The 115,343-nt window shown below is 36.6% G+C and carries 109 protein-coding genes, 4 tRNA genes and 1 pseudogene (1 of these 114 running past the window's edge); 52 read left to right on the forward strand and 62 right to left on the reverse strand.

Annotation, left to right across the window (positions count from 1 at the left end):
• The first annotated feature begins 98 nt into the window (after positions 1 to 98).
• Together ICG50_RS03975 and ICG50_RS03980 are read left to right on the forward strand one after the other, a co-directional pair.
• Positions 99 to 1,097: a PorP/SprF family type IX secretion system membrane protein gene (locus ICG50_RS03975; protein ID WP_187659626.1), complete on the forward strand. Its 999-nt coding sequence runs from the start codon at positions 99 to 101 to the stop codon at positions 1,095 to 1,097.
• A gap of 40 nt (positions 1,098 to 1,137) precedes the next feature.
• Positions 1,138 to 1,653 carry a gamma carbonic anhydrase family protein gene (locus tag ICG50_RS03980; RefSeq protein WP_187659627.1) on the forward strand — a complete coding sequence of 172 codons (516 nt, stop codon included), beginning with the start codon at positions 1,138 to 1,140 and terminating at the stop codon, positions 1,651 to 1,653.
• Positions 1,654 to 1,750: 97 nt separating this feature from the next.
• On the opposite strand, the gene murI is transcribed toward ICG50_RS03980, so the two are convergent.
• From murI to ICG50_RS04020, 8 genes are all read right to left on the reverse strand, one after another.
• A complete protein-coding gene (murI, locus tag ICG50_RS03985; protein ID WP_187659628.1) occupies positions 1,751 to 2,530 on the reverse strand; it encodes a glutamate racemase in 780 nt (259 codons plus the stop codon).
• Positions 2,531 to 2,604: 74 nt separating this feature from the next.
• On the reverse strand, positions 2,605 to 3,105 hold the full coding sequence (locus ICG50_RS03990; protein ID WP_187659629.1) for an OmpH/Skp family outer membrane protein: 501 nt from the start codon (positions 3,103 to 3,105) through the stop codon (positions 2,605 to 2,607).
• Positions 3,106 to 3,135: 30 nt separating this feature from the next.
• Positions 3,136 to 4,134, reverse strand: coding sequence for an OmpH/Skp family outer membrane protein (locus ICG50_RS03995; RefSeq protein ID WP_187659630.1), 999 nt, complete (start codon positions 4,132 to 4,134; stop codon positions 3,136 to 3,138).
• A 35-nt stretch (positions 4,135 to 4,169) separates the two neighbouring features.
• Positions 4,170 to 6,890 (reverse strand): outer membrane protein assembly factor BamA, encoded by a 2,721-nt coding sequence (gene bamA / locus ICG50_RS04000; protein ID WP_187659631.1) that lies wholly within the window; start codon positions 6,888 to 6,890, stop codon positions 4,170 to 4,172.
• The gene (gene uppS / locus ICG50_RS04005) at positions 6,823 to 7,563 is read right to left on the reverse strand and encodes an undecaprenyl pyrophosphate synthase (protein WP_187659632.1); all 741 of its coding nucleotides are present in this window, start codon (positions 7,561 to 7,563) and stop codon (positions 6,823 to 6,825) included. Before uppS ends, bamA begins: the two co-directional genes overlap by 68 nt.
• Before the next feature lie 3 nt (positions 7,564 to 7,566).
• Positions 7,567 to 8,253: a type IX secretion system protein PorG gene (gene porG, locus ICG50_RS04010; RefSeq protein ID WP_187659633.1), complete on the reverse strand. Its 687-nt coding sequence runs from the start codon at positions 8,251 to 8,253 to the stop codon at positions 7,567 to 7,569.
• A gap of 164 nt (positions 8,254 to 8,417) precedes the next feature.
• Positions 8,418 to 9,299 (reverse strand): NAD kinase, encoded by an 882-nt coding sequence (locus ICG50_RS04015; protein WP_187659634.1) that lies wholly within the window; start codon positions 9,297 to 9,299, stop codon positions 8,418 to 8,420.
• Between the two features lie 138 nt (positions 9,300 to 9,437).
• Positions 9,438 to 10,097 (reverse strand): CBS domain-containing protein, encoded by a 660-nt coding sequence (locus tag ICG50_RS04020; protein ID WP_187659635.1) that lies wholly within the window; start codon positions 10,095 to 10,097, stop codon positions 9,438 to 9,440.
• A gap of 157 nt (positions 10,098 to 10,254) precedes the next feature.
• Here ICG50_RS04020 and ICG50_RS04025 point away from each other — a divergent pair, with 157 nt between their 5' ends.
• Both ICG50_RS04025 and ICG50_RS04030 read left to right on the forward strand, forming a co-directional pair.
• Positions 10,255 to 10,968 carry a pyridoxine 5'-phosphate synthase gene (locus ICG50_RS04025; RefSeq protein ID WP_187659636.1) on the forward strand — a complete coding sequence of 238 codons (714 nt, stop codon included), beginning with the start codon at positions 10,255 to 10,257 and terminating at the stop codon, positions 10,966 to 10,968.
• Complete coding sequence (locus ICG50_RS04030; RefSeq protein ID WP_187659637.1) at positions 10,969 to 11,730, forward strand: alpha/beta fold hydrolase; 762 nt, start codon at positions 10,969 to 10,971, stop codon at positions 11,728 to 11,730.
• A 52-nt stretch (positions 11,731 to 11,782) separates the two neighbouring features.
• Here the strand turns inward: ICG50_RS04030 and ICG50_RS04035 are convergent, their stop codons facing one another.
• On the reverse strand, positions 11,783 to 12,685 hold the full coding sequence (locus ICG50_RS04035; RefSeq protein WP_187659638.1) for a T9SS-dependent choice-of-anchor J family protein: 903 nt from the start codon (positions 12,683 to 12,685) through the stop codon (positions 11,783 to 11,785).
• A 214-nt stretch (positions 12,686 to 12,899) separates the two neighbouring features.
• On the opposite strand from ICG50_RS04035, the gene ICG50_RS04040 reads away from it, so the two are divergent.
• The 4 genes from ICG50_RS04040 to clpX all read left to right on the forward strand — a co-directional run bounded on the left by ICG50_RS04040 (position 12,900) and on the right by clpX (position 16,867).
• Positions 12,900 to 13,244, forward strand: a complete 345-nt coding sequence (locus ICG50_RS04040) for a phage holin family protein (RefSeq protein ID WP_187659639.1) — start codon at positions 12,900 to 12,902, stop codon at positions 13,242 to 13,244.
• 91 nt (positions 13,245 to 13,335) lie between these two features.
• Positions 13,336 to 14,670: a trigger factor gene (tig, locus tag ICG50_RS04045; RefSeq protein WP_187659640.1), complete on the forward strand. Its 1,335-nt coding sequence runs from the start codon at positions 13,336 to 13,338 to the stop codon at positions 14,668 to 14,670.
• 215 nt (positions 14,671 to 14,885) lie between these two features.
• A complete protein-coding gene (gene clpP, locus ICG50_RS04050; protein WP_187659641.1) occupies positions 14,886 to 15,542 on the forward strand; it encodes an ATP-dependent Clp endopeptidase proteolytic subunit ClpP in 657 nt (218 codons plus the stop codon).
• A gap of 92 nt (positions 15,543 to 15,634) precedes the next feature.
• Complete coding sequence (gene clpX, locus ICG50_RS04055; RefSeq protein ID WP_187659642.1) at positions 15,635 to 16,867, forward strand: ATP-dependent Clp protease ATP-binding subunit ClpX; 1,233 nt, start codon at positions 15,635 to 15,637, stop codon at positions 16,865 to 16,867.
• Between the two features lie 44 nt (positions 16,868 to 16,911).
• On the opposite strand, the gene ICG50_RS04060 is transcribed toward clpX, so the two are convergent.
• From ICG50_RS04060 to ICG50_RS04070, 3 genes are all read right to left on the reverse strand, one after another.
• Positions 16,912 to 19,107 (reverse strand): TonB-dependent receptor domain-containing protein, encoded by a 2,196-nt coding sequence (locus tag ICG50_RS04060; protein ID WP_187659643.1) that lies wholly within the window; start codon positions 19,105 to 19,107, stop codon positions 16,912 to 16,914.
• A gap of 209 nt (positions 19,108 to 19,316) precedes the next feature.
• Complete coding sequence (locus tag ICG50_RS04065; protein WP_187659644.1) at positions 19,317 to 20,843, reverse strand: GH3 auxin-responsive promoter family protein; 1,527 nt, start codon at positions 20,841 to 20,843, stop codon at positions 19,317 to 19,319.
• Positions 20,844 to 20,852: 9 nt separating this feature from the next.
• The gene (locus tag ICG50_RS04070) at positions 20,853 to 21,467 is read right to left on the reverse strand and encodes an N-acetylmuramoyl-L-alanine amidase family protein (protein WP_187659645.1); all 615 of its coding nucleotides are present in this window, start codon (positions 21,465 to 21,467) and stop codon (positions 20,853 to 20,855) included.
• A gap of 85 nt (positions 21,468 to 21,552) precedes the next feature.
• Between ICG50_RS04070 and ICG50_RS04075 the strand changes: the two genes are divergently transcribed.
• On the forward strand, positions 21,553 to 22,347 hold the full coding sequence (locus ICG50_RS04075) for a DUF2797 domain-containing protein (protein WP_187659646.1): 795 nt from the start codon (positions 21,553 to 21,555) through the stop codon (positions 22,345 to 22,347).
• Between the two features lie 34 nt (positions 22,348 to 22,381).
• On the opposite strand, the gene ICG50_RS04080 is transcribed toward ICG50_RS04075, so the two are convergent.
• Positions 22,382 to 25,003 (reverse strand): AsmA-like C-terminal region-containing protein, encoded by a 2,622-nt coding sequence (locus tag ICG50_RS04080; RefSeq protein ID WP_187659647.1) that lies wholly within the window; start codon positions 25,001 to 25,003, stop codon positions 22,382 to 22,384.
• Positions 25,004 to 25,181: 178 nt separating this feature from the next.
• Between ICG50_RS04080 and folK the strand changes: the two genes are divergently transcribed.
• On the forward strand, positions 25,182 to 26,315 hold the full coding sequence (folK, locus tag ICG50_RS04085) for a 2-amino-4-hydroxy-6-hydroxymethyldihydropteridine diphosphokinase (protein WP_187659648.1): 1,134 nt from the start codon (positions 25,182 to 25,184) through the stop codon (positions 26,313 to 26,315).
• Between the two features lie 4 nt (positions 26,316 to 26,319).
• On the opposite strand, the gene ICG50_RS04090 is transcribed toward folK, so the two are convergent.
• From ICG50_RS04090 to ICG50_RS04100, 3 genes are all read right to left on the reverse strand, one after another.
• Positions 26,320 to 28,422, reverse strand: coding sequence for a T9SS type B sorting domain-containing protein (locus ICG50_RS04090; RefSeq protein ID WP_187659649.1), 2,103 nt, complete (start codon positions 28,420 to 28,422; stop codon positions 26,320 to 26,322).
• A gap of 67 nt (positions 28,423 to 28,489) precedes the next feature.
• A complete protein-coding gene (locus tag ICG50_RS04095; protein ID WP_187659650.1) occupies positions 28,490 to 29,020 on the reverse strand; it encodes a TrmH family RNA methyltransferase in 531 nt (176 codons plus the stop codon).
• A gap of 111 nt (positions 29,021 to 29,131) precedes the next feature.
• Positions 29,132 to 29,596 carry a DUF1573 domain-containing protein gene (locus ICG50_RS04100; RefSeq protein ID WP_187659651.1) on the reverse strand — a complete coding sequence of 155 codons (465 nt, stop codon included), beginning with the start codon at positions 29,594 to 29,596 and terminating at the stop codon, positions 29,132 to 29,134.
• A gap of 152 nt (positions 29,597 to 29,748) precedes the next feature.
• On the opposite strand from ICG50_RS04100, the gene mutS reads away from it, so the two are divergent.
• From mutS to ICG50_RS13180, 4 genes are all read left to right on the forward strand, one after another.
• Positions 29,749 to 32,355, forward strand: coding sequence for a DNA mismatch repair protein MutS (gene mutS / locus ICG50_RS04105; RefSeq protein ID WP_187659652.1), 2,607 nt, complete (start codon positions 29,749 to 29,751; stop codon positions 32,353 to 32,355).
• Positions 32,356 to 32,497: 142 nt separating this feature from the next.
• Positions 32,498 to 32,570 (forward strand) — tRNA-Gly (locus ICG50_RS04110).
• Between the two features lie 14 nt (positions 32,571 to 32,584).
• Positions 32,585 to 32,670, forward strand: a tRNA-Leu gene (locus tag ICG50_RS04115).
• Positions 32,671 to 32,930: 260 nt separating this feature from the next.
• Positions 32,931 to 33,080, forward strand: a complete 150-nt coding sequence (locus ICG50_RS13180; RefSeq protein ID WP_343069205.1) for a hypothetical protein — start codon at positions 32,931 to 32,933, stop codon at positions 33,078 to 33,080.
• Positions 33,081 to 33,160: 80 nt separating this feature from the next.
• Here the strand turns inward: ICG50_RS13180 and ICG50_RS04125 are convergent, their stop codons facing one another.
• The 3 genes from ICG50_RS04125 to ICG50_RS04135 form a co-directional block, all read right to left on the reverse strand.
• The gene (locus tag ICG50_RS04125) at positions 33,161 to 33,364 is read right to left on the reverse strand and encodes a hypothetical protein (protein ID WP_187659654.1); all 204 of its coding nucleotides are present in this window, start codon (positions 33,362 to 33,364) and stop codon (positions 33,161 to 33,163) included.
• Between the two features lie 156 nt (positions 33,365 to 33,520).
• Positions 33,521 to 35,665 (reverse strand): S46 family peptidase, encoded by a 2,145-nt coding sequence (locus ICG50_RS04130; RefSeq protein WP_187659655.1) that lies wholly within the window; start codon positions 35,663 to 35,665, stop codon positions 33,521 to 33,523.
• A gap of 36 nt (positions 35,666 to 35,701) precedes the next feature.
• A complete protein-coding gene (locus tag ICG50_RS04135) occupies positions 35,702 to 36,943 on the reverse strand; it encodes a 3-deoxy-D-manno-octulosonic acid transferase (RefSeq protein WP_187659656.1) in 1,242 nt (413 codons plus the stop codon).
• Positions 36,944 to 37,039: 96 nt separating this feature from the next.
• Here ICG50_RS04135 and ICG50_RS04140 point away from each other — a divergent pair, with 96 nt between their 5' ends.
• From ICG50_RS04140 to ICG50_RS04150, 3 genes are all read left to right on the forward strand, one after another.
• Positions 37,040 to 38,170, forward strand: coding sequence for a DegT/DnrJ/EryC1/StrS family aminotransferase (locus ICG50_RS04140; protein WP_187659657.1), 1,131 nt, complete (start codon positions 37,040 to 37,042; stop codon positions 38,168 to 38,170).
• Positions 38,171 to 38,256: 86 nt separating this feature from the next.
• The gene (gene galE, locus ICG50_RS04145; protein ID WP_187659658.1) at positions 38,257 to 39,270 is read left to right on the forward strand and encodes a UDP-glucose 4-epimerase GalE; all 1,014 of its coding nucleotides are present in this window, start codon (positions 38,257 to 38,259) and stop codon (positions 39,268 to 39,270) included.
• A gap of 54 nt (positions 39,271 to 39,324) precedes the next feature.
• Positions 39,325 to 40,245, forward strand: a complete 921-nt coding sequence (locus ICG50_RS04150) for a DMT family transporter (protein ID WP_187659659.1) — start codon at positions 39,325 to 39,327, stop codon at positions 40,243 to 40,245.
• A gap of 34 nt (positions 40,246 to 40,279) precedes the next feature.
• Here ICG50_RS04150 and ICG50_RS04155 read toward each other — a convergent pair whose 3' ends face one another.
• The 13 genes from ICG50_RS04155 to ICG50_RS04215 form a co-directional block, all read right to left on the reverse strand.
• On the reverse strand, positions 40,280 to 40,537 hold the full coding sequence (locus tag ICG50_RS04155; protein ID WP_187659660.1) for a hypothetical protein: 258 nt from the start codon (positions 40,535 to 40,537) through the stop codon (positions 40,280 to 40,282).
• A 5-nt stretch (positions 40,538 to 40,542) separates the two neighbouring features.
• Positions 40,543 to 41,223 carry a peptidoglycan DD-metalloendopeptidase family protein gene (locus ICG50_RS04160; RefSeq protein WP_187659661.1) on the reverse strand — a complete coding sequence of 227 codons (681 nt, stop codon included), beginning with the start codon at positions 41,221 to 41,223 and terminating at the stop codon, positions 40,543 to 40,545.
• The gene (gene fabD / locus ICG50_RS04165) at positions 41,223 to 42,095 is read right to left on the reverse strand and encodes an ACP S-malonyltransferase (protein ID WP_187659662.1); all 873 of its coding nucleotides are present in this window, start codon (positions 42,093 to 42,095) and stop codon (positions 41,223 to 41,225) included. Before fabD ends, ICG50_RS04160 begins: the two co-directional genes overlap by 1 nt.
• 184 nt (positions 42,096 to 42,279) lie before the next feature.
• Positions 42,280 to 42,807: an NADPH-dependent FMN reductase gene (locus tag ICG50_RS04170; RefSeq protein WP_187659663.1), complete on the reverse strand. Its 528-nt coding sequence runs from the start codon at positions 42,805 to 42,807 to the stop codon at positions 42,280 to 42,282.
• The gene (locus ICG50_RS04175; protein ID WP_187659664.1) at positions 42,804 to 43,034 is read right to left on the reverse strand and encodes a (4Fe-4S)-binding protein; all 231 of its coding nucleotides are present in this window, start codon (positions 43,032 to 43,034) and stop codon (positions 42,804 to 42,806) included. Before ICG50_RS04175 ends, ICG50_RS04170 begins: the two co-directional genes overlap by 4 nt.
• A gap of 4 nt (positions 43,035 to 43,038) precedes the next feature.
• Complete coding sequence (locus ICG50_RS04180; RefSeq protein ID WP_187659665.1) at positions 43,039 to 43,446, reverse strand: OsmC family protein; 408 nt, start codon at positions 43,444 to 43,446, stop codon at positions 43,039 to 43,041.
• A 10-nt stretch (positions 43,447 to 43,456) separates the two neighbouring features.
• Positions 43,457 to 43,741 (reverse strand): GNAT family N-acetyltransferase, encoded by a 285-nt coding sequence (locus ICG50_RS04185; protein ID WP_187659666.1) that lies wholly within the window; start codon positions 43,739 to 43,741, stop codon positions 43,457 to 43,459.
• A 95-nt stretch (positions 43,742 to 43,836) separates the two neighbouring features.
• Positions 43,837 to 44,553: a pirin family protein gene (locus ICG50_RS04190; RefSeq protein WP_187659667.1), complete on the reverse strand. Its 717-nt coding sequence runs from the start codon at positions 44,551 to 44,553 to the stop codon at positions 43,837 to 43,839.
• Positions 44,554 to 44,684: 131 nt separating this feature from the next.
• Positions 44,685 to 45,260: a Crp/Fnr family transcriptional regulator gene (locus tag ICG50_RS04195; protein WP_187659668.1), complete on the reverse strand. Its 576-nt coding sequence runs from the start codon at positions 45,258 to 45,260 to the stop codon at positions 44,685 to 44,687.
• A gap of 9 nt (positions 45,261 to 45,269) precedes the next feature.
• Complete coding sequence (locus ICG50_RS04200) at positions 45,270 to 45,599, reverse strand: DUF6370 family protein (RefSeq protein WP_187659669.1); 330 nt, start codon at positions 45,597 to 45,599, stop codon at positions 45,270 to 45,272.
• A 3-nt stretch (positions 45,600 to 45,602) separates the two neighbouring features.
• Entirely contained in the window at positions 45,603 to 46,769 is a 1,167-nt protein-coding gene (purT, locus tag ICG50_RS04205) for a formate-dependent phosphoribosylglycinamide formyltransferase (protein WP_187659670.1), read from the reverse strand.
• A 232-nt stretch (positions 46,770 to 47,001) separates the two neighbouring features.
• Positions 47,002 to 48,186 carry a pyridoxal phosphate-dependent aminotransferase gene (locus ICG50_RS04210; protein ID WP_187659671.1) on the reverse strand — a complete coding sequence of 395 codons (1,185 nt, stop codon included), beginning with the start codon at positions 48,184 to 48,186 and terminating at the stop codon, positions 47,002 to 47,004.
• Between the two features lie 57 nt (positions 48,187 to 48,243).
• On the reverse strand, positions 48,244 to 49,338 hold the full coding sequence (locus ICG50_RS04215; RefSeq protein ID WP_187659672.1) for a fatty acid desaturase family protein: 1,095 nt from the start codon (positions 49,336 to 49,338) through the stop codon (positions 48,244 to 48,246).
• 109 nt (positions 49,339 to 49,447) lie between these two features.
• Between ICG50_RS04215 and rsmG the strand changes: the two genes are divergently transcribed.
• A complete protein-coding gene (gene rsmG / locus ICG50_RS04220) occupies positions 49,448 to 50,077 on the forward strand; it encodes a 16S rRNA (guanine(527)-N(7))-methyltransferase RsmG (protein ID WP_187659673.1) in 630 nt (209 codons plus the stop codon).
• On the opposite strand, the gene ICG50_RS04225 is transcribed toward rsmG, so the two are convergent.
• The 8 genes and pseudogenes from ICG50_RS04225 to ICG50_RS13190 form a co-directional block, all read right to left on the reverse strand.
• The gene (locus tag ICG50_RS04225) at positions 50,074 to 50,481 is read right to left on the reverse strand and encodes a hypothetical protein (protein ID WP_187659674.1); all 408 of its coding nucleotides are present in this window, start codon (positions 50,479 to 50,481) and stop codon (positions 50,074 to 50,076) included. The two genes, rsmG and ICG50_RS04225, sit on opposite strands and share 4 nt — an antisense overlap.
• A 4-nt stretch (positions 50,482 to 50,485) precedes the next feature.
• Complete coding sequence (locus ICG50_RS04230) at positions 50,486 to 52,780, reverse strand: T9SS type A sorting domain-containing protein (RefSeq protein ID WP_187659675.1); 2,295 nt, start codon at positions 52,778 to 52,780, stop codon at positions 50,486 to 50,488.
• Between the two features lie 114 nt (positions 52,781 to 52,894).
• Positions 52,895 to 54,523, reverse strand: coding sequence for an L-glutamate gamma-semialdehyde dehydrogenase (gene pruA / locus ICG50_RS04235; RefSeq protein ID WP_187659676.1), 1,629 nt, complete (start codon positions 54,521 to 54,523; stop codon positions 52,895 to 52,897).
• Positions 54,524 to 54,645: 122 nt separating this feature from the next.
• Complete coding sequence (gene apaG, locus ICG50_RS04240; RefSeq protein WP_176305912.1) at positions 54,646 to 55,032, reverse strand: Co2+/Mg2+ efflux protein ApaG; 387 nt, start codon at positions 55,030 to 55,032, stop codon at positions 54,646 to 54,648.
• A gap of 73 nt (positions 55,033 to 55,105) precedes the next feature.
• Positions 55,106 to 56,359 (reverse strand): type IX secretion system plug protein, encoded by a 1,254-nt coding sequence (locus ICG50_RS04245; protein ID WP_187659677.1) that lies wholly within the window; start codon positions 56,357 to 56,359, stop codon positions 55,106 to 55,108.
• Between the two features lie 65 nt (positions 56,360 to 56,424).
• On the reverse strand, positions 56,425 to 57,195 hold the full coding sequence (locus ICG50_RS04250) for a class I SAM-dependent methyltransferase (RefSeq protein ID WP_187659678.1): 771 nt from the start codon (positions 57,193 to 57,195) through the stop codon (positions 56,425 to 56,427).
• Positions 57,195 to 58,013 carry a type I methionyl aminopeptidase gene (gene map / locus ICG50_RS04255; RefSeq protein ID WP_187659679.1) on the reverse strand — a complete coding sequence of 273 codons (819 nt, stop codon included), beginning with the start codon at positions 58,011 to 58,013 and terminating at the stop codon, positions 57,195 to 57,197. The genes ICG50_RS04250 and map overlap by 1 nt, the downstream gene beginning before the upstream one ends.
• Before the next feature lie 216 nt (positions 58,014 to 58,229).
• Positions 58,230 to 58,331: pseudogene (locus ICG50_RS13190) on the reverse strand (hypothetical protein); the annotation flags it as partial.
• A gap of 443 nt (positions 58,332 to 58,774) precedes the next feature.
• On the opposite strand from ICG50_RS13190, the gene ICG50_RS04260 reads away from it, so the two are divergent.
• The gene (locus tag ICG50_RS04260) at positions 58,775 to 59,698 is read left to right on the forward strand and encodes a LysR family transcriptional regulator (protein WP_187659680.1); all 924 of its coding nucleotides are present in this window, start codon (positions 58,775 to 58,777) and stop codon (positions 59,696 to 59,698) included.
• A 12-nt stretch (positions 59,699 to 59,710) separates the two neighbouring features.
• Here ICG50_RS04260 and ICG50_RS04265 read toward each other — a convergent pair whose 3' ends face one another.
• From ICG50_RS04265 to ICG50_RS04305, 9 genes are all read right to left on the reverse strand, one after another.
• The gene (locus ICG50_RS04265; protein ID WP_187659681.1) at positions 59,711 to 61,096 is read right to left on the reverse strand and encodes a TolC family protein; all 1,386 of its coding nucleotides are present in this window, start codon (positions 61,094 to 61,096) and stop codon (positions 59,711 to 59,713) included.
• Positions 61,096 to 62,442: an HlyD family secretion protein gene (locus tag ICG50_RS04270; protein WP_187659682.1), complete on the reverse strand. Its 1,347-nt coding sequence runs from the start codon at positions 62,440 to 62,442 to the stop codon at positions 61,096 to 61,098. The genes ICG50_RS04265 and ICG50_RS04270 overlap by 1 nt, the downstream gene beginning before the upstream one ends.
• A gap of 2 nt (positions 62,443 to 62,444) precedes the next feature.
• Positions 62,445 to 64,112, reverse strand: a complete 1,668-nt coding sequence (locus tag ICG50_RS04275; RefSeq protein WP_187659683.1) for a peptidase domain-containing ABC transporter — start codon at positions 64,110 to 64,112, stop codon at positions 62,445 to 62,447.
• 2 nt (positions 64,113 to 64,114) lie between these two features.
• Positions 64,115 to 64,789 carry a TetR/AcrR family transcriptional regulator gene (locus ICG50_RS04280; RefSeq protein WP_187659684.1) on the reverse strand — a complete coding sequence of 225 codons (675 nt, stop codon included), beginning with the start codon at positions 64,787 to 64,789 and terminating at the stop codon, positions 64,115 to 64,117.
• Between the two features lie 3 nt (positions 64,790 to 64,792).
• Positions 64,793 to 65,506 carry a DUF2490 domain-containing protein gene (locus ICG50_RS04285; protein ID WP_187659685.1) on the reverse strand — a complete coding sequence of 238 codons (714 nt, stop codon included), beginning with the start codon at positions 65,504 to 65,506 and terminating at the stop codon, positions 64,793 to 64,795.
• A complete protein-coding gene (locus ICG50_RS04290) occupies positions 65,506 to 66,216 on the reverse strand; it encodes a TerC family protein (RefSeq protein WP_187659686.1) in 711 nt (236 codons plus the stop codon). The genes ICG50_RS04285 and ICG50_RS04290 overlap by 1 nt, the downstream gene beginning before the upstream one ends.
• Before the next feature lies 1 nt (position 66,217).
• Entirely contained in the window at positions 66,218 to 66,862 is a 645-nt protein-coding gene (locus ICG50_RS04295) for a leucine-rich repeat domain-containing protein (protein WP_187659687.1), read from the reverse strand.
• Positions 66,863 to 67,011: 149 nt separating this feature from the next.
• Positions 67,012 to 67,797, reverse strand: a complete 786-nt coding sequence (locus ICG50_RS04300; RefSeq protein ID WP_187659688.1) for a DUF2490 domain-containing protein — start codon at positions 67,795 to 67,797, stop codon at positions 67,012 to 67,014.
• A gap of 44 nt (positions 67,798 to 67,841) precedes the next feature.
• On the reverse strand, positions 67,842 to 68,507 hold the full coding sequence (locus ICG50_RS04305) for a hypothetical protein (RefSeq protein WP_187659689.1): 666 nt from the start codon (positions 68,505 to 68,507) through the stop codon (positions 67,842 to 67,844).
• A gap of 195 nt (positions 68,508 to 68,702) precedes the next feature.
• On the opposite strand from ICG50_RS04305, the gene ICG50_RS04310 reads away from it, so the two are divergent.
• Positions 68,703 to 69,971: an acetyl-CoA hydrolase/transferase family protein gene (locus ICG50_RS04310; protein ID WP_187659690.1), complete on the forward strand. Its 1,269-nt coding sequence runs from the start codon at positions 68,703 to 68,705 to the stop codon at positions 69,969 to 69,971.
• A gap of 26 nt (positions 69,972 to 69,997) precedes the next feature.
• Here the strand turns inward: ICG50_RS04310 and gpmI are convergent, their stop codons facing one another.
• Together gpmI and ICG50_RS04320 are read right to left on the reverse strand one after the other, a co-directional pair.
• Positions 69,998 to 71,524, reverse strand: coding sequence for a 2,3-bisphosphoglycerate-independent phosphoglycerate mutase (gene gpmI, locus ICG50_RS04315; RefSeq protein ID WP_187659691.1), 1,527 nt, complete (start codon positions 71,522 to 71,524; stop codon positions 69,998 to 70,000).
• 45 nt (positions 71,525 to 71,569) lie between these two features.
• Positions 71,570 to 74,026 carry a DUF5916 domain-containing protein gene (locus tag ICG50_RS04320; RefSeq protein WP_187659692.1) on the reverse strand — a complete coding sequence of 819 codons (2,457 nt, stop codon included), beginning with the start codon at positions 74,024 to 74,026 and terminating at the stop codon, positions 71,570 to 71,572.
• Between the two features lie 192 nt (positions 74,027 to 74,218).
• On the opposite strand from ICG50_RS04320, the gene ICG50_RS04325 reads away from it, so the two are divergent.
• Positions 74,219 to 74,926 carry a murein L,D-transpeptidase catalytic domain family protein gene (locus tag ICG50_RS04325; RefSeq protein ID WP_187659693.1) on the forward strand — a complete coding sequence of 236 codons (708 nt, stop codon included), beginning with the start codon at positions 74,219 to 74,221 and terminating at the stop codon, positions 74,924 to 74,926.
• Here ICG50_RS04325 and ICG50_RS04330 read toward each other — a convergent pair.
• On the reverse strand, positions 74,921 to 75,358 hold the full coding sequence (locus tag ICG50_RS04330) for a GNAT family N-acetyltransferase (RefSeq protein WP_187659694.1): 438 nt from the start codon (positions 75,356 to 75,358) through the stop codon (positions 74,921 to 74,923). The genes ICG50_RS04325 and ICG50_RS04330 overlap by 6 nt on opposite strands.
• A 161-nt stretch (positions 75,359 to 75,519) precedes the next feature.
• On the opposite strand from ICG50_RS04330, the gene ICG50_RS04335 reads away from it, so the two are divergent.
• Positions 75,520 to 75,592, forward strand: a tRNA-Gly gene (locus tag ICG50_RS04335).
• 143 nt (positions 75,593 to 75,735) lie between these two features.
• Here ICG50_RS04335 and pepE read toward each other — a convergent pair.
• Complete coding sequence (gene pepE, locus ICG50_RS04340) at positions 75,736 to 76,446, reverse strand: dipeptidase PepE (RefSeq protein WP_187659695.1); 711 nt, start codon at positions 76,444 to 76,446, stop codon at positions 75,736 to 75,738.
• A gap of 316 nt (positions 76,447 to 76,762) precedes the next feature.
• Between pepE and ICG50_RS04345 the strand changes: the two genes are divergently transcribed.
• The 5 genes from ICG50_RS04345 to ICG50_RS04365 are packed head-to-tail and all read left to right on the forward strand — an operon-like array spanning position 76,763 to position 81,268.
• Entirely contained in the window at positions 76,763 to 77,524 is a 762-nt protein-coding gene (locus tag ICG50_RS04345) for a hypothetical protein (RefSeq protein ID WP_187659696.1), read from the forward strand.
• A gap of 1 nt (position 77,525) precedes the next feature.
• A complete protein-coding gene (locus ICG50_RS04350; protein WP_187659697.1) occupies positions 77,526 to 78,032 on the forward strand; it encodes a DUF6702 family protein in 507 nt (168 codons plus the stop codon).
• Between the two features lie 59 nt (positions 78,033 to 78,091).
• Complete coding sequence (locus tag ICG50_RS04355; protein ID WP_187659698.1) at positions 78,092 to 80,341, forward strand: M1 family metallopeptidase; 2,250 nt, start codon at positions 78,092 to 78,094, stop codon at positions 80,339 to 80,341.
• Between the two features lie 46 nt (positions 80,342 to 80,387).
• A complete protein-coding gene (locus ICG50_RS04360) occupies positions 80,388 to 80,711 on the forward strand; it encodes a Sec-independent protein translocase subunit TatA/TatB (protein ID WP_187659699.1) in 324 nt (107 codons plus the stop codon).
• Positions 80,711 to 81,268, forward strand: coding sequence for a phosphatase PAP2 family protein (locus ICG50_RS04365; RefSeq protein ID WP_187659700.1), 558 nt, complete (start codon positions 80,711 to 80,713; stop codon positions 81,266 to 81,268). Before ICG50_RS04360 ends, ICG50_RS04365 begins: the two co-directional genes overlap by 1 nt.
• Positions 81,269 to 81,278: 10 nt before the next feature.
• Here the strand turns inward: ICG50_RS04365 and ICG50_RS04370 are convergent, their stop codons facing one another.
• A complete protein-coding gene (locus ICG50_RS04370) occupies positions 81,279 to 81,920 on the reverse strand; it encodes an O-methyltransferase (RefSeq protein ID WP_187659701.1) in 642 nt (213 codons plus the stop codon).
• Positions 81,921 to 81,980: 60 nt separating this feature from the next.
• On the opposite strand from ICG50_RS04370, the gene rlmN reads away from it, so the two are divergent.
• Positions 81,981 to 83,021, forward strand: a complete 1,041-nt coding sequence (gene rlmN / locus ICG50_RS04375; protein WP_187659702.1) for a dual-specificity RNA methyltransferase RlmN — start codon at positions 81,981 to 81,983, stop codon at positions 83,019 to 83,021.
• A gap of 54 nt (positions 83,022 to 83,075) precedes the next feature.
• On the opposite strand, the gene ICG50_RS04380 is transcribed toward rlmN, so the two are convergent.
• Positions 83,076 to 83,906, reverse strand: coding sequence for a hypothetical protein (locus ICG50_RS04380; protein ID WP_187659703.1), 831 nt, complete (start codon positions 83,904 to 83,906; stop codon positions 83,076 to 83,078).
• Positions 83,907 to 84,037: 131 nt separating this feature from the next.
• On the opposite strand from ICG50_RS04380, the gene ICG50_RS04385 reads away from it, so the two are divergent.
• The 5 genes from ICG50_RS04385 (at position 84,038) to dnaG (ending at position 89,729) form a co-directional block, all read left to right on the forward strand.
• Positions 84,038 to 85,018 carry a polyprenyl synthetase family protein gene (locus ICG50_RS04385; protein ID WP_187659704.1) on the forward strand — a complete coding sequence of 327 codons (981 nt, stop codon included), beginning with the start codon at positions 84,038 to 84,040 and terminating at the stop codon, positions 85,016 to 85,018.
• 147 nt (positions 85,019 to 85,165) lie between these two features.
• Positions 85,166 to 85,726 (forward strand): RNA polymerase sigma factor, encoded by a 561-nt coding sequence (locus ICG50_RS04390; RefSeq protein WP_187659705.1) that lies wholly within the window; start codon positions 85,166 to 85,168, stop codon positions 85,724 to 85,726.
• Entirely contained in the window at positions 85,713 to 86,456 is a 744-nt protein-coding gene (locus tag ICG50_RS04395) for a hypothetical protein (RefSeq protein ID WP_187659706.1), read from the forward strand. The genes ICG50_RS04390 and ICG50_RS04395 overlap by 14 nt, the downstream gene beginning before the upstream one ends.
• A 109-nt stretch (positions 86,457 to 86,565) precedes the next feature.
• Positions 86,566 to 87,600, forward strand: a complete 1,035-nt coding sequence (locus tag ICG50_RS04400; protein WP_187659707.1) for a hypothetical protein — start codon at positions 86,566 to 86,568, stop codon at positions 87,598 to 87,600.
• A gap of 149 nt (positions 87,601 to 87,749) precedes the next feature.
• On the forward strand, positions 87,750 to 89,729 hold the full coding sequence (gene dnaG / locus ICG50_RS04405; RefSeq protein WP_187659708.1) for a DNA primase: 1,980 nt from the start codon (positions 87,750 to 87,752) through the stop codon (positions 89,727 to 89,729).
• A 29-nt stretch (positions 89,730 to 89,758) separates the two neighbouring features.
• Here dnaG and ICG50_RS04410 read toward each other — a convergent pair whose 3' ends face one another.
• Entirely contained in the window at positions 89,759 to 90,388 is a 630-nt protein-coding gene (locus tag ICG50_RS04410) for a response regulator transcription factor (RefSeq protein WP_187659709.1), read from the reverse strand.
• Positions 90,389 to 90,471: 83 nt separating this feature from the next.
• Positions 90,472 to 91,278 (reverse strand): NAD(+) synthase, encoded by an 807-nt coding sequence (nadE, locus tag ICG50_RS04415; RefSeq protein ID WP_187659710.1) that lies wholly within the window; start codon positions 91,276 to 91,278, stop codon positions 90,472 to 90,474.
• 96 nt (positions 91,279 to 91,374) lie between these two features.
• Here nadE and gldB point away from each other — a divergent pair, with 96 nt between their 5' ends.
• Together gldB and gldC are read left to right on the forward strand one after the other, a co-directional pair.
• Positions 91,375 to 92,337, forward strand: a complete 963-nt coding sequence (gldB, locus tag ICG50_RS04420) for a gliding motility lipoprotein GldB (RefSeq protein WP_187659711.1) — start codon at positions 91,375 to 91,377, stop codon at positions 92,335 to 92,337.
• On the forward strand, positions 92,330 to 92,665 hold the full coding sequence (gene gldC, locus ICG50_RS04425) for a gliding motility protein GldC (RefSeq protein WP_187659712.1): 336 nt from the start codon (positions 92,330 to 92,332) through the stop codon (positions 92,663 to 92,665). The genes gldB and gldC overlap by 8 nt, the downstream gene beginning before the upstream one ends.
• 4 nt (positions 92,666 to 92,669) lie before the next feature.
• On the opposite strand, the gene yihA is transcribed toward gldC, so the two are convergent.
• Positions 92,670 to 93,287: a ribosome biogenesis GTP-binding protein YihA/YsxC gene (yihA, locus tag ICG50_RS04430; protein ID WP_187659713.1), complete on the reverse strand. Its 618-nt coding sequence runs from the start codon at positions 93,285 to 93,287 to the stop codon at positions 92,670 to 92,672.
• A 39-nt stretch (positions 93,288 to 93,326) separates the two neighbouring features.
• On the reverse strand, positions 93,327 to 94,091 hold the full coding sequence (locus tag ICG50_RS04435) for an alpha/beta fold hydrolase (protein ID WP_187659714.1): 765 nt from the start codon (positions 94,089 to 94,091) through the stop codon (positions 93,327 to 93,329).
• A 390-nt stretch (positions 94,092 to 94,481) separates the two neighbouring features.
• Between ICG50_RS04435 and mraZ the strand changes: the two genes are divergently transcribed.
• From mraZ to ICG50_RS04520, 17 genes are all read left to right on the forward strand, one after another.
• Entirely contained in the window at positions 94,482 to 94,955 is a 474-nt protein-coding gene (gene mraZ / locus ICG50_RS04440; RefSeq protein WP_187659715.1) for a division/cell wall cluster transcriptional repressor MraZ, read from the forward strand.
• Positions 94,930 to 95,838, forward strand: coding sequence for a 16S rRNA (cytosine(1402)-N(4))-methyltransferase RsmH (gene rsmH, locus ICG50_RS04445; protein ID WP_187659716.1), 909 nt, complete (start codon positions 94,930 to 94,932; stop codon positions 95,836 to 95,838). Before mraZ ends, rsmH begins: the two co-directional genes overlap by 26 nt.
• Positions 95,835 to 96,182 carry an FtsL-like putative cell division protein gene (locus ICG50_RS04450; RefSeq protein ID WP_187659717.1) on the forward strand — a complete coding sequence of 116 codons (348 nt, stop codon included), beginning with the start codon at positions 95,835 to 95,837 and terminating at the stop codon, positions 96,180 to 96,182. Before rsmH ends, ICG50_RS04450 begins: the two co-directional genes overlap by 4 nt.
• Positions 96,173 to 98,182 carry a penicillin-binding protein gene (locus ICG50_RS04455; RefSeq protein ID WP_187659718.1) on the forward strand — a complete coding sequence of 670 codons (2,010 nt, stop codon included), beginning with the start codon at positions 96,173 to 96,175 and terminating at the stop codon, positions 98,180 to 98,182. The genes ICG50_RS04450 and ICG50_RS04455 overlap by 10 nt, the downstream gene beginning before the upstream one ends.
• The gene (locus ICG50_RS04460; protein ID WP_187659719.1) at positions 98,179 to 99,642 is read left to right on the forward strand and encodes a UDP-N-acetylmuramoyl-L-alanyl-D-glutamate--2,6-diaminopimelate ligase; all 1,464 of its coding nucleotides are present in this window, start codon (positions 98,179 to 98,181) and stop codon (positions 99,640 to 99,642) included. Before ICG50_RS04455 ends, ICG50_RS04460 begins: the two co-directional genes overlap by 4 nt.
• 4 nt (positions 99,643 to 99,646) lie before the next feature.
• Complete coding sequence (mraY, locus tag ICG50_RS04465) at positions 99,647 to 100,867, forward strand: phospho-N-acetylmuramoyl-pentapeptide-transferase (RefSeq protein WP_187659720.1); 1,221 nt, start codon at positions 99,647 to 99,649, stop codon at positions 100,865 to 100,867.
• Entirely contained in the window at positions 100,867 to 102,201 is a 1,335-nt protein-coding gene (gene murD, locus ICG50_RS04470) for a UDP-N-acetylmuramoyl-L-alanine--D-glutamate ligase (protein WP_187659721.1), read from the forward strand. The genes mraY and murD overlap by 1 nt, the downstream gene beginning before the upstream one ends.
• Positions 102,202 to 102,230: 29 nt before the next feature.
• On the forward strand, positions 102,231 to 102,596 hold the full coding sequence (locus tag ICG50_RS04475) for a four helix bundle protein (protein WP_187659722.1): 366 nt from the start codon (positions 102,231 to 102,233) through the stop codon (positions 102,594 to 102,596).
• Between the two features lie 36 nt (positions 102,597 to 102,632).
• Positions 102,633 to 103,943 (forward strand): FtsW/RodA/SpoVE family cell cycle protein, encoded by a 1,311-nt coding sequence (locus tag ICG50_RS04480; protein ID WP_187659723.1) that lies wholly within the window; start codon positions 102,633 to 102,635, stop codon positions 103,941 to 103,943.
• 3 nt (positions 103,944 to 103,946) lie between these two features.
• Complete coding sequence (murG, locus tag ICG50_RS04485) at positions 103,947 to 105,038, forward strand: undecaprenyldiphospho-muramoylpentapeptide beta-N-acetylglucosaminyltransferase (protein WP_187659724.1); 1,092 nt, start codon at positions 103,947 to 103,949, stop codon at positions 105,036 to 105,038.
• Positions 105,039 to 105,106: 68 nt separating this feature from the next.
• A complete protein-coding gene (gene murC, locus ICG50_RS04490; protein ID WP_187659725.1) occupies positions 105,107 to 106,447 on the forward strand; it encodes a UDP-N-acetylmuramate--L-alanine ligase in 1,341 nt (446 codons plus the stop codon).
• A complete protein-coding gene (locus ICG50_RS04495) occupies positions 106,444 to 107,166 on the forward strand; it encodes a cell division protein FtsQ/DivIB (RefSeq protein ID WP_187659726.1) in 723 nt (240 codons plus the stop codon). The genes murC and ICG50_RS04495 overlap by 4 nt, the downstream gene beginning before the upstream one ends.
• A 6-nt stretch (positions 107,167 to 107,172) precedes the next feature.
• A complete protein-coding gene (gene ftsA, locus ICG50_RS04500) occupies positions 107,173 to 108,552 on the forward strand; it encodes a cell division protein FtsA (protein ID WP_187659727.1) in 1,380 nt (459 codons plus the stop codon).
• 101 nt (positions 108,553 to 108,653) lie between these two features.
• Positions 108,654 to 110,624: a cell division protein FtsZ gene (gene ftsZ / locus ICG50_RS04505; RefSeq protein ID WP_187659728.1), complete on the forward strand. Its 1,971-nt coding sequence runs from the start codon at positions 108,654 to 108,656 to the stop codon at positions 110,622 to 110,624.
• A gap of 252 nt (positions 110,625 to 110,876) precedes the next feature.
• Complete coding sequence (locus ICG50_RS04510; RefSeq protein WP_187659729.1) at positions 110,877 to 111,326, forward strand: GatB/YqeY domain-containing protein; 450 nt, start codon at positions 110,877 to 110,879, stop codon at positions 111,324 to 111,326.
• An 87-nt stretch (positions 111,327 to 111,413) separates the two neighbouring features.
• Positions 111,414 to 111,487 (forward strand) — tRNA-Arg (locus ICG50_RS04515).
• Positions 111,488 to 111,532: 45 nt separating this feature from the next.
• On the forward strand, positions 111,533 to 112,348 hold the full coding sequence (locus ICG50_RS04520; protein ID WP_187659730.1) for a zinc-dependent peptidase: 816 nt from the start codon (positions 111,533 to 111,535) through the stop codon (positions 112,346 to 112,348).
• Between the two features lie 3 nt (positions 112,349 to 112,351).
• On the opposite strand, the gene ICG50_RS04525 is transcribed toward ICG50_RS04520, so the two are convergent.
• The 3 genes in view from ICG50_RS04525 to galK are tightly spaced (at most 3 nt apart) and all read right to left on the reverse strand, a layout consistent with a single transcriptional unit that may run on beyond the window.
• Positions 112,352 to 114,022: a sodium/sugar symporter gene (locus tag ICG50_RS04525; RefSeq protein WP_187659731.1), complete on the reverse strand. Its 1,671-nt coding sequence runs from the start codon at positions 114,020 to 114,022 to the stop codon at positions 112,352 to 112,354.
• Position 114,023: 1 nt separating this feature from the next.
• Positions 114,024 to 115,076: a UDP-glucose--hexose-1-phosphate uridylyltransferase gene (locus ICG50_RS04530; RefSeq protein WP_187659732.1), complete on the reverse strand. Its 1,053-nt coding sequence runs from the start codon at positions 115,074 to 115,076 to the stop codon at positions 114,024 to 114,026.
• Between the two features lie 3 nt (positions 115,077 to 115,079).
• Positions 115,080 to 115,343, reverse strand: the end of a protein-coding gene (gene galK / locus ICG50_RS04535; protein ID WP_187659733.1) for a galactokinase. The gene runs 906 nt beyond the window's last position; the window shows 264 of its 1,170 coding nt (coding positions 907-1,170); its start codon lies beyond the right edge, outside the window; the stop codon is at positions 115,080 to 115,082.

Raw genomic sequence — 115,343 nt, forward strand, 5'->3', positions numbered from 1 at the left:
TGCTACCATCAACCGATTACTGGTTTACGGTGGATTATCCGGAGCAAAATACAATGAAACAATTTAAAGCCCATTTCTCATTAAAAAGATAAATTAAAATGAATTTTAGAAAACTTTGTCTACTAGCTATACTTTTTGTATCACAGCTTTCAAATTCTCAAGAAGGATTACCTGTTTATTCTGATTATTTATCAGATAATTATTATTTGTTGCATCCTTCTATGGCTGGTGCTGCAAATTGTGCCAAACTTAGATTGACGGCAAGACAACAATGGTTTGGTCAAGAAGATGCGCCGGCATTACAAACGTTAAGTTTTAACGGTTCACTTGGAGAAAGATCAGGTGGAGGAATTATTGTTTTTAATGACAAAAACGGGTATCACTCTCAAACCGGAATGAAATTAACTTATGCACACCATTTGATGTTTTCTCGTGATAGAGTTGATTTAAACCAATTATCTTTTGGTATGAGTGCGGGTTTTGTTCAAAGTAGTTTAGATCAAAGTACATTTTATACTAATGATCCATCTTTTGATCCGATAATCTTTAATTCAATTCAAAGAGCTTCTTATTTTAATGTTGACATTGGAGCGTCTTATAACTTCCTTGATTTTTATGTACATGCCACCGTAAAAAATGCTTTGGCAAGTGATAGAAAGTTGTATTCTGACAGAGAACCGGTTAATTTAAGAAGATTTATTTTGAATTCAGGGTATACTTTTGGAGATGAGGAGACCATTCTTTGGGAACCATCTTTTATGTTCCAATTGGTTACTCAAACTCAAGAGAAAACAGTTGATTTGAACATCAAAGCCTACAAAGAATTGGATTTCGGAAGATTATGGGGTGGAATCTCTTATAGAAGAAGTCTAGATGGTGCTCAGTTTGTTGAAGGGAATGCTGTATCTGATCAAAAAATGCAATACATTACACCAATTCTAGGAGTTAATTTTAAGAATTATGTTTTCTCTTATACTTACTCACATTTGTTAGGAAATGTGAATTTTGACACAGGAGGTTTTCACCAAATTACTTTAGGGATTAACTTATTCTGTTCTCCGGAGAAATACCACTGTAATTGTCCAGCGATTAACTAATTTAAATATAGGTCCCGATACATTCGGGACTATTTTTTTTATGGTAATAAAGTCAGTAAACGGGAAACATCCTCAAATTCCAAGCGATTGTTATGTAGCTGAAAATGCTACTATCGTTGGTGATGTTATATTAGGTAATTCTTGTAGCGTTTGGTTTAATGCAGTGATTAGAGGTGATGTGCATCATATCAAAATAGGGAACAAGGTGAACATTCAAGATGGTGCAATTATACACTGTACTTATCAAAAACATCCGACTGAAATTGGGAATAACGTTTCTATTGGTCACAATGCGATAGTTCATGGTTGTAAAATTCATGACAATGTGTTAATCGGCATGGGTTCGATAGTTATGGACAATTGTGTGGTAGAAAGCAATTCGATTATAGCGGCCGGTGCTGTGGTTACTCAAAACACAATTGTGGAATCGGGGACGATTTATGCGGGTGTTCCAGCTAAGAAAGTCAAAGATATTGACCAATCTGACTTTGCCGGTGAGATTGAACGTATTTCGAATAACTATGTGATGTACTCTAGTTGGTTTAAGGAAGAATAAAAGAAGCCGACAGTTTGATTTTAGCCCCGATTGACGCGACTACCCTGTAGTGCAGAAAGCGGGAATATGGTTTAAACAATTCCCATGCGATTGGCTCTTAAAAATCTTTACTTTTTACTTCGTATTTGTTATTGAGAATATTGCTCAACACTTTTGGATTGGCGTTGGTATAGAAAATTGCCTTTCCTTTTTTTGTGTCGTTACTCAAGCCGACACTTTCTAACAATACTTTTTTAGTTTGACGCGCTACAGCTTCACCCGAATCGATGATTTTAATGTGATTTGGGAGGATTTTTTTGATTTGCGGAATCAGATAAGGATAATGGCTGCAGCCGAGCACGAGGTAATCAATATTGGCTTCAATCATCGTTTCCAAATAGGCGTGCAATAGCCGATTCATTTCCGGAGAATGAATTTCGCCGTTTTCTATTAAAGGAACTAAACCGTGGCCAATTTGCTCAATGATTTTGGTGTCTTGAAACTTCTCAGCGGTTTGGTGAAACAGTTCACTGTTTAAAGTGCCTTGGGTTGCCAAAATCCCGATGACATGTTTTTCAGAATTAAGCGCTGCCGGTTTGATGGCCGGTTCAATTCCGATAAAAGGAACATCATATTTGGCTCTTAATTCTTTGATGGCATTGGTCGTTGCCGTATTGCAAGCTACTACTATGATTTTACTGTTTTGATTGAGAAGATATTCGGTGTTTTTACAACTTAATTCGATAATTTCTTCTTTAGATCTTTGACCGTACGGTGCGTTTTTACTATCGGCAAGATAGATAGTATCTTCGTTTGGGAGTAAATCATGAATTTCTCGCCAAATAGAAGTGCCACCAACACCGGAATCAAAAAGGCCTATGGGATTGTTATTGGTCATAGAAACAAAAGTAAAAAAAAACTGCTCAATCCCGAAGGTTCAGGTGAGCAGTTTTAAAGTATATTTTTTAGATTTTAGAATCCTAAATCTTTTTTGATGTCAGCCGTTAAATCCGGACCGTCAGCCAACAATAAGTCAGCTACGTTTAAAACGTATTGGTATCCTTTTGCTTTACCTACTTTAATAATGGAAGCTTTAATCTTATCCATTAAAGGTTTAACTAAATCCGTTTCTTTCTTTTGCAATTCTTTTTGCGCATTGTCTCTGTAATCAGTGATGCGCTTTACTAAATCTTGCACTTCAGTTTGACGGGTTGCGTTAACCGCATCTCCAACAGTTGAAGCTTCTTGGTCGTATTTTTTTATCTTGTTTTGATATTCTTCTGCCATTGTTTTGTATTCCGCATCATAAGTGGCGCTCAATTTTTCCAATTGCTTTTGAGCATCTAACATCGCCGGCATTTTAGAAATAATTTCATTTACATCTACGTGTGCAGTTTTAGCTTGAGCATTGATGGTGTAACTTGTTCCTAAAAACAATACAGTAGCTATTAGTAATGATTTCAATCGTTTCATTTTTAAAAGTATTAATTAATTATTTATTTGTTATTCTTCTGTTTTCGGTTCCCCGGTTTTATCTTCTTTTGCTTTTTTAGCGGCTTCTCTGTCGGCTAATATTTTTTTTCTCTTTTCGTCTAAAGCTTTTTTCTTGTCCTCTATGAGTTTTGTTCTTGCGGCTGCTTTAGCTTCTTTTGAATTCGGGTCAACCGCTATTGAATCAGCAACTTTTTTATTGTCAGGAGTTGCTGTTTTATCTTCTGTTGTTTTATCGTTAGCAGGAACCGTGCCATTTTTTTTGGCTTCTCTTGCTTCGAGTAATTCTTTTCTTTTATCGTCTTGTGCTTTTTTCTTGGCTTCGGCGGCTAGTTTTCGGTCTTCCATTACTTTGTCTCGAGCTGCTTTCTTGTCTTCTAAGGCTTTTTTTCTGGCGGCCAAGGCAGGATTTTCATCTTCAACATCTTCCTGGTATTCTTTCTTTTCTTGCTCCTTTAGTTCTTTTTTAGACAATTGCTCTCTTCTTTCTGCACGGGTGATGGCTCTTACTACTTGGTCACTAATGTCGTGTCTTTTGGCAGAAAACAACATGGTCAAATCAGAAGATTTGTCAAAGATGAAGTCGTATTTTTTAAGTTCAGCGATATCTTGAACGGCATTAAAAACTTGGTCTTGTATGGGTTTAACCAAAACTGCTTTTTGAGTCATTAAGTCACCATTTGGACCAAATTTCTTTTGTTGAAAGTCTAAAAGTTCATCTTCTTGAAACTTGATTTCTTCTTCACGCTCTTCAATAAGCTCTTTGGTTAACAGTGCTTTTTCGGTTTTTAAAGCATCTTTTAATTTTGCAATTTCAACTTTTTTTACTTCAATATCTTGCTTCCATTTTTGCGCTTTTTGCTCTAATTGGTTGTTGGCTTCAGTATAATCGGGAACATTTTGCAGAATATATTCCATGTCAATGTAGCCAATTTTGACACCTCTTGATTGAGCATTTGCTTCAAATACAAGGGATAAAAGTAATATTGATAGTGCAAAATATTTTTTCATACGATTATGATTTAGAAATAATGTATCAAATATAATTAAAATTGTTGACCAATTATAAAATGTGTTTCCCAACCGTTCTTTTCTGTAAAACCAGGAACAGCATCAAAACCATGAGCAAAATCGATTCCTAATAAACCGAAAGCCGGCATGAAAATTCTAATTCCAAATCCAGCAGAACGTTGAAGTACGAATGGATTGTATTCTTTGAATGTATTATAAGAAGAACCGGCTTCAAGGAAAGTTAACGCATAAATTGATGCAGCGGCTTTCAATGTTAATGGGTATCTTAATTCTAATGAAAATTTATTGTAAACTGTTGCCCCATCTTGGTCGGATAAAGATTGGTTAGGATAACCTCTTAACTGAATTACTTCACGACCATCCAAAGCAAAGTTAGCTAAGCCATCTCCACCTAAAAAGAATCTTTCGAAAGGAACCAATCCACGGCCACTATTGTAAGCACCCAAATATCCAAATTCCCCCAAAGCCCTCAAAACTAACGCTTTTGATTGACTACCGGCTAATCGGGTAAACCAATCTGCTTTGAATTTAAATTTGTAATATTCCAACCATTTGAATTTTTCCTGGTCTACTTTACCTTGGTCTACCGCAGCATCTTCAACGTTTGTTACCACATTACCGTTTATACCATCAACAAGTGCACCCGGAGCAACCCAATTGTCGTTAGAGTCAAAATAGCCTTCTCCTTTATTTTTTAATTTATAGGCTTCTTGATTTTCTAAATCTGCGTAATCTATTCCGTTAAACAATGAGTACGGTAAGGTAAATTTGGCTGAAAAGCTAAATTCAGAACCGGAAGTCGGATAAATTGGATTTACTCCTTTGTTGTTTCTACTTAAGCCAAGGGTAAAGGCTAAGTTTCGAGAGGCGCCATCACCAAAGGTAAATAAACCGGTGTTGTAATTGTTCAAGTCATAATATTGAAAACTTACCGAATTAGAGAATACAAAGAAATCATCAGGTACAGTTAGTCTTTTGGCATATCCAACGGATAAGGAAGTAATATTAAAACTCTTAGTACGGTCTACATTAGTTGATCTTCCCGAGTATAAAAATTGTTTACTGTGTGATAATGAAGTAGAAAACTGGATTGGTTTTTTACCGCCTAACCAAGGTTCTGAAAATGACAAACTATAGGTTTGGAAGAAAGAACTGGCTTGTAAACGCAAGGCTACTTTTTGTCCGTCACCCATTGGTAAAGGTTTGTAAGCTTCCTTTTTAAACATATTTCTGGCAGAGAAATTATTAAAAGACAATCCTAAAGTCCCAATAAAACCGCCACCGCCATAACCACCTTGTAGTTCAATTTGACTTGATCCTTTTTCAACTAGGTTGTATTCAATATCTACAGTTCCGGCAGCTGGATCTACGTTTTTAAATTTAGGATCAATAGCTTCAGGATCAAAGAAACCTAATTGTCCAATTTCACGAATCGTTCTAACCAAATCTTCTTTGCTGTATTTTTGTCCGGGACGTGTTTTAAGCTCTCTGTAAATTACCCTGTCGTTAGTTTTATCATTTCCAACTACCGTAATATTATTGAAATAAGCAATAGGTCCTTCCATTATTCTGATTTCAAAATCGATAGTGTCATTGGCTGTTTTTACTTCAACAGCATTGATGTTGGAGAATAAATAGCCGTTGTTTTGATAAAGATTGGTAATGTCATCACCGTCAGGTTTTGATTTGTCAGCAATTCTTTTTTCTAATAAAACACCATTGTAGGTTTCCCCTTTTTTAATTCCTAATATTCGTTCTAATAATTGGTCGGAATAAACAGAGTTTCCAAGGAATTTAATATTACCGAAGTAGTATTTTCTTCCTTCTTCGACCTTTACATTGATGGCCAATTTGGATTTTTTAGCATTTAAAAACACCGAATCTTTGATCACTCGTGCATCCCTGTATCCCTTTTCTTTGTATTTTTCAACGATAGAAGTTAAGTCTTCTTGGTATTTTTCCTTAATGAATTTAGAGGATTTAAAAATTCGGATTGGATTGATTTGTTTGGTATTCTTCATGGCTTTTCTCAGTTTTTTGTCTGAGAATTTTTCATTGCCATCGAAATTGATTTTAGAGATTTTTAATTTGTCTCCTTTGTCGATATTAACTAACATTTTCACTTGATTGCCTTCAGTAGTATCAGGTGTGGTTGTGATGAAAACTTTAGTTTTGTAATAGCCGTCTTTTTTGTATTTGTTTTCAATATAATTTTTGGTGGTTGTGATCAGGTTTTCATTAACAATTTTGCCTTTTGTCAAACTATTTTCTTTGATTAAAGCTTCTGTTTTTGATTTTTTCACCCCTTGAATTTTAACATCACTCAATTTTGGAAGTTCGGCAATCTCAAGGTCAAGCCAAATGCTGTCGCCTTCCGTTTTATTTACATAAAAATCAATATCACTGAACAATCCAAGTTTTCCTAATTTTTTGATAGCATTACTGATTTCTTCTCCCGGAACGGTCAATTGTTGCCCTTTTTCCAAACCGGAAAAGGTCACAACAGTTTGTTCATTGTAACTAATTTTGCCATTTACCTTAACATTTGCTAAAATATATTTTTTTCCTTGTTCAAAAGGGAGTCTTTCTTGGGCTTGTAATTGAAAAATACTTCCAAAAAATAAGAGCATTAGAAATATTCTTGAGGGTGTAATCTGCACTGAAATTTTATTTAATTTGTTCACTTGTTTTTCCAAATCGTCGTTCTCTTTTTTGATAGCTAATGATCGCTTCATATAAATCGTCTTCTTTAAAATCGGGCCACAAAACATCTGTAAAATAAAATTCTGCATAAGCGATTTGCCAAAGCAGAAAATTACTAATCCTGTGTTCGCCACTGGTTCTAATTACCAAATCTACATCCGGTAGATTGTGCGTGTAAAGATGCTGATTAATAATTGATTCATCAATAGTGTCTATCGAAATTATATTATTTTTAACTTTATCACTGATTATTTTAACAGCATTTAACAATTCCTCTCTGGAACCATAGCTCAAGGCTAATGTTAAGGTCATTCGGGTGTTGTTTTTTGTCTTTTCAATGACGGTTAAAAGTTCTTTTTTAGCTGAGCTCGGAAGCAAATCTATGTTTCCGATACAGTTCAATCGAATGTTGTTTTTTTGTAGGGTTTCAAACTCTTTTTTAAGCGAAGAAATCAGGAGTTTCATTAAAGTATCTACTTCTAGTTTTGGGCGGTTCCAGTTTTCTGTAGAAAAGGCATAAAGTGTGAGATTCTCTACCCCTAATTTAGCACAAGTTTCTACAGTTATCCTAACAGATTTTGTTCCGTTTTCATGCCCAAATGCACGCAATAAACCTTTTTGTTTTGCCCAACGACCATTCCCGTCCATGATGATGGCAAGGTGTTTGGGTAAGTTGTCTTTGTTTATTTTGTCTAGTAAATTCATTTTTTATTCTGCGCAATAACAGGGTTTTTCCGTAAAGGTGTACGTTAGTGTAAACCCTGTGAAAACATACCAGTCTTTGCTGTTTATGTTGCCAAATTGCAATGGCGCTAAATTTTCATTTTTTGGTAAACTTCCGTCCAAATTATCGGTGAACGTATACCTTGCGCCTACTTCAAAGCCCAATACAATATGGTCAAAAATATTGCTTTTGACTCCAACAATCATTGGAATTGCAAAAGTCCCTTCCGTATAGTCTTTCCTGGTTTGACCATTGATCACATACAACTCGTCGTATGCAAAATAGGTAAGCCCTGTATAGACATAAGGCGTTAACTTCTTTTTTAAAGTTTCGTGCAGATTGAAGTCAAAAAAATTGAATTCCATACCGGCAGAAAACTCTTTGATATTATTTTTAAATTTATAACCCCTCAAATTCCTTCCCGGAATTTCTGAGTCTAAATCATTTCCTGTAATAGTCGACTGCATATAGGAAAACCTATACGAATGTCTTGGGCTTTTGTTCCATTTATACAAAATACCGAAAGCCAATTCATTCGGAGCAATGTAATTGGTCTTACCCACATCTCCGATAAAATTACTTCCGCCTAAGAAAACACCAATCTCATTGATTTGTGCTGTCAAAATATTTTGGAAAACCAAACAAAAAAATAATACTAAAATCTTTTTCATCAAATTGAAAATAGCGTGCAAATATAATAATTCTCAGTACTTATATAGCATGAATTTAGGATTTCTGCCAAATAAAATAAGTCGCTGATAATTACCAATGTTAGCAAGGTTCTATTCTAAAACGATTTTTTTAGAATTGTAGTATAAAACGGGAAGATTTTTTTCTAATTTCTCTTGTCTTCACCCCAAAGTAATTTGGTTCTAAGTGTCTTGAAAAAGGTCTCTTCCGGAATTTCTACCATATTAATATTGAAAGGAGTCTTCTTAATTTTAATAACCGAATTGTTATTGACCGAAGTAATTCTCGAATCCAATGAAACCAAATATTGTGCTTCTCTGCCCGATACTTTCAATGTAATTTCAATATTGTCCGGAATAACCAGCGGTCTTGCATTTAAATTATGGGGTGCAATTGGGGTGACGACCAATCCTTTAACTTCAGGGGTCAAAATTGGTCCGCCACAACTCAAAGAATAGCCGGTTGAACCGGTTGGCGTAGCAATTATTAAACCGTCGGCCCAATAAGAATTCAGATATTCGCCATTCAAGAATGTTTCAATGGTAATCATTGAAGTGGTGTCTTTTCGGCTTACTGCCACTTCATTCATGGCAAAATTAATATCGATTTCGGCATTGTTAGGTGAGCAATCGATAGTTAGTAACGATCGTTCAGATATCGTATATTTTTTTTCCAAAACAATCTGAAGGAATGCCCCGATATTTTCTTTTTGTACTTTAGCTAAAAACCCCAATCTTCCGGCATTAACACCTAAAATAGGAATGCCTGAATCACGAACAAAAGTAGCTGCTCTCAAAATAGTTCCGTCACCACCGATACTTATTAAGATGTCAAAACTACTGTTCAAATCGGCATGACTGGAAAATGTATTGTATTGTTTTTCAACAATCTTTTCCTCATATAATATTTTCAAAAACTTTTCTTCAATGACCATTTCGACATTGTTTCTGTTGAAAAAAACAAAAATATCTTTAATGATAGGCCTTGTGTCGTTTTGATAATATTGTCCGAAGATGGCAACTTTCATGATAATAAGAATTTTTTCCGGTACGTTCCGAACAGTTCGTCTTCGCCTCGGGTCAGAATTCAGACTTCAGACTTCAGAACTGCAATTTCGATTTTTCAACCTTCTGCTTTCCGCCACCTGTTTTCTGTCTTCTATTTTTTACATATTTAAATATTTATCCAAGTATTCAGAACGCTCTTTTAAATTGTTCAAATAGTTGTCTTCATGGTGTTCCGAAATGATATCGTAATTATAGCGACGAAACGTTTGGATGATTTCATTCATGCCACCAAGGGTAATTTTAACGGTAACTTGTACTTTCTCAGCATTTGCTTCTGAAACAAACAACCCTAAAAGTTTTCCGTTATTGCTTTCTACAATCTGTGCTATCTGACTCATTGAATAATCATTGATTGATTTTTCAACCACAATAATACCACCGGTTTCTTTTAAGAAAGGGGTTTCGTTTAAAAACTTGATAACATCAGTGATTTCATAATAACCAACATATTTATTGGCTTCATCTAAAATCGGAACCAAATTAGCATTGTTTCGGGCAAAAACTTCTAAAACATCCAGCCAAACCATGGCGTTTCTAACAAAAAAACCTTCTAGAGCATACCGATAATCAGCGATGCTTTTCTCCGTTTCAAATGTTTCTGCATCGACAGAAGAGATGGAGCCCAAATAAACACCATGATCTAAAACCGGGAAATGGGAAAATGTACTGTCAGCAAAAAAATCTTGAATTTCTGCTACGGTCTCTTGGCTCGAAAAAGGTTTAAAATCGTTGTTGATGTATTCTGAAAGTTCTCTCATGGATTCTTTTCTTTAGCGACTGCAAAATAATCAAATTTTGGGACATGTATGCTTGGTTAACTTTGTATTTTTGTGTAAAAATTAATTTACCTCAAATTAGCAAATGGTTTCTGTTTTAAACAAAAAAATTTGTGAATTAGCGGTTAAAAAATAAAGCATGACAAAATTAAGCGTAAACATTAATAAAATAGCCACTTTACGTAATGCTCGCGGTGGTAATGTACCCGATTTATTGCAAGTAGCTAAAGACATTCAGCAATTCGGAGCACAAGGAATCACCATTCATCCTAGACCGGATGAAAGACACATACGCTACCAAGACGCTCGAGATTTAAAAGCCATTGTGTACACCGAATTTAACATTGAAGGCAATCCGCAACACAATTTTATTGATTTGGTGTTAGAATGCAAACCTGACCAAGTTACATTAGTTCCCGATGCGATTGGTGCGATTACTTCCTCTGCTGGTTGGGACACGATTAAGTTTCAAAATTATTTAACTGAGGTGATTGCCGAATTCAAAAGAAACGGAATCAGAACTTCCATTTTTGTCGACCCAATTTCAGCTGTGATTGAAGGTGCCCAAAAAACCGGAACAGACAGAATCGAATTGTATACCGAAGAATTCGCACACCAATACAGTTTGGGCAATAAAGCGGGTATCGAACCTTATGTTAAAGCAGCAGTTTTGGCTAATGAATTAGGTTTAGGGATTAACGCCGGGCATGATTTAAGTTTGGATAACATCAAATTCTTCAAAGAAAATATTCCGGGATTATTGGAGGTTTCTATAGGTCATGCTTTGATTTCAGAAGCTTTATATCTCGGCTTGGACAATGTGGTGAATATGTATTTGCAAAAATTAAAATAGATGTTACATTCAAGAATCGAAGGCGAAGGTAAGCCGCTTTTAATTGTCCACGGTTTTTTAGGCATGAGTGACAACTGGAAATCATTTGGTTCCCTTTATGCTGCCGAAGGTTTTCAAGTGCACATGCTCGACTTGCGCAATCATGGTAAAAGTTTCCATTCAGATGATTTTAATTATACGGTTATGGCGAATGACATTTTGGAGTATTGCCAACAGTATAATTTAAAAGACATTTCCATAATAGGTCATTCTATGGGTGGAAAAGTTGCTATGCTTTTGGCAACTACCTATCCTGATTTAGTTGAAAAATTAATTGTTGCCGACATTGGTCCTAAATATTATGCGCCACATCATCAAGACATTTTAGCCGGATTGAATGCGGTAGATTTTAGTGTTAAACCAGACAGAGCAACAGTTGAAGAAACTTTGTTTCCTTTCATCCCCGATTTTGGTACACGCCAATTTTTAATGAAAAACCTATATTGGATTGAACCCGGACAATTGGCATTTCGATTTAATTTAGCTGTTTTTAATGCCAAAATTGAAACGATAGGAGAAGCATTGTCGCCCGAAAAGCATTTTGATAAATCAACTATGTTCATTCGTGGCGGAAACTCAAAATACATTTTAGATTCAGATATAAATGAAATTCAAAAGCAGTTTCCTGATTTTAAATTAATAACCATTCCCAATGTTGGGCATTGGCTTCATGCTGAAAATCCAACATCATTTTTTGAAGAAACTTTGAAGTTTTTAAAATAAAAAAACGCCCATTCAATTTGAATGGGCGTTTATAATATTCTATTAAAATAATTTAGCTTTTGATAAATTTCTTAACAACTTTACCAGAATCTGTATTGATGTTCATAAAGTAAACTCCTGAATTTAAATCAGAAACATTTAACTGAACTTCAGATAGGTTATTTACGCTAAGTGTTTTAACGATTCTTCCATTAATATCAGTAACGTTAACATCAGTTAAAAGAACATTGTAGTTGTTGGAAACATTAATTACATTGTCAACAGGGTTTGGATAAGTGCTGAACTTGTTAGCTAAAGATTCGTTAACGCCTAATGCTGTTGTAGTTACAGAAAAATCATCTACCATAAATCCAAATTGGTCAGCAGAAACACAACGGATAGCTATGTATACAGCTTGGCCATTATATGCACTTAAATCATAAGTGTACTCATTGTAAACTCCAAATAAAGTCATTTCAACTGCACTCAAAGGAACGAAACTTGCTACAGCAGTAGTTCCTGTTGAAACAAAAACTTGAAACTCTTCTGCGGCATAGGTTGCATCACAAGATTTAGCCCAAAATGACACAGTGTTTTCAGAAGCAGCTAAAGTAATTTGAGGTGTAATTAACCAGTCGTCATTAGTTGGGAAAGTTGCGTTTGGAACGGCTGCAATACAAGCCATTGCTTTTTGACCTGAACGAGCAGCCCAGTTACTAGTTGCACTAGGTACTAAAGCAGGAGTTACAGCGGTTGAGTTAAAAACGATGTAAGCCATAGCAGTTCCTGAATTGGTAAAAGTTGTTCCACCGCCAAAACCATAAGTTGGTCTCAAGTCTATATCGGTTAGCGTCCAGTTTCCAACACTTGCCTTAGCAAAGTTTGTGTATGAATCAAAGTTATCTTCGAAAAGAACAGTTTGAGCATTTGCTCCTAAACTACCAATAAATAAAAAAGAAAGTAATAATTTTTTCATATATGTTTTTATTAAAAAGTTAATTGCAACAAATATAGTAATATATTTTTTAAATTCAAAAAATTAACTTTTATGTAGCGTTAAATCTTTTTATAAAGAAGCTTTATAAGCATTGTGATAAATGGTAAAACAATTAAAAAGGCACAAAATAAAATGGAAACTCTTGGTAAATTGATTTTTTTTCGCAAATTTGAAAGTCAGAAAATTAATTCCAATGAAACTAATCCTTAGAATACTAGTCACGGCACTTTTGGTAATGGCAATCGCCTATTTAATGAAAGGCGTAATCATCGATGAATTCACCACAGCTCTAACAGTTGCCATTGTTTTGGGATTGTTGAACTTCTTTGTAAAACCCATTTTGGTATTGTTTACTTTACCGGTGACTTTTTTCACATTAGGCTTGTTTTTACTGGTAATCAACGCTGTTATCATTTTGCTTTGCGACGAGTTTGTCGATGGGTTTTCGGTTAGTTCCTTCTGGACAGCCATGCTCTTTAGCATCATCTTATCGCTTTCGCAATCATTGGTTTACCAAATCACAGGCGACACAAAATAAAGAGCTAAAAATCAATAAAATAAAAACTTGGTTGGGTTGCAGAAATGTTTTAATTTTGCAACCCAATTTTAGTATGTAAAAAACACAAGAAATGAACATCACAAGAAATAATGTAGACGCATTAAATGCTGTAGTTACTGTTGAAGTATCAAAATCGGATTACGCAGAAAAAGTAGAGAAAGTTTTAGCAGATTACAGAAAAAATGCTGCTATTCCCGGATTCAGAAAAGGTGCCGTGCCAATGAGTTTAATCCACAAACAATATGGTAAAGCCGTATTGTTGGATGAAGTAAACAAACTGCTACAAGACAATTTAAACAAATATTTAGTAGAAGAAAAATTAGATATCCTTGGCAATCCTTTACCAAAAGTAACCGAAGACTTCAATTGGGAAGTTGAAGATTATAAATTCGAATTCGAATTAGGGTTAGCACCGGAATTTAGCGTTGATTTAAGTGCCAAAAACGATGTGGTGCAATACAAAATCATCGCCGATGACAAAATGTTAAACGACCAAGTAGCTCGTATCCAAAAACAATACGGAAAACTAATCGCCAAAGATACGGTTGAAGAAGGAAACGACGTTTCAGGTATTTTCGCCAACGAAGAAAAAGGCATCAACAACAGAACAACTTTATCGTTAGACGTTTTCGCCGATAAGAAAACGGCAAAAGCTTTCATCGGTAAAAAAGTAGGCGATGTAGTGACGTTAAAAACCAAAGGTTTATTCGATGACGACCACAAACTAATGGATTTCTTAGCTGTAGGACACGATGATGTTCACGGTTTAGATATCGAAGTAACTTTCACTATAGACGAAGTAACCACACACGAACCGGCTGTTTTAGACCAAGAATTATTCGATAAATTATTCGGGCCAAAAGTAGTAACGTCAGTTGCAGAGTTAAAAGCGAAAATCAAAGAAGACGCCGAGAAACAATTCGCCCAACAAGCCGATCAAAAATTCTTAAACGATGTGACCGAGTCATTAATCGCCAACACGAAGTTTGATTTACCGGCAAGTTTCTTAAAAAAATGGATTCAATCCGCAGGCGAAAATCCATTAAGCGCTGAAGAAGCTGAAGCAGAATACGCCAAATCTGAAAACGGTTTGCGTTACCAATTAATCGAAGGCAAAATCATCAACGAAAATGGTCTGCAAATCACTTTCGAAGACTTAAAAACCTACACCACCGAAATCATCAAAAAACAAATGGCGCAATTCGGACAAATGGATCCAAGTGATGAAGATGTTCAAGGAATTGTAGCCCGCGTAATGTCAAACCAAGACGAAGTACGTCGTTTGTCAGAGCAAGTAATGAACGAAAAAATGTTGAACTTATTCAAAGACAAAGTAAAAACCAAGTCAAAAGAAGTAAGCTACGACGAGTTCATCAAAGCAATGTATGGTGAATTAAAACACTAATAAGATATTTTACTATATTTGAGCGTCAAAGTAATTTGGCGCTTTTTTATTTGAAGCTTTTTCCCGCTTTCCGCGCTACATGGTAGCTTGCTGCAATCGGGGCTAGGGTTTTAGTTTAAAGCGACACATTGTCACCTTAAAAATAAGGCACGAACTTTGACTAAGTTTGAGAGTAATTTATAATTCATAATTTAAAATTTATAATTTCATTTAATATGGACTACGGAAAAGAATTTAAAAAATTTGCTACCAAAAAACACGGCGTAAACAGTATGTATTACGATAAAATCGTGAGTAGCATGACACCTTATATTATTGAAGAACGCCAAATGAATATCTCGCAACTCGACGTATTCTCCCGTTTGATGATGGACAGAATCATCTTTATGGGCACCGGAGTTGACGATTATATGGCCAACATCATCCAAGCACAATTGTTGTTTTTGGAAAGTGTTGATGCTTCTAAAGACATCCAAATCTATATCAACTCTCCGGGCGGAAGTGTGTATGCCGGTTTAGGAATTTACGACACCATGCAATACATCCGACCTGATGTAGCCACCATCTGTACCGGAATGGCAGCTTCAATGGGAGCCGTTTTACTATGTGCCGGAGCTGCAGGAAAACGTTCGGCATTACCTCATTCAAGAGTCATGATTCACCAACCGTCAGGCGGCGCGTCAGGTGTGGCCACCGATATGGAAATCAACTTAAAAGAAATGTTGAAACTGAAAGACGAATTGTATCAAATCATTTCACACCATTCAGGACAAACGTTCGATAAAGTACACAAAGACTCAGAACGCGATTACTGGATGATTGCCGATGAAGCGAAGGAATACGGAATGATTGATGAAGTGTTAAGAAGATAATTCAGGCGCTGAGGCACTAAGGTTCTAAGGCACTGAGAAATCAGAAACCTTAGAACCTTAGAACCTTAGAATCTTAGAACCTTAAAAAAATAATGGCAAAACAAGTTTTAGAATGTTCCTTTTGTGGACGAAAAAAACCGGAAACCAATTTATTGATCGCCGGAATAAATGCGCATGTTTGTGATCGATGTATTGAGCAGGCACACGGAATAGTTTTAGAAGAATTAAAAAGCTCAGGAGGCATAAAACCCTCAGCCGATTTGGTGTTGAAAAAGCCAAAGGAAATCCGAGCGTTTTTGGATCAATACGTTATCGGGCAAGACCAAACTAAGAAAGTGATGTCGGTTGCCGTTTACAATCACTACAAAAGATTGATGCAACTCCAACACGAAGAAGACGTTGAGATTGAAAAATCAAATATCATTATGGTCGGGCAAACCGGAACCGGAAAAACATTGGTGGCGAAAACCATCGCGAAAATGTTAGACGTTCCTTTAGCCATCGTTGACGCAACTGTATTGACAGAAGCCGGTTATGTTGGAGAAGATGTAGAAAGCATTTTAACACGTCTTTTACAAGCCGCCGATTACGATGTGCCCAAAGCAGAAAGAGGTATAGTTTTTATTGACGAAATCGATAAGATTGCCCGAAAAAGCGACAATCCATCTATCACTCGAGATGTTTCGGGTGAAGGTGTGCAACAAGCTTTACTGAAATTGTTGGAAGGAACGATGGTAAACGTACCGCCAAAAGGTGGTAGAAAACATCCCGACCAAAAATTCGTTGAAGTCAATACCAAAGACATATTGTTCATCGCCGGTGGCGCTTTTGATGGTGTCGAAAGAATCATTTCTAAACGATTAAACCGTCAAGCAGTTGGTTACAATACTTCAAAAAATGCAGAAGGCATTGACAAAGACAATTTGTTGCAATATATCATTCCGAAAGACATCAAAGATTTTGGCTTAATTCCGGAAATTATTGGTCGTTTGCCTGTGTTAACGCACATGGATCCATTAGATAAAGAAACGTTAAGAGCCATTTTAACCGAGCCGAAAAATGCCTTAATCAAACAATACGAAAAGCTATTCGCGATGGATGACGTGAAATTCACCATCACCAACGAAGCTTTAGATTATATAGTAGAGAAAGCTTTAGAATACAAACTCGGTGCTCGTGGGTTGCGTTCTCTTTGCGAAGCGATACTAACTGATGCGATGTACGACTTACCAAGTTCAGACGAAAAAGAACTCCACATCGACTTAGAATATACACACGATGCGTTGACCAAAAACTTATTGAAACGTTTAGAAATAGCGTCATAAAAAAATCCCTCAATTTGAGGGATTTTTTAGTTTTTATACATTCCTTATTTCATAAAACCACCACCGGATTGGTTTTTCTCGATATTGATTTCGGTGTTCTCTTTTTTCAAACTCAAATCTCCAAAGTTATAAGTCAGGGAAATTCTAAATGTTCTGGAGTCCTGTTTTTGATAAAACTTGGTTTCTAAATTGGTCGAAGAAACCAAAGCATTTACTTCATTTGTGTTGAAAACATCAAAACAATGTACTCCGATTTTTAGGTTTTTATTCATGAACTCTTTGTTGAATGAAATGTCAAACTGCTGAATCGGTTTGGTAATTTGATAAATTTCCCAAGTGCCTTTAGGTAAAATAAAATAAGACATCGAATTCTTGATTTCCCAAGGCAAAATAAATTGGGCTTGCGCCGAATAGTTCATGATAGGTTTGTTTTCAAAAGAAAAAGTATAGCCTTCCGTAGTAGTTTTGATGTAATTCACATTGAAGAAAATATAATTCATCTTATCCATATTGTTCATGCGCTTTTGAAATTCCTCTTTTCCTTTAAAGAAGTAATCTAAAGGAATAGGGAATGAGGCAAACAAACTCATCGTTTTTACTTTGTCAAACTGCTGGAATGTCTGATTGCTTACCAATTCTCCGGGCTCAGCGGTGAAAATAAAATTGTTTCGGTCGCGTGCGATAGTATAATTTCCACCCAAACTCACAAATTGGAATGCCGTAAGTTTTACTTCAAAATTATCAAAAAAGGCAGGGTCTAAAAAAGGATTTCCTTGCGAAGTGTTGTATTGGTCAAAGTTGGCAAAGTTATTTGGGTCCAAAACATTGTAATCCGCTTGTTGGATTTTCTTGGAATAGGAAGCCGATACATTCATGTTTTCATTGATTTCATACAAGGCACTCACATTCGGGAAAAAGTTAGTGTTTTTGAAATTAACTTTGGTTTCATCACCTTCTTGAACCGCTATTCTGTCTACTTTATAATCTTCAAAACGGATTCCTGCTGTAAAATTGAACTTCTTAATTTTCTTTCTGGCTTCGACATAAAAAGCCAAATTAGTTTCGTCATAATCAAAATCTACTATCGAATTGGATGCAGTATTCAAATTATAAATTCCTTTGTCATTTACTTTGATATAATTGAATTTTCCTCCGGTATTGATAGAAAAATCCATTTTTTTGAAAGGAATGTTAAAGTCATATTTCAAATAATAATTGGCCAAATTAAAGTCGATTTTACCATTAAAGAAAGTCGATTCGCCATTGTTCTGTCCGGTTGAAGTAGTGTTTGGGTTTCGATTAAAAAAGTTACTGTAAGCAGTAATATCAAATGTTCTTCCTAAAGTATCCAACTTGGTTCTGTATTGCAAACTCAACTCGTTCACGCTGTTTTTTGTTTTTGATAAGCCATTGTTGTCAAAGTCAATTCCGGTTCCGATAGTGCTGGCTTCACTTACAATTCGGTCATTCCCAAGATTTAAATTATAGTTGAAAAGTAAATTAGATTTGTCATTCAACTTATAATTAGTCCCGGTTCTAAAATAAAGATTACGATTGGTGAACTTAGCTAAATTTTTTTGGTACAAATGCTCATTTGGAGAAAAAGAGGTGAAGTTTTGATCAATTTCATTATTGCTTTCACTGTCAATGTAATTGTAACCTAACATAGTTTGCCAACTCAAGTCTTTTACTTTTCCATTTAATAAAATCTGCGGACTTGGTTTTTGGTATTGGTTAAAGTTGTAATTCATATTGAAGCTGGCATTCAACCCTTTTTTGCGCTTGGTACTAGTTATAATATTAATAATAGAACCGCTGGCATCAGCATCAAAAGATGCTCCCGGATTGTAAATTAATTCTACCTTTTCAATAGCATTCGCCGGTAAAGTAGACAAATAGTTTTGTAAATCGTTACCGCTTAAGGAACTCGGAGCGCCATCAATATAAATGGTCACACCTTTACTGTTTAAGGTGATAGTTCCGGTTGGAGACGTAATAACACCGGGGATTTTCTTCACAGCTTCCAAACTGCTGCCACTATTTAACATGGCATTGTCTCTGATGTTGATGGTTGTTTTGTCGGATTCGACTTTGAGGTACTGTTTTTTGTTGCCGTAAACAGTAACTTCTTTTAATTCGTTTGGGTTTTCAGAAGTTTTTTTCTCTTCCGTTTTAGGCGTTTCTTGTGCGAAAAGCATACTCGTGACGAGTAAGCATAGGGAAATGCTTAGTGATTTCATTTGTGATTGATTTTTGATTGATGATTGTCTGTAAGACTTCAAATCAAAAAAAATGTTACACTAGCAAAATGAATTTTAGCAAATATTTTTTTGAGGCGCGATTGTTTGGGGTGTTTCAATAGAACAACGTCCGGGACCGCAACCCAATCTTTTTGGGCCACAAGAAGTGAGGAAATTTAAAAGAAGTAATAGTAATAGGAGTTTTTTCATTAGTAATTTACTTTGTGTTGCATTTGCATCAATTGTTCCAAATAATCCCTTTGGTTTGACAGTCTCGGTATTTTATGTTGACCGCCCAGTTTGTCATTTTCCTTGAGCCAATCATAGAATAAATTTTCTCGGGCAACATTGATTTTGAGTTCATTCAACGTCATGTTGTTGTAACGTTTGGCTTCATAATCGGAATTGACAGACTGAATATTTTCGTCTAATATTTTTTGGAACAAAGCCAAATCTTCCGGATGTTTTTTGAATTCAATCATCCATTCGTGCGCGCCTTTTTCTTTGTCGTGCATAAAAATCGGAGCCACGGTATAATCAATCACTTCGCAATGAAGCGTCGAACAAGTTTTCGCCAAAGCCAAATCGGTGTTTTCTATCATTAACTCTTCGCCAAAAACATTGATATGGTGCTTCGTTCTTCCGGAAACTCTGATTCTGTATGGATTTAAAGAAGTAAAACGAACTGTATCACCAATCATATAACGCCAAAGTCCGGCATTGGTGGTAATCACTATTGCATAATTTTTGAACAATTCCACATCAGCTAAACGAACAATTTTTTGATTCGGTGTGCCAAAAGTATCCATCGGAATGAATTCGTAGAAAATCCCGTAATCCAACATCAACAACAAATCATTAGAATAATTCAAATCCTGAATGGCGAAAAAGCCTTCGGAAGCGTTGTAGATTTCGTAATATTTAAAATCGGACTTCGGTAAAATCTTTTTGTATTGCTCGCGATAAGGTTCAAAACTCACGCCGCCGTGGAAATACACTTCCAAATTTGGCCACAATTCAAACATATTTTCTTTTCCGGATTCAGTTAAAATTCGGTTTAGTAACACCAACATCCAAGAAGGAACTCCGGCAAAACTGGTTACGTTTTCGGTTTTCGTTTCATTGATAATGGCGGTGAGTTTGCTTTCCCATTCGCTCATCAAAGAAATTTTGTTGCTTGGTGTACTGCTGAATTCCGCCCACATCGGCATGTTTTCAATCAAAATTGCAGATAAATCGCCAAAGAAAGTATTGTTGTTTTCGTAAATCTGAGAACTGCCGCCAAGGCGCAAACTTTTGCCTAAAAACATCTCGGAGTTTTCATTATTGTTCAAATACATGCACAACAAATCTTTGCTGGCTTTATAATGACAATCTTCTAAAGCTTCGTTACTTACCGGGATAAATTTGCTTTTGGCGTTGGTGGTTCCGCTCGATTTGGCGAACCATTTAATGGGTGTGTTCCAAAAAATATTCTGATAACCTTTGCGCGTTTCTTCAATCATCGGCTCCAAATCTTCATAAGAAGAAACCGGAATTCGTTCGGCAAAAGTTTCATACGATTTAATGCTGTCGAAATCGTATTTTTTGCCTAAAACCGTTTCGTCACAATTCCGAATCAAATTCATCAACAACTCATTCTGCACTTCATGCGGATATTTCAGAAACAACTCAATCTGGTGAATGCGCTGTTTCAAAACCCATGATGCTATCGAATTGATGATTGGAAATGGCATAATTTGGATTTAGTGTTTCAAACCTATGATAAAATCTAAGATAGTTTTCGCGATTTTGGTTTGTCCATCTTCGTTGGTTAAATAGTCTTTATCACTTTTGTTTGAGATAAAACCCATTTCAACAATTACAGCCGGTACATCTGATTTTGTTAGAATCCAAAAAGGTGCTTTTTTTACACCGCGATTCTTTAAAGGAATGTTTTTAGTGAATTCTTCGCTTAGTTTAGTAGCCAATTCTTGAGATTGTAAAGCCGTAGTGGATTTCTCAGAATAAAACGTTTCAATTCCTTTTGTGGTGGTGTTTTTGTTCGAATTCGTATGAAGCGAAATAACCAAATCAGGTTTGATTTTATTAATAAAGTCGGTTTTTTCTTGTAATGTCAAATAATTGTCATCGGTTCTGGTGATATGAATTTTTATATCAGCATCGGTATTCATTGACTGAATTTTTTTAGTAACCTCGGCAACAATTGATTTTTCAAGAACATCTTCATGAGTTGCGCCTAAATCATGTCCGCCATGACCGGCATCAATTACTACGTTAATTTCTTTTTTCTCAGCAGAGATAAAAGATAGTGTTACAAATGCAAAAACCAATAAGGCAACTTTCATTAGGTTTTTCATAGAAAATAAGATTGGGTTAGACGTAAAATGATAACGCTAATATACTAACTTTATTATATTTTTATCCAAAAAACAGAACAGTAGTATGACATACGAAGGTGTATTAACCAAAATGCAAACCGAATTCTCTAATCCAATCCAGTATTATCTGGTGTTTGAGAACAGTTTTTTGAGTCTGAATCAATTGTTAGACAAATCGTTGGAAATTTCTTTTCAAGGTTATCAATGTTTGAATTGCGGTAAAAAGAAAAAGATTTTCCGCCAAGGATTTTGCTACGATTGCTTTATGAGTTCAGCTGCAGCCGGCGATTGGATTATGAAACCCGAATTGAGTACGGCGCATTTAGACATTGAAGATCGCGATTTAGAATATGAAAAGAAAGTGCAATTGCAACCGCATATTGTTTATTTGGCGTTATCGAGCGAAATCAAAGTTGGTGTAACTCGAAATACCCAAGTACCAACGCGTTGGATTGACCAAGGCGCCGTTCAAGCCATTCCAATTGTAGAAGTACCGAATCGCTATTTGGCGGGCATTACCGAAGTCGCTTTAAAAAACCATTATGCCGACAAAACCAATTGGCAAAAAATGCTCAAAAACGATGTGCCCGAAGTAGATTTAATGGCGGAAAGATTAAAACTGGAGAATTTAATTCCAACAGAAGTGCAAGAATTTTTTAATCCGAATAAAGAAGATTTATACCAATTACATTATCCGGTGCTGCAATATCCGAGTAAAGTGACTAGTTTGAGTTTAGACAAATCACCCAATTTCACCGGAAAACTAACCGGTATCAAAGGACAATATTTGATGTTTGAAGACGGAACGGTTTTTAATGTCCGAACCTTTGAAGGTTATGTGGTTAAGATAAACGTTTAAATAAAAACCCTTTCAGTTACGAAAGGGTTTCTTTTTATTTTGATGGAGTTGGCGTCGGAGTTGTTGTTTCTGTTTTTGGCGCTGTTTTTTTCTTCTTTTTCAACAAACCGTTCAGTAAGTCATTTGCTTTAGTTTTCACATCTGTTTTCACGTCGGTTTTAGTCGTATCGGTTTTGGGTTTGGTAGCATTTGAAATCACATTATTTAACGCATCTCTTCCACCCGAAACCAATTTGTCTTTTTGTTGTTTCACCAAATTATTGACTAAAGTTGTGGTCGCTTGTTTGACATCGGTAGTTACATTCGGATTTTTGAAATTCCCCGTAAGTAGGGCATTTATCGGAATCGTTTCAAATTTCTTAGCATCTGCAGGCGTCAGTTTTCCGATTAAATTATTAATATCGGTACCCAAATATTTTGCTGGAACGTCCAATTTCACTTTGTAATTCATCAATTGGTCAAAACCATGTGTTCCGCCGATTGTAGCCTTAATATCTTGGTATTTTATATCGAAAGGTTTTACGTTGACTTTTCCGTCTTTGAAGGTTAAAGCGGCTTTTAAATCATTCAGGTTTAATTTGGTCAAATCTACAAAGCCTAACTTGCTATCCAAAGCAGTCAACAACGTCGAATTGCTTGAATTTACTGTAGTCGAAAGCAATTGTCCCAATAAATCTCCAGTGATGCTTTTCAAATCAGGTGTCATTTCTTTGGCATCTAAATTTCCGGACAATTTGATTTTAGAATTCAATTTTCCGTTAATGACTCCCGCTATGGGTGCAATTTTACTCATCATGTCAAGTTGGGTAAACGTTTGTTGAATATCAACGCCGTTTAATCCTAAATCCATGTTGAATTTGGGTGTTTTTTCTTTGGTAGAAACATCACCGTTAAACGCAATTGAACCACCAAAAATATCGGTTTTGCCGTTTTCTAAAGTCGCTTTTTGATCGTTGATAATCACTTTCCCGGAAACATTTTTCAGCACCAAATTGTCATACAAAACCGTGTTGGCTTTCGCTGTTAACGAACAATTCAAAAACGCAGGTATTTTCATTGGCTCACTGGCTTTAGCGTCTTTCGCCGTTTCAGTTCCGGTAGTCATGAAATCACTTACCGCCAATTGATTTGAATTCAGATTGAAGTTGCCTTTCAGTTCTTGGTTTTTGAAGATAAAACCGTAGAAATTTTCTAAAACACCGGTTACGGCTAAATCGGTTTTGCCGGTGGTAGCATTGAATTGTTTTAAATTCACCCGACTTGGATCAAAAGAAACCAAAGCCCGACTAATTTTCATCGTTTTGCCGTTTTCATCGGTATAGTTGAACCCGGTTAAATCCATCGTTCCCGCATTTTTGATTCGGGCATAATCGCTTTTTTCTACGGATTGCATGTCGAATTCCGTTTTCACATCGGCTTTTAAAACTCCGGTCAACGGTTTGTCTAATTTCACCGGATACGCTTTGGTGGCATTGGCCAAATTAATGGTGCCTTTGAGTTCGGCATTGACCAAGGCATTTTCGGCTATGTTTTTAATATTCGCTTTCGCATTAAACACATCTTGGTCGATTTGGAAAGAGAGTTTGTCTAAATTCACATAAGTATCGTTCATCAAACCGGTTTCGTTGATGATTTTGGTATCGATGATGATATTTTGAACCGATTTCGGCAAGTTCGGATATTGGAACGAAGCATTATTGGAAGCAATATCGATATTGAATTTCGGAACAGTCGTGTCGGTTAATTTTCCTTTGGCAAAACCTTTTACGGTAAAATCGCCACTGGTTTTCACGTCTTTCAAATTACTCGAATATTGCGCCGGAATCAAGCCCAAAAAGTTTTTAAAAGATGAAGTCGGCGTTTGAAAAGTCAAATCATACACTTGTCCGTCGTCCGTCATTTGGATAAATCCGTCAAATTTCAGTGGCAATTCGTTGATTTTCGCTTCGTTTTTCTTAAACGTATATTTACTTTGGTCTAAATCAATTCCGAGAACAGCATCCAAAGAAACTGCTACGTTGTTCATGTAGTTGACTTTGTCCATATCGAGTGAAACTTTGGTGGTAGTTTTGGTTGCCAAATCCAATTTAGAAGCCGCAAAATCGCCTGTTCCTTCGTGATTGATACTGTCTAAAACCATTTTGATTTTGGACTTCTCATCGTAATATTTGAACTTAAAATTTTCTACCGAATATTCTTTTATGGTTAAGGAAAGCGGTTTGCTTTTACCATCATCAGCTTTTTTTTCTTCTTTTAAAGCGATGTCGAAATTGCCAACTCCATCTTTGTTGAAAATAATGTTGATCAATCCGTTTTTCGAATCGATGCCGTCAATTTGCATCGGTTCGTTTTCGCCGTTGAACAATTGCCCAATGGACATTTTCAGATTTAATTCTTCAAAAGTCACTAAAGTATCACCTTCAAATGGCGCTTTGTTGATGATAGAGAGTTTTTCAATATTGACACTCGCATTCGGGAAGTTTTTGAACAAGCTTAAATCGGCATCGGCGAAAGCTACTTTGGCATCGACTTTTTCATTGATAGCCGTTAAAATTTTAGCTTTGATTTGGTCTTTAAAGAAATACGGAATGGCAAAAGCGGAAACCACTAATAGCAACAAAACAATTCCGACAATTTTCAGGATTTTCTTTAACATGATGTGATAGATTTAGTTACGCATTGGCTAAACAAAAATAATGCCTTTTCGGCACAAAGCGGTTACTATTTAAAGAAGTTTTATGATTTTGGGTCAAATGAATTGTTGAGAAATTGTTATTAACAGTCGGTTGGTTTTTGCCGTTATTCTGAAATAGTTTTAGTTAATTTGTGCTTCTATGAACAAGCAGCATCAAGTCATTTTATCATTGGGCACCAACCAAGGCAACCGTCTCGAAAATATTGAGCGTTGTATCGCTGATTTGCACAAGGAAGTTGGCACCATAATCCGAGTTTCTAAACTTTATGAAACGCCTTCATGGGGTTTTGAAAGCCACTCGTTTTACAATTGTGCTTTGGTGATGAATACGAACAAATCGGCGCATCAGGTTTTGGAAGAAGTTTTGTTGCTCGAAGAAGCTTTGGGAAGAGTTCGCGAAGAGGTAGCCGGTTACCAAGCCCGAATAATAGACATTGATGTGATTGCTTTTGACGAAGAAATCATCGCCTCCGAAAAGCTGCAAGTACCACATCCTGAAATGCAGAATCGCTTGTTTGTGTTGTTGCCGATGAAGGATTTGAATCTCGATTGGCGTCATCCTATTTTGCAGAAATATTTACACGAATTGTTGGTGTTGTCCGAAGATAAAAGCAATTGTAAAGTGGTTCAAACTTTGGAAACGCCAATTGCTAATATTAAATTAGACCATTTTAATTACATTGCCATCGAAGGTAATATAGGTGCCGGAAAAACGACTTTAACCAACAAATTAGCGGAAGATTTTAATGCCAAAACTGTATTGGAACGCTTTGCGGACAATCCTTTTTTGCCAAAATTTTATGAAGATCAAAACCGGTATGCGTTTCCGTTAGAGATGTCTTTTTTGGCCGATAGGTATCAGCAAATTTCCGATGATTTGGCGCAATTCGATTTGTTCAAGGATTTTATCGTAGCGGATTACCATATTTTCAAATCATTGATTTTTGCCAAAGTAACTTTAGCCGAGGATGAGTTTCGTTTGTATAAAACAATGTTCGATATCATCTATAAAGAAATGCCGAAGCCCGATTTGTATATTTATTTGTATCAAAGTACCGATAGACTTTTAGACAATATCAAAACAAGAGGAAGAAGCTACGAACAAGAAATTCCGGCGGAATATTTAGAGAAAATCAACAATGGTTATTTAGATTACATAAAATCACAAAAGGATTTAAATATTTTAATTATTGATGTGACCAATAGAGATTTTCTGAACCATCAGGAGGACTATATTTTTATTTTAGAAGAAATAAAAAATAAAATACAGTAAGTTTTTATCTCAACATTGAGAAATGCCCTTTGATTTCCGGTAAATCTTCATCAATTTTCGCTACAAACCAATAATCAGTTGAAGGCAATAGGTAACCATTATAAGTGCCATCCCAAGCCCAATTGGTATTGTTTAAGACCGAAATTAACTTGCCAAATCTATCGAAAATCCGTACTTCAGCATTGGCGTAAAAAGTAGCTCCTTTAATCGACCAAGTGTCGTTAATGGTATCTCCGTTAGGCGTAAAAAAATCCGGAATTGAAAGAACTACAAATGGTTTTCGGTCAAAACCGCATTGGTTTCTTTCTCTTACATAAGCGATGTACATTCCGCCTTCATTCACCATAAAAACATTAGAACTTTGATAGTTGATTCCGTCTAGTGAATATTCAAAATCCCCGTTTTGTGTGGTGTTGATGGTTACTTGTAAATCTGCCGTGTCAATACTTGAAATTACAGGTTCGGGATTGTAATTTAGGGTAAAGGTTTTTGTTTTCGTACAACTTTCCGGAGCTTGTGTGGTTACTGTTACCGTATAATTTGAAAGTCCTGTTGTTGTAATAGTTTGGGTAGTTTCGCCTGTCGACCAGAGGTAATTCATACCCGGATTTTCAGCACTTAAAGTGATAACATCACTTTCACACAATTCAATTGTTTCATCTGAAAGCACTGGACCAGTAAATACATTTACCTGTATCGGTACTCTATCTGAAAGACAATTGCTAAAATTAGCTTCGGCATAAAAAGTAGTGTTTTGATTGATATTGGGTACAACAAAGTTTGTCCCCAAGAAAATAGGGTTTGTACTGGTTAGACTTTCATACCAAAACATTATTCCGGAAGAAGTAGCAACCTCAATAATCGTATATTCTTGATCGCACATATAATAGGGTGAATTATAGGTCAGAATTGGTTTTGGGGTTACCGATGCAGTTACCGGAACTCTGGAAGTATCAGGACAACTGACCGAATTCGCCGCAGCATAGTATATAGTGGTTGAAGTAATACTAGGCGTTGTAAAATTATTACCCGAAGCTATTGGCACTCCACCCGTGGGAACATCATACCAATTTACGTTTCCGGTATTAGATACTGCTTGTAGTGAAACAGTTCCGGTTCCGCATCTTACTGCTGTCGTAAAAGAAGTAATCGCCGCGATAGTTATTGTAGTGCTGGAAGAAATTTGTAGAATTGGGTCGCCAGGCATACCTCCGTATTCTACTATATAACCTTTTGGTTGATAATCGCCACCTGCTGCGCCTGTATTTGATAAATCATTCCAAGAACCTTGTATGCCAACACCAACTGCTGTAACATGTGCATAATCTTCATCGCCTGCATTATTGGGCTCTCCGGTATTCCAAAAGGCATAATTGTTTGTAAAACCGGTAAAGTTTCCATTCCAAAAGATGGTGCCATTTTCCGGTCCGGTCATCCATTTCCAAATGCCTTCGGTCTCTTGATCACTACCGCCAATCCAACCCGCTCCGGTGGTTTGTTCTCCTGCGATTTGGGCTTCTTCAGCTGATGTTATAGTGGCCAAATAACCTTGTAATCCATAATAAGTACTGGCTTGTGCAGCATCCTTTGCCGCAGACCATGTGATTCCGACATTAGGAATATACAAGTAATAATGTCCATTTGATGGAAGATAATTGGCTTGACCAACTGTTATAGAAAAATTTCTGGTTCCGGAAGGCGTTGCAGCGCTGGAAGAAAATTCGATATCTTTAATGGCTGCTACCAATTCGACGTAAGTGGGTTGCGCTGTAATCCCTTGCAAAGTTAAAGTTCCTGTTATGGCATTCCAGATTGGGTTAATATTGGGGTGACTTCCGGTAAGGAGTAATGCATCTTCTCCAAATTCATAACCTGATGAAATTTGAATGTAAATCGCATCAATACCAATGTCGTCAGGATCGGTGATTGTCATGTCGGTTACGATTTTCATAGAGGTTCCCGGACAATAAACTTGGTTTCCGGTTGCCGCTAATATAGGTGCAATATTGGTTGTTTGCCTACTGCTTAAAACTTTTTTCACACTTCCAAAAACAAATGGAGTAGTGCAGAACATTACTAATAAAAAGGCAATCAGATTCTTTTTCATGGCTATAAAAATAATCAATCACTACTCTTTTTTATTATAAAATTATCTTAAAAAGTAAAAAGTGGGCTTAAAATTTCATTTTTTGGAATAAATCCCAAACTACTATTCCGGCGCTAACCGAAATATTTAAGGAGTGTTTGGTTCCAATTTGCGGAATTTCAATCGAACCATCACAAATTTCAATGGCTTTTTGGGAGACACCATAGACTTCATTGCCAAAGACCAGAGCATATTTTTTTTCCTTATCCACAATAAAATCTTGTAAAAAAACTGCTTTTTCTACTTGTTCAACGGCAAAAACTTTCAAGTCGTCTTTTTTTAAATTTTTGATTACGTCTGTCACTTCTTTTTGGTATTCCCATGTGACTGTTTCGGTTGCACCTAAAGCCGTTTTGTGTATTTCTTTATTTGGCGGAACAGCGGTAATCCCACACAAAAATATTTTTTCAATCAAAAAAGCATCTGCCGTTCTAAAAACAGAACCGATGTTGTGCAAACTTCTGATGTCATCAAGAATAATTATTATGGGTGTTTTTTCTGCTTCTTTAAAGTCGGCTACAGATTTTCTTTCTAATTCTTTATTCTCGAGCTTTCGCATTGCTTTATTTTTTATTTTATAAAATTCGACCTTCGATCGTATATCGCAAAGATATTCAAAAAAAAAGTCCCGATTAAAATCAGGACTTTTCGAATTTATAATTAAGTGTAATTAACTTTTTATAGGCTCAACTTTAGTTTCAGCAGGCAAAACATTTCCTTTAATAGTCAAAACTTTAGTTTCTTGACCTACTGCATTTGATTTAACAGTAACAGTTTTAGTAAAAGGTTGTCCGGCTCTTGAAGTATCATATTTTACACCGATAACACCTCTTTCTCCCGGTTGGATTGGTTTTTCCGGTTTAGATGGAACTGTACATCCACAAGATCCTTGAGTGCTTTCGATGATTAGTGGTTTTGTTCCGTTGTTAACGAATACAAATTCTCTTTTACCGTCAGAGTTCGCTGGAATGGTTCCGTAATCTAAAGTTTCGTTTTCAAAAAGCATTCCCGGGCCGTCCACTTTTGGAGCCTCCACTTTTGCAGCTGTTTTAGTAGCTACTTTTTTTGCAGTTTGAGCATTAGACGTTGTTACACCAAAAGCAACTAAGGCAGCAAGTAAAATTATTTTTTTCATGGTATTATGTTTTTAAGTTTCTGAAGCAAATCTATTCAAAATATAAAACCGAGACTTTTTTTTTGCCTTAATATTAAATTAATTTTTTTTGCATCAGCTATTCGACCTAAAATATTTAAATTCGCTATCTTATAAATTTAATTCGAAATCCATTGTCAGCCAAAGAGAACAAAGCCAAGGAAACGCCTTTAATGAAGCAATACAACGAGATCAAAAGAAAGTATCCCGATGCGTGTTTGTTGTTTAGAGTCGGCGATTTTTATGAGACCTTTGGGGAAGATGCGATTCGGGCGTCAAAAATATTAGGGATTGTTTTAACCAAACGCGGTGCCGGTTCTGAAACAGAAACCGCTTTGGCCGGATTTCCGCACCATTCTTTAAATACATATTTACCCAAATTGGTTAAAGCCGGACTTAGGGTTGCAATTTGTGACCAATTGGAAGATCCAAAAATGACCAAAACCATTGTGAAACGTGGGGTAACCGAATTGGTAACGCCGGGTGTTTCTATGAATGATGAGGTTTTAAATTCAAGGGCTAATAACTTTTTAGCTTCAATTTATTTTGGGAAGAAACAATTAGGCGTGGCTTTTTTAGACGTTTCTACGGGCGAATTTCTAACGGCTCAAGGCAATGAAGAATACATTGACAAGTTGTTGCAAAACTTCAGTCCGAGTGAAATTTTAATCCAAAAAAATAACAAAGGACAATTCAAAGAAGCCTTTGGCGAAGATTTTAATGTATTTTATCTCGAAGATTGGGTTTATAAAGAAGACTACGCGGTAGAAACTTTGAGGAATCATTTCCAAACCAATTCCTTAAAAGGTTTTGGCGTAGAGGAATTACCCGATGGCATTATAGCATCCGGTGCGATTCTTTATTATTTATCCGAAACGCAACACAACAGGGTTCAACATATCACTAATATCCAACGCATAGCCGAAGACGCTTATGTTTGGATGGATCGATTTACGATTCGGAATTTAGAATTGTACCACAGTCATTCCCAAAATGCCGTAACGCTTTTAGATGTAATCGACAGAACGCTTTCGCCAATGGGTTCAAGGTTGCTAAAACGTTGGTTGGCTTTGCCTTTGAAGAATATTGATAAAATCAGAAGCCGTCATGAAGTGGTCACTTATTTAAAAGAAAATCAAGAAATCCTTCAAAAAATTCAATACCAAATCAAGCAAATTTCTGATTTAGAGCGTTTGATTTCGAAAGTAGCCACCGGAAAAATTTCGCCCCGCGAGGTGATTTATCTGAAAGAATCTCTCGATGCAATTATACCAATAAAGACACTTGCGTTAGAAAGCAAGCAAGAAGCCGTTCGGGTCATTGGCGATAATTTGCATGCTTGTGATTTGCTTCGAGAAAAAATAAAAGCCACATTGAATCAAGATTCGCCGGTTTCGATTGCCAAAGGAAACGCGATTGCAACAGGAATTCATCCCGAATTGGATGAGTTAAGAAATATTTCGTTTTCCGGAAAAGAATATCTGGAAGGCATTGAAGCCCGAGAATCTGAAAGAACCGGAATCACTTCGCTTAAAATATCTTTCAACAATGTTTTTGGTTATTATATTGAAGTTCGAAACACGCACAAAGACAAAGTTCCTGCAGAATGGATTAGAAAGCAAACGTTAGTCAATGCTGAAAGATATATCACCGAAGAGCTTAAAGAATACGAAACCAAAATTCTCGGCGCCGAAGAAAAGATCCACCAAATAGAGAGCCATTTGTTTGAACAATTGGTGATTTGGATTGGTACTTATATCAAACAAGTACAGTTGAATGCTAATTTGGTAGCCCAATTAGATTGCTTGACTTCATTTGCGCAATTGGCGATAGAAAACGATTATGTGTGTCCGGTTTTGGATGATACTTTTGAATTGGAAATCACGAACGGTCGTCATCCCGTGATTGAAAAGCAATTGCCGGTTGGTGTGCCTTATGTGGCTAATGATGTCTTCTTAGACAGAGAAACCCAACAATTAATTATGATTACCGGACCAAACATGTCGGGTAAGTCGGCGATTTTAAGACAAACCGCTTTGATTGTCTTGTTGGCCCAAATGGGAAGCTTTGTTCCGGCAGAGAAAGTGAGAATGGGTGTAATCGATAAAATTTTTACTCGAGTTGGCGCCAGCGATAACATTTCGATGGGTGAATCGACTTTTATGGTCGAGATGAATGAAACGGCTTCCATTTTGAACAATATTTCGGATAGAAGTTTGGTGCTTTTAGATGAAATCGGTCGCGGAACCAGTACTTATGACGGAATCTCCATCGCTTGGGCTATTGCAGAATTTTTGCATGAAAATCCGGCAAGACCAAAAACACTATTCGCGACACATTATCATGAGTTGAATGAAATGAGTGAATTATTGCCGAGAATCCAGAATTATAATGTTTCGGTGAAAGAATTGAAAGACAATGTCCTTTTCATCAGAAAATTGGTAAAAGGCGGAAGTGCTCACAGTTTCGGAATTCACGTAGCCAAAATGGCCGGAATGCCGCAAATGGTGATTCAAAAAGCGCAAAAGCTGTTGAAGAAACTAGAGAAAAACCATTCAAGCGATGCGCTCAACACCATAAAATCGGCTAAGGATGAAATGCAGCTCAATATTTTCAGTATGGATGATCCTTTGCTGGAAGAAATAAGAGAAGATATTCTGAATTTAGACATCAATACATTAACACCGGTGGAAGCATTAATGAAGCTAAATGAGTTGAAAAGAATGCTTTTAAAAAAATAAGGCTCATCAGTTGATTTTGCTAATCAGGGAATTAGATTTTCAAAAAGTTTTTTTCTAAAAAAGGTTTGTATAATTCAATTTTAGTATTACATTTGCATCCGCAATACGGAACAAGTATTGTCGTTCTTACAAAATTTGAAATGCGAAAATAGCTCAGTTGGTAGAGCGCGACCTTGCCAAGGTCGAGGTCGCGGGTTCGAGCCCCGTTTTTCGCTCAACTACTTATAATGCTCGAGTGGTGAAATTGGTAGACACGCTGGACTTAAAATCCAGTGAACAGCAATGTTCGTGCGGGTTCAAGTCCCGCCTTGAGTACAAAGCCTCTAACGTAATGTTAGAGGCTTTTTTATTTTAATTACTTTTAAATCCGTATGGGAACTTTTGTTATCACTAAAAGATTAAATGACTTTTATAAATTTGAATTTGTCTCCAGAAAAGGGAAGACAATATTTACAAGTGCCCATTACGAAATTCGATTTGAATGCGAAGAAGCTATTGAGGGTTTTAAAGTTTCTATAGATTCGCATCACTTCCTAAGGTTTAAAACGGCTAAAGGGAAATCTTTTTTTAAGCTAATGAAGGATCAGAAAGTTTTTGCCATCAGCAGAAAGTATTCCACTGAATTGATGATGCAAAAGGGAATTGATGAAATTAGTAAGTATGCTTCAAAAGCAGAGATATTGGATTTCTCATCAGGAGATTCCATTTTTTCAGCGGTAGAGTGAGAAACATGATATTATTTAGACTTTTATAAAAAAAAGAAAGCCACGCATTGCGTGGCTTAATTTCTTACTGTAATTTAGAATTACTTAGCAGCTGGAGCTTCAGTAGCAGCAGCAGTAGTGTCAGCAGCAGCAGCAGTAGTGTCAGCAGCAACAGCAGTAGTGTCAGCAGCTGGCTCAGCAACAACAGTTGTGTCAGCAGCTGGCTCAGCAGCAGCATCAGCTTGTTTACAAGATACTACAGTTAATGCAGCAACAACAGCTAAACTTAAAAATACTTTTTTCATCTTACTTAATTATAAAAGGTTAATTATTAATTCGGAGCAAAGATATAAATTTTTTTATTTGGAAAAACTTTTATTTAACTTTTTTTAAAAACCTCTATTTTGCTTCGATTTTCATTTTACAATAATCGTGCCAAAACTTAAGAGTTGCTTAATGTTTTATTTTTTCTTTGATGCAACAATCTTCATTTCTTTGATTAGATTCTCAGCGCCGGCAAATTTATCTACTATAAATAACACATAACGTATGTCAACCATAATGTTTCGGCATATTTCAGGAGAATAATAAATATCACTCATGGTTCCTTCCCATACTCGGTCAAAATTTAAACCAATTAAATTTCCGTTAGCATCAAGTGCCGGGCTACCCGAGTTTCCTCCTGTGGTGTGATTAGTAGCAATGAAAGCCACCGGCATTTTGCCGTTTACCCCATAATTTCCATAGTCTTTAGTATTGTATAGATCAATCAGTTTTTGAGGAACATCAAATTCATAATCACCCGGAATGTATTTTTCAATAACGCCATCTAAATAGGTAAACGGTTCGTAAATTACTCCATCATTAGGTTTGTAACCTTTAATCTTACCATAGGTTACGCGGAAAGTACTGTTAGCATCCGGAAAAATTCGGTCTGATTTTTTACTCAATTCTAAGATGGCTTTCATGTACGTTCTTTGTGTAGCGCTAATTCTTAAATTGATTTCATCATATTTCGGTGCTACATTTTTCAAGTAACCATCCGCCATGGTTTTAATCACTTGGAATCCTTTGTCTTTATTCAAATTTTCCAAAACGGTTTTGCTGTCACCGGTTAATAATACTTTTATTTTGTCGTAACTAACCAATTGTGATTGGGTAAAAACTTCAGAAGTCAAACTCGAGGCATTTACATTTACAAAAGTACTAGGCAGAAACTGTTTCGGATAAGTAGTAGCATAAATTCCAATCAATTTTTCGAATACTTTTTCATCTACCTTTGCATTAAAGTCTTTGTAAAAATCCCCTAGACCATTGATTAAATTGTTTCTTCTGTCGTTAAAAGATTGTTCTCCTTTGGTGTTATAAATTTGCTCTAATTGGTATAATTTGTAACCTAAATTTAGTATTTCGGTATTGCGCAAAGCTACTTCGGTAAATACATCTCTTGCCAAAGCATAATCTTTTATTTCGGAATAATTTTTTTCAAAATCAGCCAATAGATTTCCATATTCTGTTTGTTTTCCGGCCGAGATAACTTTTTGTTGGAAGTTGGCTTCAAATTCTTTTTTGATACCCACAGCATTTGATTTTTTCAACCCTTTGGTTTCACCCATCCATTTTTTCCAAGAATTGGCAATACTGGCGTTTTTAGAGGCGTATTGAATTTTAATAGCATTGTCTTTTCGCATGAATTCATTTTGCACTTTCAGGGCGGCATCGCGAATATCCACTTTAGCCGGATTCAAAGTAGTTACGATTTGCTCAACAGCAACTGCGGGTAAATATTCCTGAGTTCTTCCCGGATAACCCATTACCATGGTAAAGTCGTTTTCCTTTATACCTTTTATAGAAATAGGGAAGAAATATTTGGGTTTGTAAGGCACATTCTCGGTAGAGTAAGCTGCCGGACGGTTGTTTTTATCGGCATAAATTCGGAACAAGGAAAAATCGCCGGTGTGTCTTGGCCAAACCCAGTTGTCCGTATCGGAACCGAATTTTCCAATCGAACTTGGCGGTGCGCCGACCAAACGAACATCGCGGAAAGTTTCGGTTACAAATAAAATATATTGATTCCCATCATAAAATGTTCTAATACTGTTTTCTTGCCAAGATTCTTTAGGCAAAGTTTTGCTTAATTCAGCGATGTTATCCTTTATTTTTTTTTGTTTATCCGCTTCAGAAGTCAAATTAGTTGCCCCGAATAGTACTTTGTCAGTAACATCTTCAATGCGAATGATAAAGGTTACAAATAAGTCTTTGTTGGGTAATTCGTCTTCCATTTTGTAAGCCCAAAAACCATTGGTCAAGTAATCGTGTTCAATGGTAGAGTGACTTTGAATGTTGTCATAACCACAGTGGTGATTGGTTAAAATCAACCCTTTGTCTGAAATGACTTCCGCAGTACAACCACCGTCAAAATGGGGCACAGCATCTTTCAAACTGGATTTGTTAATGGAATAAATATCATCGGCACTGATTTTCATGCCTAAATTTTTCATTTCGGTTTCGTTCATTCCTTTTAATAAAGAAGGAATCCACATGCCGCCTTGTTGGGCTTGAGTTTGAACAAAAACAAATAAGAGGAGAAGTCTTAAAAATTTCATGAGCTTGTTTTGTTTGTTAAGTTTATTTGTTTGTTTTTAGTTTGAGTTGTTACAAATGTGTCTCAAAATAACATCGGTCGCACCAATGTTCATTTGGACAAATGTTTCGCAAATATGTCCTTTTTCGTGACGAATATCTTCGTTTGAAATTAAATTATCAAAAGCATCATTGAGATCGCTTTGGTTTGAAATAGAAATGCAACCTTCCATGTTAACCAACGCCGTAGCTTCTGCAAAGTGCGAATAATTAGGGCCAACCACAATCGGAATCCCAAAAGTTGCCGGCTCTAAAATATTGTGCACGCCCGGATTTCCAAAGCCGCCGCCTACATAAGCAATATCAGCATAACTGTAAATTTTGGTCAAAATACCGATGGTGTCAATGATAAAAACTTGAAATTCGGTCAAATTTCGGTTTTCCTTTTCTGAAAATAAAACGGTTGATTTTGTGATTTGAGATTGAAGATTTGAAATTTGTTCCGCTTTAATATTGTGTGGCGCAATGATGAATTTCACATTGGCATCGGCTTGATTGATAAAGTTTACCAATAGAGTTTCATCTTTTGGCCAAGAACTCCCAATAACGATGGTCGTAGTGTTGTTTTTAAATTGCTGGATAAAATCCAAAGAGTTGTCTCTCTCTAAAATGGAAACTACTCTGTCAAATCTTGTATCGCCTGAAATTTTTACATTTTGGTAGCCCAAAGATTGGAGCAATATTTTAGAGCTTTCATTTTGAACAAAAAAGTACTCAAAGGTTTTCAGGGCATTGCGATAAAAGTCGCCATACCATTTAAAGAATGCTTGCTTTTCTCTGAAAATTCCCGAAATCAAATAGGTTTCAATATCGCCTTTTTTCAATTCATTTAAATAATTCGGCCAATATTCATATTTGATAAAAAACACCAAGTCGGGATGAACCCATTTCAGAAATTCTTGCGCATTGCTTTTCGTGTCCAAAGGCAAATAAACCGTCACATCAGCAATCGCATTGTTTTTTCGAACTTCATAACCCGAAGGGGAAAAAAAGGTGAGTACAATTTTATGTTTTGGAAATTCCTGTTTGATGCGCTCCATCACCGGCAAACCTTGCTCATATTCGCCTAAAGAAGCGGCATGAAACCAAATGGTTTGGTCTTCGGGATTTATTTTAGCTGCTAAAGTTTCAAAAACGGTCTTTCTGCCGCTGACAAACAGCTTTATTTTGGGACTGAAAAGCGCCAATACTTTCACAAGTTGTGAAGCCAAAACCAGTAAAATATTGTATAAAAAAAACATCCCAAAAATTTTGATGCGCTAAAATACGTTTCTTTTGCGGAACATGGAATTCTACTTCAGAATTTCTTACTTTTGCTACTCATAATTTTTTAGAACATGAGAAAAATTCAGATGGTTGACTTAAAAAGTCAATACGAAAAAATAAAAGACACCGTAAACGCTTCGATTCAGGAGGTTTTAGATACCACAACCTACATCAACGGACCATTGGTTCACGAATTTCAGAAAAATCTTGAAGAATATTTAGACGTGAAACACGTGATTCCTTGTGCCAACGGAACCGATGCTTTGCAAATTGCGATGATGGGTTTGGATTTAAAACCCGGCGATGAGGTAATTACAGCCGATTTCACCTTTGCTGCAACAGTTGAAGTGATTGCTTTATTGCAATTAACTCCGGTTTTGGTGGATGTGGATATCGTGAATATGAATATTTCTATCGAGGCAATTAAGAAAGCGATTACGCCTAAAACCAAAGCGATTGTGCCCGTACATTTGTTTGGTCGCGCTGCGAATATGGAAGCGATTATGGCCATTGCCAAAGAACACAATTTATACGTAATTGAAGACAATGCCCAAGCGATTGGTGCCAATTGTAAATTCTCTGACGGAACCAAAAAGAAAGCGGGAACGATTGGTCACGTATCTTCCACGTCATTTTTCCCTTCTAAAAACTTAGGTTGTTACGGTGATGGTGGTGCGATTTTTACCAACGACGATGCTTTGGCACACAAAATTCGCGGAATCGTAAATCACGGCATGTATGTGCGTTATCACCATGATGTAGTAGGCGTAAATTCTCGTTTGGATAGTATTCAAGCCGGTGTTTTAAATGCCAAATTACCTTTGTTAGATGCTTACGGAAAAGCGCGTCAGGATGCGGCTCGTAAATATTCGACAGCCTTTGAAGGCCACAAAAATATTATTGCTCCGAGTATTTGTGATATTTGCGACTGTCATGTGTTCCACCAATATACATTAAGAATTATTGATGCCGATAGAAACGGTTTGATGGAACATTTATTGGCGAAAGGGATTCCGTGTGCGATTTATTATCCGATTCCGTTGCATTCTCAAAAAGCTTATGCCGACAGTCGTTATAAAGAGGAAGATTTTCCGATTACCAACCAATTGGTGAAGGAAGTAATTTCATTGCCAATGCATACCGAATTAGACGACGAGCAAATCAAATTTATCACAGACAGCGTTTTAGAGTTCTTAAAATAAAGAGAAAAGAGTATAGAATTTAGAAAATAGACTTTTTAAACGTCAACTGTCTTTTTCTATTCTCTTTTTTCTATTTTCTTAAATATATGAAAGTACTAGTAACAGGTGGTTTAGGTTTTATAGGTTCACATACAGTGGTTGAATTGCAAAACCAAGGTTTTGAAGTAGTAGCCATTGATAATTTATCAAATTCTTCCCTTTCGGTTTTAGACGGAATTGAAAAGATTACCGGAAAGAAACCGGTTTTTGAAAATATTGATTTAAGGGAAAAAGCTGCCGTTCAAAACTTCTTCAAAAAGCACCATGACCTAGTTGGTGTAATTCATTTTGCAGCCTCAAAAGCGGTCGGGGAAAGTGTTGAAAATCCTTTATTGTACTATGAAAACAATATCAATACTTTGGTTTATGTATTGCAGGAACTAACGTCATTGCCTCAGGCTAACTTTATTTTCAGTTCTTCTTGTACGGTTTACGGTCAAGCAGAAGTAATGCCAATTACCGAAAATGCTTCTATCCAACCGGCTATGTCTCCTTACGGAAACACCAAGCAAATTGGAGAAGAAATTATCAATGATGTTGTCAAAGTAACTAATTTAAATGCCATTTCATTGCGCTATTTTAATCCAATCGGTGCTCATCCAAGTGCTGAAATTGGTGAATTACCTTTAGGTGTGCCGCAAAATTTAGTGCCATTTATTACTCAAACGGCAATGGGTTTGCGTCAGGAATTATCGGTTTTTGGCAATGATTATCCAACGGTTGACGGCACTTGTATTCGCGATTATATTCATGTGGTTGATTTGGCTAAAGCACATGTTGTGGCTTTACAACGTTTGTTAGACCAACAAAATTTGGAGAAAGTCGAAACCTTCAATTTAGGTACCGGAACCGGAAGTTCCGTTTTGCAAGTAATTCAGGCATTCGAAAAAGTATCCGGACAAAAATTGCCTTATAAAATTGTAGCTCGAAGAGAAGGCGATGTGATTCAGGCATACGCCAATACCGATAAGGCCAGAGAAGTTTTAGGTTGGAGTACAGAGTTGTCCTTGGATGACGCCTTAGTTTCAGCCTGGAAATGGGAGCAAAAAGTTAGAAGTTAGCTCCAATTTATAAAATCAAAAAATTGCTTTTCGGCAATTACAATTAAACGCTACATGAGTGACAAACCCGATTTTAAATTACTTTTTTGCTTATTCATTGTAGCCGTTGTTTGGGGAACTACTTATTTGGGTATTCGTGTGGCCGTTGAAACCATGGAGCCTTGGTACATAACTTCCACCCGTCAAGGTTTAGCCGCTTTGATTGTTTTGGGTATTTTATTGTATAAAAAACAATTGACTTGGATTGGTTGGGAAAACTTCAAACTCCAATTTATACCGGCGATTTTGATGATTGTTTTGGCCAATGGTTTTACAACTATTGCCGAGCAAAGTGTGCCTAGCGGCCTAACTTCAATATTAAGTGCTTTGTCACCTTTAGTGGTTTTTTTAGGCGGAACGATGATTGGGCAACAAAAGCTAACACTGAAGGGTTTTCTTGGCGTAATTGTTGGCTTTCTTGGTGTGGTTTTTATTTTTAAAGACGGTTTGGGCGATATTTTAGATCCCAATTATAAAACCGGAATCTTATATTTGAGTATCGCTATTTTATCTTGGTCTGCCGGAACGATTTACACCAAAATGCATACCCATAAGTCGAACAACATTGCGTTGAATTTGTTTTACCAGTTTTCCATAGCAGCGATAATTCAATTGGTTTTGGCACTAATCTTAAATCCTGATGTCGATTTCAATGCATGGAGTACCAGAAGTATTTTGGCCACTTTATACCTTTCCATTTTTGGTTCGGTCATTGCTTTTTTTGCTTACCATTATGCTTTGAAAAGAGTAACCGCTACTCAAATTACAGTCTTGAATTATATCAATACGATTATCGCGGTTTTTTTAGGTTGGCTACTTTTGGATGAAAAAATCACCTTCGACTTTGTCATTGCAACAGTCTTAATTATTTTGGGCGTATTCATCACTAATTACAAGCGGACCCGAGGCAAAGCCGAACAGAGTGAAGCTAAATAAAAAATCCCCACTTTTGATGAGGATTTAGGTATTGTTATTTAGCCGATTCTTTTAATTTTTTGGCAGCTTCTTCTAATTTGGCAGCACTTTTAATTTTGGCACTGTCAATCTCGGCTTTGGTTTTTTCTTTGATGGAATCCAATCTCCTTTCTGCTTTGATTTTGGCCGAATCTATCTTTTCTTTTACTTCTTCAGTTACAGCGTCTTGAGCAGCATCGAGTTTTTCTTTGGTTTCGTCTTTGCAAGAAGCTAATAAAGCGACAAGGGCAAACGACACAATTAATTTCTTCATGATATTTAGGATTTAATTTTTAATAATAAATTTGGGTCAGGGCAATTCTGCAAATAAAATGGCAAGGTTTTCGAACTGCAAACTCCCGGATAATCACCTTTTTTATTTTCCATATCGATGATGATTTGAAAATGCAAATGCGGTGCATAATCGCCATTAATCGGAGGTAAGCCTAAGGTAGCAATTTGTTCGCCTTTCTCAACAAAATCACCTTCTTTTTTGCCAATTAAACTGTCCAAACTCAAATGACCATATAATGTATGAAAGGTAAAGTCTTCGATTTTATGTTCTAAAATAATTGTCGGACCGTAATCACCAAGAGCATCATTGTTTTGAAGACTGTGAATTTTACCTTCCAAAGCAGCATAAATGGGCGCAGAATCATTAATCCATAAATCTAAGCCAATGTGAATGTTGCGTTCATCAGTATTGTCATTTTTAAAAACCGTACTTCTTTGGTACAAATTGCGGTGTTCGATGTAACCGCCGAAAGCGATTTTGGCTTTATTTCGATTTAAATAATCCTGAATGTATTCCTCGTAATCTTTAGCGGTAGCCAATTTTTGAGTAACCAAAATTTCATTGGTCACCGACAAATCCAACGCCACATAATCCGCATAAGAAATATCATTTGAAATGACTTTAGCCGATTCGGTTTGGCGTAAGATTTCAAGTAAGTTTTTCATTAAGCCGAAATCGTTTCTACTTCTCTGTCTATTTTATTTACTAAGCCAACCAAAACTTTTCCCGGCCCAACTTCCGTAAAACTCGTCGCGCCGTCTTTAATCATTTGTTGTACCGATTGCGTCCATCTTACCGGAGCGGTCAATTGGATGATTAGATTTTTCTTGATTTCATTAGCGTCAGATACTGCGCTAGCCGTAACGTTTTGATACACTGGACAACTCGGTGTGTTAAAAGTCGTTGCTTCAATGGCGGCTGCCAATTCTTCACGAGCCGGTTCCATCATAGGTGAATGGAATGCACCACCAACAGGCAACAATAAAGCTCTTTTTGCTCCGGCGTCTTTCATCGCTTCACAAGCTTTTTCCACTGCAGAGAATTCGCCTGAAATGACCAATTGTCCGGGACAGTTGTAATTTGCCGCAACCACAACGCCGTCAATCGAAGCACAAACATCTTCTACGATTTTGTCTTCTAAACCTAAAACGGCTGCCATGGTTGAAGGTTTAATTTCACAAGCTTTTTGCATGGCAATCGCTCTTTGGGAAACCAATTTCAAACCGTCTTCAAAAGACAAAGTGCCATTAGCTACCAAAGCAGAAAATTCACCAAGAGAATGACCGGCAACCATATCAGGATGGAAATTATCTAAAGTTTTGGCCAAAATCACCGAGTGTAAAAACACCGCCGGTTGGGTTACTTTGGTTTCTTTTAATGCTTCCGCGGTGCCTTCAAACATGATGTCGGTGATGCGGAAACCTAGAATGTCGTTGGCTTTTTCAAATAGCGCTTTGGCTACTGCCGAATTTTCATATAAGTCTTTGCCCATTCCGGTGAATTGAGCGCCTTGACCGGGAAATACGTATGCTTTCATTTGGTTTAGTTTCTTGTTTTGAATAGCAAAAATAGTAATTTTTTGGGAGCGGAAAGGTTCGGGTTATATTTGTCCCGAAGTTTCGGGACCATTTTCCCGCTTTCCATTACAATCTCTTCGAGGATTTTTCCCGAAACTTCGGGACAATCGGGGCTAAAAGGCTACTATTCGCTTTTTTGCAATCTTATAGTGCAATAGAGTCAATAATCTCCAACAATTGCTTTTTCAGTTCGGGATTGATAATGCCGTTTACAGCATCAAAATTGTCAAAGAATGTAGGCAAGGAAAAACTGCCTTTTACAACCGCGCCTTGAAAAGGAAATCGTTTTGTGGCAATGTCTAAAACACTTCCGCCGCCACGAGCTCCGGGAGAAGTAGCCAATAACAACATCGGTTTTTGTTGAAAGGTTTTAGCATCGATTCGCGAAGCCCAATCTAAAGTGTTTTTGAAGGCTGAAGAGTAAGCGCCATTGTGTTCGGCCAAAGAAAGTACGATAAAATCAGCGCTGCCTATTTTGGCATAAAAATCTTGTGCCAAAGGAGGAATACCGTTGTCTTTTTCACAGTCAACGGAAAACACCGGCATGTCATAATCGTTTAAATCCAAAACTTCAATGTCAACATTTTGAAACAAACTCGCAGCATAAACAGCCAATTGCTTATTGATGGAATTTTTGCTCGACGAACCGCCAAAAGCTATGATTTTCTTCATTTTTCGTTGTTTAAATAGTAAGTCAATGCGCCCGACGGACACTTTTTGACCGTCTCAATTATCTTCTCTGTGGTGGAACCTTCAAGCGTAATCCACGGCTTTTCTTTAGGTTTGAAAACATTGGGATTGTTGCGGACGCAATTGGCAGAATGCGTACATTTTCCCGATTGCCACACTATAGTCACTTCGCCATTAGTGTATTCTTTAGTTAGGTCTTTTGGATCCATAATTTTATATTTTGGTGTTAATTTGTATCTGGTTTTTTAGGATTTTTGACACCGGACATTTTTCAGCAATGAGTAACAAACGTTCTTTTATTTCGGGTGAAACCTCATTAGAAAAAGAAATATCGCGAGTAATGGTTGTGGTCAATTCCCCATTACTTTCTTGGGCTAAATTCAGTGAAATATTGATTTCAGGAATATCCCAACCTTTACGGTCAATATACATTCTCAATGTTGATAAAGTACAACCGGCTAAAGAGGCTAAGAAGGTTGAAAAAGGGTCAGGCCCAATATTCTGTCCGCCTACATTTTCCGGTTCATCCATCAATAAAGTGCCGTTACGCCAAGAAATGGTACACAAGTATTTTTGCGTGCCAATAGTTCCTTCTACGTTATTTTCTAAAAGATTCGCCATGATTGTTGTGTTATAAAACGTCTCTAAATTCGGGAACTTTGTCAAAAACACTTTTGGCAAACGGACAAAGCGGAATTATTTTGATGCCGTTTTCACGAGCGTATTCTACGGCTTTGGTTACCATTTTTTTGCCAAAACCTTTGCCTTCATTACCTGGTCTTACTTCGGTGTGGTCGATAATGATTTGTTTTTCACCTGCAAAAACAAAGGTCATCATCGCTTCGTGTTTACCGTCGACATCAATGTAAAAAAAGCCTTTATTCCCATCGATTTTAAGTTGTACTTCGTTGTTCATAGTTTGTATTTTGTTTTTTGTCATTTCGACAAAGGAGAAATCACATCAAATTAGTATCATTATGTGATTTCACCCGTTGGTCGAAATGACAAGGATTACTGAATCATTGGAACTTCCATTAATAATACTTCAGCATCAGCTGTGGCTTCGAAGGTTACTTTTTCGAAATCTGTGATGCCTAATCCATCGCGTTCTCCTAAATCTTGTCCGTCTACTTTTACGCTTCCTTTGATTACGAATACGTAAAGTCCGTTGCCTTCTTTTTTGCGGTTGTAATCTAAAGTAATTCCTTGGTCTAAATTACCCATGTGAAACCAAGCGTCTTGGTGAATCCAAACGCCAGCATCGTCTGCATTTGGCGAAAGAATTTGTTGTAATTTATTGTGACGATCAGTCGTGTCTAATGTAATTTGTTGGTAACGAGGTTCTACGTTTCTGTATTTTGGGAACACCCAAATTTGCAATAAATTGGTTCTTTTATCGTGATTCGGATTGAATTCTGAATGTTGAATTCCGGTTCCGGCGCTCATGACTTGAACGTCTCCAAATTTGATTACTTCAGTATTGCCCATACTGTCTTTGTGTGCCAAATCGCCTTCCAAAGGAATAGTGATGATTTCCATATTGTCATGCGGATGTGTTCCGAAACCCATGCCACCGGCAACGATGTCGTCATTTAATACTCTCAAAACCCCAAACTGAATTCTTTCAGGATTATAATAGCTGGCAAAACTAAAAGTGTGGTGCGCATTTAACCAACCGTGATCGGCATGTCCGCGAGTGTGTGCTTTGTGTAATAAAGTATTTCTCATGATGTATAAATTTACTGATAATTATGATACAAATTTACAATCATGAAGTGTGTAGAGCACTTAATGTAGATTAAGAAAGAAGTGTTCAGTGTTCAGTTGGCATTGTTCAGCGCTGAAAGATTTGAAAACAACTATTTTCTTAACAATCGACTTTTCATTTTGCTAAAGAATTCCGGCGTAACGCCAATAAAGGAAGCGATTTGTTTTTGAGGTACTTTTTGAATAAGTGTTGGGTATTTTTTGCAGAATTTGTCAAAACGTTCTTCGGCTGATAAGCTCAAATTGTCCATCAATCTTTCTTGGTAAGCCACCAAGGAGTTTTCGACTATGATTCTGAAAAAACGTTCCAGTTTTGGGATTAAGTGGTAGAGTTCTTCTTGGTTTTCTTTGGAGAGTAGAACCACTTCGGCATCTTCTAAAACTTCTATAAAAAGATTGCCCGGTTTTTGCGAAAGCAAACTGTACATATCGCCAATCCACCAACCTTCGCAGGCAAAACTCAATACGTGTTCCACAATATTATCATTGATGGTGAAGCTTCTCAGTAAGCCAGAATTGACAAAATAGGAATCTTTGCAAACTTCACCCGCACTTAGAATGACGGTTTTGGCTTTGTAGTGTTTGGTTTCAATTTTAGACAAAAAAAGCAACTCTTCCTCGGGAGAAAGAGTTACTATTTTTGAAATATTCTCTAGGATTTGAGCCAAGAGGTAGTTTTATTTGTTTGGAAGTAATTTGAATGAAGTTACGACAAATTTATTGTCTTTCAATTCTCCTATCACTTCTGCTTTTCTTACTGCTGAACAAAAACCGTCAGCCGCATGAGCATCACCGTGGTCATTTAATGTTGTTCCTTCCACAAAATAAGGTTTATCATCAACCACAGCGGCCAAATCACATCCTTTTTTGTCTTTCATTCCAAACATACATTGCCCACAAGCAACTGCTACAACTTTTGGTTCGGTTACTGCTACTGCTTTCTTCTCTTGAGCATTCATACTGGTTACACCCAACATAAAAGCAAGAATTAAAAATACTTTTTTCATTTTTTACAGGTTTATGGTTATTAATTTCGCCGCTTCTTTGGCTTTTTCTGTTATAATTTCGATGTTGGTTTCTAATGAATCATAAGTCAAAACAACACCCATTCTGCGATAAGGTCTAGAAGTTGGCTTTCCAAAGATACGAAAATCTGTTTTAGGTAGTGATGCTACGGTAGAAATTCCTGAGTAGGTTGGATTTGCAGAATTTCCAGTAGCCAATATTACTGCGCTGGCACCGGTTTTTTCCAAAGTAATTTCGAAAATGGGCAAGCTTAATATCGCACGCAAATGCAATTCGAATTCGTTAAAATTTTGCGTTCCGGCTAAAGTAACCATGCCCGTATCGTGTGGTCTTGGCGATAATTCTGAGAAATATACGCCTTCATCCGTCAAGAAAAATTCTACACCAAATAATCCTGCGCCACCGAGTGATTCGGTTACTTTTCGCGCCATTTCTTGGGCTTCGGTTATGTCTTTATCGGAAACAATAGCTGGTTGCCAACTTTCTTGATAATCGCCACGTTCTTGTCGGTGACCAATGGGTGCGCAGAACAACGTTGGATTGCCATTTTGCGTTACGGTCAGCAAAGTGATTTCCGAATTGAAATTGACGAAGGCTTCTACAATCACTTCCACGATATCACCACGCGAACCTTCTTCAGCGTATTGCCAAGCTTTTAAGATATCGGCTTCGGTTTTAATGGTTGATTGTCCTTTGCCGGAAGAACTCATTAATGGTTTTACTACGCAAGGCATTCCAACTTCTGCTACCGCTTTTTGTAATTCAGCAGCGGAAGTGGCATAGCGATAATTGGCGGTTCTTAGGCCTAAATCTTTGGAGGCTAAATCGCGAATCGCTTTTCGGTTCATGGTAAAATTGGCCGCTTTCGCCGAAGGCACAACAGTAATGCCTTGTTTTTCGTATTCGTAAAAACGTTCGGTGCGAATGGCTTCAATTTCGGGAACGATAAAATCGGGTTGGTGTTTGGCTACGATGCGGTCGAGTTCGGCGCCATCGAGCATGTTGATGACTTCGAATCCGTGAGCGACTTGCATCGCCGGCGCATTTTCATAACTGTCAACAGCGATTACGTTTTGTCCGATTCTTTGTGCGGCGATTACAAATTCTTTTCCTAATTCGCCTGAACCAAGTAAGAGTATTTTTTTATTCATGTTTAGACTTCTTAGATTGTTAGATTTTTAGACTTCTTAGATTTTAAAAGACTAGAACTTTTTCTAAAGTGTCTAACATTCTAAAATGTCTAAGCTGTCTGTTTTGCGTTAGGGATTGCAGTGGAAATCCTTTAGTTTTTAAACTAAAGATTGCAACGGAAAGCCCGACCTGAAAGGGAACGCCCAAATTATTTATTAAAAAGCCCCAAGTTTCCTTGAGGCATAATATAGATTAAGCTAGTGCTTCTTTGATTCTTTTGAATGCTTCGGTTAACAATTCTTCGCTGGTGGCGTAAGACAAACGGATGCAGTTAGGATTCCCGAAAGCGTCTCCGGTTACGGTCGCAACATTGGCTTCAGACAATAAATACATGGAGAAATCATCAGCATTGGCGATTAATTTTCCGCGTAACGTTTTCCCGAAATAAGCCGAAACATCGGGGAACAAATAGAAAGCACCTTCAGGCACGTTGATTTTGAATCCTGGAATTTCTTTAGCTAATTCTACTACCAAGTTTCTGCGGTTTTTGAACGCACTTACCATTTCATTCAAAACACTTGGATCAGCATCAACGGCAGTAATTGTGGCTCTTTGTGCAATGGAATTAGCACCCGAAGTAACTTGGCCCTGCATTTTGGTACAAGCTTTGGCAATAAATTCCGGAGCACCAATGTAACCGATTCTCCAACCGGTCATCGCGAAAGCTTTGGCCACACCATTCACAGTGATGGTTCTGTCGAATAAGCCCGGAATAGTTCCGATGCTGCAGAAAGTTCCGGAGAAATTGATGTGTTCGTAGATTTCGTCAGAAACGATATAAATGTTAGGGTGTTTTTCTAATACTTTACCGATGGCTTCGAGTTCTTCGCGGTTGTAAACGGAACCACTTGGGTTACAAGGTGAACTGAACCACATCATTTTGGTTTTAGGAGTGATGGCTTTTTCCAGCTCTGCTGCGGTCATTTTGAAATCGCTTTCCACCGAAGTCGGCACTTCTACAGGAACACCGCCTGATAATTTGATGATTTCGTAATAAGAAACCCAGTATGGAGCCGGAAGAATTACTTCGTCGCCGTCATTTAACATGACTTGGGCAACGTTGTATAAAGATTGTTTTGCGCCGGTAGAAACGACAATGTTAGCCGGTTTGTAATCAAGGTTGTTGTCTCTTTTGAATTTTCTGCAAATGGCATCTTTCAATTCGGCATAACCGTCAACCGGAGTGTATGTACTGTAGTTTTCGTCGATGGCTTTTTTGGCCGCTTCTTTGATAAAGTCGGGTGTATTGAAATCGGGTTCGCCTAAACTTAAACTGATAATGTCTTTTCCTTGGGCTTTTAATTCTCTGGCCAAAGCCGCCATGGCCAATGTTTGTGAGGTGGATAAGTTGTTAATTCTGTCCGATAAAATGCTCATTGTGTTGTTGTTATGAGGTTAAATAAAGAGACGCCAATAAAGGCGTCCCGTTTTATGTTATGCTAATTGGGGTTGTCTTCCCAATTCCCTTAAGTGCTTGAAATGCGAAGCGATAGCCGCTCGGGTAGTTTTGAATTCGTAATAAGGCAGTTCACATTCTTTAGCCGTTTGTTTTACGATTTCTGCAATTTTGTCGTAATGAACGTGACTAATGTTTGGGAACAAATGGTGTTCTACTTGGTGATTTAAGCCACCGGTATAATAGTTTACCAACCAGTTTTTCGGCGCGAAGTTGGCAGTGGTAAACAATTGGTGAATGGCCCAAGTGTTTTCAATTTCACCATTAGCATCCGGAATTGGATTTTCTGTTTCTTCTACTACGTGAGCTAATTGAAATACAACACTCAAGATAACTCCGGCTGTGTAATGCATTACTAAAAATCCTAAAACTACTTTCCACCATGAAACACCTAAAACCATTGGAATTACTAACCAAATAGAGAAATAAATGACTTTGGTAATGATTAAAGTGGTCCAACGAATGACCGGTTTTTTAAACTCGCCATAGGATAAGTTTCTTTTTAAATAACGTTTCATTTGAAGGAAATCGGTCGTGATGGCCCAATTGAAAGTTAATAAGCCGTATAAAAATACAGAATAATAATGTTGGAATTTGTGGAATTTATACCATTTAGCCTCTTTGGTGAAACGCATGATTCTTCCGGCTTCTAAGTCTTCGTCATGTCCTAAAATGTTAGTGTAAGTATGGTGTAAAACATTGTGTTGTACTTGCCAGTTGTAAACATTTCCAGCCAAGATATAAATACTGCCGCCCATGATTTTATTGACCCATGATTTATTGGAATAAGCACCGTGATTTCCATCGTGCATTACGTTCATTCCAACGCCTGCCATTCCAACGCCGATTACTACATTAAGCAAAAGGTAAGCCCAAATAGGCATTTGCATGGCTAATAAAATAAAGTAAGGAGTTAGGAAAATGGAGAACATTACAATGGTTTTTAGGTGTAATTTCCAGTTTCCGGTTCTATCAAGGTTGTTTTCTTTGAAGTAATTGTTTACTCTTGAGTTTAAGGTTCTGAAGAATTTTAAACTATCGGTTTTAGAGAAAATGGGTGTTGTGGTATTCATTTATAGAAATAATAAAATTTTGCCAAAGGTAATTATTATAATTTTTTTGAAGCTGATAAACATCATTTTTTATCAACTAAAAACGTTAATTTTGTTCAAAATTCAATTTATGGAAGAAATTATCAAACAATTTCCTAAACTTACTGAAAATCAACTCTTACAGTTTCGAAAATTGGAGGAATTGTACCAAGATTGGAATGCAAAAATCAATGTGATTTCCCGAAAAGATATAGATGAATTATACACCAAACACGTTTTGCATTCATTGGCGATTGCCAAAATTCAACCGTTTGAACCGGGAACGTATATTTTAGACGTTGGAACCGGTGGTGGATTTCCCGGAATTCCATTAGCGATATTGTTCCCGGAAACACGTTTTTACCTGATTGATGTGATTGCCAAAAAAATAAAAGTAGTGCAAGCGGTTGCCGAAGGTTTAGGGCTGAAAAATATCAAAGCCGAACAAATGCGCGCAGAGAATGTCAAAGGCGATTATGATTTTATCGTCAGTCGTGCCGTGACTAATATGCCCGATTTTGTGTCATGGATAAAAGACAAAATTAAGAAACAAAACAAACACGAGTTGAAAAACGGAATTCTCTATTTAAAAGGCGGCGACTTAACCGAAGAACTAAAGAATTTTCCAAATGCCACTGAATATAATATAGCCGAATTCTTCTCGAACGAATTTTTTGAAACTAAGAAGGTAGTGCATTTGGCTTTAAAGTTTAAGTCTTAGTTAATTCTGATAAATTTTACCTGGCAGGCTTCTATACAGGGATAATTTAAAATCAAGTTTTCGCCATTCATTTGATAATAGATTTGAAAATCTTGATTCGCATTGCAAGTTTGAGATTGGATGTATTGTTCCTCTGCAAAATAGGGCGAAATATAGCTTCCGGTATTTGTTCCGCTTAGCGTACACAACATATAGTTGGTGCCGACGGTTCCATCGGGAAAAAATTCCAAAAAATATTCTCCAGAGACCGGAACATAAGTTCCGCTGCCATCACCCGGATCAATTAAAGTTTCAATCATTTTCCATTTTCCAAGGAATTCATTGGTTTCCGATTTGCGGCTGTTGTCTTCTGAACACGACAACAGCATACTAATCGTTACTAAAACAAAAAAAAACTTTTTCATGATTTTATTCTTTTACAATTTTCTTGTTTACACTTCCGTTTTCATTACCAATGGTGATTAGATAAACACCTTTGCTCAAGTTCACCGGAATTTCAAGTGAACCGCTGATGGTTTGATTTCGTGTGGTGTAAATCGTTTTTCCTAACATATCGGTAACCGAAATAGTTGCATTGTCAATAGCATAAGAAGTGTTGATTTCAATCATATTGGACACTGGATTTTTAATCCAAAGTGTTTCAAATGCCGGATTTGTTGTAGTTAAAACACCGTTTATAATTTCATTCAAAGCAAAAGTCACATTGTTTTCGTTTAAAGTAACGTGATTTTCATTTACAGTTGGAATAGAAGAAGCTACAAAAGGGGTTACAGAAGATCCGTTTACCGGTGAATATAGATTATTAGTATTTGAAATTGCCATGGAACTCCATGTTGGGATGAAAGTAAAATAATCGGCATTTAAATTGGTGAAAAACTCTGTCAATAATGGGTCAGTTCCTAAGTCGGCTTCAAAACCACTCATGTCAAATCTTCCGCCCGGAGCGGTGTCTAAACCATCTGTGCTTGTTGGTGCTTTTGAATTGGCCAAACTTTCAAAACCGGTAACCCAAACCACCACTACAAATTGCTGTCCTCTAAAACGACTTACTTGATTGGTTTGATTAGCCGCTGGTGTAAAACGCAAGTTGATGATAGCGCGTTGTGTTGCCGTCACATTAAAAGTATGATTCATTACTTCAAAATTGGGACTATAATTCATAGTGCCATTGCTTGCGCCGTTTGAGATAGAAACGTTTCTGACAGTAGTTGGAAAGCCCATTGCATTCAATTCGTTTTGAAATGCGTTCCTGAAATTTGGGGCGCCGGTTGGCAACAAACTTGTGGCATCAGTATTGAATTCGAAAGTGCTGCCGGTTTGTAAATGTCCTTCCATATGGTCTATCAGCATTTGTCTGGCGGCCGGACTTTTGATTAAACCGTCAACCACCGGCTGTACAGCAACATTGCCTAATGGACCGTAAGCCATATAATTGAATAAATGTTGGAAACCAATTGGTACATTGGCACCTTGATGGGGGGAATCAAAAGAGATGTACAAACGTGTATCGTGGTTTAGTGCATTCATTTCCATATAACGCAATGCATATCGCGAAATCAATCCGCCCATGCTAGGCCCAATAATAACATTTTTTTGATTGCCAATTTTCTGGGCATTAATTTGATTGATTATTTCTACTAAAACAAAAGCGTTTCTTTGGATGAAATCAACGCCGCCATCAACCACGGTTGTTGAGTTAGGTCTAGTGTAGGTCGGAAAATTCACTAAGATAATATCAAACCCTTGTGTTCTTAAATAATCGGCTAAATTTTGTCCGACACCATAAGTCAAGCCGGCATAAAATGTAGGAATCGTATTGGAATCGCCTGGGTCAAAACCATCAACTATGAACACCGGTTTGTCTAAAATTCCGTCAACGGTATCAGGAAAAATTTCGTATTCCCCTTGACCTAAATAAGGTGCCGCTTCCCCAAAACCTTGGTAAGGAATCGTTGCAGTGATAGTAGTGATGGCATTTGGCTGGTAATTGTTTGAATTTCTGTTGGCAACACTGCTATTTTGAATATCAATATGGATTGTAAACGATTGCAAGAGTACTTCTCCATTGGTAAACTGAATTTTGCAGTTTACAGGTTGTTTTCCATTAGTGCTGAAATTAATTTCGAATGGTGTATTAATTGAAATGGTTTTCCAGCTTTCTTCGCCATTGGTTTGAAACGCAATATTTTGAATGATTCTCGAAGTAGTATTGAAAATAAATTCGTCTTTTAAAATAAAACTTACTTGATTGCTTTTTGCTTTTAAAAGTAAAGGTGAAATTAAATTAACGGAGTGTTTTTGAAATGCATTTTGGACATTAGGCTTTAGCTGAAATTGATTATTAGCGTTCAAAAACAAATCGCCATTATCAGTTGCGGCCGGATTTATCGTCTCAAAATCAGCCACCAAAATACTCAACGGCACTAGGTTTTGTACTTTCCCCAAACTGGCTTCCTCACGAAGTTTTTCTAATTTAGGTAAGCGTTGCAGAAAATCGGCACGTTGTATTTCGTGATATACTTGCAAGAAATAATTAGACGTTATGTCAGCTTTTCTTTTTTCTGAAGCATTAGAAATTCCAAAAACACGATCGTAAAGAATTTTGGTTTCTGTTTTATCTCTTAACAAATCATAAGCATTGTCTTGTGCAAAAGCAGAAATGGAAAAAAATACTGATAATAAAAGCGTAATTTTTATTTTCATAATGTGTTGGTTATTAGTTTTTGACATCCGAAGATACAAAAAAATCATTTTCACAGACATAAAAAAAGCCCAAGTAAAAACTTGAGCCTTTTAATAAATCATTGCGCAATAAAATTATTCTCCCAAAAACGGGTAACGATAATCTTCCGGTGTAACAAAGGTTTCTTTGATGGTTCTTGGTGAAACCCAACGCAATAAATTTTGCATTGAGCCCGCTTTGTCATTCGTGCCTGAAGCTCTCGCTCCACCAAATGGTTGCATTCCGACAACAGCTCCGGTGGGTTTATCATTAATATAAAAGTTTCCGGCGCTGTTTTGTAAGGCCAAAGTGGCTTCCTCAATAGCATAACGGTCTTGACTAAAGATGGCTCCGGTTAAAGCATATTCTGATGTCTCGTCAACCAATTTTAATGTTTCAGCCCATTTGGCATCATCATATATATAAATAGTCATCACCGGTCCGAAAAGTTCCGTTTCCATGGTGGCGTATTTTGGATTGGTGGTTACAATTACTGTAGGCTCAATAAAGTACCCTTTTGATTTGTCATAGTTGCCGCCAACGATAATTTCGGCATCGCTGTCTTTTTTAGCTTGGTCAATAAAACTCGCTAGTTTGTCAAAAGAACCTTCGTGAATCACGGCAGTGATGAAGTTGCTAAAATCCTCAGGAGAACCCATTTTCATCGATTTTACGTCGGTGATTAATTGCTCTTTTACAGCCGGCCACAAACTTTGCGGAATATAACCTCTTGAAGCGGCAGAACATTTTTGTCCTTGGAATTCAAAGGCACCACGAGTGATTCCGGTTACAACTTGTTTTACATTAGCACTTGGATGCGCTAAAACGAAGTCTTTTCCACCGGTTTCTCCAACGATTCTTGGGTATGTTTTATAAGTATGGATGTTGGTTCCGATTTTTTTCCAGATTTCTTTGAAGACAAAAGTGGAACCGGTATAGTGAACACCGGCAAAATCAGGACTGGCCAAAACGGTATCGGTAATCATCACCGGATCACCAAAAACGACGTTGATTACGCCATCAGGAACACCGGCTTCTTTAAAAATATCTATAATTACTTTGGCCGAAAAAACTTGGCTGTCACTAGGTTTCCATATCACAGTGTTGCCCATTAAGGCTGCACTCGCAGGAAGATTAGCAGCAATAGCAGTAAAGTTAAAAGGAGTAATAGCGTATACAAAACCTTCCAACGGACGGTACTCTACACGATTCCAAACGTCCGAGATGGATTTGGGTTGGTCGTTGTAAATTTGAGTCATAAACTCCACATTATATCTTAAGAAGTCAATTAACTCACAAGAAGCATCAATTTCGGCTTGAAAAATAGTTTTTGATTGCGCAATCATGGTTGCAGCGTTAATTTTCGCTCTGTAAGGACCTGCAATTAACTCGGCAGCTTTCAAAAAGATTGCTGCACGTTGTTCCCAAGCCATATTAGCCCATTTTTTTCTGGCTTCTAAAGCTGAGGCAATCGCTTTTTCTACATGCACTTTTTCAGCTAAATGGTATTTGCCCACGACATGTTGGTGGTCGTGTGGTGCTGTCATATTTCGAGTATTTCCTGTTCGAATTTCTTCGCTACCTATGTAGTTCGGAACCTCAATAGTTTCGTTCCACATTTTCTTGTAAGCCGCTAAAACAGCTGCTTTTTCTGGTGAATTCGGTGCGTATGATTTTACGGGTTCATTGACCGCTTTTGGGACATGAAAAAAACCTTTAAGCATAGTAATGTTGTTTTGAAAATTAGACAATTTGAAAATGAAACAACCCAAATGTTATGGATTATTAAATTTTACACAAAAGTACAAAGGAAAATTTGAATTTTTGACAAGAAGTCATTTCAAAATTAATTCAGTGCAAATGGGGCACTCAATTTGAAGGTTGGTACTATAACTTTAAAAGTTTTAGTCGTGGTAAAATTAATCATATTGAAGTAACCACTCATCGCTCCGAAAGGGGAAGACAATAGACAGCCTGAATTGTAAGTGTGCTTTTCCCCGGGTTTTAAAACCGGTTTTTTGCCAATTACGCCTTCGCCGTCAACGATTTCTTTATCATTAAGTGAATCTAGGATTTCCCAATGACGCGTATTTAATTGTACCGAATCTTTGCTGTGGTTTTCAATGGTGATTTCATAACTAAAGGCAAAATGAATCTTGTAGTTTTTGAAGTAAGTGCCTTCAAAACTAGTCAAGACCGAAATCTTTATTCCTCGTGTTATTTGTGAAACCATGTAGTATTCATTCTATTACGCTGTCAAATTTACAAAAAATACAAATTGATGCGTGAATTCATTGTTAAATTTTCTAGTTAGTTATATCGATTGAGTTGGCTATTCCTTTACCGATGATTCTGTCGTATCTTTGGTTGTTTTCTCGGTAATAAACCAACGCAAAATAGTTGTTTTCAGTTTGGATAAAGTTACCGTCTAAAGCATTTTCTTCATCAACAACCCCTTTGCTGTCAGCAATAACGTATTGGTAATTGGTAAACCCTTGCTTAATCATTATGGCTTTTTCATAAATTCCTTTTTCAGCATTGTATTCCATTTTATTTTCTTCACTGATGGCAAAATTGTTGAACATGCCATTTACATAAATAGGTTTTTTACCGTAATAACTTGGCGCGGATAGGCTAAAAAATACCCAAGCATAGTCGGCTTCAATCTCACTGTTTTGTGCTCCAATATTTTTCACAATGAAATTACCATTGATGTCTGGATAGTATGTATAAGGCATGTTGGCTCTTGCTTCTGCGCGATAGAGGTAGGCATTGTAAATTCCGCCTTTGGAATCAATTTTGGCAATACTGTTGTTGGCTGCTCGAATGTCTTTGTTTTCAAAAAACAAATATTCATTTCCGGCCCAAAATTGGGTTTCTGAATCGTATTTGTAAATCAAATCATTACCAATAGTGTATTGTGGGACAATATTGGTAATGGCATTGTCGAATTTGCCGTTTTGCATCAAAAGTACTTTGACATTTTTCAAAGGACTTTGGAAATTAATAGTAGCCGATTTTATTGCGAAATCTAAATTGTGTTTTTGATTGGTTACCGATAAGGTTCGTGGTCTTCTGACTTGCATCGGAACGCTTACCAATTCTTCGTAGAGAATGAATTTTTTAGAAAAGACAACTTCTTTATCATCGTTTAAAATTTTGATGATATAGTTGCCACTAACTCTAAACTGGGTGAATCTGTTTGGAAATGATAGTCGGTAATGAGAATAAAGCTGAAGTGTTGTCAAAGAATTGGTATAATCTTGAATTCTCTGGTCGTCAAAACCATTAATATATTCAGCTTTGGCCAATTGTGATGGTTTCCAGTCATAGTCACAATGGGTTAGGGTGTAAAAATAGTTGGCTTCATTACCGTATAAATCGTCAAACATAAATTGAAAACTATCCCCTAATCGGAACATAGGAATTGCATTTTGTCCGTTTTGAACAAAACTAACGGTTTTGATGTTATAAGGTGGTGCAATTTCTTTTTCGACTTGAGCGAGGGTTGCTGTAATTGTGAAAAGAAAACCGAATAAAAAGAGGCTGTTTTTTGGCATATTGTTATAAATCAGTTTGGTAAAGATACTAATTTTATCAAGCGAGAATTGTGCCAGAAAAAGAATTATTTAAAACAAACCGGAATAATTTCGCCTTTAGCTAAACAATACTTCTCGACTAATTCTGGTGAAATTTTATTGGTATAATCTTCTTCAACTACTGTAAAGCCGATGCTTCTCAACTTATCGAAATAATCTCTGCCATACACTCGAACGTGGTCATATTGGCCAAAGATTTTAGCTCGTTCTTTTTGGTCTACAATACTATCATCAGAAAAAGTAGTAGCTCTAGATAAGTCTTGAGGGATTTGGAATATTCCCATGCCACCCGGTTTTAAAACTCGGAATAATTCGTGCATCGCTTTGGTGTCATTCGGTATGTGTTCTAAAACGTGGTTGCAAAGAATAAGGTCATATGCGTTGTCTTCAAACGGTAAATTACAAATGTCTGCTTTCACGTCGGCCAAGGGCGAAAGTAAATCGGTTGTAGTATAATCGATGTTCGTTTGCTTCTTGAAACGTTTGTAGAATTCTTGTTCAGGGGCAAAGTGCAATACTTTTTTCTTTTTTGTAGCCGTAAAAAAATCGGTTTCATTTTGCAAATACAACCAAAGTAAACGGTGTCTTTCTAGTGAAAGCGTACTCGGCGACAATACATTATTTCTTTGATTTCCGTATCCGTATGGTAAAAACATGCGGAAACTTTTTCCGTCAATCGGATCTGTGAATCGACTTCCTTTTAGCATAAAAGCCAAGATAGGTCGAACCACAATACTTAAACGAATCAGTATAGGTCTTGGAATGGTATTTAGGATGAATTTGAATATTTTTTTCATTATAGTACTAAAGGCAATTTACGGAATTCATCTTCTTCATTACTTTCAATTCCTAAAGCTTTATAGATATAAGCAAAAGTTGAGAGTAATTCCGGTTTCCCGTCAATTAGGGCTACGTCATGTTCAAAATGAGCACTTGGTTTTCCATCTGCCGTTAAGATTGTCCAACCGTCTTTGAGTTGTTTTATATTTTTGGTTCCCATGTTAATCATAGGTTCGATGGCTACTACCATTCCTTCTACGAATAATTTTCCGCGACCGCGTTTGCCATAATTCGGCATTTCCGGCTCTTCGTGCATTTTTTGGCCTAAACCATGTCCGACCAACTCTCGAACTACGCCATACCCATGGGCTTCAGTATATTTTTGTATCGCGTTTCCAACATCTTCCACACGGTTTCCTATTTTAAACTCTCGGATTCCAACGTACAGACTTTCTTTGGTTACTTGCAATAATTTTTTTACTTCAGGCGCAACTTCACCAATTTCAAAAGAATAGGCGTGATCTCCGTAAAATCCGTTTTTCAATGCGCCACAATCTACCGAAATCACATCGCCTTCTTGTAAAGGTATATTATTTGGAATTCCATGTACGACTTGTGCATTCGGACTCATGCAAAGCGAATTTGGGAATCCATACATACCCAAAAATCCGGGTTCAGCACCATGATCTCTGATGAAGGCTTCCGCCAATTTGTCTAAATATAAAGTAGTAACTCCGGGTTTGATTTCGGAGGCTATCATACCTAAAGTTTTCGAAACGATTAACGCACTTTCACGCATCAATTCTATTTCTTCTCTTGTTTTTTGGATAATCATATGCTATAATATCAGTTTGCAAAAGTAATTATTTTAGCTATACTTACTCAGGATTGGCCATGATTTTAATCCGTGTAACGTTTGATTTTAATAATCAATTTTCAAAGGGTTACTTTGATTAATAAGAAGTATCCAAATTATTTATCTGAGTTCGATTATAACATAGAATTTAAACATAGTTCTTGGAACCTAGTTTCTGTATTGATTTAATATCCTTTAAGTAGGCTTATCGTCGTCATTATCTGTAAATAATGAAAGATGACCACCAAACGACCCTTGACTAGCGATAACCAAATCACAATGAGCATTTTCCAAAGCAAGGAAGCATTTTTTTTAAGGGTCGAATGGGTATCATCTTTATTGGGTATTTCTACGGAAAAGTTCTCAAGATATCCGTATCAAATTCTTCTGAAAAAAAGCAAGAAGCGAAATTGCTTCATAGGTTGTAAAAACACCATCGATTAACTTGATTTCTTTTTTTATTTATATTCTATTACAACTTTAAATTTGTTTTTTTTAGTTGCCACAAAGTGACAATTATAGTTAAACCCACTAAGGCAAATGATAAAATATTTTCGGGCAATATCAGAGTAAGAATAAGCGCTCCTGACAGCAAAAGCAGTAGCATAGATAATATTGTTTTATCGTTTGTCATCCTGATAATTTTCCTTTAGCAAATATTTTATTGTACTTGACAAAATTCCGAATAACATTCCATATATTTTTATTTATATTTGTTATGATATACATAAATATAACATATGAATTACACCTTACATCAGCTACAGGTATTCTTAAAAATTACCCAAACAAAAAGCATCACAAAAGCTGCTGAACAACTTCATTTGACTCAGCCGGCGGTATCCATACAACTTAGAAATCTTCAAGACCAATTTGAAATCCCTTTGACCGAGGTGGTAGGCAGGCAATTGTATATTACCGATTTTGGGAAGGAAATTGCTTTAGCCGCTGAGAACATTGTAAACGAAGTGTATAATATCAATTACAAGACTTTGGCTTTTAAAGGAATATTGACAGGGAAATTGAAGATTTCTGTGGTCTCAACCGGAAAATATGTGATGCCTTATTTCTTATCTGATTTCACCAATTCGAATACGGGAATCGAATTGGAGATGGATGTAACCAATAAATTAAAAGTAATTAAGGCGCTAAGAAATAACGAAGTTGATTTTGCCTTAGTATCCACGCTGCCATCCGCTATGGCAGTGGATTCAGAAGTTTTGTTAACCAATAAGCTGTTTTTAGTTTCCAATCAAAATAACCCGCTAATTAATCCTAAAAAAACAAAGGAATACCTAACCGAAAGTTCATTGATCTATCGTGAAGAAGGGTCGGCTACTCGAATAGCTATGGAAAACTATTTGAGTAATCACGGTATTCAAGCGAAAATGAAATTACAACTAACTTCTAATGAGGCTGTAAAACAGGCGGTCATTGCGGGTTTAGGACTTTCCATCATGCCGCTAATAGGTTTAAAGAACGAACTTGAAAATGGGTCTATTAAAATAGTGCCTTCAAAGGGACTTCCTGTAGTAACAAATTGGACATTAATTTGGTTGAAAGGGAAAAAAATGAGTCCGGCTGCAAGTGCCTACCTGGATTTTATAAAAAGAGAAAAGGAAAGAATTAAAAATTTAAATTTTTCTTGGATAGATTCGATTTAATCTTTTAAAATATTACTCAGGATTGGCCATAATTTTAAACAACGTGGCGTTAGAATCTAAAAAGCGATTCTCTAATTGTAATTTTGAAAGTTGGGCGGCAACCAAATTATTTTCGCGCGAATTGATTAAAAAAATGGAGCTTTCACCAAAAGAGAAAAGACGTTCTTCAGAGGTTAACATCGTGCTGTAATCGTTAACTAAACTTTCGATTAACTGTTGCTGTCTTTCCAAAGAAGCTATTTCGGTTTGTTGTGCTTTAATTTTGTTTTTCAACTGAACTCGTTCCAAATCCAAGTCGAATTTGGCATCTTGTAATTTAAATTTAGCCAATTGTAAGCTACCGCGTTCTTTTCTCAAAAAAACTGGGAATGAAAAATTTAAACCCACTTTGTAATCCTGAAATCGGTAATTGTCAATATAACTCGGTTCGGATAAATAGGAGTAACCTAAATTAATTTGGGGCAAAAGCATGTTTGCTTTTAATTTTCGTTCCACTTCAAGCATTTCAATTTTATTTTCAAGAGCATTGATTTTAGGATGGTTTTCTAATGATGGATTTTCCAACATCAAATCGTTGGTTTGCAAAGTTTCTTTGATGGTCGCCGACAAATTTTCTTCCGGAATCATATCATCTTGTAATTCAAGAGGTACGTTATTTTCCAACCAAAGAAAGTTCGCCAACTCCAATTGGGCTTTTGCCAATTTTAATTGGGCTTCTTCCAAACTCAATTTTCGGTTTCTAACGATGATTCCGGCTTCAACACTGTCAATCGCAGGTTTGTCTCCTTGTTCGATTGATTTTGTAATGCCATTGTAACGCACTTCTGCATTGGTTAAATAATTTTGATATAACGTAACTTCGTTAAAATTTCGCTTCCAATTAAAATAAGCCACCGAAGCATCATACAAAACCGAAACCGCCATTAAATTACGTTCGGCCTGACTCAGTTTGATTTGAATTTTAGCTTTGCGCAAATCGGCCATACGTTGGTTGATAAACAAGCCTTGTCCTAACGGAATTGAAATACCCAATGAAGTCAATCCTTGATTTGGTACTGTATTTTCGGGATTCAGATAAATACCATCGTTATTGTCAAAACCGGCTTTGATTTCTATGCCGTACCAGGTTGGGATTTTAAAACTGCTGTTCAGTATCGAATAATATTCGTTGTCTTTGAATTTTTTTTGTTCAAAATCGACTTCAATTTTAGGGTCAAAACCACCACGGGCCATCATTAAATTGGCTTGTGCCTGATTGAGTTCCAAGTTGGCACTTTTAACCAACGGATGGTATTTTTTGACATAGCCTAAAAACTCATTATAAGTGAGTTCTTTGGTAGCATTTTGACTCCAAACTGTAAATCCGAAAAATAAAAAACCTAGTAGTATCGATTTCATTACTTTTTATCTTTTTGAATATTATTTTTCGGTTGGTAATAATTAGGAGGAAAACCATTAAGTGTTCGCCATATTTCAAACCAAACAGGAACATTGTCGAGCAGTGCCAAGGTTTGTGCACCGGAACCGATGCTGACTTGTTTTGGCCATGGTATATCAGTTTCATCAGGTGCGATTAAAACTCGGAATTTTCCGTTATCGCTGATGAAGTTTTCTATGGCTACAATCTTTCCGCCAAAAGTACCGTAAGACATATTAGGCCAACCCGAAAAAACGATGGTAGGCCAACCGTCGAACCAAATTCTCACTTTTTCACCTTTGTGCAATAAGGGTAAATCTGTAGGTGTTACAAAGGTTTCTACTGCAATATCATATTTCGCGGGCATAATACTAACGATTTGTGTGCCTTCTTTAATTGTTTCACCAATACCCGATTGCAAAGCTCTGTTAACATATCCGCTTTGTGGCGCTTTGATGTAATACATACCGTTTCGAATTTGGTAGTTGGCGTATTGGTTTTGGAGTTTGTTGACTTGGGCTTCAGTGTCATATTGACTGCTAAGTGCTGTAAATTGATCGCTTCTGGTTTTTTGCTCTTTTTCATTATACTCGGCAATAAGGCGATTGATTTCTACTTTAGCGTTAATCAATTCATTTTCACTGACCAAGAATTTGTTTTCCTGAGTGATGATTTTGGCTTCAGTTTCTTGTAATTTCAATCGTTTTTCTTCCACATCAGTCATGGGTTTTAATCCTTCTTTGTTTAACGCCACCGAACGATTGAATTGCGTAGTTGCGATTTTAACTTGGGTTCTCACGGCAACTAAATCCATGCTGTCACTTTTGACTTTTAATCTGGCTTGTTTGATTTTATTTTGTGCTTGTTGCAATTTTAATTGACGCTCACTTTGAATGGCTGCAATTTGGGCTTCGAGCGAAGTTACTTTTCCGCCATAAGATATTCCGGCTTGTTCTTTGGCTTTGAGTTGGCTTTGAGTATTTTTAACCAAATTAGGGTCAAGGTAATCTTCTTTGGTTTCCGAAATAAAAAGAATAGTATCCCCTTTTTGCACAAAATCACCTTCTTTGACGTACCATTTTTCAATTCTTCCCGCGATAGCAGAATGAATGGTTTGTGGTCTTTGGTCTGGTTTTAAAGTGGTTACGGCTCCGGTTCCGGAGATGTTTTGTGTCCAAGGTAAAAACAAGATTAGCAAACCCAATAGTGAAACGCCTATTATGATTTTGTTTAAAATTTTATAGTACGGTCGATTGCTAAGCGTTTTAAACGTACTGTAATTTTCCAAGCTTTCGCCAATTCGGTTGTTGTTTGAAATGTTAAGCATCGTTATTGTTTTTTAGTGTCTCTAATGATTTTTCCATCGCTCATCGTAATTTTTCTTGAGCATTTTTCTTTCCAATAATCGTTTTTAGAAGAAACGATTAGCGTCCATTTGTTGTCATTAGAAGTAATGAAGTCTATTACTTCTTTTGCGGCATCATTGTCCATTTTGTCTAAAGCATCTTCGTAGAATAAAATTTTTGGTCGGTTGATAATACTCCGAGCCAAAAGTACTTTCTGTGCATTGGACGATGACAATTGTTTGCCCTCAGGATAAATTTTGGTATCTAAACCTTTGGGTAATGACTTGATAAAATCACCCAAGTTTACACTTTCGATGGCCCATTTCAAATCTTCTTGAGAAATCAATGGATTGTTAAAAGTGATGTTCTCCAAAATTGTACCTTCAAAAGGTGTTTCGCCAATAATAATGGTGCTGATTTGTGAGCGGTATTGTTCCAAATCAATTTTTCGATAAGTATCATCATTGATGTAAAACGAACCCGAAGTGGGTTGCAACAATCCGGAAAGAATTCGAATTAGCGTTGTTTTGCCCGAACCATTTAACCCTTCCAAATATATTTTTTCAGATTGTTCGATGGTCAGATTGATTTTTTCCAACACAAAATCAGCAGCGTCAGGAAATTTATAACTTAAGTTTTCAGCGGCCAAATGGATATTGGTGTAGCAATAATCGGCCTCTTTTGGATTCGTTTCTTCTACTTCTAAGTCGGTTATTTGTCCTATTTTTTCCACAGCGGTTAATACGTCATAAAGGGTTTCCAACCCAATTACGATTTTTTCCACCGAATTTATAACCAATAAAATGATAATTTCTGCTGCTACGAATTGACCAATATTCATCTTTTGGTTCAAAACCAAATAGCCACCAATCAATAATAATCCGGCGGTAATTATGATTTTGAAGACAATCAATTGGGTAAATTGTCTTTTGATAATTCCAAAATGTTTTTCGCGATATGTTAAGTACTCTGAAACCAAACGGTCATTTTTAGTTAAAGCAAAATCGAAGTTGGATGTTTTTTTAAAACTGAAATTGTTTCTGGCAATTTCTTGCAACCAACTCACCACTTTATACTTGTATTTAGACTCTTTCATGCTGCTGGATAATCCGGAATTATACGAAAAGCGGAAAATAACATAAAGTAAAATAACGAGAAAAAAACCAAAGAAAATAAAGAACGGATGGTATAGCGACAGCAAGAGGATTCCGAAAATAATTTGTAATAAGGCTGACGAAAAGTCAATCAGTAGTTTAGAAGCGCCTTTTTGAATGGTCAAAGTGTCAAAAAAACGGTTGGCCAATTCGGGAGGATATTGGTTGTGCAGGACATCGGTCTTAATTTTTGGCAATCGGAAACCAAATTCAAACGAGGAACGGATGAATATTTTTTGTTGTAAATTTTCTGTTATTCGCAATTGCATTAGGGACAAGATTCCTACTAAAGCCACGCCCGCAATAACGATAAATACTAAAACTATCCAGGAAATGCTAACTCTTCCGGATTGAATCAGATTGATAATCGCCTGTATGCCCAAGGGAAGCGACAAACTTACCAATCCTGCGAATATGGCATAAAAAAACACTTGTGAAATGTCCTTTCGGTCGAGTTTCAGGAGGTTGAATAATCTTTGAGAAGCTGATAGTGCCATAATTATTTGCTTAAAGTTTTTTGGGCCAAATCAATGTAAAATTGGGTTGGCGAATTGTTTTCATTGCAATCGGTAATAGTTTTCAAATGATCTTTTAAAAAATGTTGGTGTAAGGAGCCTTCAACAATTGATGACGCTAGGCTTTTTGCATAACTGTAATCGGGATTTACTTCTTGAATGATGTCGATGATTCGGTTAATCACTCTTTTGTAGACCAAAAAGAAGCCTTCTTTGTTTTCTTCATCTACCTCTTTGGTTAGCAGTGTTTTGGTAAATTCAGCGATGATAATTTTATTTAAAACAGCTTCGTTGATATGAAGTGTAGATGAATCGTCTTGTATTTTTTCGGTGACTATGGTAATTGCTCTTTTGAGTTTGTCCATCGGGTCTACAATATTGGTGGTATAAATAGCCAAACGGCATTCCATCCAACCCCAATACCAAGAGCACAAATAAACCAATAGTTTATGCTTACTTTCAAAATAGCGGTAGATTGAACTTTCATTAGACCCAATTCTTTCGCCAAGTTTTTTAAAGGTGAAAACTTCAAAACCTATTTCTTCAATCAAGATAATACTCTCTTGAATAATTTTTTTTCCAAGCGTTGAAGTCTCCGGATCTTTAACGTAGATTTTTTCGTTTACTTGAATTTTTAATGTTAAGAATAAATTGTTCATTTTTTAGTCATTTGTTGTTGGATGAAAGTCAACATTCTCTTTTTTCTTTTTTAAATCGAAGTTGTAAAGTAATGCGATGTTAAAAAAATCACGTCCAGTCTCATCATTAATTTTGTAATCAAACTGGTGAATGTATCCGGTTTGAACTGCTATGTTTTCTGAAAACTCATATCCACCTCCAATGAAGAGTCTGTTTCTTTCGAAAAAGGGTTCGTTATCTGTAAAAAAAATTTCATTCCAAACAGATAAATAAAATGTTTTTGGGGTTATTTTTTTTCCTTGCAACGGAATAACAGCTGATAATCTGTATCTAAAACGATTCCGATAACCATTTGAAGTAAAGCGCTGCTCAGCTCTATAACGATGTTCAAATGTAATATAATCAAATGGGTTTTTTAAATTAGCCTGAACCCAAGTTCTAATTTCATCGTTTTGCATAGGGGATACGAAATTTCCGCCTTCAGTGTAGGTATTATAATCTCCAAATCCTGTTGTTACAGAAAAGTTCGGTTTAATTTTATAGGTCAAGCCCGTTTTAATTTCATAATAATGAAAATCATCATAAAAGGATAAACTTCTTATTTGTCCTTCCGTGAAAACACTCCATTTAGAATTTACTTTCATGGTTACACTCAAAATATTCCATGAACCAAGGTCGTTTTGAGCCATTGTTTTACTTCCAAAAATCAGCAATAATGCAAGTTTGATTTTTTTCATTATCCGTTTTTAGTTGTTGTATTTACTTTGACGGTTTTCATTTGGATAACATCTACTAAAAAGGCAAATGCCATAGAAAAATAAATATATCCTTTTGGAATTTCAAAATGGAAACCTTCGGCAAGCAAAGAAACGCCAATCATTAGTAAGAAGCATAATGCTAATATTTTGAATGAAGGGTGTTTCGAAATAAATTCGCTTATGGGTTTTGAAGCAACAAGCATTATTATTACAGTAACAATCACTGCTGCATACATTACCCATAATTCATTCACCATTCCAACTGCTGTGATAATGGAGTCGATAGAGAAAACTAAATCTAAAATGATTACTTCACCAAGTAATTTTCTGAAACTGCCTTTTTTAGGGAGTGCTGACTCATGTGAATTCGCAATTTCGGTCTTATGATAGATTTCTTTAGTGCTCTTGTAAATTAAAAATAATCCTCCAATAATTAATATTAATCCTTTTCCTGTAAAGTCAACATCAGCAAACGTAAACAAGGTTTTGTCTAGTTTTAAAATCCAAGAAATCAGGGCTAATAAGCTTAATCTCATGATCATTGCCAGTCCAATTCCCCAGTATCTTAGTTTGTTTCTTTGGTTTTCGGGTAGTTTATCAGCTAATATGGATATAAAAATGATATTGTCTATTCCGAGGATTACTTCCAGTGCAATTAAGGACAATAAAGGGATTAATGCTTCTGTCATTTTATTTTAAATTAATTTTAAATCCGAAATTTACGTTGTTTAGTTCCGGAATGTTAGGGTTAATGTTATTGTCTTTTAAATCTAAATATTGTAAATATTCTAAAGACATGACCTGTTTGGGTAATTCTATAAATTTGTTATTATTTAAGTATAATAATTCTAAATTTTTTAGCTTTTCTATTTTGTTGGGCAGTGCCTTTAAATTATTATTCTCAAGGTGTAATTCTCTTAAACTGGTCATACTAGAAATGATGTCCATGTTTTGCTTTAAGTCAAACTCTTTTTCATCGTTTAGATATAAAACTTCTAATTTTGACAACCCTTTTAATGTATTGGGTAATGTTTTGAAATTGTTACCACTTAAATCCAATATTTTTAATTTGGTCAATTTGGCAATCCCTTCCGGAATTGAAGTTAAGTGATCATTCTTTAAACTAAGGTATTCCAAGTTGATGAATACTTCCCAATTAATATCTTTTAAAAGTACAGTTTGATTGCTTAAATCAAGACTAATTACTTTTTCAGTATTTTGTAAAGCTTCAGTTAAGTTAGAAAACTTATTTGAATTGGGTACATTTTCAATTTGAGCGAAAAGGATAGCATTGCAGAACAAAAGACTTAGTGCTGTTATAAGGATATGTTTCATCATAGTTAGATTTAAACTTTAGATTGCAAAGATAATAGTAATACTATTAAAAATGAAATTTTAACTTTTATTTTAATATTGTTTCCAAACTGCTTAAAGTAAAATTTTGATCAGATTGTTTTTTTTGAATTTAGTAGCTACGGCTAATATTAATGGGTTAATTGGTTTTTTTTTGACAAATCAAAATTAAAGTGGGTATTGATGATAAAACCGTTGTTATTTTGAAATACATTTCTATTGTCTACTTCTCTACCCAATTGTAGTGTTTGGTTAAAATATCCGGCTTCAACTCTAATTGTATTGCTGAATTTATAACCAAAAAGAATTCCAAATCGGTTTTGATCAAATACATTTTCATTTACATTTTCACCAAAACCAAGCATAATTTCATCATAAATTGCCAGATATGGAGTTTTGTTTTCTATGGATTGTCCTTTTAGAGGAATTTGCATTCTAAACATATATCGAAAACGATGTGATAATGGAAACTCATCTTCTTTTGATAAACCAGAATTAGAATATCTACCAACCCATCTTTGTTCCAACATAAATCGATGTGAAAAGTCAACAATTGACACTTTATCGTTTAAAGTTACCATTTGAAATGCTCTATGTTCTGTAAATTCTTTTCCAAAACCATTGATTGAAATCTCACCATATGGATAGGTTTCTATCCAGGCATAACCCAGTCTTAATTGGACTTTCGGGCTTAATTGATAATTTATACCTAAACGCAATAAACCTTGTTGTTTATCGGTAATATAGTTATCTCTTCGCAACTGATATTCTGTATGGATGCTGTATCTTTTATCCAATTTTAAAGTTCCGAAATAATTGTACCAACCAATATTGTTGTAATTATTTATCCTAGTGTTTTGACCTATTAATGAGTAATTAATAAAGCCAAATGCAATAAACAGATAGGTGTATTTCATAAAAAAAAATTATGGGTTGACTTTTAAATCAACCCAAGTTTATATTATTTAGTTGGGGAGTATGGTAGTGACGATTTATGAACAATTATTCGAAGTTTTCCATCTTTTCCCTTTTTGAAAACCCATGTTTTATCGACCATTATTTCTTTACCCGTTTTATCAGTAACCCAAACATTTCCCATCGTAATCGCTATCGATCCATAAATTTGTATGCCTTCATTTTTTTCGCCTGTATTATCATAGCGCGCTTTTACCCATGGTGTAAGTGCAAATCCTTTGTCGTTTGGATAATTTGGATCGCCACCAATAAAATAAGCCAAGGCTCCATTTTTATCATTTCTAAAAGTTTGATCGCCATAAGCTAAAGTAGGTTTGAAAAAAACTTTTCCATGGTCATAGTTATAGGCGTCTGAAAGCACTTGTTCAGCGAAAGTTTTATAATCGCCACCTTCTTCTTTTAATTGGCCAATTTTCACTAAAGCATCACACCAGGCTTGTTGAGCGGCGTTTACTTCGTCGTAGGTAATAATTGTTTGTGCACCTTCTTCAACATAAACTAATCCAAGTTCATCAATTACTTTTTGAACTTCCTGATTGGTTTGAGAGACTATTTTGTTGGTCTCTTCTTCAATTTTTTGAGAAGCTTGATTACATGAAGTTAATAAAGTTGTTGTTACAACTAAACCTAAAATTAATTTTTTTGCAGTCATAGTGATTTTTTTAATTGCCTACTTTTTTTACAGTGTTCAGCTTGTCTGTTTTTAATAATGATATATGCAAAGATAATAGTAATACTATTAAAATAGAAACTTTAACTTTTAATTATAATTATTTACCATTTTCCTCATGAGAAATGTCATATTTTTATAAGGCATTCCGAATTAATTTTGACCAAAATTTTAGATATGAGCAAATATGTTACGGCTGCAGAAGCAGTGAAAGTTGTAAAATCAAACGATAGGGTTTATGTCCAAGCGGCTGCAGCGACCCCCACCATTTTAACCAAAGCACTGGCCGACAGAGCTACAGAACTTCGCAATGTTGAGGTTTGTCATTTGCATACCGAAGGTCCGGCACCTTATGCTAATATTGAATTAGCGGATAGTTTTCATGTGAATTCTTTTTTCATCGGAGCTAATGTTCGACATACGTTAACTGCTGGAAATGGTTCATACACCCCCGTTTTTTTAAGCGAATTGCCACACCTGTTTCGCAAAAAAGTATTAGTAATTGATGTTGCATTTATTCATGTTTCGCCACCGGATAAGCACGGATATTGTTCGCTCGGTGTTTCGGTTGAAGCAACGGTAGCGGCTATCGAAAATGCTAAAATTGTTATTGCCCAAGTCAATCCGCAAATGCCAAGAACTTTTGGGGATGGGATTCTTCATATTTCTGAAATAGATTATTTAGTAGAAGTAAACGAATCTATTTTTGGCCATGCACCAACGCCTTTTTCCAAAGAAGAAGAAAAAATAGGCGAGTATGTGGCTTCTTTAATTGAAAACCGAAGTACTTTGCAAATGGGCATAGGTTCAATACCTAACGCAGCTTTAAGTAAATTAAAAAATCACAAAGATTTAGGTTTACACACCGAAATGTTCTCTGATGGCGTAATTGATTTGATAGAAAGCGATGTCATCAATTGCAATTATAAAGGCACCTTGCGCGGCAGAGTGCTTGCCACTTTCTTAATTGGTTCCAAACGATTGTATGACTTTGTTAACGACAATCCTTTTATAGAAATGAAAGAATCTTCCATGGTGAACGATACGGCTCGTATTCGTAAAAACCCAAAAATGGTAGCTATCAATTCTGCTATAGAAGTGGATGTTACCGGACAAGTATGTGCCGATTCTATTGGAGCCAAAATGTATTCCGGTGTTGGAGGTCAAATGGATTTTATTCGTGGCGCTTCCTTAAGCGAAGGCGGAAAAGCAATTATTGCTTTGCCATCCATAACAAAAAGAGGCGAAAGCAGAATTGTGCCTTATTTGAAACAAGGTGCCGGAGTAGTTTCAACCCGTTCCCACGTGCAATATATCATCACTGAAAACGGCATAGCCGATTTATATGGCAAAACCTTAAAACAACGCCTGAATGAAATGGTCAAAATTACACACCCAACCCATCAGGAAAGTATTGAAAGAAGTTATTATGAAATGTTGAAATAAAAAAAGCCCTAAACTGAGGGCTTTTTTTATAATCGCACTAAAAGTGATTTTCCGGTCATGACTTCGGGTTTTGGAATGCCCATCAGTTCTAAAATGGTTGGTGCTAAATCGCCCAAAACGCCATCGTGCACTCTAATTTGGTCTTTGTCAACCATAATAATCGGCACAGGATTGGTTGTGTGCGCAGTGTTTGGCGAACCGTCAGGGTTAATCATCGTTTCGCAATTGCCATGGTCGGCTATGATGATAGTGGTATAACCGTTGGCCAGAGCGGTTTCTACCACTTCTTTTACACAAGCATCTACAGCTTCACAAGCTTTTATCGCTGCTTCCATTACGCCGGTGTGGCCTACCATATCGCCATTGGCAAAATTCAAACAAACGAAATCAACTTCGCCTTTTTGCAATTCTGGAACTAATGCGTCTTTGAGTTCGTAAGCACTCATTTCCGGTTGTAAATCGTATGTGGCTACTTTAGGAGAGTTTCTTAAAATGCGAGTCTCGCCCTTAAAAGGCACTTCACGACCACCCGAAAAGAAGAAAGTTACATGAGGATATTTTTCGGTTTCAGCAATTCGAATCTGAGATTTTCCGGCTTTTTCCAATACTTCCCCTAAGGTTTCGGTAATGTTGTCTTTGTCGTAAATCACGTGTACATTTTCATAAGTATCATCGTAATTGGTCATCGTGACATAGTACAAATTGAGCTTATGCATATTGAATTCGTGGGAGTCTTTTTGCGAAAGTACTTCAGTTAATTCTCTTCCTCTATCAGTTCTGAAGTTAAAGAAAATCACCACGTCATCGTTTTGTATTGTTGCCAAAGGTTGGTTGTTAGAATCAACAGCAGTAAGCGGTTGGATAAACTCATCGGTTACATTTTCAGCATAGCTCTCGGCTATACTTTGAACCAAATTTGAGGTGTGTTTTCCGGTGCCGTTTACGAGTAAATCATAAGCCAATTTCACACGTTCCCATCGTTTGTCTCTGTCCATGGCATAATAACGACCAATAACGGATGCAATTTTTGCCGTTGTATTTTGAAGGTAATTTTCTAAATCTTGTAGGTAACCTTTACCCGACTTTGGGTCAACATCGCGTCCATCGGTAAAAGCGTGAACAAAGACTTTTTGTAATCCAAATACCTGTGAAGCATCAATTAATCCGCGTAAGTGAGATGTATGTGAATGCACGCCACCATCAGAGACCAATCCTAAGAAGTGAACTGCTTTGTTGTGGTCTTTGGCATATTGAAAAGCAGCCACTAGAGGTTTTTCTTGGGCCATAGTTTTATTGGCTACAGCCAAATTAATTTTAGCCAAATCTTGGTAAACAATTCTTCCGGCACCAAGGTTCATGTGGCCGACTTCGGAGTTCCCCATTTGACCTTCGGGTAAACCTACGTTTAAGCCGTCAGTTCTGAGTTGGGCATTAGGGTACTGTTTATATAAGCCGCTAATAAACGGAACATTGGCATTGTCAATAGCAGATACTTTTGGGTCGGGTGATTTGCCCCAACCGTCTAAAATCATTAGGATTACTTTCTTGTTCATAAGAATAATTTTGAACCACAAAGATAAGGCTAAATTTCTGTTTTTTTAGAAGCGCTCTCTCGTTTTGGGTTTGGTAAACGAATTGTAAAATCGGGAGTTTTTTACGGTGTTGTAATCAATAAAATATCGGATACTGATGGAGAAAACATGGTTTAAGTTTTCGCTGTTTAAAGCATCATTAATATTGTTTTCGTATTGGCGACTGAATTCGCGGCTAAAAAGAGCACTGTTGTTTCGGTACAAAACAGACACTTGACTACCAGGTGCAAACCACCAGGAATAGGTAAGGTCAAGATTCCATAAATTCAGGTTCGAATTTTTATTAGTGGTATAACTTGAATTATTTACATAGCTCCCGTCATCCATTAAAGTTAATATTTCATGATTGGTAGCATATGACCAATAATGGCGAACATTTAAATTAAAGTTCATCGTGTTATTGATGGAGTATTTTCCTTGAAGCGTATTAATGTAAGTAATTCTGTTTCTTCGAGCGAAAATGGTGTTGTCATCATCATCAAAATCAATCCAACCGACATTGTTGTTCTGTCGGGTAAACGTGAAGCCGTAGATTAGAGAAAAACGATCGTTGAATCGGTATCTTGGGCTAAATAAAAAACCATAGTTTCTTCTTCCTTTTTCATCAAAAATAGTAATTGTAGGATTGAAGTCAATGGCAAATTGGCGGTTGTAATTGGTTGAATATAAAAAGTAAGTTCTGACATTTCTTGGGATGTTTACAAAACGCTGTTCTCCTGTAGACCTTGGCTCATAAAAATCGGATACATCTAATGGATTGCTATAGATTCCGAAGCCATAAAAGTCATTTAGTTTGTCGAAGGCATTAAAGTAGAGATTTAAATTTCCGGCTTGAATTCTTCCGGTTCTGTTGTCAAATTCTGTGTAAGTATTCAAAAAAGCTTGAAAAGAATTAAATATTTTATTCGGATTTAAAGTTCTGTAATTCGAATTGATATAAAAACCGTGATAATGGGTCATAAAGTTGATGCCCAAATCATTGTTGTCAAAATCGGTTGAGGCATAAACACCACCAATACTATAGCGATAGTTACCACTGGTTTCTCCTAAGTTTAGATAGGCTGCAACTCCTTTTTTGTCTTCCTCATCGGTCCTATTATTGACATAGCTGTATTTAACATTTCCCGAAAGATTATACGTGTTTTTTTTGGTGTTCAAGTCCCAAACCAAAGCAGATACATTAGCATCTCTAAATTCGCCGTTTCGAGTCACGTTAGTGTTAATCAATGATATTGAGGAGTTTTGTCTGAAACGTTGGTCAAGAACGAAAACATTATAGTTGGCAAGAGGCGCGATATTTTGCAAACGTGTTTCACCGGTATCGTTATTTTTTACAATCACACTAGTGTTTTCTGTTACGGCATTTAAGACCCCAATACCCAAACCACTTTTAGTTCTGCCGGAAACTTTTAAAGCATTTATTAATCGAATGGAACCGGGTTGATCAATTATCGTTTCGTTATCGGCTACATTAATTTCGGGTGTTTCTCCAATTCTTCGTGTATACAGCAAACTTCCTTTGCTAAACAAATCAGTTCCTTCGGTAAAAAAAGGGCGGTTTTCACTGAATTGTTGTTCAAAAGCGGTTAGGTTTAATTCGACGTTGTCAAATTTGGTTTGGCCAAAATCAGGAATTAAAATCGCATCTAAAGTAAAAGCATCATTAATACCATATTTAATATCCATTCCTCCTTTGAATTCACCTACAGTTTTCTGAAATTTACTGGAATACAAATATTGCGAAGCATATGGAATTATAAATAATCGGGTAGGCGTTTCTATATTTTCAATTCCTTCTAAAATTCCGGCTTGTGTACTTTCATTAGCAATTTTTCTGTCTAACATGGACCAAGAAAATTGTTGTCTTAAGCGACGAACTTCTCGATAAAAATTGATTCCCCAAGTTTGTTTTTTCTCTGAGGGAAATCTCAGGGCAGCATATGGTATTTTCATTTCAACGCGCCAACCAAAATTGGTCACATCAACATGGCTGTCCCAAATGGCATCCCAAGAAAAGTCTTCGTCGTTGGATTCGGTGTAAACACCATCTTGTTGTACTCCCGCGGCACTTACAAAAAAGCGAAACTCTTGTTGTCCGTCATTGTAGCCATTGATTAATACACCAAAATGATCTGCGGTTGCGAAATCATCTCTTAATGTATATTCCTTTAGTATTTTTTGTGGTTCATCATCATGTAGTGTTGCAGCAATATAAATGGCGGTGTTGTCATAAACTATTTTTACCTCAGTTCGCCTTTCAGAAGGCTCCGGTTTTCCATTATCAGGTTCAATCATAACAAAATCAGTTGCTATCTCTGCATCTTTCCATGCTGGCTCATCAAACTTACCGTCAATCGTAATTTTGTTATCAGTAGATTTTGTTTTAACAGTTTTCTTTTGGCTAAAAACTAAGCAAGAAAATAGCAAAAAGCCATAAAGAAATAAGTGGGAAAACTTAGGCATTGATGATTTTGTTTGACGAACAAAAATAACTATTTAATTGGTATTTACAACCTTTAGTAAAATAAAAGCTATTGATTTATAAAGTATTATAAAAATTAAAATTAGCTTAATAAAAGTAAAATAATTTGGTTTTATATAATTATGAATATATATTTGTCAAACCCAAGTCTAACAGTAAACCTATAGCAGTCAATGAATTATAAATCACTCTCTTTATTGTTTTTTGTCTTGTTGATGTCTTTCAACAGTTTACCTGACAAATTAAACCCAATAACTACAATTCCTGAGAATACAGAGAAAACGGTTACAACCAATGTGACTTTGTACAGTCAAATAGACGCTAATTCTCATGCGTTACCTAGTTTTGAAAGTTTTAATCTTGCATTAGACGGATTCAATCATCTTAAAGAGAAAGGGCTGATTCAGAAAAATATACTGACGATTGTTGATTTTAGTTTGTCTTCTAATACCAAAAGACTATGGGTAATAGATTTAGATAAAAATATAGTATTGTTTCAAACTTTAGTAGCACACGGCAGAAATACGGGTGAAGAATTTGCCCAGGCCTTTTCTAATCAAGCCGAATCTTTTAAAAGTAGTGTTGGTTTTTATGCTACTGCTGAAATCTACAATGGTAAACACGGGATGTCTCTAAAATTAGACGGATTACAAAAAGGGTTGAACGATAAAGCCCGTGAAAGAGCTGTTGTCATGCATGGTGCGGATTATGTTTCAGAATCTTTCATTAAGCAAAACAAAAGATTAGGCAGAAGTTTAGGTTGCCCGGCTGTACCGGTTGAACTTAACCAAAAAATCATTAACGTGATTAAAGACAAATCTTGTTTGTTTATTTATCATCCTGCGGCCAAACAAGAAATTGTTTCCAAGTTAGCTTTATAGTTTTTTCCACATTACATAATGCAGACCAACATTCGGAATTTCAAATGAATTCCCTATGATTTGGTAGCCCATTTTTTGGTAAAAACCTACTGCATTAATACGAGCATTGAACCAAATTAAAGGTGTGTTTTGCGTTTTGAGTATCTTTTCGGAATGTTCCACCAATAATCGTCCGTATCCCTTTCCCTGATTGTTTTCCAAAACAGCCATGCCTCTGATTTGTGTTTGTTTCTTGTCCTCGAAAAGTGGATTGTTGTTTTCAAAAAGTGAAATGACACCTTTTATTTGATCATTTTCATGCAAACCAAAATGTGATGTGGTGTCTAAATCATCACCGTCAAAGTGACAACTTTCAATTTGTTTTCCTTTTCTGAGCACAGGATGACGTACAGTATAAGTTTCTTGGGCCGAAATTTTTCTAATAGTTATCATGGAAAATTTTATAACTAAATGGTTTTGTTTGTGTTATAAACGTCGAAATTTTTAAAGCATTTTTTTTTGAAAAAATTTGCATCAAAGCAAACTTATTCTATATATTTGCACTCGCAAACAAGTTCATAGAACACTTTATTTAAGTGACATGGACAAGTAATGCGGAAGTAGCTCAGTTGGTAGAGCTCCAGCCTTCCAAGCTGGTTGTCGCGAGTTCGAGCCTCGTCTTCCGCTCTTAAGTTAAAAACCTCTAATTAACGTTAGGGGTTTTTTTATGCAATTAGGCGAGAAGTTTATCCCGTTCCATCGGGAAGCCTCGTCTTCCGCTCTTAAATTTAAACCTCTAATTAACGTTATAATAATATCAAGGTTAAATTTTACATTTCTAAATAAGCCAAATCAGTTTCCGGAGCCAATTCTTCCGGAGTTTGATTTTGTTGAAACAATCTTGCGGTTAAACTTCCTTTTAAAATTATCTTTTCGCCGGCAACTTCCAGCCAACTTCCTTCACGCAATCCTAAAACCGGAGTTGTGTTGAACGCATGAAATTCTTTAATTCTCGTTTCACGGGTTTCGCCCATGTGCTTGCTATTCATATCCGGATCTAAATAATGCGGATTTAAATTAAAAGGAATCAGCCCCAAAGTTTTAAAACTCGGTGGATAAATAATCGGCATGTCATTAGTGGTTTGCATCGTCAATCCGGTAATATTGCTTCCGGCGCTTGTACCTAAATAAGGTGTGCCTTTTTTCAATGTTTCAGCTAAAATTTCCATGACGTTATTTTGATACAATTGGGTAACCAATAAAAAAGTATTGCCGCCACCGGTAAAAATACCTTGTGCTTTTTGAATAGCTTCTGTAGAATTCTCAAATTCATGCAAACCTTTTATCGCTTTATTAATTTTGGCGAAAGCCAGACCAACATTAGCGGTATAATCATCATGAGAAATTCCACCCGGACGTGCGTATGGTATGAAAAGAATTTCATTACAGTCTTTGAAATGATTTTCCAAAGCAGGCAACAAATAATCTAGATAACTTCCTCCGTGTACCGTTGATGTACTGGCAATAATTAGTTTTTTCATTTTTTAATTCATTTTATCCGACTGCCATTCGCAGTTCTGCACTTACTATCAAATCTCAAAAGTAATGTTTTTACTGATTTTATTTAACAAATAATTACCAAGACTTTGGCATTTATTTAGGAGAGCTCTGAGATATTTTTACCATATCTAAAGCATTAATGTTATTAGTTGGTTTAGTAAGTTCAATTTAAATTTTATAGAATACCCAATGTGAAATAGTAAATACTTTACATTAACTGACCTAAAAATACTTTAATCTATTGAAGGTTAAAGATAAATAGTTACTATTTTTGAGCAGTATTAAAAAGCAATCAAAATGAAGGTTCTGCTACCAATTTTACTTTTATTTATCCAAAACATCGGGTTTTCACAATCCACTGAATTGGTTTTTCTCAAAGGTAAAGTGGTTTGTGCCATTAAAGAACTCAACCAAATAAATGTTTTCAATCTCCGCTCCGAATCGTCAACCACGACCAATGAAACCGGTGATTATTCGATGTTTGTGAAAGTAGGTGACACACTTCGATTTAAAAGTTTGCAGATAGAAACCAAAGACATTGTAATTCAGGAAGCTGATTTAGCTAAAAAGCTTTTGGCTACTACACTTATTCCTAAAGTAATAGCCTTAGAAGAAGTGGAAATTAAAGAGTACAAAGATATTAATGCGGTTTCACTGGGAATTTTAGACAAACCCGCCAAAAAATATACTCCGGCAGAGAGAAGGTTAGCGGCTGCGGAGGAATTCCATTGGTATAGTCCGTTATTAATTCCGTTGGGCGGAATGAGTTTCGATGGTTTAATCAACTCAATTAACGGAAGAGCGGCTATGTTGAAGAAAGAACTCGAAGTGGAGAAAAAAGAACTGTTAATGACCAAAATTGAAAATCAATTCGAAACCAACTATTTTATCGAAAAATTAAAAATCCCGGAAGAGAACGTTAAAGGGTTTTTGTTTTATATAGTAGAAGATCCAAAAGTAATGGAATTGATAAATGCCAAAGATAAAGAGATGTCCAAGTTCAGAATGAGTGAATTGGCGACCAATTATCTCGCCTTACTAAAACCGGAGAAAGAATAAGATGAACCTGAAAAAATTGCTGAGACTATTCGTTTTGTCATTGATTTTTGTCGGACTAACTTCGGCGGATTCACATCGATTTTATGTGTCGATTTACCAAATTGATTTTGTGCCACAGAAAAAAAGGGTTGAAATCACCACCAGGATTTTTATGGATGACTTGAATGACGCTGTTACCAAAGCTTATAAAAAAAGCACCAACATCGGCACCGAAAAAGAAACACCGGAAGACGTTGTTTTACTAAAAAAATACCTTGCAGAAAACTTCAAACTTTCCATAAACGGAAAATCTAAAGCCTTCAATTATTTAAGTAACGAAGTCGAGAGCAATGTGGTGATTTGTTATTTAAGCATCAAAGAAGTGTCTAAAGTTGCATCGCTCGAGGTTGAAAATTCTATACTAACCGAAGTGCATTCCGAGCAACAAAATATTATTCAATTTAATAATAACGGTAAGAAACAAAACCTTTTATTGTCTTCAGCAATCACTAAAGGAATGTTAAAATAATTTTCGCCTTTATACTATAAAATAAATTTCTATACATTTATAACCTTAAAAGAAAGGCTATGAATCGTAAAACAAAGGTTTTATCATTTTTGTTAGTGTTGTTTATGGGTTTGACCCAAGCACAAGAAACTCCAAAAAATACCAAATCAGAGGAAAGAAATCCTGATAAATTCAAGCAGATGTACGACTTGATGGCAACGCCTAATATGTATCGTACAGCATCTGGTGCGCCGGGACCTGAATACTATCAACAACAAGCGGATTACAAGATTGATGTCGAATTGGATGATAAAAACCAAAAATTGTATGGTTCAGAAACCATCACCTACACCAATAATGCTAAAGAATCTTTAGATTATTTATGGGTTCAATTAGACCAGAACGAAAAAGCCAGAAACTCTAATTCGCCTTTGGTAGAAAATAAAAAAACCGATCCTGCAATTTCAGCACAAGCCTTTTCTCGTAAATATTTGGAAGAAGATTTTGATGGCGGATTTAGAATTGAGTATGTGAAAGATGCTCAAGGAAAGCCAATGAATTATACCATTAACCAAACTATGATGCGTATAGAGTTGCCTAAACTCTTAAAGCACAAAGAAAAAATTACTTTCTCTATCAAATGGTGGTATAATATTAATAATTACACTATTGACGGTGGCCGTTCGGGTTACGAGCACTTTGAAAAAGACGGCAACAACCTCTATGTTTTAGCACAGTTCTACCCAAGAATGGCCGTTTATAGCGATGTCGAAGGTTGGCAAAACATGCAATTTTGGGGTTCGGGAGAGTTTGCGTTGACTTTTGGAAATTATGAAGTGAACATAACAGTGCCGGCCGATCATATTATGGAAGCTACGGGTTCATTAATGAATAGAAGCGAAGTATTTACCGCGGAACAATTAAAAAGATATGCAGCAGCTGAAAAATCATTCGACAAACCAGTTGTAGTAGTTACTCAAGCTGAAGCCGAAGCCGCGGAAAAAGGGTTTTCAGACAAGAAAAAAACATGGAAATTCAAAGCTGAAAATGTTCGTGATTTTGGGATTTCAACTTCTAGAAAATTCATTTACGATGCGATGGCGGTTAAAACCGGAAGCACCACTTCCATGGCGATTTCTTTGTATCCAAAAGAAGGCAATCCGCTTTGGGGTGAATATTCCACCCGAATTGTGGCGCATACTTTAAAAAGTTATTCGTATTATACTTTTGATTATCCTTATCCAAAAGCAGTTTCTATCAATGCCAGAGATCAAGGTATGGAATACCCAATGATTTGTTGGAATTATGGTCGTCCGGATGAAAACGGGAAATATTCCGATCAGACAAAGTATGGCATGTTAGGCGTAATTTGTCACGAAGTAGGCCACAATTTCTTTCCAATGATTATCAATTCCGATGAGCGCCAATGGACATGGATGGATGAAGGACTCAATTCTTTCATGGAATATTTAGCCGAAAAAACATTTGACCCTAATTTTCCAACCCGTCGCGGTCCTGCCAAAAACATCATTCCTTATATGAGTGGTGACCAATCCGGTTTGGAACCGATTATGACCAATTCTGAAAGTATTCGACAATTTGGAAATAACGCCTATGGAAAACCGGCAACAGCTTTAAATATTTTACGAGAAACCATTATGGGTCATGATTTATTTGATTATGCTTTCAAAACTTATGCAAATAGATGGAAGTTTAAACACCCTACACCAGAAGATTTTTTCAGAACCATGGAAGATGCTTCGGCAGTCGATTTAGATTGGTTTTGGCGAGGTTGGTTTTACACTACTGATTATACGGATATAGGTATTAAGGAGGTAAAGAAATATTATGTAAGCAATGACCCTTCAAAAGAAGTGAGTGAATTTTTAAAAACAAGACGTCGTCGTGACTCAAGAAATGGCGCCATGGTTTATATGATAGCTGAAGGAAGTGAGGATTTCAAATCAGAACTGAATAAGCCATTTAAAATTCAAGATTTTCAAGCTTTAGACGATTATGTAAACAAACAATTTACAGCTGAAGAGAAAGCCAAATTAAACGAGCCTAAGTATTTTTACCAAGTGACTTTTGACAAACCTGGTGGATTGGTAATGCCGATTATCGTTGAAATTACTTTTGAAGACGGCACCATTGAAAACCACTATTTTCCGGCTCAAATATGGAGAATGAATGACAAAGAGGTCATCAGAACTTTTGCGACTAAAAAAGCCATTGCTAAAATTGTAGTCGATCCTAAGCAAGAAACGGCAGATATTGATACAGCCAATAATTCTTGGCCAAAAACAGTTGAAAAATCAAAATTTGATTAACTTAAGTTTGTAACTTTGCAACCTCACAATTAAGAAGTTTTAATATATGTTCGGATTTGGTTTTGGCGAATTAATTTTTATCGTTTTCATAGCTTTAATGCTTTTCGGTTCCGATAAAGTACCGGAAATCGCTCGAACTTTGGGCAAAATAATGGCGCAAGTCAAAAATGCTACCAATGAGATTAAAACTGAAATTCAGAAAAGTGCCGATGTGAAAGAAATCAATGAATCCGTAAAAGGGCTGACTTCAACCTTCACTGAAGAAGTAGAAAAGGTAAAAAACAATGTCTCTGAAAATATTGTACCGGAAGTCAACAAAGCCGTTGAAGATATAGATTCGTTAACCGGTCCGATAAAACGCCAATTTTAATGCTCGAAAAAATAATCGACCTAGACAAACAATTGTTGGTATACCTGAACAGCTTAGGTTCAGAAAGATTCGACGGTTTGTGGTTAATTATTACTAAACAAGTTTATTGGACTCCTATTTTTTTATTGATTTTTTATTTTTTGCAAAAGAAAATCGGCTGGAAAAATTTTGGCTATTATGTCCTTTTTACTGCAGTCATGATTTTGATTTGTGACCAAACGGTAAATCTTTTCAAATATTCTTTTGAGCGTTTGCGACCCTGTAATGACCAAGAGATTAAAAATATAATCAGATTGGTAAAAACCAGTAGCTCCTTCAGCTTTTTCTCAGGACATGCAACCAATTCAATGGCTAGTACGGTTTTTGGATTCCTGATTTTGAAACGATATTACAAACACGCTTATTGGCTGTTTTTATTTCCTTTAATTTTTGCTTACAGTAGAATTTATCTCGGTTTACACTTCCCAACAGATGTATTAACTGGCTATATTTTCGGAGCTATTGCAGGTTTAGGTTGTTATAAACTATATGCAAAATTCGTAATTAAGAATTCGTAATTCAAAATTTTTATTTCACTCTCGAAACGGTCAAGCCATCTCGTATAGGTAACAAAACTGTCTCTACTCGATTATCATTTTTCAAGAGTTCATTGTATTCCAATAGGATTTTGGTCGTAAGATCATTCGGTTTTACTTCTTCTAAAACTTTGCCACTCCACAAAACGTTATCCGAAAGGATGATACCACCTTTGTTCATCATTGGAACAACAAGGTGAAAATAATTGATATAGTTTTCCTTATCGGCATCAATAAAAACCAAATCGTATTTTTTATTTAAAGTCGGAATGATTTCCAAAGCATCGCCAAGATGTTGCGTAATTTGATTTGACCATGGACTCTTGTCAAAATATTTTCGTTGAAAATCAACTAATTCTTCTTCAATATCTATGGTATCAATTGTTCCGGCTTCAGCTAAACCTTCGGCCAAACATAAAGTGGCATAACCGGTGTAAGTACCAATTTCCAGGATATTGATTGGATGAATAATTTTGGATAGCATACTCAATACTCGCCCTTGAAAATGACCGCTTAACATTCGGGGTTGTAAAATTTTTTGGTAAGTTTCTTTGTTCAATTGTGCCAACAATTCCGGTTCGTTTTGGGAATGTTGCGTTACATAGTGGTCTAATTCGTCGGAAAGGAAATGCATGACTTTATTTTTTACAAAAATACAAATTAACAACTAACCAAAATACCCTAAATTTGCGCCATGGAAATCGAGAAAAAAGACATCCGAAGTTTGACCAAAGCACAATTACGTGATTTTTTTGTGGCCAATGGTGACAAAGCGTTTCGTGGCAATCAAGTCTATGAATGGTTATGGAGTAAAGCCTCACATAGTTTTGAAGACATGACCAATGTCTCCAAAGAAACCCGTGCGATGCTGGAAAACAACTTTGTGATAAACCATATTAAAGTCGATACCATGCAACGTAGCGAAGACGGAACAGTCAAAAATGCCGTGCGTTTGCATGACGGTTTAATCGTTGAAAGTGTTTTGATTCCCACAGATACAAGAACGACAGCTTGTGTTTCCAGTCAAGTAGGTTGTAGTTTGGATTGTAATTTTTGTGCGACAGCGCGTTTAAAAAGAATGCGAAATTTGGAACCCGGTGAAATTTATGACCAAGTAGTAGCGATTGATCGGGAAAGTCGTTTGTATTACAATCGACCGCTTTCTAATATAGTTTTTATGGGTATGGGCGAACCGTTGATGAATTATAACAATGTGATGAAAGCCATTGATATGATTACTTCTGAAGAAGGGTTAGGGATGTCGCCAAAAAGAATTACGGTTTCCACTTCGGGTGTTTCTAAAATGATTAAAAAAATGGCCGATGATGAAGTGAAATTCAAATTGGCTGTGTCATTGCATTCCGCAATAGAAGAAACCAGAAATCATATAATGCCATTTACCAAGAATTTTCAGTTGCCCGAATTGAAAGAAGCTTTGCAATATTGGTACCAAAAAACCAAAAGCAAAGTCACTTATGAATATGTGGTTTGGAAAGGGATTAACGACGATAAAGCTTCAATTGATGCGTTGGTTAAATTCTGTAAATATGTGCCTTGCAAAGTCAATCTAATTGAATACAATCCAATTGATGATGGGGAATTCCAACAAGCTTCAGACGAAGCGATTGACAATTACATCAAAGCTTTGAGCAAATACGACATTGTAGCTAAAGTGCGTCGCAGCCGCGGAAAAGATATCGATGCCGCTTGTGGACAATTGGCTAATAAATCATAAAAAAAGCTCCCGAACTCGGGAGCTTTTTCTTTCTATAACTAAGTTCAAATAAAATTAATTTCCTAGGGTAATCGTAGTAGTTGTTCCGTTAACGGTCAAAGTAGCTTGGTTGTCACAATCTCCGTTTCCGTAGTCTAAAGTTGCAGTATTGTTGGTTCCAACAATATTGACCACTCCGCTAACAATATGCGGACAGCTGGCTTCCACTCTTAATGGTGTTGTGATGGTTGAAGTTCTGGTTCCGGCTGGGAAAGTAGTAGTCCAACTTCCTGAAATTGAAAATACGTTATCGGCCCAAATCATTGGTGTGCCAAAACCTTCAATCATTTCTCTTACTCTGTTGCCTTCTCTATGGTAAACATTTCCGTTAGGGAAAGTCACCGTCATATCAATGGTCATATTAGCAATAGGATGAACAGCAGTTAATGTAGCTGTGCTTTGCAGACTTCTAGTGATGGTTCTGTTGCCTTCAATCAAGATGTCATTGTGGTGAAAATCAACAAAACTATAACTGATTGTATGCGACGGCGTGTCAAAATTTAAGCTACCACTTACAATGATAGTTCCGTCTAAAACATTACCGTTTGGTAAAGTACAGTTGTCAAAAACAACAGTTCTGGTCCATGAAGTTGCTGTCAATTGGATTGTAACAGTTGCACATGGAGGAAGAGCTTGAGTTTCAAGGTCATTTTTTCCTGCGCCGGGATTGGCTTGAAGGGCATATTGATCTTCAGCAATTTTGGCAACATCTTCGGTTACCATGTCTATTTTGGCACTTACTTGAGCTTCACTTAAATCCGATGATGAACTATTGCTATCATCTTTACTACAGCTTAGGATAAACATTGATAATGTTACTCCTAATACAAGGTTTTTAATTTTCATATCTTTTAATTTTTTTGGTTCAAGTGTTGGAATGAAAAATCTATAAATGGTTTAATCAAAGGTAAATATTTTTTTCAAACGGTTCCATTATTGTATCTTTGAATGCCCGATGGAACTCGGTTGTTATTTTAATGAATATTACTTCGCAAATAAAAAAGCCTATCCAAGACGAAATGGAACTTTTTGAGAAAAAGTTCTATGAATCAATGACTTCAAAAGTAGCGCTTTTAAACAGAATTACTTATTATATAGTCAATCGAAAAGGAAAGCAAATGCGTCCTATGTTTGTTTTTCTGGTAGCTAAAATGCTTTCCGAGAAAGACGAAGTCAACGAAAGAACGTATCGTGGTGCTTCGGTAATTGAATTAATTCATACCGCAACTTTGGTTCACGATGACGTGGTAGATGACAGCAATCGCCGCCGCGGATTTTTCTCCATCAATGCATTGTGGAAAAACAAAATTGCCGTTTTGGTTGGCGATTATTTATTATCGAAAGGATTATTGCTTTCCATAGACCATGGCGATTTCGATTTACTTCGAATAATTTCTGTTGCCGTACGCGAAATGAGTGAAGGCGAATTGCTTCAAATAGAAAAAGCCCGTCGATTAGATATAGTCGAAGACGTCTACTACGAAATCATCCGTAAAAAAACGGCAACTTTAATTGCGTCTTGTTGTGCGCTTGGTGCCAAATCGGTTTCTGAAGATGAAATTCAGGTAGAAGCGATGCGAAAATTCGGTGAACTCATCGGAATGGCTTTCCAAATTAAAGACGATTTATTCGATTATACCGATGACGCTATTGGTAAACCAACCGGAATCGATATCAAAGAACAAAAAATGACTTTGCCGTTGATACATGCCTTAAACAATTGTACCGATAAAGAAAAAAGTTGGTGCATCAATTCGATTAAAAATCATAACAAAGACAAAAAACGTGTTAAGGAAGTCATCCAATTCGTAAAAGATAAAAACGGCTTGCAGTATGCCGAGCAAAAAATGATGCAATTCCAAGACGAAGCGCTTCAAATCCTTCAAAATTTTCCCCAATCAGAATACCGAGAGGCACTTTCGCTCATGGTAAATTACGTTATCGAAAGAAAAAAATAATTTTTTTTAAAATATTTTACGCTGTAAAGCATTGATTTTATTGAGTTTATCTATTTTCTTATTTTAAAATTGAATTTTTTTCGTATCCTCATGCAACCATTTTTCGACGACTCTCGTCTATGCCAATAGAAACACTAAGCAATAGTTTTGAAAGTAATCAACTTACATAAAGAGGAAAAAGAATTAATCGAACTGGCTGTCGAAAATAATCGCCACGCTCAGCATCAGATTTATTCCAAATATGCCCCGAAAATGTTGAGTGTTTGCCGTCAGTATATTAAAGATGTACATCAGGCAGAAGACATCATGATTACCGCTTTTATGAAAGTGTTTACCAATCTGAAAAATTTTGAGCACAAAGGCAGTTTCGAAGGTTGGATCAGAAGAATAATGATTAACGAATGTATTTCTTTTATCAGAGTTCAAAAGAAAGTAAAGTTCATTGAAGACGAGAATTATTTTGAAGAAAGGCATAACAATATAGAAAGCCAGTTTTCAGTAGAAGACATTCAGTTTTTGATTGACAGTTTGCCTGATGGCTACAAAATGATTTTCAACTTATATGCGATTGAAGGTTTCAAGCATCAAGAAATCGCAACTATGTTAGGCATCAGTGAAGGCACTTCAAAATCACAATTATCACACGCTCGAAAAATGTTGCAGGAACAAATTACCAAATCAAAAAATTACCACAATGGAACCGAATAAAATAGAAAAACAATTCAGAGAAAAGTTGAATGCCAGAGAGATTCAGCCATCAGCCCAAGCTTGGGACCGATTGGATGCGATGCTTTCGGTTGCCGAAGAAAAAAAAACAAGAAAACCTTTTGGCTTTTTGTTTATAGCTGCCAGTATTTTGGTTTTCGTAACACTTGGTTTGTTTTTGTTCAATCAAAATGGAACAGAAATTAACACTACAAATACAGTAGTCGCAACAGAAACTAAAATCGATACAACTCAAAGTAAAATAGAAAATGTTCAATTACCAATAGTTGAGAGCCAAAAGCAAAATAAAGCTTTAGTCACTTCGGAAGTTCAACCAACAACCAACAACCAACAACCAACAATTAATCATCAAAGAGTTTCAATCAGTAATCAATCAACAACCCATCAAAATCAAATCATCAAAGACAAGGAAATTGTATTTCAAAACTCATCCGATGTAGCTCAAAAAGACATGCCAAGAATTATGGAGCAAACGCAAATTGTAGTTGGAAAGCAAAATACCTCAAAATCAGACGAAAGTTTGTTAGCCGGCTTAGACAAATCTGCTAAAGAATCTGCCAGCAAAAAAACTTCTCTAAAAGTGGATGCCAAAAGTTTACTTTCTCAAGTTGATGGTGAAGTAGAGTATACCTTTAGAGAAAAAATGCTCCAAAAAATTAATAAAAATTACCAAGAAGTTAAAGTGGCTTTGGCCAACAGAAATAACGAATAATAACAATAACAATTTCAATTTTCAATGTTTAACATTGCTATTGATTTTTGAAATTGAAATTGCCATTGAAATTTAAACCATCATTAATCAATTTTAAATCACAATCATCATGAAAAATTTTACTATTTATGTAGCGCTGTTATTATGCCTAATGGCAAGTAAATTATCGGCGCAAGAATCTTTTGAATCAAAGGCAAGAGCAATTGCCGATAAAATTGAAAGCATTACCAAAGAGGAAAAAGCCGCTTTAAAAGCAGAAATCGAATCGGTAAATAAAGACCTCGAAGCCGGTACCATTAACAAAGAACAAGCGGACGCTAAGAAATTGCAATTTGCTGAAATTCGCTCAAAAAATATCGAAACCAGAGTGGGTCAAGCGCAAGAAGAATTAAAAGAGTTGGTCAACCAAAAAGTAGCCGGAAAAATCAAAGATAAATACAGTTATGTTTATGGCATTCGTTATAAAATTGACACCAAACATGATTCTATCCGAAAAAACAGAGGCGAAAGAAGAACCACTTCGCAGTTTGTTTTTGCAGCCGGAGTAAATAATTTAGTGACTGATGGTAGTGTGGCTAATTCAGACTTCAGATATTGGGGTTCGCATTTCTACGAATGGGGTTTTACTTCAAACACCAGATTGTTTAAAAATGATAACTTGTTGCACTTAAAATATGGGATGTCTGTAATGTACAATAATTTGCGCCCAACAGACAATCGCCTGTTTGTGGTGAATGGAAATCAAACCAATTTGGAAACCAGTTCGGTGAATTTAAAAGATTCGCGTTTTAGAAATGTTTATCTAACCGTGCCGATGCACCTAGAATTTGATTTTACCAAATCAAAAGATAAAGACGGAAAGAAAATATTCAGAACCCATGAGAGTGTTCGTTTCGGAATTGGTGGTTACGCTGGAATTAGAGTAAAATCCAAACAAAAAACAAAATACGAATTAGATGGTAATGACTTTAACATCAAAGAAAAAGGTGATTTTAATGCAAATGATTTCATCTACGGTGTGAGTACTTACATTGGATACAAAGAAACCAGTATTTATTTGAAATACGACTTGAATCCTTTGTTTAAAGACAATGCTATTAAGCAAAATAATATTTCATTAGGGGTTCGTTTCGACTTCAATTAAAAAATTTGTTAGGTTAGTTTATACTTCGAAAAGATGTTTCAGCAATGAAGCATCTTTTTTTATTTTAAATTTTAAATTTTAAATTCTGAATGTGTAAATTTACCCTCTTTGATTTCTTTTTAAAATTTCTAACAATCTAACAATCTATTTTGATTACCCGCGAAACCATAGATAAAGTATTTGAAACCGCTCGTGTGGAAGAAGTCATCGGTGATTTTGTCCAACTCAAACGTGCCGGAAGTAATTACAAAGGCTTGAGTCCGTTTTCAGATGAGCGCTCACCGTCGTTTATGGTGTCACCGGTAAAGCAAATCTGGAAAGATTTTAGTTCGGGAAAAGGAGGAAGTGTTGTGACTTTTCTGATGGAACATGAGCATTTCACTTATCCGGAAGCTATTCGTTTTTTGGCTAAAAAATACAATATCGAAATTGAAGAAACTGAAGTCTCTCAAGAAGATAAAATGGAGGCCAATGAAAAAGAAAGCTTGTATTTAGTTTCCGAGTTTGCTAAATCCTATTTCCACGAAACGCTTTTAAATACCGAAGAAGGCAAAGCAATTGGGTTGTCTTATTTTAAAGAAAGAGGTTTTACCAATGAAACCATTGCCAAATTTGGTTTAGGTTATTCGCCTGAATCTTGGGATGCCTTTACCAAAGAAGCTTTAGCCAAAGGGTACCAATTAGAATTCTTAGAAAAAGTCGGATTAACCATCACTAGAGAAGATGGAAAACATTTCGACCGTTTCAAAGGAAGAGTAATGTTTCCAATTCAAAGTTTGTCCGGAAGAAACTTAGGTTTCGGTGGAAGGATTTTAACCAATGATAAAAAAGCGGCCAAATACCTCAATTCACCCGAAAGCGATCTTTACCACAAGAGTAAAATTTTGTATGGAATTTTTCATGCCAAACAAGCCATAGCAAAGCAAAACAATTGTTATTTAGTGGAAGGCTATACCGATGTGATTCAGTTGCATCAAGCCGGAATTGAAAATGTGGTTGCGTCTTCGGGAACGGCTTTGACGCCTGACCAAATTCGATTAATTAATCGCTTAACCAAAAACATTACGGTGCTTTTTGACGGTGATGCTGCCGGCTTACGCGCTTCTGTCCGCGGAATCGATTTGATTTTGGAAGAAGGCATGAATGTAAAAGTATGTACATTCCCTGACGGAGATGATCCGGATAGTTTTGCCCGAAAGAATTCGTATGAAGATTTGGTGAACTATTTAGAGAACAACGCCAAAGATTTTATTCAGTTTAAAGCGTCGCTTTTGATGAATGAAGCCCACAATGATCCAATAAAGAAAGCCGATTTGATTCGCGATATGGTCGTAAGTATATCTAAAATTCCAGACCGAATCAAAAGAGAAATCTACATCCAAGAAACGGCTCGTATCATGGATATTTCAGAGCAAGTATTGCTAAATACCTTGGCACAAATGGTGCAAAAAGATATTTCGGATGCCAGCAAAAAGCTCAAACAGGAACAAACAGCTTTTGAAGTCGTAAAAAACGAACCGCAAATTGCTCAAGAAAAAATTAATATTGTTTATGATTTAGAGCGAAAGATAATTGAGATGTTGTTGCTATATGGGACACATGAAGCTGATTTCGATGATTTTATTCTGAAAGCCAATGAGGAAGGTGAAATGGTAGAGGAAAAAGAAACCAATTCGTTTAAAGTGTTCCAGAGAATTTACCTGAGCTTACAAGAGGATGAAGTTGAATTAGCTAATCCTGTATTTAAGGAAATTTATTCGGATTTAATCAATTACTACAACCAAAACGAAGAATTCAACATAGAACATTACTTAATGCAATTGACACCGGAACATGCTCAAATGGTTACCGATATATTAATGAATGAAGAGAAAGAAGTACTTCACAATTGGGAAACCAAACACATTTACGTCAAGAGCAAAACACAAAATGTAAGTCAATATGTTTCCGAAACCATTATTTCACTTCGCGAATATCTAATCAATAAGTTGATATTGGATTTGATTAATTCTTTTAACCATGAAGAAGAAGCTGATTCGGCAGAAATTTTGGCCACTATAAATGATTACAACAAACTTAAGGTTAGTTTGACCAATAAAATTGGAAGAATACGGTCGACCTATATATAAAAAAACCCGCGATTAGCGGGTCTTTAGTTTTAAACGATTTCCAGAGTCTTCGCTTTATTTACAAGATCAACCAAATTGGTTACATTTAGCTTCGTCAATAAACGAAGTTTGTAGGTACTAATGGTTTTCTCATTAAGCGTTAAAATTTTGGCAATTTCGTTGTTTTTTTTACCATCGCTTAAGAAACGCAATACTTCAATCTCTCTGTTTGAAAGTTTTCTGTACAAACGCTCTGATTTGTTTTGCTTGGCAATTAACGCTAAGTTTCTCTTGATTTCTTCATTTAGGATGATTTGTCCTTGGCTGACCTTGACAATGGTAACACCTAAATTCTCAAGCTTTGATGTCTTATGAACATATCCCGCACAACCTGCTTTAATAGCATTAGGGGCATAAATGTGTTCAGACAAACTACTGAAGACGACAACTTTAGTTTTTGGAAAATTTCTGATGATTGACTTGAGTTCGTAAATACTTTTGAGTCCTTCAAGTTCTAAATCGATGATTAAGACGTCAATTTCTTTATTTCTTAAAGCATCGGGAACCATAAAAAAATTTCCTACGTTGGAAACGATACTTATTTCAGGATGGTCCTTAAAATAAGCCTTCATTCCAAAGTGTACAACCGGAAAGTTATCCGCAATACATACATTTATCATAATTGTGGTATTTGATAAAAAATTAATAGAAATTTACTGTAAAGTTAAAAAATTATATTGTAAAAATGTTAAATAAATCGTCTTTATTTTAAAAAACTTGGGATAATACATACAGGAATTGGGTTCATTTTGTGTTGATTTACAGCGTTTAACTTTTTATAAATATCAAACACTTCTCTCTCTCTTCCCGTGAAATTTTCACTTTTTTTATTGTTTTCAGCTTCCAACATAGCCCATTCTAATTCGTCATAACTGGCTCCCAATTGGTCTTCATCGGTTCTTGAATCGCCAAATAATCCATCGGTCGGAGCTGCTTGCTGAATTGATTTTGGAATTTCCAAATAAGCACCCAAAGCATAAACATCACTTTTCATTAAATCGGCAATCGGACTCAAATCAACACCTCCATCGCCATATTTGGTGTAAAAACCAACGCCAAAATCCTCTACTTTATTTCCGGTTCCGGCCACTAACAAACCATGAATCCCAGCGAAATAATACAAGGTTGTCATTCTTAATCTTGCTCTGGTATTCGCCAAAGACAAATTAAGTTTGGTGTCATTATCCGAACTAGGAACCGCACTTTTAAAGGTTTCAAAAACACCGGTCAAATCCGCTTCTGCATTTTGGACATTAGGAAATCGCTTTTTCAATTGCTCAATGTGTTCTCTTCCACGACTTACTTGGCTTGGGTCTTGGTGAATCGGCATTTCTACACATAAAGTAGTTAGTCCGGTTTGGGCACACAAAGAAGAGGTTACAGCCGAATCAACACCTCCTGAAATGCCAATTACAAAACCATTTACTTTTGCTTTTGTAGCGTAATCCTTTAACCATGTAACAATATGGGTGTTAGTTTCCCCTACCTTGATTTTACTTTTTTTAGCCATTTTTTTATGAAAGTTTTTAGAAACGGAAATGTATATTTGCAAATGTAAAAAATCACAAACTTTTCAATCCTCTTTTTGTCATATAAAATCTTTATAATGAAAAAGTATTTTGCAATTATAATGTTCTTTTTTCTATTGGTTTCTTGTGATCAGAAATCCAAAGTGGAAAAAGCAGTTGAAGAAATTCCTGTTGTGTTAAAGGTCGACAGATTTGACCAAGCTTTTTTTGAAGCGAAGCCAAGTGAATTGGTTAATTTGAAAGCAGAATATCCTTTTTTCTTTCCGGAAGGGTTTGATGATAAGCTTTGGATAGAGAAAATGGAAAACAAAGATTGGCGAGATTTATATGCCGAAGTGCAAAAAAAGTATCCTGATTTTGGCAAGCAGACCACTGAAATTGAAGACTTGTTTAAACATTTAAAATACTATTTTCCGGAAACAGTTTTGCCAAAAGTTTACACTGTTATTGGAGAGATGGACTATAATAAAAAAGCCATTTATGCCAATGACAAATTAGTTATTGCCTTGGAATTGTATCTCGGAAAAGAGGCCAAGTTCTATACTTTTCCGAAATATCTAAGGCAAAATTTCGAAGAACGACAAATGATGCCGGATATCGTAACCAGCTATGCGATGTTAAAAAATCCTCCGCCTACCGATAAAACATTGTTGGGCGAAATGATTTATTACGGTAAAGAATTATTTTTAAAAGATTTGGTACTTCCCAATTATACCGATGCTGAAAAAATTGGGTACTTGCCCGAGAAATTAACTTGGTGTCAGGAAAATGAAAGCTATATTTGGCGCTATTTTATTGAAGAAGATTTGCTTTTTAGTTCTGATTCAAGATTGTCTAATCGCTTTATAAATCCGGCGCCGTTTTCTAAATTTTTTCTCGAAGTTGACAATGAATCTCCGGGAAGTGTAGGGCGATGGGTTGGCTGGCAGATTGTGCGTTCGTTTATGGAAAATAATGAAGTAAGTTTGCAAGACATGCTGAAAATGGATGCCAAAGAATTATTTGAAAAATCAAAATACAAACCCAAAAAGGATGAGTAATACCATAAAATCTGAAATAAAATTCCTTGTAGAATTAGACGAAAACCGTGTGCCTGAAAAATTATTGTGGACGGCGCAAGATGGCGGTGTAGAACAAGAAGAAGCCAAGGCGATGATGCTTTCCATTTGGGACAGCAAAGCACAAGAAACACTCCGTATTGATTTGTGGACTAAGGATATGCCTGTAGACGAAATGAAATTATTCTTCCACCAAACTTTAGTAGCCATGGCTGATACTTTTCAACGTGCTACTGCTGATGAAAAAATGGCAGATACCATGAAAGATTTTTGTGATTATTTTGCGGAGAAATTGGAATTGAAAAAGTAAATAATTACAGGTTTCCACTTTTAAACATTTGCTCATTTACTTCATCAATAAAGCCCAAAACTTTATCTCTTCCGGTCGATTCTAAAGCTGAGGTTACAAAATGTTGTGGCATTTCTTCCCAGTTATTAGCCAAAAGCGCTTTGCGGTAAGCCGCAATGTGCGAGTCTATTTTGGTTTTACTGATTTTATCGGCTTTGGTAAAAATGATGCAAAACGGCACTTCAATCTCGCCCAAATAAGTAATGAATTCCAAATCAATTTTTTGTGCTTCCAATCGGATGTCGATTAAAACAAAGGCGCAAACCAATTGCTCTCTTTTTTCAAAATAATCGGTGATAAACTCTTGAAAAACTTCTTTGGTTTTCTTTGAAACACGAGCATAGCCATAACCCGGCAAATCCACTAGAAACCAATTTAAATTAATTTTAAAGTGATTAATTAACTGTGTTTTTCCGGGTTTACCGGAAGTTTTAGCCAAATTTTTATGGTTGGTCAACATGTTAATCAAAGATGATTTTCCCACATTGGAACGACCAATAAAAGCATACTCCGGCAAAGGATCTTTTGGACATTTGCTTACGTCAGAATTGCTGATGATAAATTCGGCACTGGTAATTTTCATGATAGTATTAAAATAAAAAAGTCCCAAAAGGACTTTTGTTTATAAATGAACTTCTTTCAGCCATTCATGCAATAATCGGTTAAACTCGTCGGGATGCTCCATCATAGCAGCGTGTCCACATTTGTCAATCCAGTACAATTCAGAATTAGGCATTAATTTATGAAATTCTTCCGCTACTTCCGGTGGTGTCACTTGGTCATTTTTACCCCAAATGATACAGGTTTTCACATGCATTTTTGGCAAATCTTTGGCCATATTATGGCGAATGGCGCTTTTGGCAATTGTCAAGGTTTTAATTACTTTTATTCTATCGTTTACAACCGAAAAAACTTCGTCAACGATTTCTTTTGTGGCAACATTCGGGTCATAAAAGACGGCTTCTGCTTTCTTTTTAATGTATTCATAATCACCTCGTTTTGGGTAACTGTCGCCCATTGCGCTTTCATAAAGCCCTGAACTTCCTGTGATTACTAAGCCAGCTACTTTTTCAGGATACATTTTAGAATGGTACAAAGCAATATGTCCGCCAAGCGAATTTCCCAAAAGAATAACACGATCGAATCCTTTGAAAGTAATAAAATCTTTCACGTATTTGGCGAAAGCTTTAACATTAGTTTTCAAGATGTTTTGCGTGTAAATAGGCAATTCAGGAATGACTACTTTATAGCCATGTGAAGAGAAATAATTGGCAACACCGTTAAAATTACTCAATCCGCCCATCAATCCGTGTAAAACAACGATTGGTGTGCCTTCTCCTGCTTCGTAATAGGAGTATCTGCCTTCTTTTTTAAAATTTCCTTCCATGTAATTTTTTTGACTTTTTACCTCGGCAACAAATATATGATTTTAAAGATAAAAATAAGGTTATGAGAGGAATATTTACTGCTAAAATGCAGTTTTTCGTTAATAATTTTTCGAATAAACAACTTGTCCATTTCAAAATTATAGTCAATTATTTTCATGCCGATAAATCAATTTTATGCAACAAAATGGCTTAAAATGAGTTTTTTATACTTTTTTTTCTTCTTAAATACCAATTCATTAAACATTCGTTAAGGAATCGACAAAGTGAAATTTATTGAGTTTTTACCTGAAAAGGGAATGAAGTGGTAAAACTTATCAACAAAGTGGTATTTTGTGGTAAATTGTGGTAATAATTTTTATATTTTTGCTCATAACCAAAATAAACAACAATTGAACTCCATAATCGGAACATATGAATGCAAAGTTGACGCCAAAGGAAGACTCATGATTCCTTCGGCTTTAAAGAAGCAACTAGCTAATTCTCTTCAAGATGGTTTCGTCTTGAAGCGTTCTGTGTTTCAGCCGTGTTTGGAATTATATCCAATGACCGAATGGAATTTGATGATGCAAAAAATAAACAAGCTCAACCGATTTGTAAAGAAAAATAATGACTTTATCCGTCGTTTTACAGCCGGAGTGAAAGTCGTAGAAGTCGATGATTTGGGCCGATTGTTAATCCCGAAGGATTTAGTGGTTTTTGGTCACATTTCAAAAGATATCGTGCTTTCCTCAGCGGTGAACATCGTGGAAATTTGGGACAAAGATTTATATGAAAAATCAATTGCAGGTGATGATATCAACTTTGCCGATTTAGCGGAAGATGTAATGGGAAATATAAATGATGATGGAGATGGAATATCATAATCCTGTTTTGTTGAAGGAAACTGTCGATGGCTTGAATATCAAACCGGATGGGATTTATGTAGATGTGACTTTTGGCGGTGGCGGACATTCAAAAGAGATTTTGAGCCGATTAGGACCAAACGGAAGATTGTTCGGATTTGACCAAGATGAAGATGCTTTAGGCAATGCGTTACCCGATGAAAGATTCACTTTAATTCATGAGAATTTCAGGTATATCAAACGTTTTTTGAGATTTCACGGAGTAAAAAGTGTGGACGGGATTTTAGCCGATTTAGGGGTTTCATCTCACCAATTTGACGTTCCGGAAAGAGGTTTTTCTACTCGCTTTGATGCCGATTTGGATATGAGAATGAGTAAAAGAAACGAACTCGATGCACACAAAGTGATTAACGAGTACGATGATGCCAATTTGAAAAGAGTGTTTTTGGATTATGGTGAATTAAAAGCCGCGCCGGCAATAGCAAGAACAATTATTGAAGCCAGAGAATACAAAACAATCAATACGACTGACGAATTGAAAATGGTTTTGGCCAAATTTTTACCCGATCAGTTTAAAAATAAAATTTTGGCACAAATCTATCAAGCGATTCGAATTGAAGTCAACCAAGAAATGGAAGTGCTCAAAGAATTTTTGGAACAATCGCTTGAAATATTGAAACCCGAAGGCAGATTAAGCGTGATTTCTTACCACTCTTTAGAAGATAGACTGGTAAAGCGTTTCATGAAAAACGGATTATTTGAAGGCGAACCGGAACGCGATTTTTTCGGAAATTTTTCTGTGCCGTTTAAGTTAGTTGGAAAACTAATCGTTCCTGATGATGCTGAAATTAAAATCAATAATAGAGCGAGAAGTGCCAAATTAAGAATAGCAGAAAAACGATGAAAAAAGGAGTTTACAGCATATTAAAAGCTCGATTCTTAGTCAATGAAGACGCTACCAAAAATTGGCGATTCATAGTATTTCTGATAGTACTTGCTATTTTGATGATTGCCAACGAACACCGTTACGATCAAAAGATTTTCAGAATAGCCGAGTTGACCAACGAAGTAAAAGAATTGCGTTCTGAATTTGTAGACAAACGCTCCGAATTAATGAAATTAAAAATGGAATCGACCGTTTCCGAAAGAATGAAAGAGAGAAATATTTTTCCTTCGTCGGTTCCACCACAAAAAATAAAAATTAAAAAACCGGTCGAAAAAACTTTTTTCCAAAAATTATGGCAGTAGAAGATAAACATATCTCTTATCGAATCTACCTAGTAGCTTTCTGTCTCTTTTTGATGGCTTTGGCTATTACTTTCAAACTCACTAAAATTCAGTGGGTTGAAGGTGACCATTACCGAAAATTAGCCAAAGAAAGAACGGTGAAGAACTTTGTGATTCCTGCCAATAAAGGAAATATTTATTCCGCTGACGGTAGTTTGCTCGCCACTTCTATTCCCAATTACAACATCCGTTTTGATGCTGTAGCGCCAAAAGGAGAAAATTTCGAGGAAAATGTTAGACCATTAGCCGATTCTTTGTCGAAAATGTTAGGCAAACCAAGTTCTTTTTATCATTCGCAATTGAGAATGGCGAGAGCCAACAAAAACAGGTATTTATTAGTAGCTCGAGATCTGAGTTATACCCAATACATGAAAATTAAAAGTTTCCCATTGTTCAATTTAGGTGCCAATAAGGGCGGAATGATTACCGAACAAGAAACCGTTCGCGAACATCCAATAGGGAAAATTGCCGAGAGAACCATTGGCTACGAAAGAATTACACCGGAAGGAAAACCTGACGGCAAAGGAATTGAATGGTCATTCAGAAAATATTTAAACGGAAAAGACGGTAAAGTTTTAAAACAAAAAATCGCTAAAGGTCAATGGAAACCAATCCGTGATGTAAACGAAGTTGATCCGCAAGATGGTTATGATGTGATTTCTACTATTGATGTTTATATCCAAGATATTGCGCATCATGCTTTGTTAAAACAATTACAAGAGTTCAAAGCAGAACACGGTTGCGTAATTGTAATGGAAACCAAAACCGGAAAAATCAGAGCAATCTCCAATTTAGGGAAACTAAAAGAAAGCGATTCAACTTATTTCGAAACCACCAATTACGCTATTGCGGAATCTCATGAACCCGGTTCTACATTCAAACTAGTTGATATGATTGCACTGTTAGATGACGGAAAAGTAGATACCAGTAAAGTTTACGACAGTCGAGGCGGAATTGTAGAATACAGAGGTAAAAAAGTACGCGATTCTCACGAAGGTGGTTACGGAAAAATTTCATTAGGAAGAGGTTTTGAAGTGTCTTCCAACACCGTTTTGGTACAAGCGGTTTATGAAAATTATAAAAACAACCCAAAAGAATTCGTAGACAGAATCGACAGAATGGGTTTAAACAAACCATTAGGATTGCCTTTTCAAGGAGAAGGCAAACCTTATATTCCGCAACCCGGTGACAAACATTGGAGTGCTATTTCTTTGCCATGGATGGCTTTTGGATACGGGGTTTCCGTTACGCCGCTACAGACTTTGACCTTATATAATGCAGTAGCGAATAACGGTGAAATGGTAAAACCACAATTCGTTTCCGAAATCAAAGAATGGAACAAAACCATCAAAAAATACAACAAAGAAGTCATCAATCCGAAAATCTGTTCCGATGAAACCGTTAAGAAACTAAAAGCGGTTTTAGAAAATGTTGTTAAAAGAGGAACGGGTTCTAAATTGTATTCCAAAGATTTCTCGATGGCCGGAAAAACCGGAACAGCACAAGCCAATTATGGTAAAAACGGTGGAAGCGAAAAGCATTATATCTCTTCTTTCGTGGGTTTTTTCCCAGCCGAAAACCCTAAATATTCTTGTATCGTTGTGGTACATAAGCCCAATACTTCAGGTAATAATTATTACGGTGCTGATGTGGCCGGACCGGTTTTCAAACGCGTCGCTCAAAAGATTTTTACGGATGCACCATCTACCAACGAGATCAAAAATTTGAACAAAAAAATTGCCAAGCAAGAGAAAGCATACAAAGTATACGAAGACAAATCGAATGCAGACGGAAAAACAATTCCCAATGTAAAAGGCATGAGCGGTATGGACGCCGTAGCGCTTTTGGAAAACATGAAAGTGAAAGTAAAAGTAATTGGGTTTGGAAAGGTAAAAAGACAATCCATTCAACCCGGTTCAGCTTTAAGTAAAAATCAAATCATCATACTCGAATTATCGTGATTATTTTAAAAGACATATTATACAAAGTCGCTATCGAAGTCGTAAAAGGTTCGACCGAAATGACTATTGGAAAAATCGAATTCGACTCCCGAAAAGTTCAGGAGAATGATGTTTTTGTGGCGATTCGCGGCAGTGTTTCTAATGGGCATGACTTTATCGAAAAAGCGATAAATCTTGGCGCAACCGTTATCGTTTGTGATACTTTGCCTGAGGTTATTGTGACCGGCGTGACTTACATACAAGTAAAAGACACCAATTCCGCTTTGGCCTTTTTGGCTTCTAATTATTATGGTAATCCGTCTCAAAATTTAAAATTAGTCGGAATCACCGGAACGAATGGCAAAACCACTATTGCTTCACTTTTGTTCCAATTATTCAAAAAAGCAGGCTACAAAGTTGGTTTGTTATCCACCGTAAAAATTATGGTGGATGATACCGAATTCAAAGCCACGCACACAACTCCGGATTCTCTGACCATCAATTATTATTTGGCAGAAATGAATGCAGTTGGCGTGGAATATTGTTTTATGGAAGTGAGCTCGCACGGGATTCACCAAAAACGTACCGAAGGGTTACACTTTACCGGTGGTGTTTTCACCAATTTGTCACACGACCATTTAGATTATCATCCAACTTTCGCCGAATACAGAGATGTAAAAAAATCATTTTTTGACCATTTGCCAAAAACGGCTTTTGCCTTGACCAATATCGATGATAAAAACGGATTGGTAATGTTGCAAAACACTTTTGCCCGAAAACTGACCTATGCGCTAAAATCTTATGCCGATTATAAAGCGCAAATCTTAGAAAACCAATTGTCTGGATTGTTGTTAAAAATCAATGAAAATGAGGTTTGGGTTAGACTAATCGGAACTTTCAATGCCTATAATTTATTGGCGATTTTCGGAACTGCAGTTGAATTAGGTTTAGATAAATTAGAAGTGTTGCGTTTGCTTTCTGAATTAGAAAGTGTTTCGGGTCGATTCCAATTTATCGTTTCCAGCCAAAAAATCACAGCAATCGTTGATTATGCACACACACCGGACGCTTTGGAAAATGTGTTGAGTACCATTAATGATATTCGCACCAATAACGAAAAACTAATCACCGTTGTTGGTTGTGGCGGTGACAGAGATAAAGCCAAAAGACCAATCATGGCCAACATTGCAACCACAATGAGCAACCAGGTTATAATCACGTCTGACAATCCAAGAACCGAAGATCCTATTGACATAATAGCCGATATGGAAAAAGGCGTTGAGCCACAAAATCACAAAAAAACCTTGTCGATTGTCGATAGAAAACAAGCCATTAAAACCGCTTGTCAATTGGCAAGCCCAAATGACATCATCCTAATTGCCGGAAAAGGACACGAAACCTATCAGGAAATTCAAGGTGTTCGCCATGATTTTGACGATATGAAAATTGTAAAAGAACTATTAGAACAGCTAAACAAATAAACCTATGTTATATTATTTATTTGAATACCTCGACAAAACCATGGATGTTCCGGGAACCGGAGTTTTCCAATACATTACTTTTCGTTCGGCTTTAGCACTAATTCTTTCCTTGATGATTTCAACCATTTACGGTAAAAAAATCATCAACTTTTTGAGAAACCAACAAGTAGGGGAAACGGTTAGAGAATTGGGATTACAAGGGCAAAATGAAAAAGCGGGAACACCAACGATGGGTGGATTAATCATCATTATCGCTACATTGATTCCGGTAATTCTTTTGACGAAGTTGAATAATATCTACATCATCCTTTTAATAGTAACCACACTTTGGATGGGAACTATCGGATTCATTGATGATTACATCAAAATTTTCAAAAAAGACAAACAAGGGTTAAAAGGGATTTTCAAAGTAATCGGGCAAGTAGGTTTAGGATTAATCGTAGGTTCGGTTTTGTATTTTCATCCGGGCGTAACCGTTAGAGAAAAAGCCGTAACTACTGTAAACCAAACAGAAAACGTAATTTCTCAAACACCTATTGAGCACAAATCAACAACGACAACTATTCCTTTCACCAAAAACAATGAGTTGGATTATGCCAAATTCATTGAATGGACAGGTGAAGGTTATGAAAACTGGGCATGGTTAATCTTTATTCCAATCGTAATTTTTATCATCACTGCAGTTTCCAATGGAGCCAATTTAACCGATGGTATCGATGGATTAGCCGCCGGAACTTCAGCCATTTCGGTACTCGCATTGGGAATTTTCACTTTCGTTTCGGGTAACGTGATTCTTTCAGGCTATTTAAATATTATGTACATCCCAAATTCTGGTGAAATGACGGTTTTCATTTCGGCATTCGTCGGAGCTTTAATCGGATTCCTTTGGTACAATTCTTTCCCGGCATCAGTATTTATGGGTGATACAGGAAGTTTAACTATTGGCGGAATTATAGCGGTTTTGGCAATTTCGGTTCGCAAAGAAATGTTGTTACCGGTTTTGTGCGCCATTTTCTTTGCCGAAAACTTATCCGTTATCATGCAGGTTTCCTATTTCAAATACACCAAAAAACGCTTTGGCGAAGGCAAACGAATTTTCCTCATGTCGCCATTGCACCATCATTACCAAAAGAAGGGTTATCACGAAAGTAAAATTGTAACCCGTTTTTGGATTGTTGCTATACTATTAGCCATCGTTTCTATAGTGACTTTAAAATTGAGATAATGCAAAGATTGGTTGTACTTGGCGGAGGAGAAAGTGGGGTTGGAACCGCCATTTTAGGAAAGAAAGAAGGATACGATGTTTTTGTATCCGATATGGGGAAAATAAAAGAAAATTACAGAGACGTTCTGAATAAATATGAAATTAAATGGGAAGACGAAAAGCATACAGAGGAATTAATCCTCAATGCCGATGTAGTCATGAAAAGTCCCGGAATTCCTGAGAAAGCGCCATTGGTAAAAAAACTATTGGAAAAAGGAATTTCAGTCATTTCCGAAATAGAATTTGCTTATCCGTTTACCGACGCCAAAACCATCGGAATCACCGGAAGTAACGGTAAAACAACCACAACAATGTTGACTTACCATTTACTGAAAGAAGGCGGATTGAATGTAGGATTGGGTGGCAATATCGGCAAGAGTTTTGCCTGGCAAGTAGCCGAAGAAAACTACGATTGCTATGTGTTGGAATTGAGTAGTTTTCAATTGGACGGAATAATAAATTACAAGCCCGACATAGCAATCCTAACCAACATCAGTCCGGATCATTTGGACCGATATGAGTACAAATATGAAAATTACATTGCGTCAAAATTTAGAATAACCATGAACCAAACTGAGGATGATTTTTTCATCTACGACGCTGATGACGAAGCGATTTCAGAATGGTTACAGAATAACAAAACAAAAGCACAATTAATTCCATTTTCACTATTACAAACTTTTGAAAACGGAGCCTTTATAAAAAACGATACTATGGACATCATCATCAACAACGAGGAATTTGAAATGAAAACAGCGGACATTTCTTTGGAAGGAAAACACAACATGAAAAACGCTATGGCTGCCACTTCTGTCGCCCAATTGATGAAAATCAGAAAGCAAACCATTCGCGAGAGTTTGTCCAATTTCCAAGGCGTAGAACACCGTTTGGAAAAAGTACTCAAAATTCAAAATGTGCAGTACATCAACGATAGCAAAGCGACCAATGTAAACGCGACTTTCTTCGCTTTAGACAGCATGACGGTTCCAACGGTTTGGATTGTCGGTGGGGTTGACAAAGGAAACGATTATAGCGAGCTGATGCCTTTAGTTCGTGAAAAAGTAAAAGCAATTATATGCCTTGGTTTAGATAACAAAAAAATCATCGACGCGTTCAGTGATGTAGTCGATATGATGGTAGAAGTAGATAATATGCGTGATGCGGTAAATACAGCCAAACATCTAACCGAAAAAGGCGACGCTGTTTTATTATCTCCGGCTTGCGCGAGTTTTGATTTGTTCCAAAACTACGAAGACAGAGGAAATCAGTTTAAAGTAGCCGTACAGAATTTATAATATAAAATATTAGATATTAAATATCAAATATGACAAACGATGAGTTAAAAAATAGAACTAAGCAATTCTCTTTACTGATTTTAAATTTAGTCGAGAAAATGCCGAATTCAATTTCATCAAGAGTTGTCATTAATCAATTGGCTAAGAGTGCAACTTCTGTTGGAGCAAATTATAGAGCGGTTTGTAGAGCAAGAAGTGATAAAGAGTTTGTAGCAAAGTTGAATATTGTTTTAGAAGAAGTTGATGAAGCTCAATTTTGGCTTGAAATTATAACCGAAATGAACTGGATAAGTAAATCAGAATTAGAATTTTCTCTAAAAGAATCAAGTGAACTAGTGGCAATTTTCGTTTCAACCTTAAAAACAGTAAACAACCGATTGAACAACAAAACATAAATATTTAATATCTAAAATCTAAAATTTAATATTAAGATGAAAGAACTAATTCACAGCTTAAAAGGAGATAAAGTCATCTGGGCATTCGTGGCCTTGTTGGCGTTGTTTTCGTTTATGCCGGTGTTTAGTGCGAGTAGTAATTTGGCCTACATGCGCCACGGTTCCGGAAATGCCTTAACGTATTTGTTGAAACACGGTGCGCAAGTATTTGTTGGATTTTTTATTCTTTACAAAATCCACAAAGTGCCGTATCACTATTTCCGAACGATTTCGCGCTTGTTATTGCCGGTCGTTTGGATATTGTTGATTTATACTTTGCTTAAAGGAACCATTATCGATGGAGCCAATGCAAGTCGGTGGATCCAAATCCCATTCATCGGAATTACATTCCAAACATCAACTTTAGCCTCGATTGTTTTGTATGTTTTTGTGGCGCGATATTTATCCAAAAGCCGTGAAACACCCATCACTTTTCAATCGTCTTTATGGGATTTATGGACACCAGTTTTTATCACGGTAATCCTGATTTTACCGGCAAATTTATCTACCGCAGCATTGATATTCTCCATGGTTTTGATGTTGGCGTTTATCGGGAAATATCCGTTAAAATATATCGGAATCATCGTCGGTGCCGGAATTATTGGACTAACATTTTTCATCTTAGTAGCCAAAGCGTTTCCGGATGCTTTCCCCAATCGTGTGGATACATGGATTAACCGAATAGATAATTTCACCACCGATAAACCCGATGAAGATGATTACCAAATCGAGAAAGCCAAAATCGCCATCGCATCAGGTGGTGTGTATGGTTTAGGTCCGGGAAAAAGCGTGCAGAAAAACTTCTTGCCGCAATCGTCTTCCGATTTTATTTATGCGATTATTGTTGAAGAATACGGATTGTTCGGAGGGATTTTGGTTTTGTTTATGTACTTGCTTTTGTTGTTCCGATTTGTAGTCGCTGCACACAAATCTAATTCGCTTTTCGGCAAACTCGTCGTCATAGGTTTAGGTTTTCCAATTATTTTTCAGGCAATGACCAATATGGCAGTTGCGGTAGAATTATTACCCGTTACCGGACAAACGTTACCCTTGATTAGTTCTGGTGGAAGTTCCATTTGGATGACTTGTATCGCGCTCGGGATTATTTTAAGTGTGACCAAAAAAGAAGAAGAAATCGCTGAAGAATTAGCCGATAAACAAAAAAGAGAAGACGCTTTGCAACGAATGATTGACAAACAATTACAAGAAGAGGAAGAAGCAGAAAAAGCAGCATTACTAGCCGAATTGGAAAGCTTTTCTATTGAAGATAAAGCGAATCCTTTGGAGCCAATTTTAAAAGGAAAATAACAAATGAGCAAACTAAAATTCATATTAAGCGGTGGCGGAACTGGCGGACATATTTATCCGGCGGTTGCTATTGCCAATGAATTAAAGTCTCGTTTCCCGGAAGCAGAGTTCCTTTTTGTAGGTGCCAAAGACAAAATGGAAATGCAAAAAGTACCGCAAGCCGGTTACAAAATTGAAGGGCTTTGGATTGCCGGTTTGCAAAGAAAAGTAACATTACAAAATATGATGTTTCCCTTTAAACTCATTAGCAGTTTGTGGAAATCTCGAAAAATTATAAAAAGTTTCAAACCCGACGTAGTAATCGGAACCGGAGGTTTTGCCAGCGGACCGTTATTGCAAATGGCCAATAGTTTGAATATACCAACCGTCATTCAGGAACAAAATTCCTATCCCGGAATTACCAACAAACTGTTGAGCAAAAAAGCCAATGCGATTTGTGTGGCTTATGAAAATTTAGAAAGATTTTTTCCAAAAGAAAAAATCGTTTTCACCGGAAATCCCGTGCGTCAGGATTTGCTCGATGTGGCAACTAAAACAGAAGAAGGTAAAGCCTACTTTAAATTAGATACCAATAAAAAAACCTTGTTGGTTTTAGGCGGAAGTTTGGGTGCCAGAAGAGTAAACCAATTAATCGCGAAAGAACTCGATTTTCTGTTGGAAAGCGGTGTTCAGGTTTTTTGGCAATGCGGCAAATTGTATTTCGACGATTACCAACATTTCAATGAAAGAGAAAACGTGCAAGTCGTTGCCTTTATTGACAGAATGGATTTGATTTATGCCGCAGCCGATTTTGTGATTTCACGAGCCGGAGCTTCATCTGTTTCGGAATTGTGTTTGGTCGGGAAACCAACCATTTTCATTCCGTCACCCAATGTGGCCGAAGACCATCAAACTAAAAATGCCAAAGCCATAGTAGATAAAAATGGCGCGATTCTTTTAAAAGAAAATGAACTGGATGAAAAATTTGAGACCACGTTTTCAGATTTGATTTCAAATGAAGAATTACAGAAAGATTTGAGCCAAAACATTAAAAAATTGGCCAAACCCAACGCCACAAAAGATATAGTAGAAGAAATAATAAAACTGATAAAATAGCAATAACAATGTCAATAGCAATCATCAATATTGAATTTTGACATTGAATTTTGAAATTGAAATTTAAAATGAACCTAAACCAAATCCACAACGTCTATTTCATCGGCATCGGAGGCATCGGAATGAGTGCCTTGGCGCGTTATTTCCAAAACATTGGTAAAAATGTTTCTGGTTATGACAAGACGCCAACCATGTTAACCGACGAATTGATTGCGGCCGGAATGAATATTCATTTTGAAGACAATATTGGTTTAATTCCAAGCGATTATTACACCGAAAATACTTTGGTAATCATCACTCCGGCAGTACCGGTAACCCATTCAGAATGGAACTACTTTTTAGAAAGAGAGTATGTAGTTAAGAAACGCGCCGAGGTTTTAGGCATCATCACCAAAGACACATTTTGTTTCGCCGTTGCCGGAACGCACGGAAAAACAACGACTTCGAGCATACTCGGTCACATTCTTTACGAAAGTGGAGCAGATGTTACGGCTTTCTTAGGTGGAATTGTAGAAAATTACCATTCCAATTTAATCGGAAACGGGAAAACTGTGACGGTAGTTGAAGCCGATGAATTCGATCGCTCGTTTTTGCATTTGCATCCGAATATTGCTTGCGTAACCTCAATGGATGCAGATCACTTAGACATTTATGGCGATGCAACTGCGATTGAAGATTCGTTCCGTGAATTTGCCGATAAAGTAGAAGATAATAACAATTTATTCGTTCCGAAAGGTTTACCGCTAGAAGGTCTAACCATTGGAATCGATGAAGAATCAACCTATAAAGCTTTCAACATCCGAATTGAAAACGGATTCTATGTTTTTGATGTGCAAACGCCGTCGGAAACAATCCGTGATTTGAAATTTGGTTTGCCCGGAAGACACAATTTAATGAATGCCTTGATGGCTTTAGCAATGTCTAAGACTTTTGGTACCCCGACCGAGTCCATTGCTAAAGCCTTGGCTTCATTTAAAGGAATTCAGCGCAGATTTTCTTATCAAATCAAAACAAATGACTTGGTTTATATAGATGATTATGCGCATCATCCTACAGAAATTAACGCAGTGCATCAAGCGGTTCGTGAGTTGTATCCGAACCAAAAAGTATTGGCGATTTTCCAACCGCATTTGTTCAGTAGAACGAAAGATTTTGCCGATGATTTTGCCAAAAGTTTGTCGCAATTCGACGAAATTTTGTTGTTAGATATTTATCCCGCCAGAGAATTACCGATGGAAGGAATTACCTCAAGTTGGTTGCTTTCCAAAATGGAAAATAACAATAAAAAATTGGTTACAAAAGGCGAATTAATTCCTTCAATTTTGAATAGTAGCGCTAAAATAATTGTCACCATCGGCGCAGGAGACATTGGTGAAATAGTTCCAAAAATTAAATTGGCTTTATCATGAGAATTTTCACTTGGACAAATATCAGATTAGTATTGATGATTTCGGTCGTTATCTTCCTATTTTCCTTCACTTCGCACCGAAATACTATGAGAAAAATATCGAAAACCGAAGTGGTTTTTGTAGGTGAAAACACTCTTTTTTTGAAGCCGGAAATGGTTAATAAATTGTTAATAGAAAAAAATCAGGACCTAAAAACTATCAATAAAGATGGTTTAGATTTGAATAAATTGGAAAAATCCGTTAGTAGTCATCAAATGATTCAAAAAGCGGATGTTTTTATCAGTGTTGATGGGGTTTTAAAAGCAGTGGTGGAACAAAAAACACCAGTAGGCAGAGTGTTTGACGAAACGGGTTCTTTTTATATTGATAATGAGGGAAATAAAATGCCGTTATCAGATAATTACACCGCCAGAGTGCCACTACTATCGGGGGAAATTACAGCAGTAAAAAAGGAAAAATTATCTGAAGTTTTAGGGATGATTGCGGAAGATGATTTTTTGAAAAAAAATATCATAGGTGTTCAAGTTTTGCCTAGCGGTGGCTTAATTATGGCGAACAGAAATTACGATTATCAAATCGATTTTGGCAGAACTATCAACATCGAAAGAAAATTTAAGAATTACAAAGCCTTTTTTCAAAAGGCGGTTTTAGATAGCACTTTGGACAAGTACCGAAGAATTAATTTGAAGTTTACCAAGCAAGTGGTGTGCATTAAATAGAAGATTATGGAAAAAGAGAATATTGCAGTCGGATTAGACATTGGGACAACCAAGATTGTGGCCATGATTGGCAAGAAAAATGAGTACGGAAAATTGGAAATTTTGGGTGTCGGAAAATCCAAAAGTCTTGGTGTGGCTCGTGGCGTTGTTAACAATATCACGCAAACGATTCAATCCATTCAACAAGCAGTTCTTGAAGCAGAAAATAATTCAGGTTATAAAATAAACGATGTGGTGGTTGGTATTGCCGGACAACACATCAGAAGCATACAACATACCGATTACGTAATCAGAACAAACCCTGAAGAAGTAATTAGCGGAAGAGACATCCAATTGTTAATCGACCAAGTAAACAAATTGGCAATGCTACCGGGAGAAGAAATTATCCACGTATTGCCACAAGAATTTAAAATCGACGGGCAATCGGAAATCAAAGAACCCATCGGAATGTACGGTGGCAGATTGGAAGCGAGTTTCCACGTGGTAGTCGGACAAGCGTCTTCTATCAGAAATGTTGGAAGATGTATTCAAAGTTCAGGCATTGAATTGTCAGGATTGACTTTGGAACCTTTGGCTTCAGCCGATGCGGTTTTGAGTCAGGAAGAAAAAGAAGCCGGAGTAGCGTTGATTGACATAGGTGGTGGAACCACAGATTTGGCCATTTTCAAAGATGGAATCATTCGCCACACAGCGGTTGTACCTTTTGGAGGAAACGTAATTACCGATGATATCAAAGAAGGTTGTTCAATTATTGAAAAACAGGCAGAGTTATTAAAAGTTAAATTCGGCTCTGCATGGCCGGGAGAAAATAAAGACAACGAAATTGTTTCCATTCCGGGTTTACGCGGAAGAGATCCCAAAGAGATTTCGCTTAAGAATTTATCGAAAATTATTCACGCCAGAGTAGTGGAAATTATCGAGCAGGTTTTCACCGAAATTAAAGCCTACGGACACGAAGATCCACGCAAGAAATTGATTGCCGGAATCGTTTTAACTGGTGGTGGTTCCCAATTGAAACACATCAAACAATTGGTGGAATACATCACAGGAATGGACACCAGAATCGGTTATCCAAATGAGCATTTGGCAGGCAATTCGGGTGAAGAAATTTCAAGTCCGTTATATGCTACCGCAGTAGGATTGGTTATGAACAGCATCGAAAACAATTCGAACAGTGCTTACAAAATTGAATTAAAAGAGGTAGCTACTGAAGCGCCAAGACAAACCATTCAACAACCGGTTTTTGAACCTAAAGAGGAAGAGATTACCAATGAAGTAATAGTAGAAGAAAAGCCTGAACCTGAAACTACGGAAAGTAAAATCAGACGCTCGTTTTTTGACCGCTATGTGGACAAGATTAAAGATTTTTTAGATAACGCAGAGTAAAGTGTGCAGTGGTCAGTTTATAGTGATCAGTAGGGCAAGTTGGAAAAAATAAATAAGACAAAACAGAATACAAAATATATAATACCTAACACCAAAATAGTATGATAAGCAACTCAGAATTTGGAAGCATCTCATTTGATTTACCAAAGAATCAATCAAATGTGATCAAAGTAATCGGTGTTGGTGGCGGCGGAAGTAACGCTATCAATCACATGTTCAAACAGGGAATCAAAGGTGTAGATTTCATCGTTTGTAATACCGACTCACAAGCACTTCAAAACAGCCCGGTGCCTAATAAAATTCAGTTGGGTGTAAACTTAACCGAAGGTCTTGGCGCAGGTGCTAACCCGGATGTTGGACAACAATCCGCATTGGAAAGTGTGGGCGACATTGAAAAAATGTTGGACAGCAATACCAAAATGGTTTTCATCACAGCCGGTATGGGCGGTGGAACCGGAACCGGTGCAGCTCCAGTTATTGCGCAATTGGCCAAAGAAAGAGATATTCTTACCGTTGGTATCGTGACAATTCCTTTCCAATTTGAAGGAAAAGTGCGTTCGGAACAAGCCTTGTTGGGTGTTGAAAAATTAAGAAAACAAGTAGATTCTTTGATTGTTATCAATAACAATAAATTGAGAGAAGTGTACGGGAACTTAGGTTTCAAAGCAGGTTTCTCTAAAGCTGATGAAGTATTGGCTACCGCTTCTCGTGGTATCGCGGAAGTAATTACACACCACTACACACAAAACATCGACTTAAAAGACGCCAAAACCGTACTTTCCAATAGCGGCACTGCCATTATGGGTTCTTCTATCGCTACCGGTGATAACCGTGCTAAAGAAGCCATCATCACCGCTTTAGATTCTCCTTTGTTAAATGATAATAAAATCTCCGGTGCTAAAAACGTATTGTTGCTTATCGTTTCAGGCTCAAGCGAGATTACTATTGATGAAATCGGAGAAATCAACGACCACATCCAATCGGAAGCTGGCTTTAATGCCAACATTATTATGGGAGTTGGTGAAGACGAAACGTTAGGGGAAGCGATTGCCGTAACTATTATCGCGACAGGTTTCAACGTTGAACAACAAAACGGTATCGTAAACACTGAAGTGAAGAAAATTGTTCACGCTTTAGAAGACGATCAAAAATTGGTGCGCGACTTAACGCAAAAACCGGTGGAAGTTTTCCAAAGTATTGTTGATACGCCAAAAGCTGAAGTAAAAGAAGAAAAAATCGTATTCGAATTAATCGAAGAAGAGATAGAAATGCCAACAGTAGCCACTGCAGCTATTGATGACAACGAATTAATCGCGATGAACCAATTCATCCGCAATTTAGACGTGACTTTCGAAATCGTTTCGCCTATCATGGACATCGATTACAAAGTAACTACGCCTGAAGTACGCGAAATGAAAGTGGTTGAACCACAAAACATCATCGAAGAAGAACAAATCACTTTCACTTTTGATATGCCTGCTGCGACGCCGGTATTCGAAAAAGTGGAAGTAGTAGAAGCAGTTCAAGAAGTGGAAGAAAGCAGAATCGTTTTCGATTTGTCTGAAGCCAATGAAATTGTGGTAAACGAGCCTGTACAATTCGTTCCGGTAACGGAATTGAACGAAGGTGGCGTAATCAAATATTCTTTGGAAGAGTACATGGAGTTAGAAAACGACTTATTGAATTCTAAACCGGCGGCCAAAATCGTTGAAGAGCCAATCGCTGAAGAGTTAAACATCACCATGAAACAAGTTGTGGAAACCGAGAAACCTCAAACCACTTCAGTTAATTACTTCGATGACGCTTCTCCGGTAGAAATGACTATCGAAGAAACCTTGAAACACAGAGCGGACGAGCGCAGAAGAAAATTAAAAGAGTTCAATTACAAATTCCACAACAATCCGTCAAGAATTGAGGAAATGGAAAAAGAACCGGCTTACAAAAGATTAGGGGTTGAACTGTCAAACAACGCCGACAATAGCTCAAACTCAAGAATGTCATTGGGAACTGATAGTAACGACGATTTACAAATCAGAACCAACAATTCGTTCTTGCATGATAATGTAGATTAGTCTGCCATTTTTTCTAATCGGATGACCCGAAAATTTCACTGAGATTTTCGGGTTATTTTTTTTACCTTCGCAGTGCTTTTTAGGCTAGTCCCAAATTTAGTTTGGGAAGCGAAAGGTTCGGGCAGTTTCAGTAATCCATTTTCCCGCTGTCCGCAGTATCTCTTCGAGGATACTTGCTCCCATCGGGGCTAAAAAGCCAATCATTTAGAGAAACTAAGAAGTCTAATTATCTAACAATCTAATAATATAAATATGAGTTTAGAAACACAAATCATGGACGAAATGAAAAACGCCATGAGAGCCAAAGATACCGTCGCTTTAGAAGCTTTAAGAGCCATAAAATCAGGCATCATTTTAGCCAAAACCGAAGCCGGTGCCAGCGATACTTTATCTGCAGAAGATGAAATTAAATTGTTGCAACGTTTGGTTAAGCAAAGAAAAGACAGCGCCAACATTTATACCGAGCAAAACCGTGCCGACTTAGCCGCACCCGAGTTAGCCCAGGTAGCCGTAATCGAAAAGTTCTTGCCCGCACAATTATCAGAAGAAGAAGTTGAAGCTACGGTTGCAAAAATTATCACTGAAGGCGGTTTCTCAGGCATGGCATCCATGGGACAAGTTATGGGCAAAGCCTCAGCTGCCTTAGCCGGTAAAACCGATGGTAAAACCATTTCGACTATCGTTAAAAAATTATTGACCTAATGAAGATTATTAGACTACTTAGAAAGTTAGACTTCTTAGATTCAATCTAACGAATCTAAAAATCTAAGAAGTCTAATTATCTAAAACGGCTGCGTAGTTCAACTGGATAGAATATCAGATTTCGGCTCTGAGGGTTGGGGGTTCGAATCCCTTCGCGGTCACACAAAGCTCAAGAATTACTTGGGCTTTTTTTATATCTTTAGCCAATGGAAGTTATTTTTATCATACTGGTTGGCCTGCTTCTTTTAGGCGCTTTTTTCTTCTTCTTTTTTATGTTTATCATGAGTGTGCTCGATGATATCTCAATCGCTCTTCTCCACAGACCGCTTTATATCCATCTGTATTTGAATCCAAAAAAAATAAGCCCTGAAGAAGAATCTTTTCTAAGACAAAAGTTTCCTTTCTATCAAAAGCTTTCAGAAAAACACAAAGTGTATTTTCACCACCGGTTGGCGACTTTTAAAGAAACCTATCAATTTATACCCAGAGAGGATTTCCAAATCAATAGAGAAGTACAAACCCTGATTGCCGGAACTTATGTGATGTTAACCTTTGGCATGCGACGTTATCTGATTACTTCTTTTGATAAAATCATTATCTATCCAAAAGAATATTATTCCAGCCATACAGAACAATACCACAAAGGAGAATTCAATCCGAGAATGAAAGCAGTGGTCTTTTCCTGGAAAGATTTTATGGACGGATACGAAATTGGTAATGATAATTTAAACTTAGGCATTCACGAGTTTTCTCATGTCATCCATCACCATAGTTTGCGAAGCGATGACGGCAGTTCGTTGGCTTTTCGAAAGCAGCACGATCGACTTCACAAAGAAGTAAGTCATCCGCCCAACAGACAAAGACTAATCGATTCCGAGTATTTTCGGATTTATGCCTATACCAATCATTTCGAATTCATTTCGGTCATCATTGAACATTATTTTGAAACGCCTAGTGAATTTAAAATGCAATTCCCGGAACTGTTTGATAACGTTAGCAAGATGCTGAACCACAAACACTAATTACTACCAGAATATTGTATACAAAGCCGCTAGTATAGATACGATTACCAACATTCCTACGGTAAAACTCGGCGACATTTTAAACATCGTTTTATCAACTTCTAAACCGTTTGGTTTAACCCCTTTGCGAGTTTCATATATACTGATAAAGTACATGCCAATTACACAAATGGCGAATACAAATCCCATACGGTCAATAAACGGAATTTCGTAAACACCCTCGGCATTCGGCACTGCAAATCCCATCGGATTAAAGAAAGATAAATCGACAAAAGCCGGCATAAACTTGAATAGAATAGAGAATATGAAACCGCCAATGGTAGCAAAGAGTGCCGCATTAGAAGTCGTTTTTTTCCAGAAGAAACCAAGAATAAACATCGCAAAAACACCCGGACTCACAAAACCGGTATATTCCTGTATGTATTGGAAACCGCCTTTTTTGTCAATCCCTAAAAACGGAGCAACCACCACAGCAATAATCATCGCAGTAATGATGGTCAGTTTTCCAATGTTGACTAATTTTTTCTCATCGGCATCAACATTCAGTTTGGTTTTATAAACGTCTAAAGTGAATATCGTGGCAATGCTGTTGGCTTTTCCGGCTAACGAAGCTACAATCGCAGCGGTTAAAGCGGCAAAGGACAATCCTTTTAAACCAACCGGCAATAAGTTCAATAAAATAGGATACGCTCTGTCAGGATTCACGGTTCCGTCTTGCAACATCTCGGTTTGGAAATGTCCGTTTTGGTATAAAACATAAGCGGCAATTCCCGGTAAAACCACAATGATTGGCATTAATAATTTTAAGAAAGCGGCGAATAGAATTCCGCCACGAGCGGTTTTTAAATCGGCACCCAAAGCTCTTTGCGTTATGTATTGGTTACAACCCCAATAATTCAAATTGATAATCAACATACCGCCAATCAACACCGACAATCCCGGTAAATCCATATAATTCGCATTCGATTTGTCGAAAATCATATGGAAATGGTCATCCGCTTTCTCTCGCATCAGGTTAAATCCGCTGATTACGCCTTCGGAACCAAATTCGGTAGCCACTAAATTCAAAGCCAAATAAGTTGTCACCAATCCGCCCAAAATCAAAAAGAACACCTGAATTACATCGGTATAACCAATTACTTTCATGCCGCCCAATGTAATCATCACCGCGAAGAAAGCTAAGAATATCATGCAAAAAGTAATGTTCAAACCAGAGATACTGCTAATCGCCAAAGCGCCTAAATATAAGATAGAAGTCAGATTGACCAACACGTAAAGCAACAACCAAAACACCGCCATAATCATTGCTACATTGCTGTTGTAACGCTTGTTGAGATATTGCGGCATCGTGAAAATTTTGTTTTTCAAATACACCGGCATAAAGAAAATCGCAACAATTACTAACGTTGCCGCTGCCATCCATTCGTATGTGGCAATCGCCAATCCCATTTTGAAACCGCTACCACTCATCCCAATAAATTGTTCGGCACTGATGTTACTCGCAATCAATGACGCACCAATCGCCCACCAAGTCAGCGAACCTTCAGCCAGGAAATAATCGTTACTACTGGTTTGTGCTTTCTTTTTTCGGTTGTAAATCCAAAATCCGTAGCCGACAATAATGACGAAATACGCGAAGAAAACAATATAATCTTGGGTGGCTAAAGTTTGCATACTAGGTGGTTTTAGTTTTGTAATATTGGTTTGGTAAGTCTCTTAAAATTTTGGCACTTTGTTCCGGTGAAATATCGCGTTGCGCTTCGCCTAGCATTTCGTAGCCGACCATGAATTTTTTCACGGTAGCGCTTCGCAACAATGGCGGATAAAAATGCATGTGGAAATGCCACTCAGGATGCGAAACCCTATCGGTAGGTGCTTGGTGAATTCCGGAAGAATAAGGAAAAGACGTTTCAAAAAGATTGTCGTATTTCACGGTAATGCCTTTGATGATTTCGGCGAAAGCTTTGGTTTCTTCGTTGCTCATCGCGATGATATTGCCAAAATGTCTTTTGCTGATAATGATGGTTTCATAAGGCCAAGTTGCCCAAAATGGCACTAAAACTGCAAAGTGTTCATTCTCTAAAACGATGCGTTCTTCTTTTTTTAATTCTTGGTCTAAATAGTCTTTAAGTAAGCTGGTTTTGTTTTTTTCGTAATAGGCGCGAAGGCTTTTTTGTGTTTTCTCAACTTGTGTCGGCAAAGATGATTGCGCCCAAATTTGCCCATGTGGATGAGGATTACTGCAACCCATAACGCTGCCTTTGTTTTCAAAAATCTGAACATAATTGATAAAATCGTGACTGCCCAATTCGATGTATTGTGCTGCCCAAGTTTGGACTACTTTTTCAATCGCTTCGACTTCCATTTCAGGCAATGTTAAGTTGTGTTTGGGGGAAAAACAAACCACTTTGTTGATGCCGCGTTCCGGTTTTAATTGGAATAGAGATTTTGCTTTATTTTCAAAAGTAACTTCTTCTTTCAGTAGTGCCGAAAAGTCATTTTCAAACACATAACAATCAGTATAATCGGAATTTTTTACGCCATTGGCACGAACATTTCCGGCGCACAAATAGCAATCTGCGTCGTGTTCAGGGCGATGGTCTGCGTGAACGGTTTCTTTTTGGCCTTGCCATGGTCGCTTGGCGCGATGTGGCGAAACCAAAATCCATTCGTCGAGCAACGGGTTGTATCTTCGGTGTGGATGTTCGTTATGGTTGAATTGTGTCATGAGTTAGTCTTTGTAAAGCGAGGTGCCTTTTGAAATTTTTACTTTGTAAGCTTTTAATTCGATGTCAAAGGCGTTTCGGTATTGGGCTGATATTTTTTCGATTAATTCATTTTCAGAGCCTTTTTCAATCAGATTGATGGAACAACCGCCAAAGCCGCCACCCATCATTCTTGAACCAAGAACTGATTTTTCGTGTTGTACGGCATCGACTAAAAAGTCAATTTCATCACAACTCACTTCGTAGTCTTTGGACAAACCTTCATGCGT

This window comes from Flavobacterium buctense (genome assembly GCF_014486695.1).
Taxonomy (GTDB): Bacteria; Bacteroidota; Bacteroidia; order Flavobacteriales; family Flavobacteriaceae; genus Flavobacterium; species Flavobacterium buctense.

Coding starts and splice junctions, on each gene's coding strand:
- ICG50_RS03975 (WP_187659626.1), top strand. CDS start 99: ATGAATTTTAGAAAACTTTGTCTACTAGCTATACTTTTTGTATCACAG.
- ICG50_RS03980 (WP_187659627.1), top strand. CDS start 1,138: ATGGTAATAAAGTCAGTAAACGGGAAACATCCTCAAATTCCAAGCGAT.
- murI (WP_187659628.1), bottom strand. CDS start 2,530: ATGACCAATAACAATCCCATAGGCCTTTTTGATTCCGGTGTTGGTGGC.
- ICG50_RS03990 (WP_187659629.1), bottom strand. CDS start 3,105: ATGAAACGATTGAAATCATTACTAATAGCTACTGTATTGTTTTTAGGA.
- ICG50_RS03995 (WP_187659630.1), bottom strand. CDS start 4,134: ATGAAAAAATATTTTGCACTATCAATATTACTTTTATCCCTTGTATTT.
- bamA (WP_187659631.1), bottom strand. CDS start 6,890: ATGAAGCGATCATTAGCTATCAAAAAAGAGAACGACGATTTGGAAAAA.
- uppS (WP_187659632.1), bottom strand. CDS start 7,563: ATGAATTTACTAGACAAAATAAACAAAGACAACTTACCCAAACACCTT.
- porG (WP_187659633.1), bottom strand. CDS start 8,253: ATGAAAAAGATTTTAGTATTATTTTTTTGTTTGGTTTTCCAAAATATT.
- ICG50_RS04015 (WP_187659634.1), bottom strand. CDS start 9,299: ATGAAAGTTGCCATCTTCGGACAATATTATCAAAACGACACAAGGCCT.
- ICG50_RS04020 (WP_187659635.1), bottom strand. CDS start 10,097: ATGAGAGAACTTTCAGAATACATCAACAACGATTTTAAACCTTTTTCG.
- ICG50_RS04025 (WP_187659636.1), top strand. CDS start 10,255: ATGACAAAATTAAGCGTAAACATTAATAAAATAGCCACTTTACGTAAT.
- ICG50_RS04030 (WP_187659637.1), top strand. CDS start 10,969: ATGTTACATTCAAGAATCGAAGGCGAAGGTAAGCCGCTTTTAATTGTC.
- ICG50_RS04035 (WP_187659638.1), bottom strand. CDS start 12,685: ATGAAAAAATTATTACTTTCTTTTTTATTTATTGGTAGTTTAGGAGCA.
- ICG50_RS04040 (WP_187659639.1), top strand. CDS start 12,900: ATGAAACTAATCCTTAGAATACTAGTCACGGCACTTTTGGTAATGGCA.
- tig (WP_187659640.1), top strand. CDS start 13,336: ATGAACATCACAAGAAATAATGTAGACGCATTAAATGCTGTAGTTACT.
- clpP (WP_187659641.1), top strand. CDS start 14,886: ATGGACTACGGAAAAGAATTTAAAAAATTTGCTACCAAAAAACACGGC.
- clpX (WP_187659642.1), top strand. CDS start 15,635: ATGGCAAAACAAGTTTTAGAATGTTCCTTTTGTGGACGAAAAAAACCG.
- ICG50_RS04060 (WP_187659643.1), bottom strand. CDS start 19,107: ATGAAATCACTAAGCATTTCCCTATGCTTACTCGTCACGAGTATGCTT.
- ICG50_RS04065 (WP_187659644.1), bottom strand. CDS start 20,843: ATGCCATTTCCAATCATCAATTCGATAGCATCATGGGTTTTGAAACAG.
- ICG50_RS04070 (WP_187659645.1), bottom strand. CDS start 21,467: ATGAAAAACCTAATGAAAGTTGCCTTATTGGTTTTTGCATTTGTAACA.
- ICG50_RS04075 (WP_187659646.1), top strand. CDS start 21,553: ATGACATACGAAGGTGTATTAACCAAAATGCAAACCGAATTCTCTAAT.
- ICG50_RS04080 (WP_187659647.1), bottom strand. CDS start 25,003: ATGTTAAAGAAAATCCTGAAAATTGTCGGAATTGTTTTGTTGCTATTA.
- folK (WP_187659648.1), top strand. CDS start 25,182: ATGAACAAGCAGCATCAAGTCATTTTATCATTGGGCACCAACCAAGGC.
- ICG50_RS04090 (WP_187659649.1), bottom strand. CDS start 28,422: ATGAAAAAGAATCTGATTGCCTTTTTATTAGTAATGTTCTGCACTACT.
- ICG50_RS04095 (WP_187659650.1), bottom strand. CDS start 29,020: ATGCGAAAGCTCGAGAATAAAGAATTAGAAAGAAAATCTGTAGCCGAC.
- ICG50_RS04100 (WP_187659651.1), bottom strand. CDS start 29,596: ATGAAAAAAATAATTTTACTTGCTGCCTTAGTTGCTTTTGGTGTAACA.
- ICG50_RS13180 (WP_343069205.1), top strand. CDS start 32,931: ATGAAGGATCAGAAAGTTTTTGCCATCAGCAGAAAGTATTCCACTGAA.
- ICG50_RS04125 (WP_187659654.1), bottom strand. CDS start 33,364: ATGAAAAAAGTATTTTTAAGTTTAGCTGTTGTTGCTGCATTAACTGTA.
- ICG50_RS04130 (WP_187659655.1), bottom strand. CDS start 35,665: ATGAAATTTTTAAGACTTCTCCTCTTATTTGTTTTTGTTCAAACTCAA.
- ICG50_RS04135 (WP_187659656.1), bottom strand. CDS start 36,943: ATGTTTTTTTTATACAATATTTTACTGGTTTTGGCTTCACAACTTGTG.
- ICG50_RS04140 (WP_187659657.1), top strand. CDS start 37,040: ATGAGAAAAATTCAGATGGTTGACTTAAAAAGTCAATACGAAAAAATA.
- galE (WP_187659658.1), top strand. CDS start 38,257: ATGAAAGTACTAGTAACAGGTGGTTTAGGTTTTATAGGTTCACATACA.
- ICG50_RS04150 (WP_187659659.1), top strand. CDS start 39,325: ATGAGTGACAAACCCGATTTTAAATTACTTTTTTGCTTATTCATTGTA.
- ICG50_RS04155 (WP_187659660.1), bottom strand. CDS start 40,537: ATGAAGAAATTAATTGTGTCGTTTGCCCTTGTCGCTTTATTAGCTTCT.
- ICG50_RS04160 (WP_187659661.1), bottom strand. CDS start 41,223: ATGAAAAACTTACTTGAAATCTTACGCCAAACCGAATCGGCTAAAGTC.
- fabD (WP_187659662.1), bottom strand. CDS start 42,095: ATGAAAGCATACGTATTTCCCGGTCAAGGCGCTCAATTCACCGGAATG.
- ICG50_RS04170 (WP_187659663.1), bottom strand. CDS start 42,807: ATGAAGAAAATCATAGCTTTTGGCGGTTCGTCGAGCAAAAATTCCATC.
- ICG50_RS04175 (WP_187659664.1), bottom strand. CDS start 43,034: ATGGATCCAAAAGACCTAACTAAAGAATACACTAATGGCGAAGTGACT.
- ICG50_RS04180 (WP_187659665.1), bottom strand. CDS start 43,446: ATGGCGAATCTTTTAGAAAATAACGTAGAAGGAACTATTGGCACGCAA.
- ICG50_RS04185 (WP_187659666.1), bottom strand. CDS start 43,741: ATGAACAACGAAGTACAACTTAAAATCGATGGGAATAAAGGCTTTTTT.
- ICG50_RS04190 (WP_187659667.1), bottom strand. CDS start 44,553: ATGAGAAATACTTTATTACACAAAGCACACACTCGCGGACATGCCGAT.
- ICG50_RS04200 (WP_187659669.1), bottom strand. CDS start 45,599: ATGAAAAAAGTATTTTTAATTCTTGCTTTTATGTTGGGTGTAACCAGT.
- purT (WP_187659670.1), bottom strand. CDS start 46,769: ATGAATAAAAAAATACTCTTACTTGGTTCAGGCGAATTAGGAAAAGAA.
- ICG50_RS04210 (WP_187659671.1), bottom strand. CDS start 48,186: ATGAGCATTTTATCGGACAGAATTAACAACTTATCCACCTCACAAACA.
- ICG50_RS04215 (WP_187659672.1), bottom strand. CDS start 49,338: ATGAATACCACAACACCCATTTTCTCTAAAACCGATAGTTTAAAATTC.
- rsmG (WP_187659673.1), top strand. CDS start 49,448: ATGGAAGAAATTATCAAACAATTTCCTAAACTTACTGAAAATCAACTC.
- ICG50_RS04225 (WP_187659674.1), bottom strand. CDS start 50,481: ATGAAAAAGTTTTTTTTTGTTTTAGTAACGATTAGTATGCTGTTGTCG.
- ICG50_RS04230 (WP_187659675.1), bottom strand. CDS start 52,780: ATGAAAATAAAAATTACGCTTTTATTATCAGTATTTTTTTCCATTTCT.
- pruA (WP_187659676.1), bottom strand. CDS start 54,523: ATGCTTAAAGGTTTTTTTCATGTCCCAAAAGCGGTCAATGAACCCGTA.
- apaG (WP_176305912.1), bottom strand. CDS start 55,032: ATGGTTTCACAAATAACACGAGGAATAAAGATTTCGGTCTTGACTAGT.
- ICG50_RS04245 (WP_187659677.1), bottom strand. CDS start 56,359: ATGCCAAAAAACAGCCTCTTTTTATTCGGTTTTCTTTTCACAATTACA.
- ICG50_RS04250 (WP_187659678.1), bottom strand. CDS start 57,195: ATGAAAAAAATATTCAAATTCATCCTAAATACCATTCCAAGACCTATA.
- map (WP_187659679.1), bottom strand. CDS start 58,013: ATGATTATCCAAAAAACAAGAGAAGAAATAGAATTGATGCGTGAAAGT.
- ICG50_RS04260 (WP_187659680.1), top strand. CDS start 58,775: ATGAATTACACCTTACATCAGCTACAGGTATTCTTAAAAATTACCCAA.
- ICG50_RS04265 (WP_187659681.1), bottom strand. CDS start 61,096: ATGAAATCGATACTACTAGGTTTTTTATTTTTCGGATTTACAGTTTGG.
- ICG50_RS04270 (WP_187659682.1), bottom strand. CDS start 62,442: ATGCTTAACATTTCAAACAACAACCGAATTGGCGAAAGCTTGGAAAAT.
- ICG50_RS04275 (WP_187659683.1), bottom strand. CDS start 64,112: ATGGCACTATCAGCTTCTCAAAGATTATTCAACCTCCTGAAACTCGAC.
- ICG50_RS04280 (WP_187659684.1), bottom strand. CDS start 64,789: ATGAACAATTTATTCTTAACATTAAAAATTCAAGTAAACGAAAAAATC.
- ICG50_RS04285 (WP_187659685.1), bottom strand. CDS start 65,506: ATGAAAAAAATCAAACTTGCATTATTGCTGATTTTTGGAAGTAAAACA.
- ICG50_RS04290 (WP_187659686.1), bottom strand. CDS start 66,216: ATGACAGAAGCATTAATCCCTTTATTGTCCTTAATTGCACTGGAAGTA.
- ICG50_RS04295 (WP_187659687.1), bottom strand. CDS start 66,862: ATGAAACATATCCTTATAACAGCACTAAGTCTTTTGTTCTGCAATGCT.
- ICG50_RS04300 (WP_187659688.1), bottom strand. CDS start 67,797: ATGAAATACACCTATCTGTTTATTGCATTTGGCTTTATTAATTACTCA.
- ICG50_RS04305 (WP_187659689.1), bottom strand. CDS start 68,507: ATGACTGCAAAAAAATTAATTTTAGGTTTAGTTGTAACAACAACTTTA.
- ICG50_RS04310 (WP_187659690.1), top strand. CDS start 68,703: ATGAGCAAATATGTTACGGCTGCAGAAGCAGTGAAAGTTGTAAAATCA.
- gpmI (WP_187659691.1), bottom strand. CDS start 71,524: ATGAACAAGAAAGTAATCCTAATGATTTTAGACGGTTGGGGCAAATCA.
- ICG50_RS04320 (WP_187659692.1), bottom strand. CDS start 74,026: ATGCCTAAGTTTTCCCACTTATTTCTTTATGGCTTTTTGCTATTTTCT.
- ICG50_RS04325 (WP_187659693.1), top strand. CDS start 74,219: ATGAATTATAAATCACTCTCTTTATTGTTTTTTGTCTTGTTGATGTCT.
- ICG50_RS04330 (WP_187659694.1), bottom strand. CDS start 75,358: ATGATAACTATTAGAAAAATTTCGGCCCAAGAAACTTATACTGTACGT.
- pepE (WP_187659695.1), bottom strand. CDS start 76,446: ATGAAAAAACTAATTATTGCCAGTACATCAACGGTACACGGAGGAAGT.
- ICG50_RS04345 (WP_187659696.1), top strand. CDS start 76,763: ATGAAGGTTCTGCTACCAATTTTACTTTTATTTATCCAAAACATCGGG.
- ICG50_RS04350 (WP_187659697.1), top strand. CDS start 77,526: ATGAACCTGAAAAAATTGCTGAGACTATTCGTTTTGTCATTGATTTTT.
- ICG50_RS04355 (WP_187659698.1), top strand. CDS start 78,092: ATGAATCGTAAAACAAAGGTTTTATCATTTTTGTTAGTGTTGTTTATG.
- ICG50_RS04360 (WP_187659699.1), top strand. CDS start 80,388: ATGTTCGGATTTGGTTTTGGCGAATTAATTTTTATCGTTTTCATAGCT.
- ICG50_RS04365 (WP_187659700.1), top strand. CDS start 80,711: ATGCTCGAAAAAATAATCGACCTAGACAAACAATTGTTGGTATACCTG.
- ICG50_RS04370 (WP_187659701.1), bottom strand. CDS start 81,920: ATGCATTTCCTTTCCGACGAATTAGACCACTATGTAACGCAACATTCC.
- rlmN (WP_187659702.1), top strand. CDS start 81,981: ATGGAAATCGAGAAAAAAGACATCCGAAGTTTGACCAAAGCACAATTA.
- ICG50_RS04380 (WP_187659703.1), bottom strand. CDS start 83,906: ATGAAAATTAAAAACCTTGTATTAGGAGTAACATTATCAATGTTTATC.
- ICG50_RS04385 (WP_187659704.1), top strand. CDS start 84,038: ATGAATATTACTTCGCAAATAAAAAAGCCTATCCAAGACGAAATGGAA.
- ICG50_RS04395 (WP_187659706.1), top strand. CDS start 85,713: ATGGAACCGAATAAAATAGAAAAACAATTCAGAGAAAAGTTGAATGCC.
- ICG50_RS04400 (WP_187659707.1), top strand. CDS start 86,566: ATGAAAAATTTTACTATTTATGTAGCGCTGTTATTATGCCTAATGGCA.
- ICG50_RS04410 (WP_187659709.1), bottom strand. CDS start 90,388: ATGATAAATGTATGTATTGCGGATAACTTTCCGGTTGTACACTTTGGA.
- nadE (WP_187659710.1), bottom strand. CDS start 91,278: ATGGCTAAAAAAAGTAAAATCAAGGTAGGGGAAACTAACACCCATATT.
- gldB (WP_187659711.1), top strand. CDS start 91,375: ATGAAAAAGTATTTTGCAATTATAATGTTCTTTTTTCTATTGGTTTCT.
- gldC (WP_187659712.1), top strand. CDS start 92,330: ATGAGTAATACCATAAAATCTGAAATAAAATTCCTTGTAGAATTAGAC.
- yihA (WP_187659713.1), bottom strand. CDS start 93,287: ATGAAAATTACCAGTGCCGAATTTATCATCAGCAATTCTGACGTAAGC.
- ICG50_RS04435 (WP_187659714.1), bottom strand. CDS start 94,091: ATGGAAGGAAATTTTAAAAAAGAAGGCAGATACTCCTATTACGAAGCA.
- rsmH (WP_187659716.1), top strand. CDS start 94,930: ATGATGATGGAGATGGAATATCATAATCCTGTTTTGTTGAAGGAAACT.
- ICG50_RS04450 (WP_187659717.1), top strand. CDS start 95,835: ATGAAAAAAGGAGTTTACAGCATATTAAAAGCTCGATTCTTAGTCAAT.
- ICG50_RS04455 (WP_187659718.1), top strand. CDS start 96,173: ATGGCAGTAGAAGATAAACATATCTCTTATCGAATCTACCTAGTAGCT.
- mraY (WP_187659720.1), top strand. CDS start 99,647: ATGTTATATTATTTATTTGAATACCTCGACAAAACCATGGATGTTCCG.
- murD (WP_187659721.1), top strand. CDS start 100,867: ATGCAAAGATTGGTTGTACTTGGCGGAGGAGAAAGTGGGGTTGGAACC.
- ICG50_RS04475 (WP_187659722.1), top strand. CDS start 102,231: ATGACAAACGATGAGTTAAAAAATAGAACTAAGCAATTCTCTTTACTG.
- ICG50_RS04480 (WP_187659723.1), top strand. CDS start 102,633: ATGAAAGAACTAATTCACAGCTTAAAAGGAGATAAAGTCATCTGGGCA.
- murG (WP_187659724.1), top strand. CDS start 103,947: ATGAGCAAACTAAAATTCATATTAAGCGGTGGCGGAACTGGCGGACAT.
- murC (WP_187659725.1), top strand. CDS start 105,107: ATGAACCTAAACCAAATCCACAACGTCTATTTCATCGGCATCGGAGGC.
- ICG50_RS04495 (WP_187659726.1), top strand. CDS start 106,444: ATGAGAATTTTCACTTGGACAAATATCAGATTAGTATTGATGATTTCG.
- ftsA (WP_187659727.1), top strand. CDS start 107,173: ATGGAAAAAGAGAATATTGCAGTCGGATTAGACATTGGGACAACCAAG.
- ftsZ (WP_187659728.1), top strand. CDS start 108,654: ATGATAAGCAACTCAGAATTTGGAAGCATCTCATTTGATTTACCAAAG.
- ICG50_RS04510 (WP_187659729.1), top strand. CDS start 110,877: ATGAGTTTAGAAACACAAATCATGGACGAAATGAAAAACGCCATGAGA.
- ICG50_RS04520 (WP_187659730.1), top strand. CDS start 111,533: ATGGAAGTTATTTTTATCATACTGGTTGGCCTGCTTCTTTTAGGCGCT.
- ICG50_RS04525 (WP_187659731.1), bottom strand. CDS start 114,022: ATGCAAACTTTAGCCACCCAAGATTATATTGTTTTCTTCGCGTATTTC.
- ICG50_RS04530 (WP_187659732.1), bottom strand. CDS start 115,076: ATGACACAATTCAACCATAACGAACATCCACACCGAAGATACAACCCG.